The organism is Streptomyces sp. KLMMK (assembly GCF_036961605.1).
GTDB classification, from domain to species: domain Bacteria; phylum Actinomycetota; class Actinomycetes; order Streptomycetales; family Streptomycetaceae; genus Streptomyces; species Streptomyces telluris.
Genome location: NZ_JBAMDC010000003.1, coordinates 1 through 93,851 on the forward strand (window position 1 = coordinate 1; position 93,851 = coordinate 93,851).

General features: G+C 71.5%; 82 protein-coding genes and 2 pseudogenes. 34 read left to right on the top strand and 50 right to left on the bottom strand.

The window, feature by feature from the left end; all coding sequences use genetic code 11:
- Positions 1–1,281: MFS transporter (locus V7793_RS01010; RefSeq protein WP_335580927.1), on the bottom strand; the 1,281-nt coding region annotated here is incomplete at its 3' end.
- A 79-nt stretch (positions 1,282–1,360) separates the two neighbouring features.
- Here V7793_RS01010 and V7793_RS01015 point away from each other — a divergent pair.
- Positions 1,361–2,248, top strand: coding sequence for a LysR family transcriptional regulator (locus V7793_RS01015; protein WP_335580928.1), 888 nt, complete (start codon positions 1,361–1,363; stop codon positions 2,246–2,248).
- Between the two features lie 47 nt (positions 2,249–2,295).
- Here V7793_RS01015 and V7793_RS01020 read toward each other — a convergent pair whose 3' ends face one another.
- Positions 2,296–3,255 (bottom strand): helix-turn-helix transcriptional regulator, encoded by a 960-nt coding sequence (locus tag V7793_RS01020; protein WP_335580929.1) that lies wholly within the window; start codon positions 3,253–3,255, stop codon positions 2,296–2,298.
- A 90-nt stretch (positions 3,256–3,345) separates the two neighbouring features.
- On the opposite strand from V7793_RS01020, the gene V7793_RS01025 reads away from it, so the two are divergent.
- Complete coding sequence (locus tag V7793_RS01025) at positions 3,346–4,056, top strand: NADPH-dependent F420 reductase (protein ID WP_335580930.1); 711 nt, start codon at positions 3,346–3,348, stop codon at positions 4,054–4,056.
- A 22-nt stretch (positions 4,057–4,078) separates the two neighbouring features.
- Positions 4,079–4,486: a VOC family protein gene (locus V7793_RS01030; RefSeq protein ID WP_335580931.1), complete on the top strand. Its 408-nt coding sequence runs from the start codon at positions 4,079–4,081 to the stop codon at positions 4,484–4,486.
- A 63-nt stretch (positions 4,487–4,549) separates the two neighbouring features.
- Here the strand turns inward: V7793_RS01030 and V7793_RS01035 are convergent, their stop codons facing one another.
- On the bottom strand, positions 4,550–5,287 hold the full coding sequence (locus V7793_RS01035; protein WP_335580932.1) for an SDR family oxidoreductase: 738 nt from the start codon (positions 5,285–5,287) through the stop codon (positions 4,550–4,552).
- 207 nt (positions 5,288–5,494) lie between these two features.
- Here V7793_RS01035 and V7793_RS01040 point away from each other — a divergent pair, with 207 nt between their 5' ends.
- The gene (locus V7793_RS01040) at positions 5,495–6,289 is read left to right on the top strand and encodes a helix-turn-helix transcriptional regulator (RefSeq protein ID WP_335580933.1); all 795 of its coding nucleotides are present in this window, start codon (positions 5,495–5,497) and stop codon (positions 6,287–6,289) included.
- A 17-nt stretch (positions 6,290–6,306) separates the two neighbouring features.
- Here V7793_RS01040 and V7793_RS01045 read toward each other — a convergent pair whose 3' ends face one another.
- Positions 6,307–7,170: a LysR family transcriptional regulator gene (locus V7793_RS01045; protein WP_335580934.1), complete on the bottom strand. Its 864-nt coding sequence runs from the start codon at positions 7,168–7,170 to the stop codon at positions 6,307–6,309.
- Positions 7,171–7,254: 84 nt separating this feature from the next.
- Between V7793_RS01045 and V7793_RS01050 the strand changes: the two genes are divergently transcribed.
- Together V7793_RS01050 and V7793_RS01055 are read left to right on the top strand one after the other, a co-directional pair.
- Positions 7,255–8,157, top strand: a complete 903-nt coding sequence (locus V7793_RS01050; protein ID WP_335580935.1) for an EamA family transporter — start codon at positions 7,255–7,257, stop codon at positions 8,155–8,157.
- Positions 8,158–8,294: 137 nt separating this feature from the next.
- Positions 8,295–8,846: a GNAT family N-acetyltransferase gene (locus tag V7793_RS01055; RefSeq protein WP_335580936.1), complete on the top strand. Its 552-nt coding sequence runs from the start codon at positions 8,295–8,297 to the stop codon at positions 8,844–8,846.
- Positions 8,847–8,943: 97 nt separating this feature from the next.
- On the opposite strand, the gene V7793_RS01060 is transcribed toward V7793_RS01055, so the two are convergent.
- From V7793_RS01060 to V7793_RS01075, 4 genes are all read right to left on the bottom strand, one after another.
- Positions 8,944–9,660, bottom strand: coding sequence for a hypothetical protein (locus tag V7793_RS01060; protein ID WP_335580937.1), 717 nt, complete (start codon positions 9,658–9,660; stop codon positions 8,944–8,946).
- Entirely contained in the window at positions 9,657–10,247 is a 591-nt protein-coding gene (locus V7793_RS01065) for an RNA polymerase sigma factor (protein ID WP_335580938.1), read from the bottom strand. Before V7793_RS01065 ends, V7793_RS01060 begins: the two co-directional genes overlap by 4 nt.
- A 341-nt stretch (positions 10,248–10,588) precedes the next feature.
- Positions 10,589–11,302 (bottom strand): DUF6000 family protein, encoded by a 714-nt coding sequence (locus tag V7793_RS01070; protein ID WP_335580939.1) that lies wholly within the window; start codon positions 11,300–11,302, stop codon positions 10,589–10,591.
- A 132-nt stretch (positions 11,303–11,434) separates the two neighbouring features.
- The gene (locus V7793_RS01075) at positions 11,435–11,821 is read right to left on the bottom strand and encodes a hypothetical protein (RefSeq protein ID WP_335580940.1); all 387 of its coding nucleotides are present in this window, start codon (positions 11,819–11,821) and stop codon (positions 11,435–11,437) included.
- A gap of 472 nt (positions 11,822–12,293) precedes the next feature.
- Between V7793_RS01075 and V7793_RS01080 the strand changes: the two genes are divergently transcribed.
- From V7793_RS01080 to V7793_RS01100, 5 genes are all read left to right on the top strand, one after another.
- Complete coding sequence (locus tag V7793_RS01080) at positions 12,294–14,003, top strand: amidohydrolase (RefSeq protein WP_335580941.1); 1,710 nt, start codon at positions 12,294–12,296, stop codon at positions 14,001–14,003.
- A gap of 31 nt (positions 14,004–14,034) precedes the next feature.
- Positions 14,035–15,087: a helix-turn-helix transcriptional regulator gene (locus V7793_RS01085; protein WP_335580942.1), complete on the top strand. Its 1,053-nt coding sequence runs from the start codon at positions 14,035–14,037 to the stop codon at positions 15,085–15,087.
- A gap of 201 nt (positions 15,088–15,288) precedes the next feature.
- Positions 15,289–16,335, top strand: coding sequence for an alpha/beta hydrolase (locus tag V7793_RS01090; protein WP_335580943.1), 1,047 nt, complete (start codon positions 15,289–15,291; stop codon positions 16,333–16,335).
- Between the two features lie 570 nt (positions 16,336–16,905).
- Positions 16,906–17,142 (top strand): chaplin family protein, encoded by a 237-nt coding sequence (locus tag V7793_RS01095; RefSeq protein WP_168096978.1) that lies wholly within the window; start codon positions 16,906–16,908, stop codon positions 17,140–17,142.
- 303 nt (positions 17,143–17,445) lie between these two features.
- Positions 17,446–18,672: a serine hydrolase domain-containing protein gene (locus tag V7793_RS01100; protein ID WP_335580944.1), complete on the top strand. Its 1,227-nt coding sequence runs from the start codon at positions 17,446–17,448 to the stop codon at positions 18,670–18,672.
- Between the two features lie 4 nt (positions 18,673–18,676).
- Here V7793_RS01100 and V7793_RS01105 read toward each other — a convergent pair whose 3' ends face one another.
- A complete protein-coding gene (locus tag V7793_RS01105; protein ID WP_335580945.1) occupies positions 18,677–19,063 on the bottom strand; it encodes a hypothetical protein in 387 nt (128 codons plus the stop codon).
- A 459-nt stretch (positions 19,064–19,522) separates the two neighbouring features.
- Here V7793_RS01105 and V7793_RS01110 point away from each other — a divergent pair, with 459 nt between their 5' ends.
- The gene (locus V7793_RS01110; protein WP_335580946.1) at positions 19,523–19,915 is read left to right on the top strand and encodes a hypothetical protein; all 393 of its coding nucleotides are present in this window, start codon (positions 19,523–19,525) and stop codon (positions 19,913–19,915) included.
- Between the two features lie 136 nt (positions 19,916–20,051).
- Here V7793_RS01110 and V7793_RS01115 read toward each other — a convergent pair whose 3' ends face one another.
- Complete coding sequence (locus V7793_RS01115; RefSeq protein ID WP_335580947.1) at positions 20,052–21,275, bottom strand: glycosyltransferase; 1,224 nt, start codon at positions 21,273–21,275, stop codon at positions 20,052–20,054.
- 322 nt (positions 21,276–21,597) lie between these two features.
- Between V7793_RS01115 and V7793_RS38065 the strand changes: the two genes are divergently transcribed.
- Positions 21,598–21,708, top strand: a complete 111-nt coding sequence (locus tag V7793_RS38065) for a hypothetical protein (protein ID WP_443057821.1) — start codon at positions 21,598–21,600, stop codon at positions 21,706–21,708.
- 40 nt (positions 21,709–21,748) lie between these two features.
- Here the strand turns inward: V7793_RS38065 and V7793_RS01120 are convergent, their stop codons facing one another.
- The 3 genes from V7793_RS01120 to V7793_RS01130 form a co-directional block, all read right to left on the bottom strand.
- Entirely contained in the window at positions 21,749–22,672 is a 924-nt protein-coding gene (locus V7793_RS01120) for a phosphotransferase family protein (RefSeq protein WP_335580948.1), read from the bottom strand.
- A 57-nt stretch (positions 22,673–22,729) separates the two neighbouring features.
- Positions 22,730–24,553 carry a TnsA endonuclease N-terminal domain-containing protein gene (locus V7793_RS01125; RefSeq protein ID WP_335580949.1) on the bottom strand — a complete coding sequence of 608 codons (1,824 nt, stop codon included), beginning with the start codon at positions 24,551–24,553 and terminating at the stop codon, positions 22,730–22,732.
- 108 nt (positions 24,554–24,661) lie between these two features.
- Positions 24,662–25,636 carry an isopenicillin N synthase family dioxygenase gene (locus V7793_RS01130; protein WP_335580950.1) on the bottom strand — a complete coding sequence of 325 codons (975 nt, stop codon included), beginning with the start codon at positions 25,634–25,636 and terminating at the stop codon, positions 24,662–24,664.
- 243 nt (positions 25,637–25,879) lie between these two features.
- Between V7793_RS01130 and V7793_RS01135 the strand changes: the two genes are divergently transcribed.
- A complete protein-coding gene (locus V7793_RS01135) occupies positions 25,880–26,863 on the top strand; it encodes an Lrp/AsnC family transcriptional regulator (protein ID WP_335580951.1) in 984 nt (327 codons plus the stop codon).
- A 126-nt stretch (positions 26,864–26,989) separates the two neighbouring features.
- Here V7793_RS01135 and V7793_RS01140 read toward each other — a convergent pair whose 3' ends face one another.
- The gene (locus V7793_RS01140; RefSeq protein WP_335580952.1) at positions 26,990–27,862 is read right to left on the bottom strand and encodes a LysR family transcriptional regulator; all 873 of its coding nucleotides are present in this window, start codon (positions 27,860–27,862) and stop codon (positions 26,990–26,992) included.
- 110 nt (positions 27,863–27,972) lie between these two features.
- Between V7793_RS01140 and V7793_RS01145 the strand changes: the two genes are divergently transcribed.
- Positions 27,973–28,419 carry a nuclear transport factor 2 family protein gene (locus V7793_RS01145; RefSeq protein ID WP_335580953.1) on the top strand — a complete coding sequence of 149 codons (447 nt, stop codon included), beginning with the start codon at positions 27,973–27,975 and terminating at the stop codon, positions 28,417–28,419.
- Positions 28,420–28,530: 111 nt separating this feature from the next.
- On the opposite strand, the gene V7793_RS01150 is transcribed toward V7793_RS01145, so the two are convergent.
- The 6 genes from V7793_RS01150 to V7793_RS01175 all read right to left on the bottom strand — a co-directional run bounded on the left by V7793_RS01150 (position 28,531) and on the right by V7793_RS01175 (position 36,689).
- On the bottom strand, positions 28,531–29,478 hold the full coding sequence (locus V7793_RS01150) for an MOSC domain-containing protein (protein WP_335580954.1): 948 nt from the start codon (positions 29,476–29,478) through the stop codon (positions 28,531–28,533).
- Between the two features lie 19 nt (positions 29,479–29,497).
- Positions 29,498–30,166: an O-methyltransferase gene (locus tag V7793_RS01155; protein ID WP_335580955.1), complete on the bottom strand. Its 669-nt coding sequence runs from the start codon at positions 30,164–30,166 to the stop codon at positions 29,498–29,500.
- Between the two features lie 175 nt (positions 30,167–30,341).
- Positions 30,342–31,568, bottom strand: coding sequence for a cytochrome P450 (locus V7793_RS01160; protein ID WP_335580956.1), 1,227 nt, complete (start codon positions 31,566–31,568; stop codon positions 30,342–30,344).
- Positions 31,569–31,660: 92 nt separating this feature from the next.
- Positions 31,661–32,959: a cytochrome P450 family protein gene (locus V7793_RS01165; protein WP_335580957.1), complete on the bottom strand. Its 1,299-nt coding sequence runs from the start codon at positions 32,957–32,959 to the stop codon at positions 31,661–31,663.
- Entirely contained in the window at positions 32,956–36,096 is a 3,141-nt protein-coding gene (locus V7793_RS01170; protein WP_335580958.1) for an amino acid adenylation domain-containing protein, read from the bottom strand. Before V7793_RS01170 ends, V7793_RS01165 begins: the two co-directional genes overlap by 4 nt.
- An 80-nt stretch (positions 36,097–36,176) precedes the next feature.
- The gene (locus V7793_RS01175) at positions 36,177–36,689 is read right to left on the bottom strand and encodes a pyridoxamine 5'-phosphate oxidase family protein (protein WP_335580959.1); all 513 of its coding nucleotides are present in this window, start codon (positions 36,687–36,689) and stop codon (positions 36,177–36,179) included.
- A 935-nt stretch (positions 36,690–37,624) separates the two neighbouring features.
- Between V7793_RS01175 and V7793_RS01180 the strand changes: the two genes are divergently transcribed.
- Complete coding sequence (locus tag V7793_RS01180; RefSeq protein ID WP_335580960.1) at positions 37,625–38,113, top strand: transposase; 489 nt, start codon at positions 37,625–37,627, stop codon at positions 38,111–38,113.
- 123 nt (positions 38,114–38,236) lie between these two features.
- Positions 38,237–38,743 (top strand): DUF6624 domain-containing protein, encoded by a 507-nt coding sequence (locus tag V7793_RS01185; RefSeq protein ID WP_335580961.1) that lies wholly within the window; start codon positions 38,237–38,239, stop codon positions 38,741–38,743.
- 21 nt (positions 38,744–38,764) lie between these two features.
- Here the strand turns inward: V7793_RS01185 and V7793_RS01190 are convergent, their stop codons facing one another.
- The 6 genes from V7793_RS01190 to V7793_RS01215 all read right to left on the bottom strand — a co-directional run bounded on the left by V7793_RS01190 (position 38,765) and on the right by V7793_RS01215 (position 45,513).
- Positions 38,765–40,015: an alpha/beta hydrolase family protein gene (locus tag V7793_RS01190; RefSeq protein ID WP_335580962.1), complete on the bottom strand. Its 1,251-nt coding sequence runs from the start codon at positions 40,013–40,015 to the stop codon at positions 38,765–38,767.
- Positions 40,016–40,207: 192 nt separating this feature from the next.
- Positions 40,208–41,623 (bottom strand): DEAD/DEAH box helicase, encoded by a 1,416-nt coding sequence (locus V7793_RS01195; protein ID WP_335580963.1) that lies wholly within the window; start codon positions 41,621–41,623, stop codon positions 40,208–40,210.
- 235 nt (positions 41,624–41,858) lie between these two features.
- Positions 41,859–42,965 (bottom strand): hypothetical protein, encoded by a 1,107-nt coding sequence (locus V7793_RS01200; protein WP_335580964.1) that lies wholly within the window; start codon positions 42,963–42,965, stop codon positions 41,859–41,861.
- A gap of 17 nt (positions 42,966–42,982) precedes the next feature.
- Positions 42,983–43,651 (bottom strand): hypothetical protein, encoded by a 669-nt coding sequence (locus tag V7793_RS01205; RefSeq protein WP_335580965.1) that lies wholly within the window; start codon positions 43,649–43,651, stop codon positions 42,983–42,985.
- Between the two features lie 293 nt (positions 43,652–43,944).
- The gene (locus V7793_RS01210) at positions 43,945–44,283 is read right to left on the bottom strand and encodes a nuclear transport factor 2 family protein (protein WP_335580966.1); all 339 of its coding nucleotides are present in this window, start codon (positions 44,281–44,283) and stop codon (positions 43,945–43,947) included.
- Between the two features lie 396 nt (positions 44,284–44,679).
- Entirely contained in the window at positions 44,680–45,513 is an 834-nt protein-coding gene (locus tag V7793_RS01215) for an inositol monophosphatase family protein (protein WP_335580967.1), read from the bottom strand.
- 62 nt (positions 45,514–45,575) lie between these two features.
- On the opposite strand from V7793_RS01215, the gene V7793_RS01220 reads away from it, so the two are divergent.
- The 3 genes from V7793_RS01220 to V7793_RS01230 all read left to right on the top strand — a co-directional run bounded on the left by V7793_RS01220 (position 45,576) and on the right by V7793_RS01230 (position 47,977).
- Positions 45,576–46,325, top strand: coding sequence for a TetR-like C-terminal domain-containing protein (locus tag V7793_RS01220; RefSeq protein WP_335580968.1), 750 nt, complete (start codon positions 45,576–45,578; stop codon positions 46,323–46,325).
- 123 nt (positions 46,326–46,448) lie between these two features.
- Positions 46,449–47,705 carry an MFS transporter gene (locus V7793_RS01225; protein WP_335580969.1) on the top strand — a complete coding sequence of 419 codons (1,257 nt, stop codon included), beginning with the start codon at positions 46,449–46,451 and terminating at the stop codon, positions 47,703–47,705.
- 53 nt (positions 47,706–47,758) lie between these two features.
- Positions 47,759–47,977, top strand: a complete 219-nt coding sequence (locus V7793_RS01230; protein WP_335580970.1) for a hypothetical protein — start codon at positions 47,759–47,761, stop codon at positions 47,975–47,977.
- 220 nt (positions 47,978–48,197) lie between these two features.
- Here V7793_RS01230 and V7793_RS01235 read toward each other — a convergent pair whose 3' ends face one another.
- Both V7793_RS01235 and V7793_RS01240 read right to left on the bottom strand, forming a co-directional pair.
- Positions 48,198–49,502, bottom strand: a complete 1,305-nt coding sequence (locus tag V7793_RS01235) for a phosphatase PAP2 family protein (RefSeq protein ID WP_335580971.1) — start codon at positions 49,500–49,502, stop codon at positions 48,198–48,200.
- 552 nt (positions 49,503–50,054) lie between these two features.
- Positions 50,055–50,417: a hypothetical protein gene (locus V7793_RS01240; RefSeq protein WP_335580972.1), complete on the bottom strand. Its 363-nt coding sequence runs from the start codon at positions 50,415–50,417 to the stop codon at positions 50,055–50,057.
- A 368-nt stretch (positions 50,418–50,785) separates the two neighbouring features.
- Here V7793_RS01240 and V7793_RS01245 point away from each other — a divergent pair, with 368 nt between their 5' ends.
- On the top strand, positions 50,786–51,904 hold the full coding sequence (locus tag V7793_RS01245; RefSeq protein WP_335580973.1) for a glycosyl hydrolase family 18 protein: 1,119 nt from the start codon (positions 50,786–50,788) through the stop codon (positions 51,902–51,904).
- 18 nt (positions 51,905–51,922) lie between these two features.
- Here the strand turns inward: V7793_RS01245 and V7793_RS01250 are convergent, their stop codons facing one another.
- Positions 51,923–52,246: a hypothetical protein gene (locus tag V7793_RS01250; protein ID WP_335580974.1), complete on the bottom strand. Its 324-nt coding sequence runs from the start codon at positions 52,244–52,246 to the stop codon at positions 51,923–51,925.
- A gap of 183 nt (positions 52,247–52,429) precedes the next feature.
- On the opposite strand from V7793_RS01250, the gene V7793_RS01255 reads away from it, so the two are divergent.
- Entirely contained in the window at positions 52,430–53,005 is a 576-nt protein-coding gene (locus V7793_RS01255) for an HAD family acid phosphatase (protein WP_335580975.1), read from the top strand.
- A gap of 91 nt (positions 53,006–53,096) precedes the next feature.
- Here the strand turns inward: V7793_RS01255 and V7793_RS01260 are convergent.
- Positions 53,097–54,064: pseudogene (locus V7793_RS01260) on the bottom strand (cytochrome P450); the annotation flags it as partial.
- 342 nt (positions 54,065–54,406) lie between these two features.
- On the opposite strand from V7793_RS01260, the gene V7793_RS01265 reads away from it, so the two are divergent.
- On the top strand, positions 54,407–56,890 hold the full coding sequence (locus V7793_RS01265) for a discoidin domain-containing protein (RefSeq protein ID WP_335580976.1): 2,484 nt from the start codon (positions 54,407–54,409) through the stop codon (positions 56,888–56,890).
- On the opposite strand, the gene V7793_RS38070 is transcribed toward V7793_RS01265, so the two are convergent.
- Complete coding sequence (locus tag V7793_RS38070) at positions 56,877–57,290, bottom strand: DUF6817 domain-containing protein (protein ID WP_443057822.1); 414 nt, start codon at positions 57,288–57,290, stop codon at positions 56,877–56,879. The genes V7793_RS01265 and V7793_RS38070 overlap by 14 nt on opposite strands.
- Before the next feature lie 12 nt (positions 57,291–57,302).
- Positions 57,303–58,094: an SDR family oxidoreductase gene (locus V7793_RS01270; protein ID WP_335580977.1), complete on the bottom strand. Its 792-nt coding sequence runs from the start codon at positions 58,092–58,094 to the stop codon at positions 57,303–57,305.
- Between the two features lie 156 nt (positions 58,095–58,250).
- On the opposite strand from V7793_RS01270, the gene V7793_RS01275 reads away from it, so the two are divergent.
- Positions 58,251–59,090, top strand: a complete 840-nt coding sequence (locus tag V7793_RS01275) for a helix-turn-helix transcriptional regulator (RefSeq protein ID WP_335580978.1) — start codon at positions 58,251–58,253, stop codon at positions 59,088–59,090.
- Here V7793_RS01275 and V7793_RS01280 read toward each other — a convergent pair.
- Positions 59,087–60,151, bottom strand: a complete 1,065-nt coding sequence (locus V7793_RS01280) for a hypothetical protein (protein WP_335580979.1) — start codon at positions 60,149–60,151, stop codon at positions 59,087–59,089. The genes V7793_RS01275 and V7793_RS01280 overlap by 4 nt on opposite strands.
- Before the next feature lie 223 nt (positions 60,152–60,374).
- Between V7793_RS01280 and V7793_RS01285 the strand changes: the two genes are divergently transcribed.
- Together V7793_RS01285 and abc-f are read left to right on the top strand one after the other, a co-directional pair.
- Complete coding sequence (locus V7793_RS01285) at positions 60,375–60,608, top strand: hypothetical protein (RefSeq protein ID WP_335580980.1); 234 nt, start codon at positions 60,375–60,377, stop codon at positions 60,606–60,608.
- A 226-nt stretch (positions 60,609–60,834) separates the two neighbouring features.
- A complete protein-coding gene (gene abc-f / locus V7793_RS01290; protein WP_335580981.1) occupies positions 60,835–62,481 on the top strand; it encodes a ribosomal protection-like ABC-F family protein in 1,647 nt (548 codons plus the stop codon).
- Positions 62,482–62,580: 99 nt separating this feature from the next.
- On the opposite strand, the gene V7793_RS01295 is transcribed toward abc-f, so the two are convergent.
- Positions 62,581–63,225: a TetR/AcrR family transcriptional regulator gene (locus tag V7793_RS01295; RefSeq protein ID WP_335580982.1), complete on the bottom strand. Its 645-nt coding sequence runs from the start codon at positions 63,223–63,225 to the stop codon at positions 62,581–62,583.
- A gap of 84 nt (positions 63,226–63,309) precedes the next feature.
- Here V7793_RS01295 and V7793_RS01300 point away from each other — a divergent pair, with 84 nt between their 5' ends.
- From V7793_RS01300 to V7793_RS01315, 4 genes are all read left to right on the top strand, one after another.
- Positions 63,310–64,074 carry an SDR family oxidoreductase gene (locus V7793_RS01300; RefSeq protein ID WP_335580983.1) on the top strand — a complete coding sequence of 255 codons (765 nt, stop codon included), beginning with the start codon at positions 63,310–63,312 and terminating at the stop codon, positions 64,072–64,074.
- Positions 64,075–64,529: 455 nt separating this feature from the next.
- Positions 64,530–70,610, top strand: coding sequence for an FG-GAP-like repeat-containing protein (locus tag V7793_RS01305; protein WP_335580984.1), 6,081 nt, complete (start codon positions 64,530–64,532; stop codon positions 70,608–70,610).
- Positions 70,607–71,029, top strand: coding sequence for a hypothetical protein (locus V7793_RS01310; protein ID WP_335580985.1), 423 nt, complete (start codon positions 70,607–70,609; stop codon positions 71,027–71,029). Before V7793_RS01305 ends, V7793_RS01310 begins: the two co-directional genes overlap by 4 nt.
- A 161-nt stretch (positions 71,030–71,190) precedes the next feature.
- Complete coding sequence (locus tag V7793_RS01315; RefSeq protein ID WP_335580986.1) at positions 71,191–72,012, top strand: lipase family protein; 822 nt, start codon at positions 71,191–71,193, stop codon at positions 72,010–72,012.
- A 45-nt stretch (positions 72,013–72,057) separates the two neighbouring features.
- Here the strand turns inward: V7793_RS01315 and V7793_RS01320 are convergent, their stop codons facing one another.
- The 3 genes and pseudogenes from V7793_RS01320 to V7793_RS01330 form a co-directional block, all read right to left on the bottom strand.
- On the bottom strand, positions 72,058–72,819 hold the full coding sequence (locus V7793_RS01320; protein WP_335580987.1) for a maleylpyruvate isomerase family mycothiol-dependent enzyme: 762 nt from the start codon (positions 72,817–72,819) through the stop codon (positions 72,058–72,060).
- Positions 72,820–72,891: 72 nt separating this feature from the next.
- A complete protein-coding gene (locus V7793_RS01325) occupies positions 72,892–74,232 on the bottom strand; it encodes an aldehyde dehydrogenase family protein (RefSeq protein WP_443057823.1) in 1,341 nt (446 codons plus the stop codon).
- A 21-nt stretch (positions 74,233–74,253) separates the two neighbouring features.
- Positions 74,254–74,937, bottom strand: a pseudogene (locus V7793_RS01330) (type 1 glutamine amidotransferase domain-containing protein); the annotation flags it as partial.
- 191 nt (positions 74,938–75,128) lie between these two features.
- On the opposite strand from V7793_RS01330, the gene V7793_RS01335 reads away from it, so the two are divergent.
- Complete coding sequence (locus tag V7793_RS01335; protein WP_335580988.1) at positions 75,129–76,094, top strand: hypothetical protein; 966 nt, start codon at positions 75,129–75,131, stop codon at positions 76,092–76,094.
- Positions 76,095–76,126: 32 nt separating this feature from the next.
- Here V7793_RS01335 and V7793_RS01340 read toward each other — a convergent pair whose 3' ends face one another.
- From V7793_RS01340 to V7793_RS01350, 3 genes are all read right to left on the bottom strand, one after another.
- On the bottom strand, positions 76,127–77,293 hold the full coding sequence (locus V7793_RS01340) for a hypothetical protein (RefSeq protein WP_335580989.1): 1,167 nt from the start codon (positions 77,291–77,293) through the stop codon (positions 76,127–76,129).
- A gap of 135 nt (positions 77,294–77,428) precedes the next feature.
- A complete protein-coding gene (locus V7793_RS01345; RefSeq protein ID WP_335580990.1) occupies positions 77,429–77,908 on the bottom strand; it encodes a VOC family protein in 480 nt (159 codons plus the stop codon).
- Between the two features lie 124 nt (positions 77,909–78,032).
- Positions 78,033–78,611 (bottom strand): helix-turn-helix domain-containing protein, encoded by a 579-nt coding sequence (locus tag V7793_RS01350; RefSeq protein ID WP_335580991.1) that lies wholly within the window; start codon positions 78,609–78,611, stop codon positions 78,033–78,035.
- Positions 78,612–78,722: 111 nt separating this feature from the next.
- Here V7793_RS01350 and def point away from each other — a divergent pair, with 111 nt between their 5' ends.
- Entirely contained in the window at positions 78,723–79,394 is a 672-nt protein-coding gene (gene def, locus V7793_RS01355; protein ID WP_335580992.1) for a peptide deformylase, read from the top strand.
- 25 nt (positions 79,395–79,419) lie between these two features.
- Here the strand turns inward: def and V7793_RS01360 are convergent, their stop codons facing one another.
- From V7793_RS01360 to V7793_RS38080, 5 genes are all read right to left on the bottom strand, one after another.
- The gene (locus tag V7793_RS01360) at positions 79,420–80,202 is read right to left on the bottom strand and encodes a dienelactone hydrolase family protein (RefSeq protein ID WP_335580993.1); all 783 of its coding nucleotides are present in this window, start codon (positions 80,200–80,202) and stop codon (positions 79,420–79,422) included.
- Positions 80,203–80,291: 89 nt separating this feature from the next.
- Positions 80,292–81,002 (bottom strand): hypothetical protein, encoded by a 711-nt coding sequence (locus V7793_RS01365; protein WP_335580994.1) that lies wholly within the window; start codon positions 81,000–81,002, stop codon positions 80,292–80,294.
- A gap of 113 nt (positions 81,003–81,115) precedes the next feature.
- Positions 81,116–82,780 (bottom strand): AAA family ATPase, encoded by a 1,665-nt coding sequence (locus V7793_RS01370; protein ID WP_335580995.1) that lies wholly within the window; start codon positions 82,778–82,780, stop codon positions 81,116–81,118.
- A gap of 63 nt (positions 82,781–82,843) precedes the next feature.
- The gene (locus tag V7793_RS38075) at positions 82,844–83,251 is read right to left on the bottom strand and encodes an LLM class flavin-dependent oxidoreductase (RefSeq protein WP_443057819.1); all 408 of its coding nucleotides are present in this window, start codon (positions 83,249–83,251) and stop codon (positions 82,844–82,846) included.
- 72 nt (positions 83,252–83,323) lie between these two features.
- Complete coding sequence (locus V7793_RS38080; RefSeq protein ID WP_443057820.1) at positions 83,324–83,536, bottom strand: hypothetical protein; 213 nt, start codon at positions 83,534–83,536, stop codon at positions 83,324–83,326.
- Positions 83,537–83,662: 126 nt separating this feature from the next.
- Here V7793_RS38080 and V7793_RS01380 point away from each other — a divergent pair, with 126 nt between their 5' ends.
- Both V7793_RS01380 and V7793_RS01385 read left to right on the top strand, forming a co-directional pair.
- Positions 83,663–84,211, top strand: coding sequence for a GNAT family N-acetyltransferase (locus V7793_RS01380; protein ID WP_335580996.1), 549 nt, complete (start codon positions 83,663–83,665; stop codon positions 84,209–84,211).
- 272 nt (positions 84,212–84,483) lie between these two features.
- Positions 84,484–85,473: a phospholipase gene (locus V7793_RS01385; protein WP_335580997.1), complete on the top strand. Its 990-nt coding sequence runs from the start codon at positions 84,484–84,486 to the stop codon at positions 85,471–85,473.
- Between the two features lie 162 nt (positions 85,474–85,635).
- Here V7793_RS01385 and V7793_RS01390 read toward each other — a convergent pair whose 3' ends face one another.
- The 5 genes from V7793_RS01390 to V7793_RS01410 form a co-directional block, all read right to left on the bottom strand.
- The gene (locus V7793_RS01390) at positions 85,636–86,706 is read right to left on the bottom strand and encodes a class I SAM-dependent methyltransferase (protein WP_335580998.1); all 1,071 of its coding nucleotides are present in this window, start codon (positions 86,704–86,706) and stop codon (positions 85,636–85,638) included.
- A gap of 51 nt (positions 86,707–86,757) precedes the next feature.
- Positions 86,758–88,044: a glycosyltransferase gene (locus V7793_RS01395; RefSeq protein WP_335580999.1), complete on the bottom strand. Its 1,287-nt coding sequence runs from the start codon at positions 88,042–88,044 to the stop codon at positions 86,758–86,760.
- A 13-nt stretch (positions 88,045–88,057) separates the two neighbouring features.
- A complete protein-coding gene (locus V7793_RS01400) occupies positions 88,058–88,405 on the bottom strand; it encodes an acyl carrier protein (RefSeq protein ID WP_335581000.1) in 348 nt (115 codons plus the stop codon).
- The gene (locus V7793_RS01405; protein ID WP_335581001.1) at positions 88,402–93,144 is read right to left on the bottom strand and encodes a beta-ketoacyl synthase N-terminal-like domain-containing protein; all 4,743 of its coding nucleotides are present in this window, start codon (positions 93,142–93,144) and stop codon (positions 88,402–88,404) included. Before V7793_RS01405 ends, V7793_RS01400 begins: the two co-directional genes overlap by 4 nt.
- A 2-nt stretch (positions 93,145–93,146) precedes the next feature.
- A partial coding sequence (locus tag V7793_RS01410) for an SDR family oxidoreductase (protein WP_335581002.1) occupies positions 93,147–93,851 on the bottom strand: 705 nt, incomplete at its 5' end.

Consider the following 93,851-nt stretch of genomic DNA (forward strand, 5'->3'; position numbering starts at 1 on the left):
CGCCGCGGTCGGCTCGGGCCGGGCTGCCGGGTCGCCGGACCGGGCCACGGCGCGGGTGGGGCGCGCCTGCTGCCCCGCCGTGCGGGGTTCCGTCAGCCAGACCAGGACCAGGGCCGCCGAGATCGCTGCGCCCAGGACGCACACGCCGGGCCAGCGGGAAGCGCTCCACACGGCCGAGGTGAGCGCCGAGCCCATGGCGCCGCCGACGAAGTAGGAGGTCATGTAGGCGGAGTTGAGCCGGTTACGGGCCTCGGGGCGCAGGGAGTAGACCAGGTTCTGGTTGCTGATGTGCACGCCCTGGACGGCGGCGTCCAGCACGATCACCCCGGCGAGCAGGGCGGTCAGGGACCAGACGCCCCCGGAGCCGCCGAGTGCGAGCAGTCCCCAGGAGGCGAGCAGGAGGACGGCCCCGGTGCCGGTGACGCGGTGGACCAGGCCGCGGTCGGCCAGCCGCCCGGTCACCGAGGCGGAGAGGGAGCCGGCGGCGCCGACGAGGCCGAGCAGCCCGATCGCGGATGCGGACCAGCCGTAGGAAGGGCCGGAGAGCAGGAAGGTCATGGCGGTCCACAGCACGCTGAAGGCGGCGAACGACAGCCCGCCCATCAGGGCGCGGCGCCGCAGCACCGGCTCGTGCGCGAACAGCGCGAAGGTGGATCCGAGCAGCCTGGGGTACGACAGTCCGGCGGGGGTGCGCAGCCGGGGGAGCGCGCGGTGCAGCAGGACGGCCATGACGGCCATGAGCACGGCGTTGGCCCAGTAGACCGTGCGCCAGCCGCCCAGCTCGGACAGGAGGCCCGCTGCGGTGCGGGCGAGGAGGATGCCCAGCAGCAGGCCGGTCATCACGGTGCCGACGGTGCTTCCGCGCCGCTCGGGGGAGGCCAGCGTCGCCGCGTAGGGGACGACCACCTGGGCGGCGACCGAGGTCAGACCGGTCAGGGCGATGCCGGTGAGCAGGACGGCGGGGCCGGGTGCCGTGGCCGTCACGACGAGGAAGACGGCGGTCGCGGCGCACAGGCCCGTGGCCAGGCCGCGGCGTTCGGCGAGGTCGCCGAGCGGGACGAGGAGGATCAGCCCGAGCGCGTAGCCGACCTGCCCGACCGTGACCACCAGCGCGAGGATCCCTGCGCTCATGTGCAGATCGCGGCCGATGACCTCCAGCAGGGGCTGGGCGAAGTAGTTGCCCGCGACGGACAGGCCGCAGGCCACGGCCATCAGCAGCAGCGTCCCGCGGCTCAGGCCGTCCCGGCCGGTCGGCGTCTCATTTATTCGTGCAGGTGGCATGTAAAGAGTGTCCGCCGCCGACGATCAATGAGTCCAACACATTGTTTTCATTCAAACCATCTCGATTTACGATGGATGGATGGAGCTCCAGCAGATGCGCTACGTCATCGCGGTTGCCGAGACGGGCGGCTTCACCCGTGCCGCGGAGCGCTGTCACGTGGTGCAGTCGGCGCTCAGCCACCAGATCGCCCGCTTGGAGAAGGATCTCGGGACCCGCCTGTTCGACCGCACCAGCCGCAGCGTGCGCCTCACCACGGCCGGTGCGGCCTTCCTCCCCGCGGCCCGGCAGGCGGTGGAGGCGGCCGACCGCGCTCGCGCCGAGGTCGAGGCGGCGACGGGCGTCGTCCGCGGCCGCCTGGCGGTCGGCGCCATCTCGACGGTCGCCGCCGTCGACCTCGCCGACGTCCTGGGACGGTTCCGGGCCGGCTATCCCGAAGTGCGCATCAGCCTGCGGATGGGCATGAGCGAGGAACTGATCGACGGCGTCCGGGAAGGGGCGCTCGACGTGGCCTTCATCGGCCTGGTCCCGGGCACGCGGCCCAAGGGCGTCCGCGTCAGGAAGATGGCCCACGGCGAACTGGTCGCCGTCGTGGCACCGGAACACCCGCTCGCCGGCCAGGAGCGTACGGACCTGCAGCGGCTGTCCGAGGAATCGTTCGTCGACTTCCCCGCGGGCTCGGCGGCCCGGCGCCAGCGCGACGCCGCCTTCGAGGCCGCGGGCCTCACCGCCGAGTCCCCCTTCGAGATCACCTCCGTCGAATCCCTCGCCAAACTCGTCCGGGCCAACCTCGGCGTCGGCATGGTCCCGGAGGCCGTCGCCGGTGAATTGCGCGGTCTGCACGTCCTCCGCGTCCGCAACGCCCCCACCCGCGAGGAACTCCTGGTCTGGAACACCCTCGGCCCGTCCCCGGCGGCAGCGGCCTTCCTCTCCGGCCTCGGCATCGACCCCGGCGAACGCTCTTCGTAACCAGGGAGGAACCAGGGAGGAAGCAGGCGGAGCCAGGGCGGACGGGATCAGTCCGTGGCGCGCAGGATGCGGCGTGCGGTTTCGCGAAGGTGGTCGAGGACGGCCGGATCGGCGTCGAGGGTGTAGTCGGCGCCGAGGCCGGCGAGGGTCTGGGCGATGCGGGTGAGGCTGTCGTCGGAGGCGTCGACCCGGCAGGACGTCCCGTCGACGGGCCGGATACGGGTGGCCAGGTACCGGGTGCGGGCCCGGACGCGGTCGGCGGGGGCGTGGACGGTGGCGACGGCGCGGTAGCGGGTCGGGGCAGCCGACAGCCGGCCGGCGACGAAGGCGGCGGGGTCGCCGCCGGGGATCTCGCGCGGTGGAACCCGTCGGCCGGTGGGCGTGGGGTCGGTGATGCGGTCGAGGCGGAAGATGCGCCAGTCCTCCCTGCCGGTGTCGTGGGCGAGGAGGTACCACAGGCCTCCGGAGTCGACCAGGTGACAGGGCTCGGCCCGGCGCGAGGTCGTCGTGCCGTGGCGGTCGGCGTAGCCGAAGGTGATGATCTCGTGGTCGCGGCAGGCGACGGCCAGGGCGGCCAGGAGCGCCGGGTCGGCCCGCGGCCCGCGGGGCTCCCACGTGATGCCGGCCAGGGAGGTCTGCAGGGCGGCGACCTGGCCGCGCAGGCGGCGGGGCAGCACCTGCTCCAGCTTGGCCAGGGCCCGCAGCGCGCTCTCCTCGATGCCGGCCAGACCACCTGCGGCGGTGCGCAGGGCCACCGTGACGGCGACGGCTTCGGCGTCATCGAGGAGGAGGGGCGGCAGGCCGGTGCCGGAGGACAGGCGGTAGCCGCCGGTGTGGCCGCGGGAGCTGTCGACCGGGTAGCCCAGGTCGCGCAGGCGGTCGATGTCGCGGCGGAGCGTGCGCACGGTGACGCCCAGGCGGTCGGCGAGGTCGGCGCCGGACCATTCGCGCCGGGTCTGCAGCAGGGACAGCAGCCGCAGGGTGCGGGCGGTCATGTCGCTCGTCATGAACCCCACCCTGCCCGAGTCAAAGGACACAGGCTGTCCTGAAGTCCTCCTACTGTGGATACATCCGAACGAACAAAACGGGAGGTTTCCATGAAAATCGCTGTTCTCGGTACCGGTGGCGGCGCCCGCGCCCACATCGCCAAGCTCGCCGAGCTCGGACACGAGGTCCACGTCGGCACCCGCGATCCGAAGGCCACCCTCGCGCGCAGCGAGCCCGACATGATGGGCACGCCGCCGTTCGGGGCCTGGCTCGCCGGGCACCCGGGCATCCAGCTGCACACCTTCGCCGATGCCGCCGACCGGGCGGAGCTGGTCATCAACGGCATCGACGGTCACAACGCGGTGGCCGCCCTGTCGGCCGCCGCCGGGCAGCTGGCGGGCAAGACGCTCGTCGACTACGCGGTGCCGTTCGTCTACAACCCCGAGGTCGAGCACCCCTGGCCCACCCCCTGGGGCGTGATGCCCACCCTCGACCCGTGCGACAGCGACAGCCTCGGCGAGCAGATCCAGCGTGCACTGCCGGACACGAAGGTCGTCAAGGCCTTCGTCACCCAGGAGCAGGCCACCGTCGTCGACCCGAAGGCCGTCGGGGGCGGTGAGCACACCATGTTCATCGCCGGCGAGGACGCCGGCGCCAAGCAGACCGTCACCGACCTGCTCACCGCCTACGGCTGGAGCGACATCCTCGACCTCGGCCCCCTCGTCGCCGCCCGCGGCATGGAGATGTACGCCCACATGCACTCCGCCATCGGTTTCGCCCTGGGCTTCGGCACCCACTTCGGCATCAAAGTCGTCCGCTGACGCTGCGAAAGGAAACACTCACATGACCGGCAACAACACCCACGCCCCCACCACGCCCCTGTCCGGCACGATCATGTGCCAGGCGATGTGGGCCCGCGACGGCAGGAAGCTCGCCGAGTTCTACGCCACCGCCCTGGGCACGAAGGTGACGCAGGCCTTCCCCAACGAGGAGGGCGAAGAGGTCGCCTTCGCCTTCCGTGTGAACGGGACGATGTACCTCTTCTACACCTCCCCCTCGTACACCGCGCCCGAATGGCCGGAGCAGGAGCTGCCCTTCCATATGGACCTCGTGTTCGACGACGTCCGGGCAGCCGAGGAGCAGCTGCTGGAGATGGGCGCCACCAAGCCCGGCCACCAGCCCGGAGGCAAGCACTGGACCGTCCTCCTGGACCCCTCCGGCCAGCCCTTCTGCATCCACGGCGCCCGCTGACGCCACAGCCCTTCCGGATGCCGGCGACGCGGCCGCCGGCACCGCATCCGGTGCGACCCGGAGTCAGTTCTGGGCGGTGGGCCGGACGACGATCTCGTTCACGTCGACGGCCGGCGGCTGCTCGATCGCGAACGCGACGGCCCGGGCGATCGCCTCGGGCGGGATCGCGATCCGGTCCCGCATCTCCGTGATCCGCGCCCTGACTTGCTGATTCGTCGACGCTTCGGCGAAGTCGGTCGCGACTGCACCGGGTGAGACGGTGGTCACCCGCAGGGAGTCACCGGCTTCCTGGCGCAGTCCTTCGCAGATGGCGCGGACCGCGAACTTCGTACCGGCGTAGACCGCCATGGCCGGCATGATACGGAACGCGGCCGTCGAGGCGGTGGTGATGAAGTGACCGGTGCCCTGTGCCCGGAAGACGGGCAGCGCGGCCCCGATCCCGTGAAGGACGCCTTTGACGTTGACGTCGACCATCCGGTCCCACTCGTCGACGCGTAGATCGTCGAGGGGCGAGATCGTACCGGCCCCGGCGTTGCTGACCAGCACGTCGAGCCGGCCGAACCTCCGGCCCGCGAGCGCGACCAGAGCGTGCAGGTCGTCCCGCCGGGTCACGTCCGTGCGGATCTGCACGGCCGTGCCGCCCGCCTTCTCTATCCGCGCCACCAGATCCACGAGGCGCTCGGACCGGCGCGCGCCCAGGACGAGTCGCGCGCCTCGTTCGGCGAGCAGGAGTGCGGTCGCCTCGCCGATGCCGCTGCCGGCTCCTGTGATGGCCACGACCTTGCCGTCGATTCCGGACATGATGGTTTCCCCTCCCTTTCCTTTCGGGATCGCGCTCCGGGCGATCGCCCGGAACCCCTCTGCGCGCCAGGGCCGTTCGGCGCCCGGATGGCCGTTCACAAGTCATCGGCAAGGGTTGCGCCCCCCCCCGCGCTCGGTACTTAGTCTGCGGCGGATTCAAACTGGTATACAGAGCGTGTTTATTCTGGAACCAGGGATGCCACCACCATGCAGAGACCGCTGGACCAACGCCGTGAGCTGGGTGCCTTCCTGCGCAGCCGCAGAGAGCGGATCACCCCTGACGAGGTCGGGCTGCCCCACACCGGGCGACGCCGGACCCCGGGGCTCCGCCGGGAAGAACTCGCGGTGCTCGCCGGGATCAGCGCCACCTGGTACACGTACCTCGAACAGGGCCGGGACATCCGGGCCTCGGACCAGGTGCTCGACGCCCTCGCCTCGGCGCTGCAGCTCAACCGGCACGAGCGTGCTCATCTCCTCCAACTCGCCGGTCACGCGCCGGTGACCGAAACCGAAGAGCCCGAGCCGCTCCCTGCGGAGGCGGCGGCCGTTCCGCTCCTGCTCCAGCCGCACCCGGCGTACATCATCAGCGGCAACTACGACGTGCTCAGCTACAACCAGGCGGCCGACGAGCTGTTCCGGAACCTCACCGCGGTGACGGACCGGCCGGTGAACATCGCCCGCTGGGTGTTCTTCGAACCTGCGGCCCGGGACGTTCTGGTCGACTGGGAGCCCGAGGCACGCGGCCTGCTCGCCCGGCTGCGGACGCTCGCCGGACGCCACCCGCGCGACCCCCGGTACACCCGGCTGATCGACGAGCTGAACGCGGGCAGCGCGGAAGTACGCGCCTGGTGGCCGCAGTACGACGTACAGGCCCGTCGCGGCGGACGCAAACGGCTACGGAGCCCGGGAGGCCGGGAGGTGGAATTCGCATATTCCGCATTCCACTTGGCCGAACAGCCGGAACAGACGCTGGTGGTCTATTCCGACGGGCGCCGGCGGTGACGGACCCGGCCGTCGTCCTATCCGTTCGCGAGGACCTCGTGTGCGAGTGCCAGCAGGTCCGGGACTGCCGGGTGTCCCGGGCCCTCGCGCCAGGCGAGGACGACGGGGACGGCCGGAGCGTCCGCGAGGGGGCGGTAGACCAGCGACGGATGCATGTGATTGCTCGGGGTGGCCGAGGTGGAGACTCCCACGGCGCGGCCCGCGGCGATCGCGATGAGCCACTCGTCCGTATTGGTCACCTCAATGGCCGCGACGGGGCGGGCTGACGGCGGCCACAGGTCCATCGTCGTGGTGCCGGAGACGGTGTTGAGGGCGATCGGACAGCCGGCGAGGTCCGCCAGGGTGACCCGGGGGAGAGCCGCCAACGGGCTGTCCGACGGCATGACCACCACCCGCTCCTCCGACAGCAGCAGCTCCGTACGGAGCCCAGCGGAAGCGGCGGCACCACTGCCGCGCAGCAGGGCCGCGTCGACCTTGCCCTGCGTGAGCCCCGCCGTGCGGTCGTCGACGCGGAGCAGTTCCAGGGGGACGCCGGGGTGCGTCTCGTCCCAGCGGCGCAGCAAAGGGACCGTGTGGTCGCCGAGCGCCGCCCAGGTGTGGCCGAGGCGCAGGGGCCAGCTGCGCGGCCGGCCGGGGTCGAGGGCGATGTCGACGGCGGCGAGGGCGGCGGCCGCCTTGTCGCGGAAGGTACGGCCTTCGGCGGTCAGTTCGAGGTGGTGCGTGGAGCGGTCGACGAGGCGGACCCCCAGGTGGTCCTCGAGCTGGCGCAGGGTGCGGGAGAGCGCGGGCTGGCTGAGGTGGAGGCGCGCGGCGGCGCGGGTGACGTTGCCCGCCTCGGCAATGGCGCGGAAGGCACGCAAGTGCCGCAGCTCGATGGTCATGCATCAGGAGCATAACCGCAGGCGATTAGGCATTTCACACCGCGTGGCCGACTCCCTAGCGTGGACGGCATGACATCGGACGGCATGACATCAACGGTGCAGAACCCATCCGCGACGGCGGTCGCGCCCCTCGTCGCTCGTCACGCCGCGGGGCGCGGCAGCCTCGGCGGCGTCGGCCTGGTGCTGGCCGGGGCGGTGACCGGCCAGTTCGGGTCGGCCTTCGCCGCCCTGCTGTTCCCCCGGGCCGGTGCGCTCGGCGCCGTAGCGCTGCGGGTGACGTTCGCCGCGTTGCTGCTGCTGGTCGTCACCAGGCCCCGGCTGCGTGGCCACTCGCGCGCCGACTGGTCGGTGGCCGTCGGGTTCGGCCTGGCCCTCGGAGGCATGAACATCCTCTTCTACCAGGCGATCGACCGCATCCCGCTGGGGGCGGCGGTCACCCTCGAAGTGCTCGGGCCCCTGCTCCTGTCGGTCGTCGCCTCGCGCCGCCCCGCAGGCCTGGTGTGGGCCGGTCTCGCCCTGGCCGGGGTTTTCCTGCTGGGCCGCGGCGACTTCGGCCGACTCGGCGCTGCGGGCGTGGCCTTCGCGCTGGGCGCCGGGGCGATGTGGGCGGCGTACATCGTGCTCAACGCCCGCGCGGGCACGCGGTTCCCGCGCCTGGACGGCCTGGCGATCGCGATGACCGTCGCCGCCCTGGTCAGCCTGCCGCTGGGCGTCGGGGCCGCGGGCGGGACACTGCTGGAACCGGAGGTGCTGGGGCTGGGCCTGGCCATCGCGGTGATGAGCTCGGGCGTGCCCTACGCCCTGGAAACGCTCGCCCTGCGACGGCTGCCCGCAGCGACGTTCGCGGTGCTGACGAGCCTGGCACCGGCCCTGGCCGCGATGGCGGGCTACCTGGTCCTGGACCAGGGGCTCTCGCTGCTGCAGTGCGGCGCTGTCGTGATGGTGGTGGCGGCGAGCGCGGGCGCGATCCGCACGGGCAACCGCTGAGCGGAACGCGGTCCGGAGCCGCACGGCCGGTGACCTGAGCCGGGGAGAAATATGCATGTAACAGTCCCCTTGTAACGTTCCGGCGCCGGGCACCTGCCCGGGACGGGCCGGAACCGGCAGGAGCGAAGGGAGCACCCATGCACGACAGCGTGGCGGGGACCACCACGGGCGTCACGACGGACGTCACGACGGGCATATGCGTCCGGCCGGGAACGGTCGGCGATCTCACCGAGCTCACCGCGATCTACAACCACTACGTGGTCCACACCCCGATCACCTTCGACATCGAGCCGGTCACCGTCGAGGGGCGCCGCGCCTGGCTGGACTCCCACCCCGCCACCGGCCGCCACCGCCTGCTCATGGCGGAGGAGGCGGGCCGGGTGCTGGGCTACGCCACCAGCAGCCCCTTCCGGGACAAGCGCGCGTACGAGACCTCGGTCGAGACCAGCATCTACCTCGGTCCCGGCCACACGGGACGCGGCCTCGGAGGCCTGCTGTACCGCACGCTCTTCGAAGTGCTGGCGGGCGAGGACGTCCACCGCGCGTACGCCGGCATCACGCAGCCGAACGCAGCCTCGATGCGGCTTCATGAACGCTTCGGCTTCCGCCCGGCGGGCGTGCTCGAACAGGTGGGCCGCAAGTTCGGCACCTTCTGGGACGTGGCTTGGCTGGAGAGGCGGATGGTCTGACGGTGCCGGCCCCTGTGAGCGCGGCCGGCTGCCTCTGCCTGCCGCGCCGCTGCCGGGCCCGGAGACCCGGCAGCGGGGAAGCGCTCAAGCGGATTCGTCAAACGCCGGCAGTGAGCTCTTCGATCCGTTCGGCGAAATCGGGGCCGGGCAGAGGGAGCTCGACGTCGGCGTCGTCGGCGTCGTCGAGGGCCTCGGGGATGTAGGCGATGACGGCGGTGACGGCCGGTGAGGGCGCGTGGGTGACGTATCCGCGCTGGACCATCGTGTAGCGCAGGACCGCGCGCAGGTCGCGGAGGCTGTCCTGCCCGGGAGCGCAGGGAAGGCCGTTGCCCAGGTCGGCCTGCTCGTGCCACAGATCGGCCTCGTCGGTCTCGCCCAGGGCCATGTGGTGGAGGTAGAGGCACAGCGCGGCGGAGAGCTCGCCCGCGCCCGCCGCGAACTGCCACCAGAACCGGGCACCGTACTCCCGGCCGGCGAGGTGCAGGACGCAGCCCAGGACCAGTGCGCCGTCCGGCTCGGGGACCCGGCTGACGAGGAAGTCGCGCAGCCGGTGCAGATCGTGGGTGGCGGTGGTCTCGCACAAGGCCCGCAGGTGTTCCCGGAAGATCCGCCGGGGCAGGGAGCGGCGCACGGCCGCGCGTTCGGCCGCGGGGCGGACGGAGGCGGGCTGCAGGGCGTCGTCGACGCGCAGGGCCCCCTGCCACGTGCGGGCGGCGATCCGTGCGGTCAGGCGCTCTTCGGCCTCCCGGGTGCGGGAGTAGGGCGGGCGGTGGATGCGGGCGTGCTCCAGCAGGCGGTCGATGGGCTCGGTCATCCTCGGCCTCCCTCGGCCCGGTCGTCTCTTCCGCCGTAGCTGCGGTCCGCCCCCAGGGCCTTGTTGAGGCGGTGACGGGCGTAGCGGGCGGTGGAGCGGACACCGCCCTCGGTGATGCCCAGGACGTCGGCGGTCTCGCGGGCGGTGTACCCCAGCACGTGGTGCAGGATGAACACGTCGTGCTGCCGCTCGGGCAGGTCCTGGACCGCCTGGTAGATCTCCAGGCTGATCTCCAGCTCGCCGATCGGATCGCAGGCCTGCTCCAGCCTGGTGGTCTCGAAGGCGGCGGTGTCGACGGCCACGGCCCGGCGACCGCGGGCCCGGGCCAGGTCGATGGTCCGGTGCCGTACGACCCGCCATGCGTAGGCTCGCGGATTGGCCTTGGATAACACCTTCGACCAGTTGAAGTACAGCTGCTCGAAAGCGATGTCGACAGCCTCCTCCGCATCGGCCCAGCTGGAGAGGTACAGCTGCGCCCAGTACACGTAGCGGCTGCGGTAGAGCTCGTGGAAGGCCCTGAAATCCGCCGGAAGGCGTGGCTGCAGCACGGCGACCGGGCGTCGGTGAGGACGGTGCGTACGAGTCACCCCTGCCCTCCCCGCCGGAGCAGAGCGTGGCCGGGCGCCGGCGAGGCGTCCCGGCCGAAGTCCCGTACGAGCAGCACGACCCGCAGGCCGTCCGCGAGATGATCTGGCATCACGATCGGCAAACCCCTTCAAACGTTCCAAGGGGCTCCCCCCACGCCCCGGAGGAGCGTCAGTGGCTCCTCTGCTACGTAAGGCGTCTGCCGACCGCCGGATGTGCAACGGCGATCGGGAAGAACTTGGTGCTCCGCAGCCGGCCCTTCGTCGATGCATGCCACGCACAGGCGCCCGCAGGGAGGGACAGGCGTGGGACGGCAGGAGCCGCACCGGTCACGGAGCCGCGGTCAGCGTCCTGTGAGCCGCTCGGCGGCAGTCCTACCGCTCACACCGTTCGCACTGCTTGCACGACCCGCACGACCCGCACGATTCGCAGCACTTGCGCCCTGCGCCGGCCACAGGTGGCCGGCGGCCGACTGGAACCGCGCATGGAAGCCCTGCACGCGCTGGTCGCACAGATCCGGGTCGTCCACGCCGGCCCACCGGTCCCACAGCCCCTGTGGCGCGAGGAACTGCTGGGCATGGGAGGCACCGTTGCACGCATCGACGTGCTGCAGCGCCCCGAGGGCCCACTCCTGGTCGTAGCGGCTGTCGGGGCGCCGGAGCCAGCGGTCGAGGTAGGTCATCAGGAGCGCGGCGTCCGCGGGCGTGGCGAAGCGGGCCAGGGCGAAGCAGTAGCCCTGGCCTGCGAAGGGCATGCGACTTTCGAGCAGCAGTTCGCCCAGGAGCTGCCGGTGCTGAGTCCGTCCGCCGATGCCGATCAGCCATCCGGCCACCAGACGTCCGCGCCACCCGGTGCCCATCAGCGCCCGTAGATCGTCGTCGGCGATCGCCCGGGCGTCCTCGGCGAGGGAGGCGAAGAAGGCCTGCTGTTCCGGCTGCGGCATGCGGATGAAGTTGCCGTGCAACAGGTCGAGGTACCTGAGGGGTGCTTCCTCCGGCGTGGTCACGTACTGCTGGATGAGACCGGCCTGGTGATCGGTGTAGAACGGGTGTGCCATTGGTCCATTTTGACCGACGGGCGAGGCGACGTCGCCCGCCGGTGGCCTGCGCGGGCTCAGCGGCCCACCCGGGCCAGGTGGTCTACCCGGGCCCGGTGGCCGAACCGGCCCCGGTGGGTGCGACGGCTGCGGTCAGTGGCCGCCGGAGGGGACGTCGCAGCCGGAGTGGTCGGGATAGCCCCCGAAGGCATCCGCTTCGACGGAGGCGCGGTCCATCGTGCCCTCCACGCACAGAGGAGAGCCGCCGGTGTCGATGAGGAAGCCGACCCCGGTGGGTCCGTTCCGGTGCGCCTGCACCTTCCCGGCGGAGTAGCCGAGGCGGGTGAGCGCGTTGCGGGTGTCCTCGGGAGCGAAGTCTCCGCGTTTGCGCAGCGGTTCGAGCGCGTCCTTGATGCGCCGGACGGCCGCGAGCCCGTCGCAGCGGCTCTGCCCCCGCAGCGGGAGGGGAACCCTGAAGCCGTGGTTCTCGGCGTAGTGGTCGGTGGGCGGCGCGGCCGGGCCCGAGGGCGGCGCGGTCATCGGCGGTGCCGACGCGGGGCTCTCACCGGGGCACGGGAGATCCACCGGCGAATTCGGCGTTGACGCCCCCGTCGCAGCGCGCGTCGGCGTCGGCGGCGAACGCCGGTCCGCGTCGGCGGTGTCCCCTGACCGCTGTGTTCCGCACCCCGCCGCCAGCACGGCCAGCATCACCGCCGGCAGCACCCCGAGCCGGACCGCCGGCGTTCTCCTTCTCGATATCGTCATTCGCCGATCGTCTCCCGCATCTCGGCGGGCGTCATGAGTTCTTCTACTCATGACGCACGGACCTGCAAGCCGTCCGGCCGGGGAGCACGGGTCCTCGGCGGCCGCCCGAGCGTCCCGGGCATCGGTTGGACGACCGATGTGCGCGCACGCCGCCCGGATGCACAGTGCTGTCAGCTCCCCGCCGATTCCGCTTCCCCGGCGGTTCCGCGGGAGCCCCTTCACCAGCCCCGGCAGATAGGACATCGTTGTGCCCGGCAGCACCCCGGCAGATCTCGTCTTCGTCAACGGTTCGGTCCTCACCGTCGACTCCCGCTTCACCGTCGCCTCCGCCCTGGCGGTCACCGATGGCCTCGTCAGCGCGGTCGGCGACCGGGACGAGGTCATGGCGCACGCCGGCCCCGCCACCCGGGTCGTCGACCTCGGCGGCGGAACGCTCCTCCCCGGCATCAACGACGCGCACCTGCACGGCTGCTCCCTCGGGCTGACCATGCCGCCGCTGTCCCTCGACGTCTCCCACCCCGCCGTGCAGTCGCTGGCCGATGTGGCCGAGGCCGTGCGGAGGGCGGCCGCGACGACCCCCGCGGGGCAGTGGATCAGCGGATACGGGTGGGACGCGGGCTACCTCGCCGAGTGTGCCGCCGACCCCTCCCGGCTGCCCGCCCGGCACGATCTGGACGCCGTCAGCCCGGACCACCCCGTCCTGCTGTACTCCACCACGGGCCACGCCACCTGGGTCAACTCCGCGGCGCTCGCACGGGCCGGGGTGGACCGGAACACCCCCGTCCCGCCCGGAGGGGTCATCGTCACCGACGCGGCGGGCGAGCCCACCGGTCTCCTCCAGGAAGGCGCCCAGGACCTCGTCCACCGGGCGCTGCCCGCCCTGTCCCCGGAGGTGCGCGCCGACGCGATCCGCGCCACCTTGCGCACCCTGGCCCGGCTCGGCATCACCAGCTACACCGAGCCCGGCCTCGGCCCGGGCGGCGACGCCCTGATGCGCGGCGCCATGGCTCACAGCACCCTCGACGTCTACCGCCGCCTCCTCGCCGACGGCGAACTGACCGCGCGGGTCGGCGTCCTGCTGCTGCCGGCCGGGATGGCCGGCACGGCCGAGGAGTTCGTACGGACCCTGGCGGCCATGGACGAGCCCCCGTCCACCGACCCCCGCCGCCTCGCCGTCCTCGGCGTCAAGCTGTTCGCCGACGGCATCCCGGTCAACAAGACGGCCTGGATGCACGAGCCGTACGTCGGCGGCGGCTGCGGCTCGTTGTGCGTCGGCGGGGAGACCGACGAGGAGCGCATCGCCCAGATCACCGAGATGATCCGGTACACCCACGCCGCCGGGTACCGGGCCGGTGTCCACGTCACCGGTGACCGGGCCATCGACACCGTCGTCGACGCCTTCGCCGCGGCCGCCGCCGCCCATCCCCGGGCCGACACCAGGCATTACGTCATCCACGGCGACTTCCTCACCGCCCGCAGCATGCGGACGCTGGCGCAGCACGGCTTCGGCGTCAACATGAACCCCACCGTCAAATGGACCGTCGCCGACCTCGAAGAGGAGTTCGTCGGCCCGCAGCGGGCGGCGTACGAATGGCCCTACCGGGACGCGATCGACGCCGGCGTGACCGTCACCAGCGGCTCCGACGCCCCTGTCACCCTGCCCGACTGGCGGCAGGGCGTCTCCACGATGATGCTGCGCGAGTCCAGGGCCAGCGGCCGCGTCAGCGGACCCGGCCAGCGCATCCGGCTCGCCGAGGCCCTTCGCACCTACACCTCCGACGCGGCCTGGCAGGACTTCGCCGAGGACTGGAAGGGCACGCTGGAGGTCGGCAAGGTCGCCGACCTGTGCGTACTCGCGGGTGACCTGCTGACCGCCGACCCACGCGACATCCCCGCCATGCCGGTCGTGTTCACCGCTGTCGGCGGCGTCGCCGTGCACGACGAGCTCACCGTTTGACGCCCGCACACCGGATGATCATTCTGAGCGGATGGAAGCCGAGCCGACGCCCATGACAGCAGCAGCGCAGCCGAGCACCACGGACGTCCTGAGCGCCGCCCTGGACGTGCGCGAGGCCGCGCGCCACGCCGTGCGGGGGAAGGGCGACGCCGACGCCGTCCTGACGGCGCTGTCCGCGGTGATCGACCACGACCACGCGTCGCTGTCCCGGTGGGACCCGATGCTGCGCCGCCACGTCACGCTGGCCGGCAGCTACCCGGCGGGCACCACCCGCTACATCGAGACCCGGCTGCACGACGATCCGGCCTTCGCGCTCATCCGGCACGCGCCGGGCACCACGAGCTGGTGGCACGACGTGCCCGCTCCGGTTCGGGGGGCCTCCACCGGGTTCCAGGAGGTCCTCGAACCCCTCGGCGTCCAGGACGGCGTGGCCCAGTGCCTGTTCTCCGCCGACGGCCGGTACGTGGGCATCCTCAACCTCAGCACGACGCGGGCACGGTGCGACCAGCCGGCCGTCCGCGCCGTGATGACCCTCCTGGGCGAGTGCCTCGCGGCGGTCGCCGACCCGCTCGCCGGGCACCGCTCCACGGGGCCCGGCGGCGCCGGTCACGCTTGCGCCGTACTCCTGCCGGATGCCGAGGACGGCGAGGACGCCAAGGACGCCAAGGGCGGCGAGGGCGCAGCGCCGGTGACCGTGAGCGGGGAGCCGCTCCCCGGCCTCACCGAGGCCGGCTCCCCGCTCGTGGCCCTGCTGCGGCGCACGGCCGCACGGCGGACGCTGCCGGCCACGGTGCTGGTGCCGTACCGGCAGCGGATGCTCGAACTCCACCTGACCCGCCGGGGAGACGGCACGGTCGTCGTGTGCCGTACGGTCACCCGCCCCGCGGCGCTCTCCCCGCGCGAGCTCGAAGTGCTGGCCGAACTCACCCAGGGACGGACCAACCGGGAGATCGCCGACCGCCTGTACGTCAGCCCGCGCACCGTTGCCACCCACATCGAGCACATCCTCGCCAAACTCGACGTCCCCAACCGCGTGGCCGCCGCGGGCCGGGCCGTCGCCTGGGGCCTCGAACCGGCGCCCTGACCGGCGGTGGCCGCCCGGGCAACAGGGCTGCCCAGCGTGTGATCGGTCCGGCGATGTGATCGGTCCGGCGGTGTGATTGGCTACGCCGCATGGGTCTCAGGCGAGTGTTTCCCGGGCGCACGCGTGTGCAGCCGAGGAGTTCCAGCGCGGATGCCGGCGGCGCACCGCACGGCATCTCGTCGTCCGGCCGGAGGATGGGGCATGAGTGACGACCGAGTGCCGTCGGCTTCCGACCGCGTCCCGATACCGGAGGCGGCACCCCCTTTCGATCCCGAACTCAACGTCGTACTGCAGGCCTTGACCAAGGAGCCGAGGGAGCCGATCACCCCGGACAACCTTGAGGCCCGTCGGGAGCGGGACGCCGCGTCCCGGCCCAGGCCGACGGCCGAGGATCTGCGCGCCGACGGCCGGTTCGAGGTGACGGAGCTCCGTGTGCCGGGGCCGCCGGACGGACCGGACGTCACGCTCGTGAGCGCACGACCGGCCGGGGCCGCCGGACCGCTTCCCTTGCTGTACTACATGCACGGGGGCGCAATGATCATGGGTAACGCATGGTCCGTGCTTCCGCGGATCCTCCGCGAGTGGGCCCTCCCGCTGGAACTGGCCGTCATCTCGGTCGAGTACCGGCTGGCGCCGCGGACGCAGTACCCGGGACCGCTGGAGGACTGCTACGCCGGACTCGTCTGGGCGGCCGGGCACGCAGCCGAACTCGGCATCGACGCGGACCGCATCATCATCGGGGGGAAGAGCGCCGGCGGCGGTCTCGCCGCGGCCCTCGCCCTGCTGAACCGTGACCGCGGCGGCCCGGAGCCACTGGGGCAACTGCTGCTGTGCCCGATGCTCGACGACCGCGACAGCACCTTCTCCACCCACCAGATGTCGGGCCTCGGTATGTGGGACCGGGTCTCCCACGCGACCGCGTGGAAGGCGCTGCTGGGCGACCGCTACGGTGCCGCGGACCTGCCGCCCTACGCGGCCCCCTCGCGCGCCACGGACCTCTCGGGACTTCCCCCGGCCTACATCGAGGTGGGGTCGGCCGAGATGTTCCGGGACGAGGACGTGGCCTACGCGAACGCGATCTGGCAGGCCGGCGGCCGAGCCGAACTGCACGTATGGCCCGGCGCGTACCACGGCTTCGACGGTATCGCCCCGCAGGCGGCCCTCAGCCGGGACGCACGTGAGGCCCGTACCCGCTGGCTCCGGCGCCTCCTCGCACAGTCCGGCAGGACGAACCCGCCTGTCGGATGAGGGGATCCCTCGCCGAACGCTCACGCGCCGCCGCAGACGCCCTCCGGACAGTGGACGAGCGCCGAGGACCACCAGTCCCGCAGCGCGGTCGTCGACGCCGACGGCGAGGCGGAACTCTCCTCTTACCTGCCCCGTGTGAGGCCGCGCATGAGGCCTGGATCACTTACGAATTCCGTTAGTAAAAAGTGCGGTGAAAACCGGGGGTAGGACGGCCGTCCCTGCTCCGGTCGATGAATGGGGTTAGTCGATGGACAACGTCAACTCCGCCTACTGATGCCAGGGATCACCGGTCTGCGGAGGACCGGAAAACCGTCGCAGGGGCGGTGGCACCCACACCACGGGGTGCCACCGCCTCTGATGCGTGTGTCCATCGCACGCATCCCTCAACCACGTGTGTTCGTCAGGTGGTTGGCGGGCCGCACCCGTAGGGGGTCAATGCCGGGGACGCGGTCACGGAGGAGGATGAACATATAGGCCATTGGTAGGGCCAGCGGTTTTTCCTACGCAAGACTCTTCCTTGCCAGAGCTTTTACCTGGCCTACTTCCCCCTTCCACCTTTTTGGAGAAGCTATGAGCATCCGCAACGCCGCCGCCGTGACCGCTCTCGCCGCCGCTGCTCTCGGCGCCGGCGCCGCCACCGCGAGCGCCCACGGCCAGGCCGTCGGCAGCACGGAGAACTCCCCGGGCGTGGCCGCCGGAAACGTGGTGCAGGTCGCCCCGCGTGTCTCCCCGAACGTCGGCGGCAACGTGGTCTCCGTGGTCGGTGTCGGCAACCTCAGCCACGGCAACACCCTGATCAACAAGTAAGCCCCGGTTCCAGCCGCCGAGGGCCACAGGGACAACCGCACCTGTGGCAGGCCGCGCGTCCTTCGACTTCCCGTCGGGCGCGCGGCCTTCTCTGTTCCCGTCAGCAGATACGACGACCTCTGGTGCCTGGAAGGCGCTACTTCCGTCTGCCGGATGACGCGTGCTGAATACTTTGGATGACCTTCAATACCCGTTCGGTCTGATGACCTCGCGCCTCAACCTGCGGGACGATCAGGGGCGTTGCGGCGTCTCTGGCCGAAGTGGCGCAGAGACCGCGCAGGAGCGAGGGGCGGAGGACCGGACATGAGGTGCAGCAGGTACGGAAAGCAGCGCGTGGCGGTGAGAGCGATCGCGGGGGTGGGTGCGGTCGCCGCACTACTGGTCGGCGGGCCGGTGCCGAACGCTCTCGCGCAGCCGGAGCCCGCCGCGCTCGCGGCGCGGCCGGGGCGGGCCGGGGCGGATACGCGCGCGGGGGTGCAGAGGGCACTGGACGCCATGGTGAGGGCCGGTGCTCCCGGTGTCCTGGCACGGGTCGACGACAGCACGGGCTCCTGGACCGCCACCAGCGGTGTCGCCGACCTGCGGACGGGACGTGAGGTCCCGCACGACGCGCAGTTCCGGATTGCGAGCCTCACCAAGGGGGTCGTGGCGACCACGGTGATGCGTCTGGCCGAGGCGGGCCGGCTGGAGCTCGACCGCCCCGTCGGGGACCGGCTGCCCGGGGTGGTCAGCGGGGCCGACCGCATCACCGTCCGCCAGTTGCTGAACCACACCGGTGGGCTGGCCGACTACATCGAGCACGAGGAGTTCAACGACCCGGCGGTCTACGGCAAGCGTACGTACCGGCCGGAACAACTCGTGGCCCTGGCGGACGGCCTGGGCGCGAAGCACGAGCCCGGACCGCCGTTCACGTACTCCAACACGGGCTACTTCGTGCTCGGCATGCTGATCGAGAAGGTCACCGGGCACCGGCTCGCGGACGAGCTGCGACGCCAAGTGCTGGAGCCCGCCGGCATGACCCGGACGTTCCTGCCGCTGACCGAACCGGAGCTGGACGGGCCGCACGCCACCGGCTACTACCTGCCCAAGGGCACCGATCCGGAAGCACCGGGAGCGTTGCGGCCGATCACCGAGCTCAACCCCTCCTTCGCCTGGGCCGCCTACGGGCTGGTGTCGGACGCCCGGGACGTCAACCGCTTCTACCAGGCCCTCTTCGGCGGCCGTCTGGTCCGGCCGGCGTCGCTGGAGCAGATGCGCACGGGTGTGGCCACGCAGCAGGCCCCGGTCTTCCCGCACTACGGTCTCGGGCTGGAGTCGGCCGGACTGACCTGCGGCGAGATGTGGGGCGGGACCGGTTCGATTCCCGGCTACGAGACCTTCGCCTTCGCCGACCGCGACGGGGAGCGCCGGATGACCCTCTCGGTCAATGTCCAGCGCAACGACCCAGGGGTGGAGGACATCGTCTACGCCGGGCTGGACGCGCTCAACCAGTACTTCTGCGGCGAGCCCTACCGGCCGATGCCCCGGTAGGGAATCAATTGGTGATGGTGGTGCAGGGGAGTCCTACGCTGGCGCCGCCGCGGAACCCTTCTGCACAGAGCCGCGTGCCCGGCGGGAAGTGACGCTGGGGGTACACCTGGTCCCGGTACGTCCTGAACTTCGCGACGTCTTCGGTCTTGGTGCCGGCGCTCCAGCCGTTGGTGGTCCACACGCGGGCACGGATGCGGTTCGGCTGGTTGGTGTTGGTGACGGACACCTCGACCCGGCCCAGGTAGTTACCCGTGTCGTAGGTCTGGATGCAGACCGAGTGGTTGCACCACTTGCCCGCAGCCGCTGCAGGCGGTCCTGCGGCGATGACGCACCCGAGCGCCGCAGCCATGGCGCCGATTCCAGAGAGGATCTTCTTGGTGATGCCGTGCATGGGGCGTGGCCCTCCAGTGTTCGTCGATCGTGCAGTCGCTCCCTGGTGCCAGTGTGATAGCCGATAGTCAGTCCAGACGGCCTCTGCCGCTCCGTTCACCCGAACCGGGCAGCCGACGCGCCCTGCGCGTCCGCTGCACTCCATCGGGTGGAGTCCCGCACTCGCACGGGCTATTGCAGGCCCGCCCTGACCACGGATCCGGGTGTCCCTTCCGACGATGGGCCCATGTCACTCCCTCCTCTGCACCCCCTGCGCTCTCTGGCCCGCCGCATCGTTCCTGTCGCGCTGGCCGCACACGCCGTGCTGGTCGTTGTTCAGCCGGCCTCGGCCCAGCCCGCGTCCGCGCTGCACACGGCCGCCGCTTGTGCATCATCCGGCTGTGGATCGGTCGTCGTCGCTCCTGTGTCCCAGGCGCCCCCGGACCACGGTCCTTGCACCAGCCCGGAACCGGTCGTGTGCATGATCCGGAAGGAGACGCCGCAGGAGCGCAAGGTCGCTCGCGAGCAGCGGGTGCGCTATCACCAGTTGCTGAAGAACATGGAGCGCAAGGCATGCGCCATGCGCGCCCGGGGAAGCTCGGAGGAGAACATCGCCCGCACCTTGGTGAAGATGCGCAACGACGCCAAGGACATCGTCCGCGCAGGCATGACGCCGGAGCAGGTCGCGGAGCTGGAAGCGCGCAACCAGAAGAAGTACGGCAACCCTCTCGGTCCGACAGCGGAACAGCTGCACGTCAAGTACGGCTCCTGGGAGAAGGTGAGCGAAGCCGCCACACGCTCGAGCGAAGCCGTGGACCACGAACTCGGCCTGGAATTCCACCACTGTTCCTGTGATGTCCTCCGGGCAGGGTGACCCGCGTCAGCCCCGAAGACGTTCCGCCAAGGCGAGGAGCAGGTAGAGGTTGGGGACCTGAGAAACGCTGACGCCGGTCAGGAGGCTGCGCCCGTGGATGCCGCGCCCGACCGTCAGCGCGGTGCCGTCATCGTGCTCAGGCTAGACCAGACACTGCGCACGCGAGCAGCAGCTGCGCGGCCACCGCCGCCCCGTCGGTGCGGATCGTGCCGGCCACGGAGGCCGCTCGTGCGCGGGTCCCCGGGCTCAGGGCCGTCGTGAGCGCGGCCGACAGGGACTCGAAGGCCGGAGCCGGACCGCGGTGTGCCGCGCCGATGCCCAGGTCGGCCACCCGGCCGGCCCAATAGGGCTGGTCCGCCGCCTGGGGCACCACCACCTGAGGCGCGCCGGCCCGGGTGGCCGCTGCCGTGGTCCCCGCACCGCCGTGGTGCACGACCGCGGCGACCCGGCCGAACAGCGCCTGATGGTTGACCTCGCCGACGGCGAAGCAGTCGTCCCGGTCGTCGATCAGGGCCAGACCGGCCCAGCCGTGCCTGACGAGTGCGCGGCGGCCCTGCGCCCGGACCGCATCGATGACTACCCCGGCGACGTCCGCCGCCGCGCGCATGGGCATGCTGCCGAAGCCCACGTACACCGGTGGAGGCCCGGCCTCCAGGAAGGCCGCCAACCCGGACGGGAGCGGGCGGAGATCGGGTGTGATCCACGCGCCGGTCTGGACGACGTCGAGCTCCGGCGTCGGCTGCCACGGGTCCAGGACCGGGTCCGTCGCCAGCCACGGCCGGCCGCCGACGACGTAGGCGCGGACGTCGTCCACCGGGGGCAGGCCGATCGTCGCCCGGTTCGAGTTGAGCGCTTCGCCGAACAGGGCGTTGATGTTCTCGGCGTCCAGCTCCCACAGCTCCCGGTTGTCGGTCACGTCCGGTGGGAACGGCCGTCCCGGATACGCCATCGGCGGGTGGTGCGGTGACGGCAGGTCGAGCTGCTGGAAGGTCACGGACACGGAGCGGATGCCCAGTTTTTCGGCTACCGACAGCGCGCCGGCCGCGGCCGGCAACATACCGGTCGCCACCAGCACATCGCATCCCTCGGCCGCCGCCGGGATCACGTCGAACTGGGTGGCGATCAGCTCGGCCGCGTACCGGGGCAGGGACGACGGCGGCGGCGCGGCCGCCGTCAGCTCGCGCGCCGTCGGGCCGACGGGCACCACCGGTACGCCGGCACCGGCCAGCCGCTCCGTGAACTCCTCGTCCGGCGGCGCGCACACCCGTACCTCGGCGCCGAGCGCCCGCAATTGCACCGAGAGTCCCACCAGAGGCTCGACGTCCCCGCGCGACCCGTATGTCGACAACAGCACACGCATTTCACGACTCCCCTTCCGCGAATTCCGGTTCGGCCGGTGATTCTGCGGCACGGCCGGGGTCTTGCCGCAAGGCCCCCGGTGCGCTACACGTTGAGAGTGGAAAGGAGCGCGTGAGTACCCTCCTTTCCTTTTTGCTGTCCGCTGTGGACGGACAACCTCCCACGGGCAACTTCCTCGCGAACGTCGTCGAGAGCGCTTCCCCGAATGGCTCGACCGCGACGAGGAATGCCGCACGGAACCTTGCGCATACGACCGAGTCCGAACCGCAGATGCAGAGCATCTCCTCGCGCCGGCTGCTGAGGATCCTGCCCTGGGGCAACGCATCTCCACGCGTACCGGTCCGCCCACCCCCGACGACATGGACGAGCTTTTTCTGACCGCCTACCGGGAAGGCAGCTTCCGCTACCGCCTCATCGCCGCCGACCGCGCCTGATGAGGGGGCGAGCCGGGCCGCTGCGCCGGTGACGCCTGTGTCAGGTGGTGGCGAACCACGCTTCAGCAAGCGAAGGAAGCGTGGCCTCGGCGGGTACGCCCAGTTCCCGCATGTACCAAGGGAGGTTGCTGTACACGTGCAGCAGCGTGTAGGCGAGCAGCACGTCCGGCTCGAAGGTGCGACCGTACGACTCGGCGAGTCGGGCCAGCAGCTTCGGATCGCCACGGGTCACGAACAGGCCGACGGCGACGAAGTCGTACGCGCGGTCACCGATCATGGCCGGTTCGAAGTCGAAGAGTCCGGTCAGGCGCCACCCGTCGGGATCGACGAGGAGGTGTTGCCGCATGACCTCCGTGTGGAGGAGCGAGCGCCCTGGGGGCCGGGGGAGGGGGACCGATGCGAGGAAATCCGGTATCTGCTCCAGCCAGTGCTCCGGCAGCCCGCGTGTGCGCTGCCGTTCCACGGCGCCGGCGCGCTGCCCGTCCAGGAAGGCTCCCCAGTCCCCGGGGCCCAGGACGTCCTCAAGAGGGCCGGGATCGAGTGAGTGGAGGGCGGCCAGGGCCTCGCCGGTCTCGGTCACGAGCCGCTCGCGGTCCGCCTGCGGGATGCCGTCCCAGTCCTGGGCCAGGTTCCGGCCGGGCAGCCGGGACATCAGCACGTACCGCCAGCCGTTCTCGTACGGGCCGAAGTCGCGCACCTGCGGCGTCGCCACCGGCAGCCGCCCCTGGAGGTACGACAGGACGCGGCCTTCGGTGATTCCGTCCTCCGCCGCGGCTCCGGGAAACAGCTTGAGGACGTGCTCGTCGCCCACCGCGTACACCGGCTGGGATCCGTCGGGAAAGCGGACGAGGGGTTCCCCGGCCAGGCCGAGGCGAGCGCACAGGTCCTCGGCTCCCGGCCGCATCACCGTTTCGTCGGGGACGACCGCGTCCCATTCTTCGTCTGTGTCCACCGGCGGAAGCATGAGCGAACCGTAGGCAGCCCGCTTTCCGGCCTGCAACCGGGTTTTGCCGCTACGCGCTCAGCCGGGCGGAGGGACTACTTCCAACCGGGCAGCCCCCGGCTCGGGGACGGGCCCCTCGGTCGCCGCCCCGGGCTCGGAAATGGACCGCTGCGGCCCACGGTCGGCCCGCAGCCGGTAGGGGCCCAGCTCCCAGTGCCAGCTGTTGCGCAGGATCAGCGCCGCGAGGTCGAGGGAGGTGAAGGGGATGCCGCGCGCGAGGTCCCGTACGTCCGGCCAGGTCAGCTCCCTGGAGGCCAGAGCCGCAGCGATACGGCGCTCCAGCTCCGGGTCGGCCTGGTGCCCTGCGAGATCCGTACGCGTGCGGGCGCCGTCGGTGACCAGGAGGCCCCACCCCTTGCGACGGCACAGCCCGGCCGCGGCGCGGTGCTTGGCCTGGTTGATCGCGAGCGGGATGTCGCCCTGCGGCTTGGCCTCGATCAGGACGGTGCGGCCGTCGGTGGTGACGGCCAGGAAGTCGGGGTAGTACGAGCGTCGCCGCCCGGCGTGGGCGTAGTCGAGGGCGAGGGGCTGCTCCTGGAAGTAGGCGACCTGGTCGGCGTGGTCCAGGAGCTGGACGACCCGCAGCTCGGTCACCGACTCGTACTGCACTTCGCGCCCCAGCTTGGCGCTGAACCAGGCGCCGGAGTGCTCGCGCTGCTGCACGCTGCGCCGGGCCGCCAGCTCCTCCCGGGCGGGGGCCGGACCGGGAGCGCCGAACCAGTCGGCCGCCGCGGCCTGCGTCGCCCACCGGCGTGACGCGCGCTCCCGGCGTTCGGCCGTCCTCTGCTGCTTCCGTTCCTCCTTGTGCCGCTCGGCAAGCGCCGCGACGGCCTCCTTGAGGAGGCTGCGGGCCCGTTCGTCGCCGTACCCGGCGAGACGGGCCAGGACCAGACCGCCGGGGTTCAGCGGCACGCCGGGCAGCGCCACCTCGACGACGGTCGGCAACCGCGCCGCGACAGGCACGTCGTGCGCGCGTTCCGGGCCGAGGAGGTCGCCCAGGGCCTGGCGCAGGGCGACGGTGGCCGGCTCACGGTTGCCGAGCATGTGGGTGATGCCGCGGGCCTGCAGCTGGCTGATACGCTGCGGCGTCAGGGACAACTCCTGCCCGATGGTCTGCTGGGTGGACGGCTCTCGGCCCTCCAGCCCCAGCCGGCGGCACAGCACGGCATGGGCCCGTGCGTTACGCAGCTCGTCGACGGCCGCGGCCACCAGGTCCCGCAGCACGGTCGCCGTGCCGGCACTGTCACCGGCCACTGCCTCCCAGGACAGGTCGGTGGTCGCATATCCCGGGCAGACGGTGTCCAGCAGCCAGCCCTCCAGGAGGAGCCGGCCGTCCGCCTGCCACAACCGCTCGGCGACCGGGCGCAGAGCCCCGACCGGGAAGGCGCTCAGGGCCTTGAGCGGCCTCCTGGCCAGGAACTCGGCGCGGCGCCCGGGCGACAGGCGATGTCCGGTCACCTCCTGCCAGACGTCGGCGATCGCACCCGGCTCGCTGACCAGCGGCCGCTCGCGCTTCCCCCGCCGGCCCGCCGCCTCCCGCTCCCTCCTGGCGGCCGCACGCACCCGGCGGTTCTCCGCGAGCCGCGCCTGCCAGTCGTACGCCCCCGAAGCAAGCCGTTCGGTCAGCCACGCGACGGCCGCCTCACCATCGGCCGCCTCATCCGGCGGAACCAGCTGCCTGGCCGCCGAGCGGACTGCGGTGATACTGCGCTGATGCCGGTCCGCCAACTCCTCGACGCTCAGCCCTCCGGCGATACCGTCCACGAGCCGTCCGTACTCCTCCGGACTCCAGCTGCTGCCCCTGCGCTCCGGCACGGGTATGCCGTCCACATCGTCCTTCACCTGCAAGCCCCCCACTTCGCACGCGAGTTGCCGGCCACGAGGTAATGGCCTGCGTACGGGAGTATGTCCGATGCGTGTTCGCGGAAGCGGGGAGGCAGCGGCGGCGTCTCACATCAGGGCGATCTCGGCGACCTTGGAGCGGACGTAGGCGCGGGCCGTGACCGGAGGGTGGGCTACCCGGCCGATCGGGGCGGGGAGCGACTCGACGACGGTGTGCGGGTCGCAGTCGTAGAAGTAGACCAGGGACATCAGCTCCTCGGACGGGGCGTCGGCGGGCGGGGCCAGTACGCGGTGACGGGCGGAGCGCCAGCGGTCTCCGGTCCAGCGGGCCATCAGGTCGCCGATGTTGACGGTGAGCGCCTCGGGGTCGTACGGGGCGTCCTGCCAGCCGTCGTTCTCGGTGTGGATCTGCAGGCCGCCCTTGCCGGGCTGCCGGTCGAGGACGGTGACCGTGCCGAAGTCGGTGTGCGGGCCGACACGGAACTGGCCCGGCCGCGGCGTTCCCGCCGTGGTGATGGCGGGATACCAGTTGAGGGTCAGGGTCCAGTCGGGGCGGCTGGTGTGGCGGGTGAAGAAGTCGAGCGGCCGGCGCAGGGCCGCCGCCAGGAGTTCGAGCAGTTCGTCGGCGAGTGCTTGCATGGAGCGTACGTACCGGGCGAGGAGGGGCTGCAGCGCCGGGTGCTGGGACGGCCAGGCCGTCGGCAGGAGCGGTTCGGGCCCGGGCCCTGGGCGGTCGGCCGCGGCGTCGTACGGGCCAGGGGCCATCGACCAGGTTTCCACCAGGTCGGGCGGCGTGATCAGACCTTCCGCCCGGCCGGTGGCCACCGCTCCCGGGCCGCTCCAGCCGTACCGGCCGGTCCTCGCCAGGAACGGCAGCTTGACGTCCGCCGGTTGGTGGAAGAAGGCGCGGGCTGTGGCGCGGATCGCGGCAGGCAGGCCGGGGTCGACGCCGTGACCGGTCACGAGCAGGAAGCCCGCTCGCTCAAGTGCTCGGTCGACAGCGGTGGCGAGCCGGTCGCGGCTCCGGCGGTCGCCGGTCCGCCACAGCGAGAGGTCGATCGTGGGAATCGCGGAAGCACTCATGCCGCTCTCCTCCTCATGCTCATTGTCCTGCCGCGTCCGGGGTGGTGAAGCGGCCCGGTCATGGTCGTCCGAGAGGAGAGCGCCACCCAGCCGTTCGCCGGGAAGCGGGAGGAACAGGCGACTCCGGCCGGTGGGGCGGGAGAATGCGGCAGGCTGCGGGCCCGGTTGGGACCCGGGCCGTCTATCGTCGGGTCCTGTCGCGGAGATCACGAGGTGGCGTGAGGCACGGGAGGGGAGGCCACGGTGACGGGATCGGGCACCTTCGACACCCTGGAACTAGGGCTGTTACAGGCACTCCAACTCGACGGACGGGCCGCCCTGAGCCGCATCGCGCGCCGCCTGGGCGCCTCGGAACGCACGCTGGCCCGCCGCTACAGCCGACTGTGCACGCTGGGCCTCCGCGTCGTCGGCCAGCCCGTACCGGCACGGCTGGGCATGACCCGTTGGCTGCTGCGCCTCCACTGCGCTCCCGGCTCCGCGGGCTCGGTCGCCCAGGCCCTGGCCCGCCGGCCCGACACCAGCTGGATCTCGCTGGCCTCCGGGGGCACCGAGCTGTACTGCGCTCTCACCACCTCCACGCGGCACGAGCGGGACAAGCTCCTTTTGGAGAAGCTGCCCCGCACCCCTGGTCTGACGAGCGTCGACGCGCACTGCCTGCTACGCGTCTTCACCGGCATCACCAGTACGTGGTACGCCAGCGGCATCCCGTTCGGCCCGGCCCGTAGGGTTCAGGTGGAGGGCATCCCAGCGCCGGCCCCGGAGTTCCGCGAGCCTCCCGCGCCGTTGTCCCTGGACGCCACCGACCTCGCCCTCCTCGCCGAGCTGGCCAAGGACGGCCGGGCAGCCCTGCCCGAGCTCGCGGCCGCCACCGGCCGCTCGCCCTCCAGCGTCCAGCGCCGCCTCGAACACCTCAAAGCCCAGGGCGCACTGGGCTTCTCCGTGGACTTCGCACCCCGGCACCTGGGCTACGACCTGATGACCCACCTCTGGCTGCGAGTGGCTCCCGGAGAAGCCTCGGCCGCCGGCCGCGCCCTGGCCGCCCACCCCGAAATCGCTTTCGCGGCCGCCACCACGGGTCCGCACAACCTCGTGGCCAGCGGAGTCTTCCGCGGCGACCACGACCTCCACCACTACCTCGACCACCGCATCGGCTCGCTCCCGGGCATCCAGTCCATCGAGACCGCCCCCATCCTCCGCGAGGTCAAACGACTCACCTTCCGCGCCTGACGGCGCTCGGCACGGTGGAAGGAGCCGCCGTCCGGCCCCGCGTCGTGCATGGTGGGCCAGTCCACCCCAGGCAGTGCCGGGGGCCTCTGCTTCAACGGGCGACCGGCCGCCTCACCACGCCGCGGCTCACCGGTGGATCAGTTCGCGGAAGCGGGCCACCAGCGGGTTGCTCGTGTCGCGGCGCCAGACCAGGGAGTTGGACGTGGTGGCGCCGGCGAGCGGGCGCGGGGTGACGCCGGTGCGGTGCAGCACCCGGTAGGAGTCGGCGAGCACGGCGGCGCCGAAGCCGGCCGCGGCCAGCGCCAGGAGTGTCTGCACCGTACGGGCCTCAGCGGCGATCCGCGGGACGACCCCGGCCTGCCGGCACAGGGAGGCGATCTCGTCGTACGACAGCGGTGAGACTTCCCGTGGCCACAGCACCAGGGGCACGTCGCCGAGTGCGGTGAGCGGCAGTCCGCCGTCGCCCGCGGCCAACGGGTGTGCGGCGGGCAGGAAGAGCGTGAAGGGCTCGCGCCACCACTCGCGCACGGCGAGCCGTTCGTCCTGCGCGGGCAGCCGCTGCACGGCGAGGTCGCAGCGGCCTTCCAGTACCTCGGCGGACATCTGAGCGTCGTTGAAGCTCTCCACCAAGCGGAGCTCGACGTCGGGGAGCGTCTCGCGGACGGTGCGCAGGGCGGCGCCGAGCGGGCCGTTGATCCCGGACCCGGCGAAGGTGATGGTCAGCCGCCCGCGCAGGCCCTGTGCCGCCAGTCGCACGTCCTCCTGTGCGGCCTCGGCCTCGGCGAGGATCACCCGGGCACGGGCGAGCAGGGCCTCGCCCGCCGGAGTGGGGGTCATGCGACGGCCCTCGCGGTGGAACAGGGGGGTGCCCAGGCGGCGTTCGAGGTCGCGCAGCTGGCGGCTGAGCGTCGGCTGGGTGAGGTGCAGGCGCTCGGCGGCGGCGACGAGGGTGCCGGTTTCGGCTACGGCGACGACGTAGCCGAGGACTCTGATCTCCATGTATGCCTCCAGGGCAGACATTGTCTGCTCAAGACTGCCTTGCAGGCAAACAAGTCCCCGGGCAGGGTTGATCACGTCAAGCAGCACGGCGACAACGAAACGAGGACCCCATGACCACGCCCGACTCCGCCTCCGCAGGCACCTCCACCTCCCTCCGGACCACCGCACTCCACACCGTCGAGGCGTACTTCGAGGCATTCGGTCACGGCGACATGGACGCGGTGTTCGCTCTGCTCGACCCGGAGGTCGAGTGGTTCGTCCCCGGTGACGCCGCGCTGGTTCCCTGGGCGGGGCGGCGCACCGGGCACGCGGCCATGCGCGAATGGTTCCCCCTGCTCGCCGGCGCCGGGGAGCGGAAGGACTTCGAGCTGTACGGGATGACGGCGCTCGGCCCGGACCAGGTCCTGGTGAACGGCCGGTTCGTCTTTCGCATGCACGCCACCGGGGCGGTCTACGACGACGAGTTCGTCATACGCTTCACCGTCCGCGACGGGCGCATCACCGCCTACCGCATCTACGAGGACTCCCTCGCCCTCGCCCGCGCCTACCGGGGCTGAGCGAGCCCGGCGGTCCCGGCAGCCCGGCAACGCGGCGAAGGACATCGCGGACACCATCCGGCGCCCGGTCGCCGACCCGACGGCATATGCGCAGGCAGCCCGGAGGTGGAACTACCGCGCTTCGCCCAGCGCCGCTTCACCGTCGGCTACTGACAGGCGTGCCTCGGCGGTCATGGTGCTCGCCGGGCCTCCGGGACCGCTCGGCGGTTCGACCGGGCGGCCGTGGGAGGCGTACAGCTCGGACTCGCCCCACGACGTGACGGTCACGTCGTCGCCGACGGACACCTTGCCGGGCCGGAGGACGGCGAGCTTCGTACCGAAGGCGACTCCGCCCTCGACGGCCCGCCGGTAGCCTGCGAGGGTGCGCAGTGGTTCCGGGCCCGCCTTCTCCGCCGACTCCTGTTCGACGAGGGTGACGGCACAACGGATGGCGAGCTTGGCGTAGCCCAGTTCGGTCGTGCCGATGCTGAAGGCGTGGGCCCGGTCCTCGGTATGGGGCTCGTCCCAGCCGTCGACCACGATGTTCGGGCGGAAGCGGTTCATGGGCAGCGGCGCCGTGCCGCGTTCGGCCAGCTTGTGGTTGAGCAGTTCGAGGGTGGAGCGTGAGATGACGTGCAGGGCGCAGCTGTCGGCGTAGCCGGAGGTGCCCGGTGTTCTGCCGTCGGTCACCCGGCGGTGCTCCGGCGGCACACGCACCAGGCGGCTGGGGGAGCGGAGCACGTCGGAGAGCCATGCGGCGGCCGTGTCGCCCTGGTCGATGCCCTGGTAGGCGGTCCCGAACAGGTCGACCGGCCGGCGGGGACCCGAGGTGTCCACGGGCAGGTCCACTGCCTCGGTGTCCGGCGCGCGGAGGGTGAGCCGTTCGCCGTCGTCACCGATGGCGGGCCGGATCAGGGCCAGCCGGGGGTCCCGGCGCTGCGAGCGGAAGACGCCCTCTTCGCTGATGACCATGAAGCTCCGGTCGTGCGCGAGCCCGGCGGGCGTCAGGACGGCCTCCCGGGTGGCCACGCCGGCACAGCCCTTGATGGGGTAGTACGACATCTCGACGACGCGGGCCATGCCATGCCCCTCCGGCTCTCTAGCGGGTGACGACTGCGAGGGCGAAGCCGTCGTGGCCCTTGGCGCCGACGGTCTGGATCGCGGTGGCGGTGAGGCGGGGGTGCTCCGCGATCAGCTCGGTGAAGCGGCGGACGCCCTGGATGTGGGGGTCGGCACTGGCCGGGTCGGTGACCGCGCCGTCACGGACCACGTTGTCACCGATGATGACGCTACCGGGCCGGGTGAGCTTCAACGCCCACTCCAGGTAGGCCGGGTTGGACGGCTTGTCGGCGTCGATGAAGACCAGGTCGAACGAGTCCTGGCCCTCGTCCGCCAGCCGGGCCAGTGAATCCACGGCCTTGCCGACGCGAAGGTCGACGATGTGATCCAGCCCGGCGCGGGAGATGTTTGCGGCGGCTACGGCGGCACACTTCTCGTCGGCTTCGAGAGTGACCAGGCGTCCCTCCGCAGGCAGGGCCCGGGCGAGCCAGATGGTGCTGTAGCCACCGAGCGTGCCGATCTCCAGGACCGTGCGGGCGCCCTGGAGCATCGCCAGCAGGTTCAGCAACTTGCCCTGATTGGGGGCGACCTGGTGCGCGGGCAGCCCCGCCGCTGCACTGTCCGCGACGGCCGCGAGAAGGGCGTCGTCCTCCTCGACCAGCAGGCCGTTGAAGTAGTCGTCGACGGCCGTCCAGGTCTGCTGGGACACGTGGATTCCCTTTCGCTACGCCATGCGTTCCGAAGGCGAACCTACTACGGACGTCCGGCAGTCGGCCAAGAGTTTGATACGTCGGATGCGCCGGCCGTCCGGCGCTCCTGGCTGCCGCGGCCCGCAGGGGGCCGCGACGTGTGCTCAGAACCCACCGACCCGCTCTACCGTGACCTCACCAGGTGACCGGGATCCCGGCAGCCATGATCGCCATCCGGTTGGGGTGCCAGGGCACCTCATCCGCCGGTACCGCGAGGCGGATGGCCGGCAGCCGGTCGAGGAGGACGCGGAAGGCCGTCTCGGACTGGCGGCGGACGAGGTGCGCGCCGGGGCAGTGGTGGCGGCCGTAGCCGAACCGCAGGTGGGGGTTGGGGGAGCGGTCCGGGTCGAAGGCCTCGGGGTCGGTGAACGCGGCCGGGTCGAAGTTGACCGCGTCCAGGGACAGCAGCACCAGGTCGCCCTCGCTGACGGAGGCGGAGCCGAGCTCGGTGTCCTCGGTGACGTAGCGCGGGATGGCGTTGCCCAGGACGACGCTGTACCGCAGCAGCTCTTCCACGCACTGCGGCATGGTCTCGGGGCGGGCCCGTACCGCGCTCATCACCTCCGGCCTCTGCAGGAGGTTGACGGCCGCCACGCCCAGGAAGCTCGCGAAGTCCTCGTAGCCGCTGACGAACAGCACCGAGACGATGTTGGACAGCTGCTGGTCGGTCAGTCCCTCGTGCTCGGCGTTGAGGTCGGCGAGGCGGTCCGCCAGGCCGCGCGGCTCGCCGGGGCGGCGGCCGGCCATGTGCTCCTGCATGTAGACACGGATCTCCTCCCAGTTGCGGGCGAGCTCCTCCGGCGTGTACGTGACCATCGTGAGGTCCATGTCGGCACGCCGGGCCAGCCACTCGCGGTCCGCGAAGGGCAGGCCGAGCAGCCTGCACATGCACTGGGCGGCGACCCATTCCGCGAAGTGCCGCTGCAGATCGCCCGGTGAGCCCTCCCGGACCATCGCCTCCAGGCCCTCACGGGTGACGTCGGCGACCCAGTCGGCGGGCAGCTCCGGCTGGTTGCGGCCGAGCGCCCGGAGCACCTCGTCGCGCAGCCCGGCCTTCTGCAGGTGGTTCATGGCGTCCAGCAGCTCGGGCGCCAGGATCTGGGCGTCCTGCGTGGGGCTGTCGGCCTCGCCCAGCACGGAGCGGGCGAAGGACCGGTCCCGCAGCACGTGCTGGGTCAGCTGGTAGCCGGTGACCAGCCACGCCTCCCCGCCGGAGTTCGTGCTGACCCGGGCCACGGGGCAGCGGCCGCGCAGTTCGGCGAGCTCGGGGGCGAGACGGTCGCCGTCGGTGCTGAACGGATAGTGCGGGAGCGGCTCCTCGTGCGGAGCGTCGTCGGTCATGGGCGGCTGCGGTGCGGTCACGTCGTACGAGCCTTTCTTCCGGGGCGAGCGAGCGCGGTGCGGTGTTCCAGCGGAACCGATGGGGAAGGAGGGAGCGGGTGGAGCAGGAAGAGTCACCAGCGCACCGGCAGCCGTGCCGGTGCGCGCAGCGGCGTCGTCTCGTCCCAGGGGACCGACTCCGCCGGCACCGCCAGCTCGATGCCGGGCAGCCGCTCCAGCAGCACCTGGACCGCGGTGGCGAGCTGCAGCCGGGTCAGGTGCCCGCCGGTGCACGTGTGCGGGCCGTGACCGAACGCCACGTGGGCGTTGGGCGACCGGGTGAGGTCGAGCCGGTCGGGGTCGGCGAACGCCTCCGGGTCGCGGTTGGCCGACGCCGGCACGGGGACGACCGCGTCGCCGGCACGGATGTGCTGCCCGTGCAGGGTGAAGTCCTCCTTGGCGACGAGGATGTTGATGGCGTTCATCAGCGGGATGTAGCGCAGCAGCTCTTCCACGGCGGTACCGATGCCGGCTGGCTCCTCCTGCAGCCGCCGCAGCTGATCAGGGTGGGTGAGCAGGGTGAACAGGGCGTTCCCGGTGTGCTGCATGTTGGTCTTGTAGCCGGCCATGAGCATGGTGACGACGAAGCTGACGACGTCGTCCCGGGTCAGCTCGCTGCCGGGGCGGCGGCTCTCGGTCAGCAGCAGGTGGACGTAGTCCTCGCCCCCGCCCTCCTGCTCCTTGCGGGAGATGAGCTCCGACGCGTAGTCCTGCAGCGCGTACAGCGCCGCCAGCACCTCCTCCATCGACAGCCCGGAGGCGCTGAGCAGGGTGAGGGTGTGCGGGAGGTAGAGGTCGCGGTCCTCGTGCGGCAGCCCGACGGTCTCGCACAGCACGCGCAACGGCAGCGGCTCGACATATGCGGAGATGAGGTCCGCCGTGTGGTCCGGGGCCCCGGCCACCATCTCGTCGAGCAGTTCCTCGGCCATGGCCCGGATCCGCGGGCCCATGAACTCCAGCCGCCGGCGGCCGAAGAGCGGCAGGACGGTGCGGCGCACCCGCTCGTGGTGTTCCCCGGTCATCTCCAGGAACGTCGGCAGGCACGGCGGCGGCGCGTCGTCCCCTTCGCGGGGCGGCCAGGCCGACAGCAGCGGGCGCTCCAGCCGGGGATCGGCGAAGGCGGCCCGCACGTCCGCGTACCGGCTGATCAGCCAGCCCGTCTCACCGTTGGGCAGCTGTGCCTTGACCACGGGCTGTTCGGCGCGGAGCCGGGCATAGGCGCACGGCGGTCCGGCGGTGCCGGGCTCCACGGCCGGGACCTCGATGAGGGCTTCGGGGGCGCTCATGACGGTTCCGAGGCCGTCCGCAGGGGCTTCGGGGTCGTTCGTTGCGGCTTCTTCGAGGTCGTTCGCTGCGGTTTCCAGGTCGCTCATGCGTTGGCCTCCGCGGAGTCGCCGGCGGGACGGGCGATGTAGCCCGAAGTGAAGAAGTAGTCCAGGTAGCGGTCGAGCAGGGCCGAGTCGACCGGCGGGCAGTCCAGCCCGCTGCCGGCCAGCGCGGCTTCGGCGTTGCGCCGCCCCAGCACCGGGAACGTGTCCTTGAGGTACATCTCCTTGACGGACATGTCCGCCGTACGGCTTCGGTCGACGCACAGGGACACGAAGGGGGCCGTGGCGCTCGTCGGGTGCTCGGCGACGTGCCGCACCAGCTCGTCCACCCACTGCGCGTACGGCAGCATCCGCAGCGGGAAACCTGCCGCGCGCATCCGGTCCAGGACGTCCGACAGCATCGCCGGGCGCGGGTTGGTGAGGTGGTAGACGCGCCCGTCGGCCGGCCCGCTGACGGCGATGTGGACGATCGACTCGGCGAGGTAGTCCACCGGCACGAAGTCCATGGGCAACTCGATGTCGGGGGCCAGCCCCGTCTCGGCGATCGTCTTGAACAGCGAGCAGATGGCCGTCTCGGTGTTGCACACGCCGTGCGTCCGGTCGCCCGTCACTTCGTACGGCCGGTACACCGCCACCGGCAGGCCCTGCTCCGCCGCCTGCTGCAGCACCCCTTCGGCGACCCACTTGCTCTCGGCGTAGCCCATGGTGAGCCCGTCGGAGTGGGCCAGCGGCAGGTCCTCGTCCACCTCGCGCGCGCCTGCCGGTCCGAACCCGGCGAGGACGGCGACGGTCGAGACGAAGTGCACCGGCACGCGGCGTGGTGCCGCGATCCGGACGACCTCCCGGGTGCCGTCCACGTTCGCCGGGCGCAGCTCCTCGTACGGGTAGAGGAAGTTGACGCGGGCGCCGTTGTGCACCACCAGGTCCAGTGTGCGGGCCAGCTCGGCCCGGTGCTCGTCCGCCAGGCCCAGCCCGGGTTCGGTCAGGTCGCCGGGGAAGCACTCCACGCGCTGCCAGGCGGCCTCGTCAGGGTGCAGGCCGTAGCGGGCGAGCGCGGTGCGCACCCGTCGTTCGGCGTGCGTCCGGCTCGACGCCCGTACCGGGCAGTGGACCCGCGCCGCGGTCGAACGCAGCAGCCGGTCGAGGAGGAAGGCGCCGACGAACCCCGAGGCGCCGGTGAGCAGGACGTTCCGCGGGTCCCGGGGACGTGGGGCCGGTCCTTCGGCGGGCGGGAGGTTGAAGCCGAGACCGGCCTCCTTCTCGAAGTCGACGGCCGGACCGGCCGTCGTCACGGACCCGCCGCGGGCCGCACGTACGGCCGCCGCGAAGCTTTCCAGTGCGGGCGCGGCCAGCAGCGCCCTGATCAGGCCGGAGCCCAGGGAGGCGTCCAGGTCCAGGACGGCCAGGGTGCGGGTGACGGCCTCGGAGGCGAGCAGGGAGTCGCCGCCGAGGAGGAAGAAGTCGTCCTGGGGTGCGGGCCGAACGCGCAGCACCTGCTGCCAGACCTCGGCGAGGACGCCGAGCATGCCGTCGGCCGTCGCGCCGTCGGCCGTCGCCCCGTCTGCGGGGGTGGGGGAGGTTCCGGGGCCCGGGGCGGCTGTGAAGGCCGGGGCGGCGGCCTTGAGCCGGGCGCGGTCCACCTTGCCGCCGCTGGTCACCGGGAAGTGGCCCATGGGTATGAGCACCGGGACGGCCTGCGGCGGCAGCCACTGCGCACAATACGCGCGTAGATCCTGCAGAGGGAGAGGCCGGCCGGGCTCGGCAGCGGTGACGTACGCGGTCAGCGCCCCCTCCTCGGCCTCGACGGCGGCCTCGCCGACCGCGGGGTGCGCCCGCAGCCGTGCCTCGACCTCGTCCGGTTCGATGCGTATGCCGCGCAGCTTCACCTGACGGTCCAGCCGGCCCCGGTACTCCAGCAGGCCGTCGGCCGTCCGCATCACCCGGTCGCCGGTCCGGTACAGCGGCCCGTCCGGCTCCACCGCCGGCATCGATACGAAGCGCGCGGCGGTCAACTGCGGGTCGCCGAGGTAGCCCAGGGCCAGCCCGTCACCGCCGACGTACAGCTCGCCTTCCTCGCCGGGTGCCGCGGGCGTGCCGTCCGTCCGCAGGACATGGCAGACGGAGGCTCCGAAGGGGCGCCCCAGGGGGACGTGCGTGGCGTCCTCGGGCAGCCGGCGCAGCACGTGGGCGGTGGAGACCACCGAGTTCTCGGTCGGACCGTAGAAGTTGACCACCGTGGTGCCGGGGCAGGCCGCGAGGACGGCGTTCGCCAGCCGCGGATCCATCGCCTCGCCGCCGGCCGAGACGAACCGCAGCCCGGACAGCGCTTCGGGGCTGGTGCGGGCCACGAGGTGGAAGACGCTCGTCGTCAGGTAGGCGACCGTCACGTCCTGCGTGCGGAGCAGCTGCTCCAGGGCGGGGGGCGAGAGGAGTTCCTCCCGGTCGGCGATCACCAGGCACGCGCCGGTGATCAGCGCGCCCCAGATCTCTATCGTCGAGGCGTCGGAGGACAGCCCGTAGGCGTGCAGGACCCGGTCGTCCGGCCCCGGCGGCGGCAGCTCGGGCTCGGACAGGACGAGGCGGACCACGCCCCGGTGCGGTATCGCCACCGGCTTGGGCCGGCCGGTCGTTCCGGAGGTGAAGACCACGTAGGCGCGGTCGGACGCGGACGGGGTGCGGGCGGGGCCGGTGAAGGGCCCCGGGGCGCCGTCCCCCTGCCCGTCCGCGTCGTCGAGCCCGATGTTCACGCGCAGCCCGCGCACCGGGCGTGCGCTGCCCGGCAAGGTCACGGCGGCGCGCAGCCCGGCGTCCTCCGCCATCGCCCGCAGCCGGGCCGGCGGCAGGTCCTCGTCGAGCGGTACGTACGCGCAGCCGGCCTTGAGGATGCCCAGGAACGCCACCAGCGCCTCCAGCGAGCGGCTGCCGCGCACGCCGACCAGGTCGTCCGGCCCGACACCCTGTGCGAGTAATCGTTTCGCCAAGGCATCTGAACGGGCGTCGAGTTGCCCGTACGTCAGGGTGCGTTCCCCGTGCCGGGCCGCCGGTGCGTCGGGCCGGGCGGCCGCCTGAGCGGCGAATAGTTCGGTCAGGCTGCGGTCCCGCGGGTAGCCGGCCGGGGGCCTGCCGTCCGCCAGGGATGCGGAGCGGGGGAGCAGGGATGGCGAAACGGTGGTGTCGGTCATCGGGTTCTTGGATCCTTCTCGTCCGGACTGTCTACGGGGGTGTGCGGGACGACGTACGGGGTCGCGCGGGACGGCGGCGGTCAGCCGGCGTCGGTTCCGGCCTCGGATCCGGTGCCGGTGCCGCTGCCGGCTCCGGCATCGGCGAAGTCGGCGGCGAAGGCGGCGAAGTCGGCGGTGCGCCAGCGCTGGGGACGCATGCGGAAGGCGATGTCGTGCTTGAGCTGGTCCGAGGTCGCCGCCAGGTAGTCGCGCGCCTCGTCGGGGTCCAGGTAACGCTGGGCCAGGGCCTCGCGCACGGCCGGGTCGATCGGGTCCTCGACGGAGGTGACCGGGCCCTCGACGCTGACGTAGCGGTAGGGCCGTCGCTCGTCCTGCACGCAGAGGCTGAACCGGCCCGCGGCGCGCAGCAGCCGGGCCTTGACCGTCTCCCGGCCCGTCTCGACGACGATCTCACCGCCCGGTTCGTAGCCGTACCAGACCGGCACCACCAGGGGCGCGCGGTCGCCGCCCCGGGGATCGGTGACGCCCAGGACGCCGATGCGGGGGGCGGCGAGGAATTGTTCGCGTGCGTCGTGCGGCATTGCGGGCAGCATGAAGTGAGCTCCTGTTCGGGTGATGGGGATGGTGATGGTGATGGGGGCGGTGACAGCGAGGGGTGAGGATGGCGGCGGCGGTCCCTGTCGCTGTCCGGCTGAATGCCTGTGAATGCGAGGCGGGGGCGGGTTTTCGAAGGCGCCTCCGGGCCGGCCCGGGCCGGGGTGCCGTCTGGCGTCCGGTACTCCCGCCCTATGGGAAGCCGGGCTCGTACGAGCTACCGAGCCCGCTCAGCCCGTTCCCGCCGCCCTATGGGGCGCCGACGGATCAGCCGTCGGCCCTGTAGGGCCTGGGGCTCAAGGGCCGGCATCTCCGTACGCCGACGGGCCGGAAGGCGGGGTGATGGTGCTCGGCATCCAGGGCCTGCGGACCGGGGTCCCGCTCGTCCTGCCCTGCCCCTCGTACTGCCTGCTCAAGGGGTCTCCAGCTGCCACCTACACGTACTCTCACAGAAGCCTAGCCTTCGAACTACAACAGACAAGGAAGAATAGGGAGGATGCTCGACGTACCTGAAGGAACCTCTCATACCTGACGCGGCCCTGATCCACTCTGCCCGGCGTGCATCGCGTCGCACAACCACGCCTGACGGGTATGGCTGACGGACTACGGGTCGCGTTCCGGCGGCCTTGCGTAAACGACGGTGATCGGTTCCGTGGGTCGAAGCACCCTGCCGGTGACCGTGCGTGTTCGCCGGGAGTGCCGGGGCGAGGGCCGTGCGTCGGAAAGGATCGGCCCGGGTTGCTACAGGCCGTTCCACTCCTTCTTACGGGCCGTCACCATCCCTTCGGGGTGCCGTCCGTCGACCGGTCCTGGTTCCGGTTCTGTGGAGCGATCATGGTGAGTCAGTTTTCGGAGCGAGTCGACGCTGCGCCGGCGACCCGGTGCCCCACTAAGGCGTGTCCGACGGATCGCGTGACCGAGCCGCGCTGGTGTCATGCCGAAGGCCACGGGACGGGGCGGGCGGTGGACGTGCCACCGCAAGGTGATCAACGGGATCCTGTTCCGGCAGCGCACCGGCATTCCGTGGCGCGACCTGCCGACGCGGTTCGGGAAGTGGAAGACCTGCCACGACCGGCATCTCAGGTGGCCAGCTGACGGCACATGGGACAGGATCCTGCGGGCCGTCCAGACTGATGCTGATGCGGAGGGAGAGACCGACTGGTCCATGGTCAGCGTCGATTCCACATCGTGCCGCGCCCATCAGCATGCCGCCGGGGCCCGCCACCGCCCGGCGCGGATACCAGGCCGACGCGGGCGGCCTACCGGCTTCGACAAGACGATCTGCAAGCGCAGGAACGAAGTGGAGCGGACGATCAACGCCCTCAAGAACTTCCGGGCCGTGGCCACGAGATTCGACAAGCGTGCCTACGTCTTCCAGGGCACCGTGACCGTCGCAGCGATCCGGCTCCGGCTCCGGGCGTAGATCCATTATCCGGGTTCGGAGAGGCGCCTGTCACCGTTCTCCGGAATGATCTTTACGCCTGATTTGCGCCTTTAGGGTTGCGGTCGACGAGCACAACGCACCGACGCAACCAAGGAGTCGAGAGTGGAGCACGACGTGGCCGCACTGACGGTGGAACTCGCCGGCATGGCCGTGGCAGATCACCAGTCCGCAGTCAGCGCGAACAGCGATGACCCGGCCGAGCAGCTGGCGTGGCGGCGGCTGACCGCACGGCACGGCGACCGACTCGGCGAGATCATGGACGAGTACGGCTGGCCGACGGCAGAAATGGTCGGCGAGGAGGCCGCACGCGCGGCGTGGCTGATCGCCCAGCACGCCGACCGGCAGCTCGACGTCCAGCGGCGCGCCCTCCACCTGATGGAGCAGGCGGTGTCGGCAGGCTCGGCCAGCCCGCGCGAGCTGGCCTTTCTGCGCGACCGTACGCTGGTCAATGAGGGCCGCAAGCAGGTCTACGGCACTCAGATCGCCGGCGTGAAGGACGGGTCACCCATTCCGTGGCCTTGTGAAGAGCCCGAGCGCATGGACGCACTCCGTGCGGAAGTCGGCATCGAGCCCTTCGACGAGTACGTCGCCAAGTTCGCGATGACCTGACAACCAATCGCCGGACAGGCTCTAGTCGATGAAGGACACCTCAGGGTGGGCGGTCGACGGGCCGTCGAAGAGGCCATGGTCCGGGCGGTGCCCGAGGTGCATGTCGAAGAACGCCGTCAAGTAGGCGCGTTGTGCGCGCAGGGAGCGGGTGGGGTCGACGGTGCCGATGAGCCCGGCCGCCTTGTCCGCGGGCATTTTGCCCGCGGCGGCGAGGGGCGGCAGCTGGGCCTGGAGGTCGGTGTAGGCGTAGTGGCTCGCAGAGAGCATCTGCAGGTTGCGGTGCCAGCCGCGCAGGTGTTGCCAGAGCGTCGACAGCGCGGTGTCGTGGTGGTTGCCGAGCACGCTGTTCATGAGGAGGAACGGCCGGTCGAGGCCCTCGTCGACGACGGAACCCAGTGCGTCCGGACCGGAGCCGACGGCGCCGTCCAGATCGGCGGCCGCGCGGATGCGGGGGTCGTCGTGCATGGCCTGGGCCGCTGTGGCGCCGCCGATCGAGTGGCCGAACATGCCCACCGCGGACAGGTTCAGGGAGCCGGCCAGGCCGGGCGGCAGCGGCCGGTGACCGATCTCCGCGGCGGCTCCTCGGCCGAGCGCCTCCAGCACGTCGAGAACGAACCGGACGTCTGCGACCCGCACGTCGACCAGCGCACGCAACGTGGCCTTCTCCGTCGCGTCCTTGACGGTGACGACCCGGCCGTCCGGGAATTCGACGGCGATCGTCTCGTAGGTGTGGTCCAAGGACACCACCAGATAGCCGCGGCTTGCCAGCTCCTCGGCCAGGACCGTACCGAACCCTCGAGGGACGTTTCTGCCCGGCGAGTACAGGACCACCGGCAATCCACCACGCCGGGGCCGTACCGGGGCCAGGGTCACGGCGTGCGTCCGGGTGGCCGCCCAGTCGGCTCCACCGGGGGTGACCGAGAAATCCGGCTCGCTCTCCACGAGCCGCTGCCATTCGGCCGCTACTCCGGCGGGCAACTGCAGTGCGGGGCGCCGACCGGGAGTCGGCCGGGCGGGGTACCAAAGGGTCGCCATCAGCTCACGCGCCGCCGCCCGGCCGCCGAGCCACGGATCGGTTCTCATCCGGTCCGTCAGGTGCAGCGACGCCGTGCCGACCGCGTAGGGTCCGGTGGGCTTCGGCAGGGGCATGACCACCGGCCGCTCGGAACTACGGGGCGTCGCACGGGCGAGGCCGGCGCTCGCCACCGGGGCGAGCAGCGCGAGTCCGAGTGTTCCCGCAAAACGCCGACGGCTGGGCTTCGTTGATGTCATGGCCTTGACGCTAAGGATCCGGCACCGTTCGACACCTCCTCCCGAAGGCGTGACCGCCTCCCCCGCAGGGCGGAAGCCGGGCAAGTCCTGACGCCCTGCACGTGTGCTCCGGCCTGCACGGGTACTCCGACCTGCACGGGTACTCCGGCCGGTGCACACGTGGAACCGGCCGGACGAGATCCGTGGTGCTTCTCAGCCGCCGCGGCGGACTCGGGCCGCCCTGCGGGCCTCGGCGAGCTTACGGGCCTCGGTGGCCTTGCGGGACTTGCCGCCGGTGCCGCGGGAGGTGTCCTTGCTGCTGCCCAGGCCGCGGAAGGGGGTGTTGGTGTTCTTGGCCCGGGGCGCGGCCGGCCCGCCGTCGAGCGGGATGCCGGAAGGGGCCTTGGCCCCGGTGATCCTGCTCAGCTCCGCCTCGCCCGAGCGCACCTTGGTGGTCTTCGCCTCGATGCCGGCGCCGGTCATCAGCTCGGTCACCTCGCGGCGCTGGCCCGGCAGCACCAGTGTGACGACGCGGCCGGACTCGCCGGCGCGGGCGGTGCGCCCGGCGCGGTGCAGGTAGTCCTTGGGGTCGGTGGGCGGGTCGACGTTGACCACGAGGTCGAGGTCGTCGACGTGCAGGCCACGGGCGGCGACGTTGGTGGCCACCAGGACGGTGACCTGGCCGTTCTTGAACTGCGCGAGGGTCCGTGTGCGCTGCGGCTGGGACTTGCCGCTGTGCAGGCCCGCGGCGTGCACTCCGCTGGCCCGCAGGTGCCGGGTGAGCTGGTCGACCGCGTGCTTGGTGTCCAGGAACAGCAGTACGCGGCCGTCGCGGGCGGCGATCTCCGTGGTGACCGCGTACCGGTCGGGGCCGTGGACGACCAGCACGTGGTGGTCCATCGTCGTGACCGCGCCCGCGGAGGGGTCGACCGAGTGGACGACGGGGTCGTGGAGGTAGCGGCGGACCAGGTGGTCGACGTCGCCGTCCAGGGTGGCCGAGAAGAGCATCCGCTGGCCGTCGTGGTGCACCTGGTCGAGCGCTTCCGTGACCTGCGGCAGGAATCCCATGTCGCACATCTGGTCGGCCTCGTCGAGGACGGTGATCCGTACCCGCCCCAGGCGGCAGGCCTTGCGCTCGATGAGGTCGTGCAGGCGGCCGGGGGTGGCGACGACGACCTCTGCCCCGTCGCGCAGCGCAGCGGTCTGCCGGCCGATCGACATGCCGCCGACGACCGTGGCCATCCGCAGCCGGAGGGCGTCGGCATACGGCGCGAGCGCCTCGCTGACCTGCTGGGCCAGCTCCCGGGTGGGCACCAGCACCAGGGCGAGGGGCTGCTTCGGCTCCGCGCGCCGCCCTGCCGTCCGTACGAGCAGCGGCAGGCCGAAGGCGAGCGTCTTGCCCGATCCGGTGCGCCCGCGCCCCAGGACGTCACGTCCGGCGAGGGCGCTCGGCAGCGTGGCCGCCTGGATCGGGAAGGGCTCGCGCAGGCCGCGCTCGGAGAGCGTGCGCAGCACCGCGGCGGGCAGCTCCAGCTCGGCGAAGGAGGCGACCGGGGCCACCGGCGGGGCGGGGGTCACGGTCCCGTCGAGGTCGTCGTGCGAGGTGTCGAGGCGGTCCGGGTGGTTCATATGAAGAGCCTTCCGTATGGGGAACGTACCGAGGAAGGCCCGGCAGGAACGAGCAACCGACGATCAACAGCCGACGATCAGGAACATGCAAACGTTTGATGGTAACACAAAGTGACAGCCTGCCCCGGTGCTGTGGCGCTGATCTCTTCGAGGTGCTCCCTGGCCATCGGCGCCAGGGGGCTCTCGGGGAACTGCTGGACGATCTTCTGCCCTTTGTCCCGGGCCCTAGTCGAGGTCACGGGACCGCCAGTGCAGTCCGTGATGCGGGAAGGGCACCGCGGCGCGCGCCTCCCATGCCGGGCGAATCGAAAGCGTAGATACCCGGACCGGTCACAAGCCGGACGTCCTGCTGGTGGAGAAGCTCGGCGAGATGCCTCGCCGTGTCCCGAAGGCCGCGTGGGACGGAACGGCCCCGGTCGATGATGCGTGTGGCACGCATGAGTGAGTTGAGGGATCGTACCGAGCCCATTTGCGGCACGATCTCGACGAGGGGCGACAGCCATGCGTCCGCATCTCGCCAGGCACCGGCCCGGGCCAGAGTGGCCGCTAGTTCGGTGGAGAAGAGGGAGCGGTAGGCAGGGGCCTCGCTTGTTGCCGTCGCATCGTGAAGATGGGAGGCAGCCGCTTCGAGGTCGCCCAAGTCGGCCAGGGTCAGCCCTCGGTGGCCGGTGAACTCTGTGCGGTCGAACCACCAGGCCCAGGACGGATCACGGTCGGAGGGACCGTTGCCCAGGAGTTCCTCGGCTGCGCTGAGCGACCGAAGCGCCTCCTTCCTCTGCCGCAGCTGGGCATAGGCACGTGCCTCGCGCACGTAGAAGATCGCTGCTACCCGCTCCGGGAGATCCTGTCCGGCAAGGACGGCCGACGAGATGTGCAGAGAGTTGTTCGGACGACCCAGATGCGCCTGCTGGAGACACAGCACCGAGCGAACCAGCAATTCGATGGAGCGCCGTTCTCCGGGAAGCCGGCGGGACACCTTCAGCGCTTGGTGGTTGAGGACATGGGACAGGCGGTGCTGCTCGGCGTCGAAGAGGATCCATGCAGCCACCTGGAGGAGCTCAGCCAGCGCCTCGTAGTGCAGTGCGTGCGAAGGCTCGACTTGACGCCTGGCAGCGTTGACCGCCCGCAGTGCCTCGGGGGCCGCTCGGCGGGCCCCGGATATCCGGTCGGTCCGGAGGAGCCGTGCTGTCAATGCGGCGACGTCAAGCGAACCGGCGTCATCGGCTTGATACGACCCGCCGGAGCTGCCCCCCTCGGCCTTGACGTGGAACAGGCCCTCATCAGCATCCGACGTGTCGCTCGCGCTTGCGCATGCGCCCGCACGGCCGTCCGGAGCGCACACGACGCGCAACGGTCCGCTCAGGCCTCAGCTGCGGCCGCGGTCGCCTCCGCGGCTGCTTCGGCCTCAGGCTCGGTCGCCGGGCCCGCTGTATCCGGCGCCGCATCTCCCTCGGTCGCGGGCGCGGTGTAGAACACGGAGCCCTGCTTACGCTCGCGCTCCAGGCGGCCCTTGGCGACGAGGGCTTCCACCGTGCTGCGCACCACCGGGCCGCTCACGACACGCTCCGGGTGAGCCTGATCCAGCTCCTTGACGATCTCGCTGACCATACGAGGCTGACCGTGCCGGCCGAGAACGCCGAGAATCAGCTCACCCAGAGTGGGTCCGTCGCCCTTCCTGGCGCGTGCTGCCGGGGCTGCCGGTGCTGCCGGTGCCACCTGCTCCGTTCCCGCGCTCCCGGCCTGCGCCGGCTTCTTCCGGCGGCCCGGGGAAGCAGCCGGCTTCTTCGCCCGACGCGCCCGTGGTACGGCTCCTGCGCTCGCCGGGCTTCCGGCCTTCTCCGGTGCCGCGGCCGCCTCTCCCGAGCCACCCTGCTGACCAGCGACCGTGCTCCGCATGCCGGACAGCCACACGTGCTCGGTCTCCAGCGTCTGAAGGCGAGCGCGGAGAATTTCCTGTTCCTTCTCGTTCTTCTCCAGGTCAGCTGCGAACTGCGCCGCATACTGAGCCCGGATGTTGGCGCCGTCCATCTCGTCGGTCATGACCGCTCCCTCACCTGGACTGGTGTATTGCTGCGGGATGTTACCCACCCAGGCGCGGTATCAGCACCACCTGCCGCACAAGTGGACCTGCCGCCACGTCTCACCACGTCCCCAATTGGGATACAACGAGGGCATGTCGGAGCCGCACTGGAGAGGATGAGCGGGGTTCAAGTGCTCACCGCACAGAGTCCGTACGGTGTGTGTGATGTTGACGGCCCGCCCATGATGATTCTCGGCAGTGGGCAGCCGGGTGAGGCAGGGTATGCCGCTCGGGGCCGGGGTCAGGTTGCGAACCAGACCCGTTCGATGCTGTCCTGCCCCACCTCGTACATGGCCATCGCCGTACGGGTCTCGTTGCCCATGAAGCCGGTTACGCGCTCCTGATCGATGACGATGCGGCCGTGCGTCACCCGCGAGACCAGTTCGGCGTGCAGGCCGGGGCTGGCGGCGAAGAGCTTCGCGTAACGCTTGCGGAAGGCCGCCCCCGACACGTCGGCGAGGACTTCGCCGGACGGGAAAGCACACACGGGTACGTCCTCGGCGTAGTACCCGAGAAACGCGTCGAGGTCGCGGGCGTTGTACGCTGCGAGCTGGCCGTCGACGATCTCTTCCGGAGACATGGGACATCCCCTTTCGGCCCGTCGGCTTACGGGTGCGGCGGGCGTACGTACGGTTGGTGACAGGTGCGGTCGGCGGCTGCTGCGATGCCGGTGAGAATCACCGGCATCGCACGCGAGACCGGAATTAATGATCATAGGCCAGGGGTTGATCCTGCGGGATCGCGACGCACGCCGGCGGTGCGGCTGTCTGTACGTCCTCGACAACGACATGTGGTGCGAAGCCATGGTGGCGAGCATCCGGCTCAGCGCACTCTTCGCCTCCCACGACGATCGCAGCAGCCGCCGCCAGGAGGGCGGAGGCAGGACGACGACGTCTTATGAGAACTCCCCGGAGGGAATGAACAGTTGGCCTCTGATTCTCACAAAGAAGCGCCGTCCGCTCCGGCGTGAACGTGCTCAGCCCCGACTGCAGATCATCGACATCAGCAGGCTGTGAGTCTCGGCGTCCGCGGCTGCCACGAGGCCACGCCCTGCCTGCCCGCTCCGGTCTGCCTCCCCGCCCTGCCCGACCGGAGCGCCGTCGACTCCGGTGACGACGCAGCCGGCTGCCCGGCACAGAGCGATACCGGCGGCGAAGTGCAAGTTCCCGGCCAGATCGCCGCCATCGGTGACGTATGCGGCACGCTTGCCGGCCGCGACCCAGGCCAGCGCCAGTGTCGTGGACACGACGCGCGGCCGGAACCGTTCGACGAAGCCGGGGTGAGCGAGCAGGTCCACAGTCCTGAACCCGGGCGCGCTCGGAAAGGGCGGATCCAGGTTCACGTCCACCAGCCGGGTGGCCGCCGTCGGCGCCAGTCGCGTATCACCCTCATCGCTCCGCACCCAAGCGGCCTCACCGTCGGTGAAGAAGACCTCGCCACTGAACGGATCGGCCACCGCGGCCGGACCGTTGCGCAGCGCCACGTTGACGGCGACGAGCATGTTGCCGACGGCGTAGTTGAGCGTGCCGCACAAGGGGTCCACCAGCCACTGGCGCACCGCGTCAGCCGCACCTTGCTGCCCGCCTTCCTCGCCGAGCACCGCGTCCTGGGGCCGTGCAGCACGGATGACGTCGAGGATCGCGGCCTCGGCCGCCACATCGGCGTCAGTGGCAAAGTCACCGGCACCCTTGTCCATGCGGGTGAGGCGCTGCCCGTACCTGGCGCGCACGGCCTCTGCACCGGCACGCGCGGCAGCTATCGCAACGTCAGCATCGCCGGTGTCGTCAAGTCTCGCAGTTGAGTTGATCACGGAGTGCAGAGTAGCGGGGCCACGCACCCGGAGCTGTTGCAACCGACAGGTACGGTTCGGCCATGGAAATATCCCGATCAAGCACCACCGATGAGAACTATGAGAATGATGAGAACACCGGGCTGTCGGCGGCGGCCCTCAAGAGCACTGCACGACAGCTGCTGCTGAAGGTGGGGGCAGGAGGACTGTCCCTGGAGGCCGTTGCCGAGGGCAGTGGACTTGACGTCACCGACGTGGAAGCCGTCTTCCCGCACCGCAACGACCTGCTGACCGCGCTGGTCATCGATGCCTATAACGAGTCCGGCGCCGCGATGGAGCAGGCCGACCGGACGGCTGGGGAGGCCGGGGCGTCGGCGGGTGCGCGGCTCCTCGCGGTCACTCGCGCACTGCGGAAGTGGTCGTTCGACAACCCCGCAGAGTTCACGCTGATCTACGGCTCGCCCGTGCCGGATTACCACGCCCCGCAGGACACGGTCCCGCCCGCTTCGCGCACCCCTGTGGTACTGGCCGGGATCGTACGGTCGGCGCTGGAAGCCGGTGAACTCACCCCGCCCCGGCGGACGGTGGCAGGCCCGCCGCTGCTGCTGCCGGAAGCCGTGGAACTCTTCGGCGGCGTGCCCGACGCACCGTTCTCGGACGTCATCGAACGCGGCATCGTGCTGTGGAGCAGCCTGATCGGGCTCCTGGTGTTCCAGGTCTTCAGCCGGACCCACGACAGCGTCCGGGACGAGTCCGCGTTCTTCGACTTCGCCGTCGCCGTGGCGGCCGAAGGCATCGGACTCGTGGTTCCTGCGGGCGGGAACACCGACTAGATCCGGATCGTTCGCCGTGTACGCGGCCCCGTCCGGGGCCGCCGATCCCCCCCAGTAAGCCGTTTGTTAAAATGAATGCGTTCGCCTCCGGCGCCCCTTCGGGTTCGCCAGGAGGCTTTTTTCATGCCTTCTGACATATCCAAACCTTCCGAACCTTCCGACCCCACCGCACCCTCCGAACCCGCCCCTCTCTCCGCCACCGGTTACCGTGGCCTGCTCCGCAACCGCGAGTTCGCAGGCTTGTACGCGAGCTTCACCCTGACGGCCGCCGCGAGCACCTTGTCGGGCTTCGCCCTCGGGACGCTGGTCGACCACCGGACGCATTCCCCCTTCCTGACGGCAGTGAGCATGTACGGCGCCACGTTCGCGACGGTGTTCGGTGCACTGACGCTGATGTCGGTCGCCGACGGCAGCCGGCCCCGCCGTACGCTCCTGGCGCTCCAGTGCGTCTCGCTGGCGGGCGTTGCCGCACAGGCGATTCCGGGGCTGCCGCTGCCCGCCAGATTCGGACTGCTCCTGATACTGGGCTTCTTCCAGTCCTTGGGAACGGGCACACGGATGGGACTGCTCGCCGAAGTCGTGCCGGCCTCCACGTATGCCTTGGCGCGATCGCTGATGAACATCACGTCCGGCGGCATGTCGATCCTCGGCTACGCCATGGGCGCCGTGCTCCTGCGGTACCTGAGCCCGCACGGAGTCTTCGCCATCGCCGCGGTGCTGACCGGACTCGGACTGGTGGTGGTCGCCGCGACCGCCCGGGAACACTCGATCCGCCTGACGCGGCGGCCCGGTCTGCGGCAGACCTGGGCGACGAATGTCGAGCTCTTCTCCCACCCCGGCCAGCGGGCGCTGCTGCTGAACCTATGGGTTCCGAACGGCCTGATCGTCGGCTGCGAGGCTCTGCTGATCTCCTACTCCCCGGACCACGCCGGAGTCCTCCTGGCCGCCGGGTCGGCGGGCATGCTCCTCGGGGACCTGGCCGTCGGGCGACTGCTCACCGCCGGCCGGCGACGCCGCTGCGCGTTCGCCCTGCGGCTGCTGCTCGCCGTCCCCTACCTGCTGTTCGGCCTCCACCCGCCCGCACCGGTGGCGACGGCCGCGGTGTTCGTCGCCGGTGCCGGGTTCGCCGCCACCCTGCCCCTGCAGGAGCAGCTCATGAAGCTGACCCCCGACCCGGTCCGCGGCCAGGTCCAGGGCGTCGAGACCGCCGGCCGGATGACCTGGCAGGGCATCGGCGCCGCGATCGCCGGCGGCGTCGCCCAGTACCTCACACCCGGCGTCGCGGTCACCGCTCTGGCCGCGGTATCCGTGGCGGTCACCGTCCTCTCGCGGCCGTTCGTGGTCCGAAACTCGCCCACGCATTTTCGTCGGACCCATTGATCGGCCCCATTGATCGGACCCATTGAACGGGGGGCGGACGAACCACCACGGGCATGTGCCATGTGTTTCGGGGGAAGGACAGGTCGCCGGGCGGAACGCAGGGATCCGGTATCGGGTTCGACGGCACGACGGTCGGGCCGGTGCTGGAGCGGGACGAGGTGCGCCGGGAGTACGTGCTGCGCGACCGCCCCGCTCAGGGAGGGGAGCGACAAGAACCAGCCGCGATGGCCGCGGCGATCGTGGCGGCGCTGATGGCTCGCGCCGGAGGCTGACGTGGCGGGCGCGACTGACGCGGCTGGCCACGGCTGCTGAGCCCGGGCTCGGCGCCGGGTGTCCGTGGACGGCCCGCATACGGGTGCTCCCTCCGCCCATGGGCCCTTCACGCGGTACGAAAACCACGTGATGCCGATGAGGGAGGGAGCAGGTCCCGCAGTTGACCGGCCCGGTCGTCCGTGGTCGCCGTCCTCGGAGGACCGGGTGCTGCCGGTGGCGTCAAACCAGTTCGGGCTGCGGTTCCCGCTGCGGCGCCGGTGCGGTCTTCGGTTCCCACGCTTTGGTGGTCCGCACGTAGCCGTATATCACTGAGATCATCGCCAGAATGAGAATCGGTCCGAATATCCACGGATATTCGGCCATTTCCATCGGCAGATAGCGATAGGACACCAAGAACGCAGTAAAGACCGCCGCACCGTAGGCGACCAGCTGGATTCCCGCCCGGTCCCAGCCGCGTTCCTGCGAGCGCAGCGCCGCCTCGATCGTGAGGGTGAACACCACACCGGCGATGATGTCCGTCCCGTAGTGGTAACCGAATCCCAGCGTCGCGCCGAGCGTGGCGATCAGCCAGAACGTGCCTCCGAATCGGAGCAGGCGCGGGCCCTTACGGGAATGAATGAAGATCGCGGTGGCCCACGCCGTGTGGAGGCTGGGCATGCAGTTGCGCGGAGTGATCTCGTCGAACGGCATCGCGTGCGGGGTGCTGAGGGGCGTCGGTGTGTTCGGCCACAGGTCGGCCACCGCCCAGTGCCCGCCGTCGGCGCCGTAGGCGAAGATCGGTCCCACAACCGGGAAGATCATGTAAATGCCCGGCCCGAGGAGCCCGATCACCAGGAATGTGCGCACCAGGTGATGGCTCGGGAAGCGGCGCTCGGCCGCCACGTTGCGCAGCTGGTACAGCGTGACGAGGACCGCGGCCACCGCAAGCTGAATGTAGACGTAGTCGAGAACGTGCTCGCCGACCGTGCCGGTGGCCTCGACGATCCGGCCTGCCAGCCACGAGGGGTTGCCCAGCGCGTGATCGGCGACCGCCACGTACTGGTCGAGCACCGTCGGGCGGGTCTTGGAGGTGATGAGCAGCCAGGTGTCGCCGGTCTTACGGCCGGCCACCAGGAGCAGGCCCAGCCCGACGGCCTTCAGCAGCAGGATGCGTTCCCGGCCGGTGCGGCGCGTGACGGCGATGACGGCATAGCCCAATATCACCCACAGCGCACCGTTGCCGAACATCATCTTGGCGTCGACGGCCCACCGCACCAGAAAGAAGATGATGTCGATGCCGACCGCGATGCCGGCCGCTATGAATCGCTCCCGCCAGGTGAGCACCACCATCATCAACGCCATGCTGGCGTACAACAGCGGTCCCGATTTGGGGGCGAGTATCACCTCTTTCGCCTGGTTGGTCATCGGCCCCGGCAGGCCGTAATGACGTGCGGCGATCTCCAGCGTGATGAAGAATCCGAGGGCCACCACGACCACCGTGGCCCACAGTATCGTCCGTGGTCGACGCCAGGCGGCGAACGTCATTCTGCTGTTTATTCGCGAAAACACCCGCGATGCTATAGATATCAATTATTTGGCCGATTTGTTAGTTGTCAGTTAAATATGTCACTCTTCGTGCCGGATGACCTGTTTTCCGGTGAAGGACGGGCGATGGGCTGCTCGTCATGAGTCGGATCATGCTATCGGAGTGGTGCGGGTGGTTTTCGGGGGTTACGGGCGGTGGCCGGTTGACTGCGCTCGACAGGCCGGTGTCCTCCGTATGGCCATGAGGCGATCGTGGTCTTGACGGTCACGCCGGCGTAGGCATCTTAAATAACCGGCATATCGGATATGGCGGATATTCCGGAACCCGATAGAGACGGTGCGGCCGTGGTGGTTCCCCGGGCGCGGGCCGGCCGGGCGGCCCGCGCCCGGGGAACCTGTCCTGAGCGTCGGCCGGATAGGCGGGCAGGCACGTCAGGGAGGCGGAACCGTTGAAGCGGATGTAGTCGTACAACCGCCGAAAGAGCTTGGGCAGGATCACCGCGTGATCCGTCAGCGGGCTCAGGTCGACGACCGTCACCCCGTCGTTCCTCGTCACGTCGCCGGGCCAGAGCCCCAGCGCGTCCGCCCTGGCCTTCTGCGCACGTCGGCCATTTCCTGGCGCAAGGGTTTGGGCAGTGCCGAGTAGAACGTGGGATAGGCGAGGCCGAGTTTCAGCAGGTGGTGGTTGACGCTCGACCGCAGCAGATCCACCGGGACTTCGATGCGGTCACCGGATCTGTACCGCTTCTTGCCGCCGCCGCCGGGAACCACCGGCACGGGCCCCTTGCAGACCAGGGCGATGCATCGGGCACCGGGCCGGTCGACGCCTCCGGCGAGGATGAAGCCGGGCACGGACGGGGGAGTGGCGTAGGTGACCGTCTCGCCCTCGTCGCCCTCGCCGCCCCGGCGCCGCACTCCGGTGAACCGAGCCAGGCGAGCATCTCGTCTCGATGATGACCATGCTCATGGGGAGCCTCCTCCCGCGGAGGCCGGATTCTGGGGCCGGTCCCGGTTGGTTCGTGAGGCGGTCACATCCACAAGTGCCTTCACGTGGCCGCCCGCCGGGCTCCCCGGGGCGCTCTTCTTCCAGTCGCGCCGTGGGACAGGGCGTGTCAAACGGGCCGCGGCCGACAGCCGGCCGGTCAGCAGTCCGGTTATCGGCTCGGTCGCCGCCGGCTCGGTCGTCGGCCCGGTTGCCGGCCCGGCGAGGAACCCGCCCTCCGGAAGCCCCGAGTGGGCCATCGCGGCTCGCCCGCCGGACACCCGCGTACCACGCTGGGTGAATGGCCCGCAGACACGCCGCCGTCCTGACCGGATTCATCGCCCTCCTGAGCGCGCTGCTTCCTGCTGCCTCTACCGCCACCGCCACGGCCACCGTGACCACTGTGACCACCACGGCCACCGGGCCGCCCGCCTCCCGGACCTCGGAGCAGCGCACAGTCTCCGCCTGGCTCCCGTTCTGGGAAGCAGGCGCCTACCAGGACGCACTCGCCCACGCCGATCAGCTCCACACCGTCAGCCCCTTCTGGTACGAGGCCACCGCCGCGGACCGCATCGAGGAACACGCCGGCGCCGGCGACCGAGCCGTGATCGACGGGCTGCACCGGGCCGGGATCAAGGTGGTGCCGACCGTCACCGAGAGCCTGGACGCCGCTGCCATGGCACGCCTGACGGGCGACCCGAAGAGCCGCGCCGCGCACGTCGAAACCCTGGTGCGCCTGGCCACCGCCCGCCCGTACGACGGCCTCGACCTCGACTACGAGAAGATGAACGAAACGCGCCTCGCCCCGGCCGTCGTCGAGCAGGTGCGTACGGGCTTCAACTCCCTGGTCACCGAGGTGTGCGGCCGCCTGCACGCCCTGCACAAGGAATGCACGGCTGCCGTCTTCCCCCGCACGGCGACGCGCGACGAAGGCCCGGTCTACGACTACGCGCACCTCGGCCGCACCCTCGACCGCCTGCGGATCATGGGCTACAACCTGCACAACGCCCTGGACCCGCCCGGCCCGCTGTCCAGCCCCGCGTGGTACGAGGACATCCTGCGCTACGCGACGGCGCGCGTACCCGCGCGGAAGATCGAGATGGGCATCCCCGCCTACGGCTGGGACCACCGCGTGGGCGACTCCGCCCGCGCCACCCACCGCACGTCCCGCGAGGCCGAGGCCCTGCGACAGCGCGTCGGCGCGCCCTACGCCCTCGACCCCGGCTCGAGGACCCCGCACTTCACCTACACCGAGGACGGCCGGCAGCGCGAGGTCTGGTACCAGGACGCGCGGGGGATCGCCGCCCACCTGCCCGTCCTGCGCAAGTACGGGGTCGGGCACACCGCACTGTGGGCCCTGGGCTTCGAGGACCCGCAACTGTGGCCCACGCTCGCCGGGTTCCCGTTCCCGTTCGCGTAACGCAAAGGCGGACGGGGCTCAGTCTCCGGAGGGGTTCATGCCGTGAAGACAGTCGGGGAAGCCCTTCAGCTCCGGAGCTGCTGCTGCAGGAAGGGAGGAGAGCTCCGAGGGAACACGGACGAACAGCGTCGGCCCGAAGGCATTGCAGGTCACGCCGACGGCCTGCCCGACGGCGGACGGGTGCGACGGTGCCGGTGGGGCGGGGGAGGCGAGGGCGGCGACAGCGGAGGCAGCCGATGCGGCCACCATGAGCAGACCGATGCCGATGCCGATGCTGATACCGATGCCGGCGCGGACGCGGACGCGGCCGCGGGTCGGCGGAGGCCGGTGGGACGAGATCATGGAGTCGAGCATGCAGCCGGGAACCGGTACGAAGCCGTAGGCGCACAGCGACGCCCCTCGAGTGGGTGACGGCCCCGCCCTCTTCACGCTCCCGCCACTTTTCGGTCGCCCAGGCGCCCTCTTACGGTGGTGATCTTGCCGACGGACATGTTGCACACCGGAAGACCGGAAGGAACAAGGCTGATGTTCGTCGGGAAGCTCCGCACTGCCGCCTTCGCCGCCCTGGCGGCCCTCGCGCTGCCGGCCGCGTTGCCGGGCACCGCCTCCGCCGCCGAAGCCGCCTCGCCGCGGGCCGTGCCCGGCTACGAGACCTGGCAGGCCGACGTCCGGAAGGCCGTCGGCCCGGCCATCCCGTGGCTGCAGGACCGCGCCGGCCGGGGCGGCGGAAGGCTCGCCGTCGTGCTGGACATCGACAACACCGCGCTGGAAACCCACTACCACCCGGGACAGCCCAACCAGCCGGTGCTCAAGGTGGCCCAATGGGCGAAGGCGCACCGGGTGTCGGTGCTGTTCGTCACCGCCCGCACCTCCTCGTCCTCGGCTCGGAAGGAGCTGAAGAACGCCGGCTACCCCGTGGACGCGATATGCACGCGCGAGCACGGGGAGAGCAAGGACGAGGGCAAGGAGCGCTGCCGCGGGGAACTCACCCACGACGGCTATACGATCACCGCCAACATCGGCAACCGGTCCACCGACTTCGCGGGCGGCTTCTACGAGAAGGCCTTCAAGCTGCCTGACTACGACGGCCGGCTGTCCTGAACCGTCCGCCTCTCCGCCTCGCCCGCTCGCCCGCTCGTCTGCCTCGTCCGCTCGCCCGTCCTGCCCGGCTGAAGCGACGCCTGCGGCTACGGGAATGAAGCCTCACCGGAAGTACTTCCGTGCTGTTGCCCACGAAGCTCGGGTGCCGGGGCAGGTCGTGGTCGGGGGCGGCGAGTGCGAGGCCGGGGTAGCGGTCGAACAGGGCCTCCAGAGCGGTCGTCGCCTCCAACCGGGCCAGCTGTGCGCCCAGGCAGTAGTGCGGGCCGTGGCCGAAGGAGAGGTGGCGGACCGCGGGCCGGCGGGTGACGTCGAAGCGGGCCGCGTCCGGGCCGTACGCACGCTCGTCACGGCCCGCGGCGGTGTACGAGGCGAGCACCGGGATGCCCCGGGGGATGACCGTGTCACCGACCTCCAGGTCGCGGGTGGGGTAGCGGAAGGGGAAGAAGCTCACCGGGCTGTCGTAACGAAGGGTCTCCTCGACCACGTCGCCCCAGCCGGCCTTTCCCGCGCGTACCAGCGCCAGCTGCTCCGGGTGCGTGCACAGGGCCCGTACCGCGTTGGTGATCAGGTTGAGCGTGGTCTCGTGCCCGGCGATGACCATCAGCAGCAGGGTGCCGACCAGTTCGCGTCCGGTGAGCCGGTCGCCGTCCTCGGCCTGTGCGGCCAGCAGGGCGCTGGTGAGGTCGTCGCCCGGGGCCGCGCGGCGCCGGGCGACGACGAGGCCGAGGACGTCGGCCATCTCGCGGTTGGCGGCCAGGGCAGCCGCCGGTCGTCCCCGTCCGCAGTGGTCATACCCTCGACGGTGGCGAAGGTGGCCAGCGGCCAGCCCGCCGGTATGCCGCCCTCGCGCAGCGCCGTGAAGTGGCGTGCGTTCTTGGCGACGTCGGGATGGGCGAGGAACGCCTTGAGCTCCTCGTGCCGGGTGACCGCGACAGCGGCGACCTCGCCGGGCAGCACCACGGGAACCGCGGGGCCCCGTGCGCGCAACCGCTCGTTGGCCGCGTGCTGGCCGGCTCCCGTCGGGTCGAGGCGGTGCGGTGCGTCGGACCGGTCCGGCATCTGAGGCTCCTCGGGGTGCGGAGTGCGGAGGCGAAGGGCGGAGCGCGCTGAGGGCTGCAGCAAGGGCATCGGCCGGATTGATGTCTTTACACCCCTCTTCCCGGCAAGAAGAGTGACCTCTTCCGTCCCGGTTGCGGGATACCGCCCCTACTGACCCGGTGCCTGGTCTTCCGGGCCGGGCCAGGCCCTCCAGGAGCTGATGTGTTACCCGAGCCCTTCCGCAGATCAAGCCCCCGCAGGTCAAGCCTTCGCAGATCAAGCCCCTGCAGATCCAGACTTCACAGATCCAGCCTTCTCCGCCGTTCCCGCCTCAGATCCCAAGGGCTCGTCCTGATCGCCCTGGTGGCGGTCATCGTCGCGCTCCTGCCCGTACTGGGCGCGCGCGGCGGCGGGGCCGTCGCCGAGGACCACGGCACCCACGGCACCCACGGCACCCACGGCGCCCGTCCGCCGCGCCCGCACCACGCCGCCGCCCCCGCCTCGGCCATGGAGCCGGCGGCGCCCGTCCTCTCCAGGGCGGGCTGGACCGCCACGGCGAGCGACGAGGAGACCGCGCGGGCCGACAACCGCGCCGCCAACGTGCTGGACGGCAAGGCCGACACCCTCTGGCACAGCCGGTGGTCGGGGAGCGCGGCGCCGTTGCCGCACTCCCTCGTCATCGACATGCACCGCACCGAGGTGGTGTCCGCGCTCCTCTACCAGCCGCGCACCGACAGTCCCAACGGCCGCGTCGGCGAGTACGCCATCCACCTCAGTACCGACGGGCAGGACTGGGGCGCGGCCGTCGCCGGCGGCACCCTGGCCGACGACACGACCACCAAGACACTGAGCTTCGCCGCCCGCGGCGCCCGGTACGTCCGGCTGACCGCCACGTCCGAAGCGGGCAACCGCGGGCCCTGGAGCTCCGCCGCCGAGATCCGGCTGCTGGGCGACCCGGGGCTGCCCGCCTCGGTCGTCGACCTGCCGACCACCGGCTGGACCGCCGCCGCGAGCGACGAGGAGACGGCGCAGGCCGACAACCGTGCCGCCAACATCCTGGACGGGGACGCCGACACCCTCTGGCACAGCCGCTGGTCGGGGAGCGCCGCCCCGCTGCCCCACTCCGTCACCATCGACATGCACCGCACGCAGACCGTGTCCGCGCTCACCTACCAACCCCGGAAGTCCGGGTCCGGGGCCAACGGCCGCATCGGCGCGTACTCCGTCGCCACCAGCCTTGACGGGGTCTCTTTCGGAAGCCCCGTGGCCAGTGGCGTGTGGAAGGACGACGACACCGTCAAGAGCACCACGTTCGCCCGGCCGGTCCCGGCCCGGTTCGTCCGGCTGACCGCCACCACCGAGGCCGGCAATCGCGGCCCGTGGAGCTCCGCCGCCGAGGTCCGGCTGAGCGGCCCCGCCGACCCCTCCGTCTCCGGCTCCTGGGACCGGGTCACCGGCTTCCCGCTGGTCCCCGTGGCCACCGCCGTCCTGCCGAACAACAAGCTGCTGGCCTGGTCTGCGTACGCCATCGACCGGTTCGGGGGCAGCAACGGATACACCCAGACCGCCATCATGGACCTCGGCACCGGGCAGGTCACCCAGCGCCGCGTCGACAACACCGGCCACGACATGTTCTGCCCCGGAGTGGCCGTGCTCTCCGACGGCCGGGTGCTGGTCACCGGTGGCAGCAACGCGTCCCGCGCCAGCATCTACGACCCGCGCACCGATACCTGGTCCGCCACCGGCGAGATGAACGTCCCGCGCGGCTACCAGGCCATGACCCTGCTCTCGAACGGCGACGCGTTCGTGCTCGGCGGATCCTGGAGCGGCGCCCGCGGGGACAAGGACGGCGAGGTGTGGTCCCCGGCGACCGGGAAGTGGCGGAGGCTTCCCGGCGTACCCGCCAAGGGCACCATGACCGCCGACCCCGCCGGCCCCTACCGGGCCGACAACCACCAGTGGCTGCACGCCACTTCCCGCGGCCGGGTCCTGCAGCTCGGGCCGAGCAAGCAGCTGAACTGGATCGACACCACCGGCAACGGCACCGTCACACCGGCGGGGACGCGTGCCGACAGCCCGGACGCCATGAACGGCAACGCCGTCTCCTACGACATCGGCCAGCTGCTCACCCTCGGCGGCGCCACCGCGTACGAGAACGCGAACGCCACCCGCCGCGCCTACACCGTCGATCTCGGCGACGGCACCCGGCCGGTCAGCAAGCGCACGGGCGACATGGCCTACGCCCGCTCGTTCGGCAACAGCGTCGTCATGCCGGACGGCAAGGTGGCGGTGTTCGGCGGGCAGTCCTACCCCGTCCCCTTCAGCGACGCCACCTCGGTGATGACCCCGGAGATCTGGGACCCGGCGACGGGCGCCTTCACCAAGGCGGCCAGCATGGCCGTCCCGCGGAACTACCACAGCGTGGCGAACCTGCTGCCCGACGGACGGATCTTCTCGGGCGGGGGAGGGCTGTGCGGCGACTGCGCGACGAACCACGCCGACGGGGCCGTCTTCACCCCGCCGTACCTCCTCAACCCGGACGGCAGCCGGAAGCCCCGTCCGGCCTTCACCGGCACTCCGCCCGCCAGGGTCGCCAACGGCGCCGACCTGCCGGTGACGACCGACAAGCCGGTCACCGCCTTCTCCCTGGTACGAGCCGGAGCGGCGACCCACTCGGTCGACAACGACCAGCGGAGGGTCCCGCTGACCTTCCGGCAGACGGGCAGCACTTCGTACGAGCTGAGCGTCCCGGGTGATCCCGGCGTGGCCCTGCCCGGCACCTACATGCTCTTCGCCCTCGACGCGGCGGGGGTTCCGAGCGTCGCCAAAATGATCACGATCGGCTGACCTTCGCGGGCGCAGGCGGCGCACCCCGAGCGGGTGCGCCGCTTCCCCACGGGACGCCGGCTGTCGCGGTGCGACGCCGACTTCCTTGTGAGCAGGCCGGATCCGGACGTCGGCCGATCAGCGGTCGGCTCGGCCCAGCACGCTTCGGCAGTGCGCCCAGGCCCGCTCGGACAGCAGCGGCCGCCATCGGGTGAACAACGCGAGCAGGCCCGCGCCGTGAAGGGTGCGCATCTGCGGGCTGACCGCGGCGATGTCCAGCTCGTTCGCGGCGGTGAGCTCGGCGAAGTCCCGACAGGCTTCGGGGGCCGGCCGACACCAGCGCCGGGCGGGCGCCCCACGAAGAGAGAAGGGCGCTGACCCGCCGGAGGTGTGCCAGTAGGGTGCCGCCGGGGTGCTCGATCCCTTCGGCCGGTCACTGGGCGCTCGCTGCGGGACGGACGACGATCTCGTTCACGTCGACCTGCGGAGGCTGGGAGAGGGCGTAAGCGATGGCCTCCGCGATGGCCGGGGCGGGCAGTGCTACGGCGCGGTAGGCCTTCATCGCCTCCCTGGCCTCCGGGTCGGAGATGCTGTCGGCGAGTTCGGACTCGGTCACGCCCGGAGAGACGAGAGTGACCCGGATGTCCCCGGCGGACTCCTGGCGCAGTCCTTCGGAGATCGCGCGGACGGCGAACTTGGTGGCGCAGTAGACGGCAGCGGTGGGCGAGACCTCGTACGCGCCGACGGAGGCGATGTTCACGAAGTGCCCGCCGCCCTGTGCGCGCATCGCGGGCAGGGCGGCGGCGATGCCGTGCAGGACTCCCCGTACGTTCACGTCGATCATGCGGTCCCACTCCTCGGTCCTGAGCGCTTCCAGCGGGGAGAGGGGCATCACGCCCGCGTTGTTCACGACGGCGTCGATCCGGCCGTACTCGGAGAGCGCCGCATCGATGAACGCGCGTGTGCCCGCCGCGTCGGTGACGTCCAGCTTCCGGAAGGCCGCGGTCCCGCCCTCCCCGGTGATCTCTCCGACCAGCCGCTCCAGGCGGTCGGTGCGGCGCGCGCCGAGAAGGACCCGGTACCCGTCCGCCGCCAGCCGGCGTGCCGTCGCCTCGCCGATGCCGCTGCTGGCACCGGTGACGGCCACAACCTTGGTCTGCGTCTGCGTCTGCGCCTGTGTCTGCGCCTGTGTCTGCGCCCGCGTCCGTGTCTGCTTCTGCGCCATGGTTGTTCCTCCTTGTAGAGAACGGGGCCTCAGGGGGTACCGCCGTCCAGCTCGTTCTCCGGAGTCTCGGCCTTGCCGGAAGGGCCGGCCAGGGCACGTCTTTCCTGGGTACGGCGCACCCAGGAACACGGCCGGGGAGCGGTCTAGCCTGACGACATGACCAGCAACGCTCTCGGGGACTTCCTCCGCGCACACCGTGCACGCCTGCGGCCCGGCGACGTAGGACTGCCCTCCTACGGCCGCCGCCGGGTGGCCGGGCTGCGGCGGGAGGAGGTCGCCGTGCTGGCCGGCATGAACACCGACTACTACGCCCGCCTGGAACAGGGCCGCGAGCAGAGCCCGTCACCCCAGATCCTCGACGCGATCAGCGGCGCCCTGCACATGGACCGCGAGGCACGCGACCACTTGTACCGGCTGGCGGGCACCCGGCCGGACGGCCACCGGACGCAGCCGCGAGAGACGGTCAGCCCGGTGCTGAGCCAACTGCTGAGCGGGTACACGAACACCCCGGCGGTCGTCCTCAACCCGGCGCTGGACCTCCTGGCCGCGAACGACCTGGCCGAGGCGCTCTTCTCTCCGTTCGGGAGAGCGGACAACCTGGCCCGCATGACCTTCCTCGACCCGGCAGGCCGCAGCTTCTACGCGCAGTGGCACCAGGCCGCCGAGGCGGTCGTCTCCAGCCTGCGCCAGGCCACCGGCCTCGAACCGCACTACCCGCGTCTGCAGGACCTGGTGAGAGCCCTGACCGAGACGAGCGAGGAGTTCGCCGGGCTCTGGCACTCGCACACCGTCTACGGAAAGACGCACGGTGCCAAAGAAGTCGTCCACCCCGAGGTCGGGCGCCTCTCCCTCGCCTATCACTCCTTCGACGTCCGCGGAGCGCCCGGCCAGCAGGTCGTGATCTACCACGCGGAACCGGGAAGCCCCACCTCCCAGGGGCTTTCCCTGCTCGGCAGCCTCAACGCCACGCGCCGGTCGGCGGGGACCGCCGGCTAGTCGCCGCCCCCGCCGCCACCGTCGCCCCCGCCGCTGTCCCCGCCGCCGTCGCCGCCTCCGCTGTCCCCGCTGTCGCCGCCGTCCGCACCCCAGCCGTCGCCGCCGCCGGGCTCGTTGTCGTCGCTGCCCCTCCCGAGGTTGGTGAACCAGGGGCGGTCCCATCCCGCGTCGGTGGCGATCGGCTCGCCTCCATGAACCGGACGCCTCCGCTCCGCCCGGAACCGCGCGAAGCCCGTCGTGTCCCCGAGCCCGAAGGTCACGGCGAAGACCTGCGCCATGACGGCATCCAGCGGGTCGGGGCTCTCGTACTGCACGTGGGCCAGCGGCAGCAGCACCGTCCCCGGCTCGAGCACCGGGCGGCGCGGGGGACGCGTCAGCAGGGCGACACGCTGTTCGTTGCGCAGCAGCCACGAGCTCGTCGCGTTCTCCCGCCGCAGCATCCAGTGCTGCCCGTGCAGTCGCACCTCCACGGAGCTCTTGGACTTGCGCAGCTTCTTCTTGAGGCTGAGCTCCGCCGAAGCGTCGCCGACCGTCAGGTGCAGGCCGTTGGACGGTCCGGGGGACTCGCGGTAGAAGCCGTGCGGCGCCCGGATCCGTACGGCGGGGGCGCCGGGCCCCCACACGTCCACGCGCACCAGGCGCCGGTCCACGGCGACGGCGACCGGCCCGGCGGGCCCCGGCGCGTACCGCCGCGCGATCCACAGCGGTACGCCCTCGGCCCGGGCCCGGGCCGCCAGCGCGGCCACCTGCTCGGGCCCGCCGCAATGCCGTACGGCCAGCTCTCCCAGCGTGCGGGCGAACGTGGCGGCCTCCCGCACCTTCACCGGCGTGGACGTACCGGTCACGCGGATCACAGGGACGACCCCGGGCCCGTCGGCGAGCCGCTCCAGCGGGCGCTCCGCCCCACCGGCCCCGAGCCAGCACGAGCGCAGGAACGCCTCGGCCATGGCGCCGAGGTTCAGCTCACTCAACGGCGTGGTCGCGCCGCCCCTCCGCAACTGCTCCTCGGCCAGCTCCACGGTCCGCGCCAGCGGATTCCACGACCGCTCGCTATAGAGCACCTGACTCACAACATCCCCCATACGTACGCGGCCCTGCTCGGCAGAGCCCACCCTCACACATGCCGGCCCCGTCCCGTCACCGGGGTGGCCCGACCGGGACCGAACCAGTACACGGGCTCCTCGTGCACGGCAGGCTTCCGCCGAACTGGGAAACCTTGGTCAAGTTCGAATCCTGTCCGAACGGGCAGGGGTAGGGATCGGACACCGAACTATGGAGGTTGGCATGGCTGGATTCCTCGACCGGGCCAAGGAGCAGGCCCAGAGCGCCCTCAACCAGGGCAAGCAGAAAGTGGACGAGGTCCACCAGAAGCGAGCCGGGAGCGACTTGCTCCAGAAGCTCGGCGCGGCCTATTACGCGGAGCGGAGCGGCTCGGGCTCGCCGCAAGCGACCCACGATGCGCTCGCCGCTCTGGAAGCCCATATCGCCGTCCACGGGGACGGCTTCCTGCGCGGGTAGCGGGTAGCGGGTAGCGGGTAGCGGTAGCCCCTGCCACCTGGAAATGGGAGGGCGCCCCGAAGAGCGCCCCCCATTCCGTGGACCCCGACATTAAATGAGTAGAGGCGAGACGCATCGTCTTGCTACGGTGGGTTCATGCACTTCTACTACTTTCTCTGAGTCCGGGCACGGCCGACGCCGCCGTTTCTGCTGCCCGTAGACCCTTCGTATCCCCAGGGAAAGTCAGATGCGCGAACGCGCCCGTACCGCTGTGCCCGCTGCCGTGGCGCAGCTGTCCGTCAAGGACGTCACCAAGTCCTACGGCACCCGGACCGTCCTCGACCAGGTGTCCTTCACCGTCCGCCCGGGCGAGAAGGCCGCCGTCATCGGTGAGAACGGCTCCGGCAAGTCCACCCTCCTGCGACTGCTCGCCGCGGCCGAGGCGCCCGACGCCGGAGAGATCACCGTCAGCTTCGCCGGAGGCACCGGCCACCTCGCCCAGACCCTCGACCTCGATCCGGACCGCACCGTGCAGGACGCCGTCGACCTCGCCCTCGCCGAACTGCGCGACATGGAGCGCCGGCTGCGCACGGCGGAGGAGCGCCTCGGCGAAGCGCCGGAGGGCGAACTCGCCGCATACGGCGAGCTGCTCATCGCATACGAGCAACGCGGCGGATACGAGGCGGACGCCCGTGTCGACGCCGCCATGCACGGGCTGGGTCTCGCCGGGATCACCCGCGACCGCGTGCTCGGCTCGCTCTCCGGCGGCGAGCAGTCGCGGCTCGCGCTCGCCTGTGTGCTGGCCGCCGCCCCCGAACTGCTGCTGCTCGACGAGCCGACGAACCACCTCGACGCGGCGGCCGTCCACTGGCTCGAGGAGCGCCTGCGTGCCCACCGCGGCACCGTCGTCGCGGTCACCCACGACCGCGGCTTCCTGGAGCGCATCGCCACCACGATCCTCGAGGTCGACCGGGACGCGCGCACGGTGCACCGGTACGGCGACGGCTGGGCGGGCTACCGCGCCGCGAAGGCCGCCTCCCGACGCCGCGCGGAGCAGGAATACGCCGACTGGCTTCAGGAGGTGGCCCGCACCGAGGAACTGCTCGAAGCCGCCGGGCGGCGGCTGGCCACCACCGGCAAGGACCCGCAGCAGGGCTTCGGCAAGCACCGCCGCTCGCACGAGGCGAAGCTCGGCGGGCAGGTGCGGTCGGTCCGTGAACGCCTGGCCCAACTGCAGCGCAACCCGGTGGCGGCGCCGCCGGAACCACTGCGGTTCGCGGCGGCACCGTCGGCGGCAGGCGCCGAGCCCCCTGTCGGCCGCCCGCTCGCCGAGCTCGACGGCATAGCGGTCGGAGAACGGCTGCATCTCGACGGGCTGTTGGCGATCGTGCCCGGGCAACGGCTGCTCGTCACCGGCGAGAACGGCGCGGGCAAGACGACGCTGCTGCGCGTCCTGGCGGGCGACCTGGAGCCGGACGTGGGCGCGGTACGCCGCCCCACCCGGATCGGTTACCTGGCGCAGGAGCTGCCTGCGCGCTCCACGCGGCTGCCGCTGCTCGCCGCCTTCGCGGCCGGACGGCCCGGGCTGCCGGAGGAATACGCCGAACAGCTGCTGGCGCTGGGCCTGTTCCGTGAGGAGGACCTGCACGTTCCGGTCACGTCGCTGTCCGCAGGGCAGCAGCGGCGGCTGCAGATCGCGAACCTGGTGACCCGGCCCGCGGACCTCCTCGTCCTCGACGAGCCGACCAACCACGTCGCGCTCGACCTGGTCGAGGACCTGGAGACGGCGCTCACGGCGTACCCGGGAGCGGTGGTCGCGGTCTCGCACGACCGTGGCTTCCGCGAGCGGTTCCCGGGGGAGCGACTGGAGCTGCGCGGCGGCCGGAAGCGCTGATCTTGCCGGGTCAGGGCCGGGGCCGGGGTCGAGGTCGGCCCCGGAGCCCTGGCCCGGCAGGAGCCGCCTCGTTCCGGACGCGCACAGGGAAGGCTTCTCTCACGCGTCCGGCCCGGTGCCGACGACGTCTTCGCCGAAGGCGGCGGCAAGGGCCTTCGCGATGAGGCCGGGAAGCTCTGTCCGGCCGTCGTCCTCGGCCCAGCGCATCAGTGCCGTGTGCATGGCGGCCAGGCAGGCGCCGGCTGCCGCCTGGGCACGGAACGCCGTGTCGGGATCGGCGGCATCGCCGGCACCGGCTCCGAGGGCGTCGACGATCGCCTGCTGAAGGGCGTAGTGGTTGTCCAGGTGCCTGGCCCGCAGGGCCGGTGTCGAGATCATGAGCCGGAGCCGGGCGAGCAGGAACTGCCTGCTCGCCGTCCCGGCGTCTCCGCGACCGCTGCCGGTCAACGTCGCGGCCGAGTCGATGAGCGCGTTGCCGATGCGGCGGACCAGGGGCTGCGCGGCGGGCGACGCGGCGATGCGCTCGGCGACCAGCTGCCCGTTGTGGTCGACGAGCACGAGGTCTTCCTTGGTGGGGAAGTGCCGGTAGACGGTCATGGGGGACATGCCCGCGGCTTCGGCGACGTCGGTCACGGTCGTGGCGTCGTATCCACGCTCGGTGAACAGCCTTACCGCATGGGCCTGAAGCGTGCGCTGCGTCTCAGCTCGCCGTTGTGCTCGCAGTGTTGAGTGCTGGTCGGGCATGTGGTAGACCCTACCTGAGTGGTAGTGACTACCAGATTGGTAGTGGCTAACAATATGAGGGTGGGCGTGGGGGGCATGGTGGAGATGAGTGATCTGACTGGCAGGACGGCCCTCGTGACCGGAGCGTCGCGCGGCATCGGGCAGGCGATCGCCGCCCGGCTGGCGGCCCGTGGGGCTGTGGTCATCGTGCATTTCGGCACCGACGAGGACGGTGCCACGGCGACGGTCGACGCGATCGGGCGCGCCGGCGGAACCGCGTTCGCCGTCGGGGCGGAGCTGGGCGGGGACGGTGACGTCGAGACGCTCTTCGCGGGAGTCGAGGCCGGCCTGGCCGGGCGGGCGCTCGACATCCTCGTCAACAACGCGGCGGCCGCGCCCGCCGGCCCGCTCGGAACCACGACGCGGAAAGAGTTCGACCACCTCTTCGCGGTGAACGTGCGAGCGCCGTACTTCATCATCCAGCGGGCGCTGCCCCTGCTCCGCGACGGCGGCCGCATCATCACGATCTCCTCCGTGGCGACCCGGATGGCCAATTCCGCCCAGACGTCCTTCGCCATGACGAAGGGCGCGGTCGAGACGATGAGCATGACGTTGGCCAACGAGCTCGGGGCCCGGGGGATCACGGTGAACGCGGTCGCTCCCGGCGCCACTCGCACGGCTGCCAACGGAGCGTTCTTCGAGGCGCCGGGCCTGGCCGGACTCATCGCCGGATCGACGGCACTCGGGCGGCTGGGCGAGGCCGGCGACGTCGCCGACATCGTCGCGTTCCTCGCCTCCGACGCGGCGCGCTGGATCACCGGGCAGGTCATCGACGCAAGTGGTGGCCTGTTCCTGGGGCCGCGGACCTGATCGTCCGGTCGGCCCGAGTCCCGGCCATCGGAGCCGGATTGCGGCGATATTCAGCCACACGGTCACCAGAACGCATCACCCGCAGTCGCCACCTGCGCTTACCGCACTCCGCTCACCTCCGCGCCGACGAATATCGGACATTCATTCGACACCTCCAGTGGGGATTCGATCGGATGGGGAGTATCTGTGTGTTTCCTATGGGGGGTGTGTGACGAGTGTTGCGATCCACGCGACCTACGCGACCTACGCGATCTACCGGGACCGCACGGCGAAGAGTCGCCCGACTACTGTCCTGTCTACTGGCCTTCGTCCTCCTGTCCCTGGCCGGAGTCACCGAGACGGCCTGGGCCCGGACTGCTTCGCCGCCCGTACCGGGCCGGACCGCACCACCACCCGTAGCGCCGTCCCCCCTCCTCACCCGTACCGCGAAGGACCTGCCCAAGCCTCCCCGGTCGATGACGCTGCCCGAGCGGCGCAAGCAGCTCGACGCCAACCGCGGCGGGACCGGCCCGATGCGTGAGTTCGTCCGGCCCCGCCCGCCGGCCCGGTCGGCGAAGCCCGAGAGCCCGCCCGCCGGCACCCTGCAGAAGGGCCCGGCGGCCTCCGCCAAGGGCACCAGGGGTGCACCGGGCCTCAAAGCGCCCGCAGGCACGGCGCCCAACCCGGACTGGGTGTCCGCCTACGCCTCCGCCTACCCCGGCATGCTGTCCATCGGCGGACAGGCGAAGTTCTCCGGCATCGAAGCCTCCAAGCTCTCCAGCATGTGGCTCTACGTCATGGACGAGGAGAAGAAGCCGGTCCTCCAGCAGGAGATCAAGAAGGCCGACGCCGACCCCCAGGGCAGGTACCTCGAGAGCGGAGCCTGGTGCTACGGCTGGTGGCCCAAGAGTTCCTACCCCGCCGACCAGTGCTTCTGGTGGACCTCCAGCCTGCTGAACGGTCACCTGAAGGACGGCAAGAAGTACTACGCCTGGATCTTCCTCACCGCCACCGACGGCTCCTCCAGCCCCGGCGGCACCACCTCGCCCACCGTCGAGGCCTTCTACACCCCCGACATCCCCGGTGCCCAGGCCGGACTGTGCACGTGCTACGCCCAGGAGCACCGTGCCGACCCCATCAACACCGCCACCGGCATGTACTACGAGAAGATCACCGATGCCACCCTCGCCGGCGCCGGCAAGCCCTTCTCGCTCGACCGCTACTACCGCTCGGACTCGGCCGCCACCGGATTGCTCGGCCGCGGCTGGTCCACCCCCTTCGACAGCAGACTCGCCCTCGCCTCCGACAGGGCCACGCTCCAGACGGACGACGGCGCCCAGGTCGTCTTCAAGCTGTCGAACGGCGCCTACACCACCCCTGCCGGATCGGTGCTCAAGCTCGCCAAGTCCGGCTCCTCGTACGCCCTCACCTCGATCGACCACACCCGGCGCACCTACAACGCCTCCGGCCAGCTCACCACCGTCACCGACGCCAGCGGCCACGGCCTCACCATCGGCTACGCCTCCGGCCGCCCCGCGACCGTGAAGGACACCGCCGGCCGCACCGTCGAGTTCACCGTCGACGGCGCCGGCCTGCTGACCAAGGCGGCACTGCCCGACAACACCACCGTCACCTACGGCTACACCGGCGGCCTGCTCACCTCCGCCACCGACCAGCTCGGCCGGACCACCGCCTACACCTACGACGGCGCCAAGCGCCTGGCCACCTTCACCGACGCCGAGGGCGGCAAGGTGACCAACGCCTACGACGCCGTCGGCCGGGTGAAGTCCCAGACGGACAGCGCCGGCAAGACCACCACCCTCACCTGGGACAACAAGCGCGAGTCCCACGTCACCGACCCCAACGGCGGCGTCTGGACGGACGTCTACTCCGGCAACGTGCTGATGGAGAGCACCGACCCGTACGGCAAGACCGTCTCCTACAGCTACGACCGGCAGCTGCGCCCGGTGTCCATCACCGACCAGCTCGGCAACACCACCGAGATGACCTACGACGGCGCCGGGCGGATGCTCACCCGCAAGGCCCCGGCCTCCACGGGCTACACCGAGAGCTGGACCTACGACGGTGCCGGCAACGTCACCAGCCACACCGACGGCCGCGGCAAGACGTCGAAGTACACCTACACCTCCGGCAACCAGCTCGCGACCAGCACGGACCCGGACGGCGGCACGGTCACCTACACCTACGCGCCGCTCGGGCCGGTCGCGAGCGTGCGCACCCCGCGCGGCAAGACCGTCGCCTACGACCACGACGCGGCCGGCAACCGCACCGCCGTGACGACCCCCCTCGGCGAGAAGACCACCTTCCGCTACGACGCGGCCGGGCGGATCACCGAGAAGACCGACCCGCGCGGCAACGCCCAGGGCGCGAACCCGGCCGACTTCACCACGACCTACACCTACGACGGCCGCGGCCTGCTGCGCACCGCGAAGGACCCGCTGGGACACACCACCGTCTACGGCTACGACGGCGTGGGACGGCTCACCTCCGTCAAGGACGCGACCGGCCGCACCGCCGCCTACGAGTACGACGGCGAGAACCGCCTCACCAAAACCGTCAACCCGGCCGGCAAGGCCGTCACCCGCGGCTACGACGCCAACGGCAACCTCACGGCCGTCACCGACGCCCTCGGCAACAAGACGACCTACGCCTACGACAAGGCCAACCGCCTGATCGCCGAGGTCTCGGCCCGCGGCAACGCCCAAGGCGCCAATGCCGCCGCCTACACCACCAGCTACGGCTACGACGCCGCCGGCAACCGCACTACGGTCACGGATCCCAGCGGAGCCGTCACCACGACCGGCTACGACGCCCTCGGCCGGCCCGTCTCGGTCACCAACCCGCTCAAGCAGGTCACCAGGACCACCTACGACGCGAACGACAACATCGCGACCGTCACCGACGCGCTCGGGAAGGTCACCCGCTACACCTACACCGGCACCGGCCTGACGGACACCGTCACCGACCCGCTCGGCAACAAGACCGACTACGGCTACGACGCCGACGGCCACCGCACCAGCGAGACCACCCCTCTGGGCCGGAAGACCACCTGGGCGTACGACGACGACGGGCGCACCACCGCACAGACCGACCCGCGCGGCAACGCCCAGGGCGCGAACCCGGCCGACTTCACCACGACCTACACCTACGACGACGCCGGCAACGTGACCAAGGTGCGCGACCCCCTCGGGGGCACCACCGTCACCGGCTACGACGCGCTGGGTCACGTCGTCTCCGCCACCGACGCGCTCGGCAAGGTCACCAGAACCGCGTACGACGAGCTCGGACGCGTCGCCAAGGTCACCGGACCCGACGGGGCCGTCACCGCCTACACGTACAACACGGCCGGTGACCTCGCCACCCGCACCGACCCCAAGGGGCACACCACCAGCTTCACCTACGACGACGCGGGCCGTCGCACCGGGATCACCGACCCGCTCGGCCGCAAGAAGTCCTTCGGCTACGACGCCGACGGCAACACCAACCGGATCACCAACGCCCGCGGCACCACCGCCACCGTCACCGTCGACCCCCGCGGCCTGCCCACTGCGACGGCCTTCACCGACGACACCCCCGGCACCACCCTCGCCTACGACGCCCTGGGCCGCCGCAAGTCCGTCACCGACGCCACCGGCACCCGGGCCTACTCCTACGACCCGGCCGGCCGGCTGACGGCCGTCACCCCGGGTGCCGGCAAGGGCGCCTACGGCTACACCTACGACGACGCCGGGCGCCTGACCTCCCGCACCGTCGACTACACGGCCCCCAAGCCCCTCGACTGGAGCGGCGCGGCCCTCACCGCCACCGCCGACCTCGACGGCGACGGGACCACCGACGTCATCGCCACCGACGCCAAGAGCGGCGTGCGCACCTTCCTCGGCCGCGCCGACGGCACCTTCGGCGGGGGCAGCACGCTGACGGGGTCCGGCACCGGCTTCCAGCAGGTCCTGACCGCCGAGTTCACCGGCGACGGCAAGCCCGACCTGCTGGCCGTCGACAAGGCCACCGGCCACCTGTGGCGCTACACCGGCGACGGCAAGGGCGGCTTCGCCGCACCGGCCGACCTCGGCGCGAGCTGGGGACCGATGACCCTGACCGCCGGTGACTTCAACAAGGACGGCAAGCCGGACCTCCTGGCCGTCAGCTCCGGCGCCAACCGGCTCTACTTCTATCCCGGCGACGGCAAGGGAGGCCTCGGCGCCCGCACCGACCTCGGCACCGGCTGGGGCACCTACCGCATCGCGCTCCTGGAGTACACCGGCGACGGCAAGCCCGACATCCTCGCCGTCAATCCCGGCGACGGCCACCTCTACCTCTACCCCGGCGACGGCAAGGGGGGCTTCGGCGCCCGCACCGACCTCGGGGCGGGCTGGGGCGCCATGCACCTGGTGCCGGGCGAGTTCAACGGCGACGGCAAGCAGGACTTCCTCGCCGTCGACACCGCCGCGCACAAGCTGCGCTTCTACCCGGGCAACGGCACCGGCGGCTTCGGCACGTACATCCCGCAACCCGACGACTGGACCCCGTACGGCATCCCGCTCCTCGCCCGCACCGGCCCCTCGGAGCGGACCGGCATCGTCGCCGCGGCGGGCTCCCGGCTGCGCACCTGGAAGAGCGACGGCAAGGGGCGCTTCACCGACGCGGCCGACGCCACGACTGCCGGCAGCGGATCGAAGGCCGGCTACGGCTACGACGCCGACGGCCGCCGGACCTCCCAGACCGGCGCGGCCGGCACCATCACCTACGACTACGACCCCGCAGGGAACCTCGGCACCACCACCCTTCCCGCGGGCAACGGCCACACCGAGAAGCGCACCTACGACAACGCCGGCCGCCTCACCTCCGTCACCAGCGCCAAGGGCGGCACCGTCCTGTCCGGCCGGCAGCTGACCCTCGACCCGTCCGGCCGGCCCACCCGGATCGCGACCACCCGCGCCGGACAGCCCGACAGCTACCGCTACTACGGCTACGACCCCGCCGGCCGCCTCCTCACCGACTGCACCTCCGCCACCAAGGCCGACACCTGCCCCGCCGCCGACGCGGCCACCACCTACACCTACGACCCCGTCGGCAACCGCAAGACCCAGAGCCGCAACGGCACCACCACCTCGTACACCTACGACGACGCCGACCAGCTCACCTCGGCCGCCGCCGGATCCACCACCCGCGGCTTCACCTACGACGCCGACGGCAACCGCACCGGCGCCGGGGACGACACCTTCCGCTACGACGCGACCGGGCGCCTCGCCTCGGTCACGTCCGGCTCCTCCGGCTCCGAGACCTACACCTTCGGGTACGACGCCGACGGCAACCGCGTCACGGCGAGCAAGGCCGGCAAGCGGCTGCGCACCACGACCTGGGACGTCAACGGCCCGCTCGCCACCGCCGGCGCCGAGTACGACGCCGAGGGCGCGCTGAGCACCGAATACCAGTACAACCCCCTCTCCCAGGTCCAGGCACAGACCGGCCCCGGCGGCACCCTCTTCCACCACCACGACCAGCTCGGATCGGTCACCGACACCACCGACGCGGCGGGAGCCGCCCAGAGCACCTACACCTACGGGGCGTTCGGCGAGACCGAGCGGACCGACATCGCCAAGAACCCGCCTGCCAACCCCTTCACCTTCGCCGGCGGCTACGCCGAACCCGCCACCCCGGCGGCCGGCCTCTACCTCAGGGCACGCGACTACGACCCGGCCACCGGCCGCTTCACGGCCAAGGACCCGGCACCCGCAGCCGTCCACGACCCGTACGTCTCGACGTACGCCTACGCCAACAACACCCCCACCCGCTTCACCGACCCCACCGGCCTCAAGGCCGGCGACCCCGACGACGACCACATCGACTCCTTCGGCGAGGGCGTCGAGGTCTTCGGCGACGGCTTCGTCCAGGGCCTGAAAATGCCCTTCGAGTTCGTCGGCGACCTCTACAACGCCTTCACCGGCAAGAACGGCGGCGCAGGCGGCTTCTTCGACAAATACGTCCCCGTACGCCCGGCCTACACCCTCTACCGTGCCTCGTACCACTTCTCGAAGCAGGGCTGCGAAGAGCTCTCCGAGGTCTACCGCAAGGCCGCCGACGAACTCGCCGCACAGGTCGCCCTCGTCGGCCTGGGCGGACTGCGCGGCTGGCAGCGCAAGGTCGCCCAGGAGGAGACCAGCGTGCTCGGCTCCGAGGGCATCTCGCCCAAGCCGGGCAAGGGCAACGGTGGACCGCCGCCGCTGCGCCAGGCGTACATCAACGAGGTCGAGGCCCTCTCCCAGCAGGCGGCGTCCATGCGGGCGGCCGGCGCGAGCCAGGAGACCATCGCGCGCACCCTGCACAAGGCCCGCCGCGACCTGGGCGTGAAGTACAAGGACCTCACTCCCGAACCGCTGCGGAGCGAGATCTACCAGCGCAACCTGCAGAAGTACGGTGACAAGCTGGGGCCGACGATCGACTGGCTCCGGGCCAAGGGCAAGACGTGGGAGCAGATCATCGAGAGCGCGACCCGCACCGGCGGGCAGGACCTCGGACTGGGGAAGAAGCAGGAATGAGCATCATGGTGCGGTCCTTCGACCGCTTCGACGAAGTGGCCGCGTTCGACCCGGCGAGCGGCGAGCTCGGCCCGCGCGCCCGGGCCGGCTCCCCGCCCCCGGAAGGGGCGCCCGCCGGTCACTACGGCGAGCTGGGCGGGGTCCCGGTCGTGCTCTACCGCACGGCCGGCGGCCTCCGCCTGCGGCTGGGGGAGCGGGACGTCGCCCTCGACGGCCGCCTGGAGGTCCGCCACGAACGGTCCGCCGACCGCTGCCTGCTGACGGTCGGCACGACCGCTGTCGCCTACTCCGCTCCGGACACCTTGACCGACCCGGAAGACGACCCCACGGCCTTCGCCGAGGCGGAGGACTTCGACATGGGATTGTTCGTGGCCAACGTGGCCGGTGACCCCGATCGCAGGGAAACGGTCTACCGGTAGGGAGTTCCGGGGAGCCGGACACGGGCCGGCTCCCCGTCCACCGCGGCGCCCTGTTCACTCTTTCGGGGAGAACTGATACGGGAGTTCTTTGACACGCATGTCTTTCGGTAACGGCTGTGATGCAACGTCCTCATGCCACCGGCCCGTCAAAGGGAGCCCCCGTGCCCGTGCCCACCGCGATCGACCACAAGGCCCGCACCTACAGCCTGGCGCAGGCCTACTGGCTGGCCCAGGCGGCCGACCTCTCCTACAAGGACGAGGCCACCATCGAGAAGCAGGCGCGGAACTGGGGCTTCGACCGGGTGCGGCACCACATGACGCGGTTCACGCCGCCCTTCCCGCTGGAGGACACCCAGGCCTTCACGATGGCCAGCGACGACATGATCATCACAGCCTTCCGGGGCACGGAACCCGCTCAGATCCGTGACTGGCTCTCCGACGCGACGACCCCGCCCTGGCCCGGCCCGGCGAAGACGGGCTACATGCATTACGGCTTCGGCCAGGCCCTGGAATCCATCTTCCCGGATGTGAAGAACACCCTCCACGAGTACCGGACGAACGGTCAGACCGTGTGGTTCACCGGCCACAGCCTGGGCGGCGCACTGGCCATGCTCGCCGGCGCACGGCTGTACCTGGAGGAGCCGAAACTGCTGGCCGACGGCGTCTACACCTACGGCCAGCCCCGTACCTGCGACCGGCTGCTGGCGGCCGCGTGCAACAAGGGCTTCAAACAGCGCCTCTTCCGGTTCGTGAACAACAACGACATCGTGCCGCAGCTGCCGCCCGAGCCCGCGTACACCCACGCCGAGGCCGTGCGGTACATCGACTCCGCGGGCAAGGTCCACGAGAGCATGTCGCTCCTCGGCGGCCTCGCCGACCGGGCGAAGGGCCTGACGGCCGACGCCTTCGCGCCCGCGAGCGACGGCGTGCGCGACCACTCGATCCATAAGTACGTCGCCGCGCTGGAGAAGAACCTGGCCTGACCCCCCGTCCGACCGGCTGGACCGGACCGGCGACGTACGAGGTCGTCAGAAGGCCGAGTGAGCGAACCAGTGGGTGATCAGGTCCTGGTCGCCCAGCAGCTGGAAGGCGTCGCTGTTGCGGTCCAGCCGGCCGTAGAGGAGCAGGAGCAGGTCCGCGGCCGTGCCCCGCACCGTGGCGTCCACCGTGCGGGGCCGGGCGTCGCCGGTCACCAGCCCGAAGCCGTCGGGGCGCAGGCGGACCAGCCAGTCGTCGTCGCCGTCCGTGCAGCCGAAGCGAAGGGTCCGGTCGGGGCCGCGCAGTTCGGCTGTCCCGGGTGCGAAGAAGGAGGCGAAGGGCAGGTTGGTGAGGAACTCGTCGACGCCGTCCACCGCCAGTACGCGGTCGATGTGCGGCGGGAGTCCGAGTGCGAGCTCGGCGTCGGCCCGGTGCACCAGCGTCTCGAAGAGCATGCGGCGGACCCAGAACCGGGCGTGCTGGTCGAGCCCCCAGGCCCACATCGGCGCGTCCGGATCCGTGTCGGCGAACACCTGGGCGGCCTCCGCGGCACCCGCGGCCAGCCAGTCCGGATAGCCGTCGGGCTGATCCGGCAGGTGCAGGTCCACCTCGCGACTGGTCGGCGGCTGCTGGATGCGCCGGCTCAGCAGCACGGTGAACCAGCGGTGCACGCTGCCGGTGTGGCGCGTGAGGTCGGTCAGGGTCCAGCCGGGGCAGGACGGCACCGGGGTGGTGGGGTCGGCCCCCTTCACCGTGGCGATGAACCGGGCGGTCTCGGTCGCGACGGCTGCGGCGTGCTGGGCTGGGGTCATGTCTGAGGCCCTTCTGGTCGTGCGGGGTGGCAGGGGAGCAGGGAGAAGGGGGGAGGGGCAGGTGGGAGGGGGTCAGGCCAGCGGCTTGTCGAGTACGGCCTTGGTGTGGCTGAAGGTGTCGATGGAGTATTCGCCGTGGTATCGGCCCATGCCGCTCTCGCCCACGCCGCCGAACGGCAGGTCGGGTAGGGCCAGGTGGGAGACGGGAAGGCCGAAGGCCAGGGCGCCGGAGGAGGTCTCCTCGGCCAGCCGCTGCTTGGTCCGCGCCGAGTCGGTGAAGGCGTACAGGGCGAGCGGCTTGTCCCGCTCGTTGACGAAGGCGATCGCCGCGTCCAGGTCGGGTACGCCGATCACCGGCAGGATGGGCCCGAAGATCTCTTCCTGCATCACGGGTGCCTCCGGGGAGACGTCCGCGAGAACGGTGGGCGCGAGGTAGCGGGTCGCCCGGTCGTGCACCCCTCCGGTGACGATGCGGCCCTCGCCCAGAAGCCCGGTCAGCCGGTCGAAGTGCCGCTCGTTGACGATCCGCCCGTACTCCTCGTCGGCCGACGGGTCCTGGCCGTACTGCGCCAGGACGGCTGCGGCCAGGTGTTCTTCGAGGGCGGTGGCGGTGTCGCCGATGGCGAGTACGTAGTCGGGGGCGACGCACGTCTGACCGGCGTTGAGGAACTTGCCGCGGACGAGCCGCTCGGCCGTGGCCGCCAGGTCGACGCCCGGCTCGACCAGCACGGGGCTCTTGCCGCCCAGCTCCAGCGTCACGGGAGTCAGGTTCCGGGCGGCCGCGGCCATCACGATGCGCCCGACCGTGCCGTTGCCGGTGTAGAAGATGTGGTCGAAACGCTCTTCCAGCAGCGCGGTGGTCTCCGCGACGGCGCCCTCCACGACCGCGACGGCCTGCGGGTCGAGATAGCGCGGCAGCAGCCGGGCGAGGGCCGCCGACGTCGCCGGTGCCAGCTCGCTGGGCTTGACCACGACCGCGTTGCCCGCGGCCAGCGCACCCGCCAGCGGGGTCAGCGCGAGCTGCAGCGGATAGTTCCAGGGCGCGATGACCAGGACCACACCGAGCGGGTCGCGGACCACGCGCGCTTCGGCCGGCCGAAAGGCCTCGGGAACGGGGGCCGGCCGGGGAGCCAGCCACTCCGCGAGGTGCGCGACGGTGTGGTCCAGCTCGTTGAGCGTGAAGCCGATCTCGGTGCGGTAGGCCTCCTTCGGGCCCTTGCCCAGGTCGGCACGGAGGGCGGCCAGGAGGGCGTCGGCCTGTTCCGTGAGCAGCGTGCGCAGTGCCTCCAGCTGACCGAGCCGCCAGGCCAGGGGCTTCGTACGGCCGGTGGCGAACCCGGCCCGCAGCCGGGCCACAGTGCCGGCCGGGCCGGCCGCGGGCGCGGCATCCGGCGCGGCGTCCCGTCCGGCGATGCCTCCGGTGGCCAGTACGGCGACCAAGGCGCGGGCCAGTTCCGCTGAGGAGGCCGGGTTCTGGCCCGTGTAGAGGTTGCGGTCGACGACGACGTGCGGGGTGAACGGCTCCGCGGCGACGAACTCGGCGCCGAGTCCCCTCAGGCGGTCCTCCAGCAGCCAGCAGGCCCGGTCGGCGAAACCGGCTGCGGTCTCTTCGGCGTTGCTGAACGCGGTCATCCGGTACCCGGCGAACGGCCGGCTGCCGTCCTCGCGGCGGGCGGCGAGCAGCGCGGCGGGCGCATGGCAGAGCAGGGCGAGCGGCTTGCCCGAGTCGAGCGTGCGGGTGAGGATCCGGCCGGACGCGGAGTCGAGGGCAAGGTCCTCCATCGGACCGTGGCCGCCGGGGTAGAAGACCAGGTCGTAGTCGTCCGGGTCGACTTCTTCCAGCACCGCCGGGGTGCCGAGCCCGGCCTTCATGGCATCGAGGTAGGCGGCGAGGCGGGCGGCCCGCTCCTGGCCGCCGTTGGCGTCGGCTCTCAGACTGACCGGGTCGACCGGGGCGGCGACGCCGCCGGGCGTCGCGATGGTGATCCGGTAACCCGCTTCACGGAGGATCCGGTGGGGCTCGGCGAGCTCTTCCGCCCAGAATCCGGTCGGGTGCAGGCTGCCGTCGGCCAGCGTCCAGTGGCCGGCGCCGGTGACGACGAAGAGTGCGGAAGGCATGACAAGGGCTCCAGAGGGCGAGCAGTAGAATTTAAGGGCATAGATGATTCATGCACTCAAGTAATGTGGTGAAGGTAGACCTCAATGGTTGACGTTGTCAACTGATCCGTCACCCTGTGCTTGGATACAGCACACGACATGCGGCCTACGGCATACGGCATACGGCCGGGGCCTGGTGATGAGGGGGAACGTTGACGCGCACGACACCGCCGCGCCCGCTGGACGTGGCGGCCGGGCTTCCGGAGCTGGCGGGCCTGGCCAGGACGGCCACCCGCCTGCACCCGCGCCGGGGCACCCCCACCGTCCATGACAGTTCGGCGGGCGGTCCGCTGCTGTGGCCGGCGGGCGAGCCCTGGCCGGAGTTCGAGCCGGAGTACGGGGCCTACGGTCTGATGACCACGCTGGCGGACATCCGCAAGGCGCGGGGGATCGGGGAGGAGGGGCTGACCGGGCGGGAGAGGGATGTCTTCGACCGGAACAGAGTCTGGTACCCGGCGGAAGTGCTGCCGGCCGGGCCGCTGCCCCTGATTCCGCTCGTGCAGCTCTATGCCCGGGACGTACCCGGACTCCCGTGCCCGGAGGGGACGGACATGCTCCAGGTGCTGTGGACCACGTCCGACGAGTTCGAGACGCCGGGCGCCGTGCAACTGCGGTGGCGGCAGTCCTCGGACGTGCGGGAGATTCTGGCCGATCCGCCCGAGCCTGCCTACATCCACATGATCGACCAGGTGCCCACGCCCTGCGTACTGCATCCGGAACAGGTCCGGGAGTTCCCACCGGTGCACCTCCTCACGGACGAGCAGGCGAGACGCGCGGAGGCCTGGGCGGAGGAGCGGTCGGCGGACTACCGGAGAGAGTTGTCCGTCGCGCCCGGTTGGAAGCTGGGCGGCTGGCCCTCGCACTTCACCTGCTGCCACCCCGCGGGGCCCGACGAGCTCCAATGCGGTGAGTGCGGCGGGCCCGTGGAGGCGCTGCTGACCGTCGACAGCAGCGAGTGGCACGGATTCAGCCGCAGTTGGAGCCCGGTCGAGGACGTGGACGAACATCCGTACGCCGTCAGCGCGCCCACGATGGTGTCCGTCGGCCGCGACTGGACCCTCCAGATCTACGCCTGCGTCGGCACACCGTCCCACCCGCCACGGTCGATCATGCAATAGCGGGCAGGGGCAGGGGCAGGGGCGGCCCTGGTTCAGTACGGCGCGAGAGTCAGGCGCAGGAACCGGGGCCGGTAGATGCCGGCGTGGCGGATGACATCGGCCGGGGCGAGACTGTTGACGTTGTAGGAGACCACGATGTCACGGCGGCCGCGTTCGAGTTCCGGGTGCTCGTGGGGGTTGTAGGCGATGACGTCGGGATTGCGGTACGTGCCGTTCGGCCCGGCTTCCGGTGCGGTGTAGACGGTCCGGGGCCGGGTGAAGGGGCCGCCGGGGGAGCGGGACCAGGCGATCTGCGTCTCGGCGCTGAACGCCACATCCGCGCGCTGGGTCACCAGCGCGTACCAGGATCCGTGCCGCACCACGCTGACTTCGTCCGAGGTGAACAGCGGGCCTCCGGGACCGGTCAGCCGGCCGGCATCCGCCTCACGACCGGACCAGGCGCCGCGCGTCGTCCAGTACTGCCAGGGTCGCCGCAGATCGCGGCCGGCGACCCGGGCGAGCCGCAGGTGGCTGCGGCCTTCGGGGGTGCGTTCGGTTCCGTAGATGTACGTGTAACCGCCCTGTCCCGATTCCAGCCAGGCACCCCAGGCGATGCCGGCTGACGACGGCAGGGGGGTGACGGAGACCGGCCGGCTGTAGGCGCCGGCGCGAAACCTGGCCAGCACGTTGCCTCGCCAGGCGATGTCCAGGGGACCGCTTCCGGTTCGCGCGTAGCGGGCGTAGACCACGCTCACGCCGTGACCGTCGGGGATGCCCGCGCGTGCCCAGTACCAGGACTCGCGGTCCGGGCCGGTCACCGGGGAGGCGGGCTGCCCGGCCCGGTCCCGGCCGGTCACCGTGCGCGGCCCGCTCCCGGTCCACAGCACGAAGCTGTTGTTCAGAAAAGGGGTCGTCCCGCCCTCGCCGACCGTGGGGGAGCGTGAGCCGTCGGGCCGTACGGTGCCGAGGAACGTATCGGAGAACACCCAGAGTTCACCGGCCGGGGTCGGTACGGAGTACGTGCTGTCCCCGCCGGTCCAGTGGTGCGGTGAACGGTCATGGTCGGCGTACGTCCCGAAGGCCGAGTTGAGGGTGCCGGCGGGGCGTGCGTCCACGACGCGCGGTGGTCCGGCGGCCGGGGCGGACTCCGGGGGCAACAACGCGCAGAGCACGGAGAGTACGGCGGCCGCGGCGTATTTCCTCAAGGCGAAGGTCCTCATGATGCAGGGTCCAACGAGTCGCGGGCACCGGAGTATCCCTGGCGGCGGTACGCGGGCTGCCACGGCTGCCGGCTACGGGGAGGCCGAGGGCGTGAACCCGGGTCTTTCCGGCCCGGGCCGGCCCTGTCCGGTTCTTCAGCCCCGGTAGGCGTCCTCCAGACCCTGAATGTCGATCTTGCGCATTCCCAGCATGGCCTGCATGACCCGGTTCGCCGCGGCCCGGTCCGGATCGGTCAGCAGCTCGATGAGCCGGCGCGGAGTGATCTGCCAGGACAGGCCGTACTTGTCCTTGACCCAGCCGCAGGGACCTACTTCCCCGCCCTCGCTCAGCCGCTCCGAGAGCCGGTCGACCTCCTCCTGGTCCGCGCAGTCGATGCTGAAGGAGACGGCCTCGGTGAAGGTGAACTCCGGCCCTCCGTTGAGGGCGACGAAGTGCTGGCCCGCGAGCGTGAACTCGACGGTCATGACGGAACCCGGCGCGCCCGGCCCCACCTCGCCGTAGCGCTGCACTTCGACGATGCGCGAGTCGTCGAAGACCGAGACGTAGTGGGCGGCGGCCTCCTCGGCCTGCCCGTCGTACCAGAGGAAGGGCTTGATCTTCTGAGTGATCTGCACGGTGACGAGTAGACCCGACTCCGGGCCCGGAAGCCCGCCTGACGCGCGCGAGGGCGCGAGAGCGCCGGAAGGGAGCCTCCGTCGGCGAGCGCGGCCGCCGCGTCGTGTCCTCCTCCCAGCCTTCTCAGGCCTGGTCCGTCTCGTCCGCCGCGTGGGGGAGCAGGGGGAACAGCCGGGTGATGAGAGCCACCGGCCGGGCGCCGTCGGGACGGGCCAGGGGGCGCTGTTCGCGGTTCTGGTAGGGGGCGAGTGCCCGCCGGATGGTGTCCGCGACCCGGCTCATCTCTTCGGGCGTCAGGTAGGCGATGGCGCTGAACGCTTCGTCGTGACGCCACTCGGCCGGCGCGTGGTCGCGCTGGGCGAGCCACCGCTGCCAGCTCTCGTCCTCCAGCCCGCGGGCCAGGTCGCCGAACTGCTCCTCCGCGGGAGCACCGGGGTCGGTGTCGTGCCGCCTCAGGCGCCAGGGACGGGCGCGCCCCCCGTGGTGAGGGGCTTCCTCGATGTGTCCGTGGCGTGCGAGCTGGCGCAGGTGAAACGAGCAGAGCCCGGAGCTGTAGCCCAGCCGGGCGGCGGCTTCGGTCGCCGTGACGGTGCCGACTTCGGCGAGCAGGCCCAGGAGCGCCGTGCGGACCTCGTGCTCGCGAAGTGCGTCGCCGGTGTACCGGGCCTGGTCGGGCGGGGAGTTGAGGTCGTCTTCGGTCACTTTGCAAAGTCTGCTACTTTGCAAAGATCTTGGCAAGCGGTTCTTGCCCGGAGACATCAGGCCGCGGTGACGACCGCGGCGCATGCGGCATGCGCAAAAGGGGAGACAGAAATGTCTGTTGGTCACGACCGGTCCCGTCCCGCAGACCGGCGAGTCCGTGTACAGGGCCAACCGGTCGACTCGTATCCGGCTCTGTCACCGGAAGCGGAACGGGGATCGGTGCGCAGGATCACGGTGGTGGGCGAGGAGGTCCTGAGCCGTCCGTGCCGGGAGGTGACCGAATTCGGCTCTCCCGAGTTGTCGGCGTTGATCGACGACATGTTCCTGACCATGCATGTGGCCGACGGTGCGGGCCTGGCGGCCAACCAGGTGGGCGTCGACCTGCAGCTGTTCGTCTACGACTGCCCGGACGAACTCGGGGTCAGGCATGTCGGCCACATAATCAACCCGGTCCTGGACCTGCCCGATCCGGCCGGCCGCCGGCTCGTCGACGACTCCGAGGGCTGCCTGTCCGTACCCGGTGCCACCATGACGGTCCCCCGCATCGACCGCGCCGTCGTCCGCGGGTTCGACAAGGACGGCAACCCCCTCGTCATCGAAGGAATCGGCTACTTCGCGCGGTGCCTGCAGCACGAGACCGACCACCTCTTGGGTCACACGTACCTCGACCGGCTGTCCAAGCGGGACCGCAAGGACGCTCTGCGGCAGATGGCAGACCGCCGTGAGGACGTCTTCGCACGACGCGAGACCAAGGCCGCCCGCCTGGGCCGGCGGGACCCGTGATCCGTGCGCCCGTGTGCAGTCGGCTTTACGAAAGGGAGTCGCCGGTGTCCTGGCGCGGCGCATCCGAGCGGATCCCAAGATGCCGGGTGAAGAACTGCAGCGCATGGTCGGTTTCGAACGCGGGTATTCCCCCGTGGTCGCCCGGGTTGGCGTGCAGCGTCTTGTCGGCCGAGCCCAGGGCGTCGAACAGCGCCAAGGCGCGGTCCCTGGGCACCCGCGTATCGTCCCATTGGAGCAGGAACTGCACCGGCACGGTGACCCGGGCGGCGGTCTCGGCCAGCCCGTGCACGCCGAGCAGGCCCAGCACCGCGGCGCCGATCCGGGGCTCGGCGGCGAGCAGGGGCAGACCCAGTCCGCAGCCCATCGACACACCCCAGTAGCCGACCGGGCCCGCGCCCACGTGGTCGAGGCCCTGGACCGCGGTCAGGACCGCCTGCCAGTCGGCGACGGCCTGCCCGGCCAGCAGGTCGTGCATGGCCGAGACCAGCTCGGTCGGATCCTCGCCGGCGGCCATGCAGGCCCGCATGTCGCCCGCGAACTGAAGGAACCGTTCGCCCTTCGGCCGGTCGCCGTGGTGAGGGGCGTCGATCGCAGCGACGGCGAAACCCCCCTCGGCAGCGAACCGGTGCGCGCCGGCCAGGACGCCCGGGGCCTTCTTGTGCTGCCCGCCGCCGTGCCCCATCAGGATCAGCGGGCGGGGGCCGGTGGCTCCTTGCGGCGTGAACAGCACGCCGGAGATCTCACCGAGGGTGAAGGACTGTTCGGTGACGCCGTCGGCCGACGTCTGAGGGGCCAAGCTGAAGCGCATAGCGTTTCAAGCCTTTCGGGGTGCCTTGTGCGGGTGCTCCCCGGACCGGGGAGCCGTGCTGGTCGGTGCTGGTCGGTGATGCCGAGAGGTCAGTTCTGGTTCACGGGCCAGATCGCTGCCGGATCGCAGTGGGCGGGGCATGCCAGCAGGTAGACCTCGTTGCTGAGGAACATCCCGTACGTGTCGGCGCCGATGCTGTAGGGCTGTTCCGGCAGGCCGGGATGGACGGCGAATTCCATGCCCTCCGGCACCTGGCAGAGGTACACGAGGTCCGCGCCGCACGCACACCGGTAGTACTCGGGGCCCTGGGCCCAGGAGGGAGCACCGCCCACCTTGAACGCCCGTGCTCCGGGTCCTCCCGCATCGGGGGTGTCGAGGAAGGGCTGCAGCGTCAGCGGAAGGGCGCGCAGAGACGGCTCGGCCTCGGCGGTCGGCCGCTCCGCATGACGTTGGAGCAGCACGCGCCAGAAGGGACGTGGGTAGGGTGGTTGCGGAGCGTCCCAGTACCGCGGCACGAGCCGACCGTCGGCCAACTGGGGGTCGGACGCGTCGTTGTGTGCACGGCAGTGGAAGACCAGCAGGTGATCCCCGCCGAAGACCTCCAGGTCCGTCGGGATGTCGAACTGGAAGAACAGGGCCATCCGCTCACCGCAGAAGCACTCGGGCCATTCCTGACCGTCATCGAGAAAGGGCCGGCCGCCCACCGAGTTCCGCACCGGCCCGTCCAGTGGCCCGGTCCCGACCCCGATCGCGTAGGCAGGCAGCACCGCTCGCACGTCTCTCACATCGCCTTCGAACATCCGCTCACCTTAAGCGCTCCCTGTGACGGCCTGCCGCGGGTGCCGAGGAGAAGCCCGCCGAGGAGCGAGCCCGCAGGGGACGGGGGCACCGGCCAGGCGACGACGCCGGGCGCTCACCCCGCGGGCGTGCTTCCGTTCCCGCTCGCCACGAGTTCGTCGAAGGCCGCGAAGACGTCTGCCGCCTGCAGGGTGGTGAGCTCTTCCCGGGTCAGGGGCAGGCCGTTGCGGGTGGCGGACGAGAGGCGGAGGTCGCGTTGGGCGGCGGCCTTGTGGCAGAGGTTGCGGATGAAGCGTCCGTTGCCGAGCCCGTCGATTCTGTCCGCCGCGGCGTCCAGGCTCTGTACCAGGGCGCTCTCGCCCTCCGGGGACAGTACGTCGCCGTTGTCGTCCAGCAGCACGGCGGCGATCCGCCGCAGTTCCTCCGGCGCGTACGAAGGGAAGCCGACATGAGTGGTGAAGCGTGAGGCCAGTCCGGGGTTGGCGGCCAGGAGGGTCTCCATTTCCCGCTGGTAGCCGGCCAGGACCACGACCAGGCGCTCGCGGTCGTCCTCGGCACGCTTCAGGAGCACCTGCAGCGCCTCGTTGCCGAACGCGTCCCCGCCGTTGTACCCGTCGTTGACCAGGGCGTAGGCCTCGTCGATGAAGAGGACGCCGTCCAGGGCGGAGTCGATGACCGCCGACGTCTTCAGCGCGGTGGAGCCGAGGTGCTCGCCGACCAGGTCGACGCGCTGCGTCTCGACGACGTGGCCGCGCTCCAGCAGGCCGAGCCCCGCGAAGACCTTGCCCACGATGCGGGCCACCGTGGTCTTTCCGGTGCCGGGCGGGCCCGCGAAGACGAAATGCTGCGGCCGGGTACGGGTCGGTATGCCCTGTTCCGCGCGGAGCTCGGCCATCTCCAGCTGGGCGATCAGGGTGTGGACCTGGCGCTTGACCGACTCGAGACCGATCATCGCGTCGAGCTCGGCCCGCGCCTCGGCGAGCAGGCCCGTGCGCTGCTGCGCCACCACGGCGGCGGAGCCGGCCCCGGCCCGGACCACCTGGGCCCGCTCCTCCACGTCGTAGAGCGTGGGCCAGTACCGGAAGGAGTACTGGTAGTCCTTGAGAGCCTCCTCCTGCGCTCCCAGACCCTCATGGGCCCGGCCGCTCCAGTAGGCGAGCTCGGCGTCGAAGAGGCTGCCCGCCTCGGCCTCCTCCGAGAGCCGGTCCAGGGTGTTGAGGGCCTCGTGCCAGACCTTCTGCGCAATGAGCGCCTGCGCGACGTAGAGCTGCGCCTCGGCGCTCAGCATGGGGTCGTCGATACCGGTCGAGCAGGACAGCACCCAGTCCCAGTCCTCGGAGAGGTAGGCGTGCCGTGTGGCGACGAAGCGCGTCTCGTCGCAGTCCAGCTCGGCCTCCGCCAGCGTCTGCCACGCCTCGTCGAGGGCACCGGCGTCCAGGAGAGCGCTCTGAGTGGCCAGCCACAGGTCCCGGCCCGTCTCCAGAGCGAAGCTGACGAACACGCCGATCGGGAACTGGGACGCCAGGGTTTTGTTGTGCTTGGCCCGCAGGGCACCGAACCTCGCCGCGTGCCGGTCCATGGCGGCCAGGGCCTCGTCCTGGCGCTGCCCCGTAGCGTGCAGGCCGAGCCAGGCGTCGGCCGCGGTCGGATCCTCGCGCACCGCATCCGCGAAGCGCGCCGCCGCCTTGTCCGTGTCGCCTTGCCCGAGCAGCCCGACGGCATCCAGCCAGGCCCGCTCCGCACGTCTCGCCGCCAGCCAGGACGTGGTTCCACGCGACACGGTTCCGCCCTCCTGGCTGCGCCCTGACCTGCACCGGAGCAGAAACAGGACCAGCCGATGTGATCATCTACGGAGGGCTGATGCTACTGCGTACCCCTGGCGTCCCGAGTCAGTGATACCTCGCCGCATACGGCCGACGGATCGCTGACTCGGGCCACTGGAACGTCGGCGGCCCCTGTTCGACGCGGCGCAGCACGGGGGCCGGCCGGCCGACCCCGTCGTCGAAGGTGCGGCGCTCGTCCCACCAACCAGGTGGAGCCCGCCTCGATGAGTCCCAGCGGGCAGCCCGGCGCATCGGGCGACGGTTGGGCCAGGCCCCGGCGATCCAGACCGGCACCGGGGGCGCTGCACGGGCGTGGGCAGCAGGGTGACGTCCTCCACCCGGTGGTGCCGCCCGTGGTGGGTGACCGGCTCGCCCGACCAGTAGCGGGCCAGCAGGTCCAGCCCCTCGTCGAGGAGTCCGGCGAGCACGACGGGGTCGGTGGGCTCGCCGAAGCTGCCGTACTCGTCCTCGACCGGCCCGCCGAGCCCCGGCGCCGAGAATCACGCGGCCCCCGCTGATCCGGTCGAGCGTGGCCACCTGCCGGGCCAGCTGCTGCGGCCGCCGAAGGAGGCCCTCGTCCGCTTGGTGTGGACGACATGGTCCCAGATGAACAAGGCGTCCCAGCCCGCCTCCTCCGCGGCCACAGCCGGCGAGGTCACGGCGCGCGCATCGGCGAAGTCTCCGTAGTTCGGAATGTTCACGGAAAAGCGCATCCGGCCATGGTGCGGGGTGGCGCCCGGCCCGAACAACCGTTTTTCGGCAGCGACTTGGGCGGCCATGGGGTGTGGATCGGTCCGCGAGTCTTGATCGCCCGCGAGCTGGTGGTTAGGTTGGCCGGCATGACTGAGCTCGGACCCGTCGCCTGGCCGCCTGCCCCGATCAGGACCGAGCGGCTCGTGCTCCGTGAGCCCGAGGCCCGGGACCGGGCGGCGTTCATCGAGCTGTTCGCCTCACCGGAGGTGGGCACCTACATCGGCGGCCCTCGATCGCGTGCTGAGCTTGAGCGCGCCGTTCCTGAAGTGCCCAGGCGGCGTCCCGGCCTCTTCGTGATCGATCTCGACGGAGCGATGATCGGCATGATCACGCTCGATCGGCGCGACGCAGAGCGCCCGGGTCACGTCCGTCCGGAGGCCGGAGAAGCCGAGCTCGGTTACATGTTCCTGCCGGAGGCGTGGGGATACGGGTACGCGGCCGAGGCGTCCGCAGCGGCACTCGACTGGTTCGCCGACGTACTTCCCACCGAGCGGGTGGTGCTGTGCACCCAGAGCTCCAACGACCGCTCGATGCGCCTGGCGGCGAAGCTGGGGTTCACCGAGGTGGAGCGGTTCGAGGAGTACGGCGCCGAGCAGTGGCTCGGCGTGTGGTCCCCGGTCACGCCGTCCGGTTGAGCTCGTGCCGGGCAGCGGCTGTCCGCGGGTGCCCGCGCGCGTACCGTCTCGTGGCCCGCAGCGTTCCATTCGGGCCTTCCAGGCCGCCCGCTTCTCCGCTGGCCAGAGCCCACTTCCGCGTTCCAGCGTCCCGGAATCTCCGGCTTTCGTGGCGGCCGGAAGGCATGACCCCGCAAGCTCGGGTGGTCCAGGCGCCACGTCCGGCGATCTGGTGCGTACGGAGAGATTCAGGGTGTGCCGGACAGCGGCACCGACGTGAAGGAGGCCCTTTCTTGACCACTCACCTTCGACATGGCGCCGGCCCGCGCATGGTGCTGGCGCTGATAGCGGCGCTGTGCGGGATCGTCGGTGGCACCGCCCTCGGTACGAGCCCGGCGGCAGCGGCCGATCAGCGTCACGCGATCTACGCCATCGCCCACCGGGTCGACACCCTGGACGGCGTGGACGCCGCGCTCAACCACGGAGCCAACGGCATCGAGATCGACGTGTGCGCCTGGTGGAACCCGAACGAATGGCGCGCCTATCACGACTGTTCCTCGGCCGGTGACAACAGGCGGGGCCCCAGCTTCGACAGCATGGTCGACCGCATCGTCTCCAATGCCAAGGCAGGGCGCCGGCCGGCACTGGTCTGGCTGGACATCAAGGACCCGAACTACTGCGGGGAGCAGCAGAACCGCGGCTGCAGCGTCGCCGGACTGCACGACAAGGCGCAGCGGCTGACGGCCGCCGGGATCCAGGTGCTCTACGGCTTCTACGAGTACCATGGCGGCGCCACTCCGGACGTCGGCGGCAGGGGCTGGAAGAGCCTGGAAGGCACGTTCGGCCCGCTGGAAGGAATCACGACGACCGGGACCCGCGACAAGGTCCGCGACGCCTTCAACCGGTCCGGTTCCGGATTCCCCGCCGGTCACCGGGTGATGGACTACGGCGACGGCAACATCCCCAACGGCTTCGGCAACTGCACGGAAGCCACCTACAACACGTGCGCGGAACTGAAGAAGGGCGCCCGGGACCGTGCCGCCGGACAGCTCGCGGCCACGCTGTCCTGGACGACCACCTACAACGATCCGTGGTACGTCGACAAGCTGCTGGGCGACGCACGTGTGGACGGCATCATCGCGGGCTACGGCAACTTCACCGGCGAGCACGAGTACGACAACGGCTGGCAGTGCGCCAACGCCATCAACCTCATCCGTGACTGGGTGAACCGCCACAGCGCCACCCACCGCATGGCCACCAGCGGCGACCGCCTGTTCAGGTAGCGGACGGCCTCGGGCCGGGGCCGTACCGTCCCGGGCCCCGGGGCCCCCAGGCCCCCGGGCCCCTCAGACGGTCGGCCGGGCTCCCGGCCGACGGTTTTACCGTGCGCGTTTACCGTGCGCGAACAAAGCAGGACGCCGGCAGCCGGGCGGCAGCCGTTGTTCTCACGCCGGGCCCAGAGGGTCCCGGCGTGCCAGGATCCGGTACGCGTCGGTCACGCGTGCGCCGGACGGCAGGAGCCCGGTGAGCCGGTCTGCGACTTTCGCCGCGAGGAGCAGGGGGATCGCACCGAGGAACATCGCCTTGCGGATCGTCGTGCGCAGCGGTGCCGGCGCGGCGGGGAACCAGGGCGCATCGGGGGCAGGGGCCGTGTTGTGCACGCGGAGGTAGGTGGAGTACAGGAGGTTGACGGGCCCGTTGAAATTGCAGCGCTCCTGGGCGACCACGGTGAACCCGAGGTCCTCCAGACGGCGCCGGAGGTTCGCCATGGGCATCAGATGCAGGTGCTGCGGCTGGAACCAGGGCATCCACCAGCGGCCCAGGATGTGGCCGAACCGGCATTCGGGGTCGGGCACTTCGATGAAGAGGTGACCGCCGGGACGGACGACCTGGGCCGCGGCCTGCAGCTCTCGCAGAGGATGGACCGTGTGCTCCAGGTAGTGCTGCATGCTGACCACGTCGTACGCGCCGGCCAGTTCGGCTGCCAGATCCGGGAACAGGCCGCGGTGGGCGCGCTCGATCCAACCCCGCCGGACGGCCCGTTCGACGCACTCGCCCCGGTCGAGGCCGTCGAAGACCGTGTCGGGGAACCGGTCCGCGGCGGCTGCGCAGAAATGACCGTGCCCGGTGCCGACGTCCAGCCACGTCTTCGGCCGGACGTGAGGGGCTGCGAACGCGGCGCGCTGCTCGTACGCCTCCCGCAGGCTCGCCCAGGTCTCCCCGGCGCGGTCCTCCCAGTAGCCGTCGTAGAAGTCGCGGTAGTAGAAGTCCAGGCCGTCCTCGTTCAACTGCGGGTTCTGGAAGACGTGACCGCACTCCAGGCACTGGTCGAGGGTGAAGACGCCCGGCTTGCGCTGCAGGAGGTCCGTGGTGCGCAGGCGTTGCCGGAGGCGTCCGGCGTCGCACCAAGGGCAGGTGGTCCGGGGCGGGTGCAGGAACCGGTCCACGCCCTGGGCGAGGGCGTCACGGTAAGAGGCCCGCTGCTCAGGAGAGGGGGGCGGCGAGGAATGGAGCACGGGGGAACTCCTGGGGGAGGAGGGACGGTTCGGGGATGGTCCGGGTCACGTTCACAGGGCTCGGGCCCGTACCACCGCGGTGCGGGCGGCGAGGTGTTCGAGGTGGGTCGCCGCGGCGGCCGCACCTCCCGCCGCGCGGAAGGATTCCCCCACGCGCCGGGCCGCGGCCCGGTACTGCGGCTCGCCGAGAACGGTGTCGAGGGCCGCGCCGATCCGGTCGGCGTTCGCGTGCCGGAACCGGATGCGCAGCCCGGCCCCCGCCCGGACCACCTGGGAGGCGATCACGGGCTGGTCGTACCGGATGGGGGCGACGACGAGGGGCAGTCCGTGCCACAGGGCCTCGCAGACGGTGTTGTGCCCGCCGTGGCAGAGCACGGCCGAGCACTGCTCCAGCAGGGCGAGCTGGGGCACGTGCGGCAGGACGAGGATCCCGTCACCGGTGTCGCGCACGGCGCCGGACGGGTCGGCGATCACCGCTTGGAGCACGTCGGACCGGTCGCGGACCGCCGCGGCGCAGGCGGGCAGGAAGTGCGCCCCGGCGTCGCCGCTCACCGTGCCGAGCGTGATCAGAACGGTGGGGCGCGCGTCGTCCAGGCGGTGCCACGGGAAGCCGCCGGGGGAGGGGCGCGGGGCGATCGACGGTCCGACCAGCCGTACTTGCGGGCCGAGGTGCCCGGCCGGGCCTGCCAGGGCCTCGGTGGTGAACACCAGGACGAGCCGGTCCGAACGGCGCGGATCGGATCGGCTGCCGGGTGCACCCGAGCGTTCCCGCAGGCTCCGGACCCGCTCGTCGGCCCATCCCCGCAGCTGTGGCGTGCCGGTGAGCGCCGTGAACTCTGCCGACGTGGTCGCCGAGGTGGCCCAGGGGATCCCCAGTCGGTCGGCCACCAGGCCTCCCGCGAGGGCCTGCTGGTCGGCGACGAGCACGTCCGGCCGGAATTCCCGTACAGCTGCCCGGACCCCGGGCGCCATGGCCTCGGCGAGCGGCTCCAGGCAGTCCTCCCACAGAGATCTCAGCGCCGCCGCGCCCCGTTGCTCCCCGGGTGGAAGCGACGCCCCCGGATCCGGCCTTCCTGGATGCAGCCTTCCCGGCGCCGGCGCCCCCGGATCCGGATTCCCTGCATCCGAAGCTCCCGGAACGGCGGCGCCGAAGGGTCCCGGTGCCCCCGGGGCGGCGCAGGGAAAGACGGTCGCTTGCGCCCCCACCAGCGGCTCCACGGCGTACGGCGGACCTGCCCAGGCGACCCGGTGGCCGCGCCGGACCAGTTCCGCCGCGACGCCGACGGTGGGGTTGACGTGTCCTGCGAACGGGGGCACGACGAACAGGAAGCCGCTCATGGCCTGCCGCTCCTCATCCCCGGCGCCCCGCCGCCCCGGCCGCGTTCCCGTGGAGGCACGAGACGACGTAGTCGACGATGTCGCCGACCTTGAGGTACATGATCTGGCTGAGGTCGAGTCCGGCGAAGTAGTCGGCCAGGTTCACCCTCTCCCCGTACGCCGCGGCGAGCCGGCCGCCCAGGTCCGCGAAGTCGATGCTGACCATGTCCAGGTCCTCGTGGAGCATGGTCTCCCTGGTGATCTCCCCGTCGTGGAAGTCGTCCACGGGCCCCCCGAGAATGGCGCCGATCATTTCGAGGACCTCCTTGAGTACCAGGGTCTCGTCCTCGGGACCTGCCGGACTCGTCCGTTCGTCGTTCATGCTGTCCCTCTCTCCTGCGTCTCTTCTCGGATCGCCTCGCCGAGCGCCTCGCCGACCGCTTCCCCGGTCACTTCCCCGGTCACTTCTCCGATGGCCTCTCCGATGGCTTCCTTGGTCGCGCCCTTGGTCGCCTGCCCGGGCACTTCGTCCGTCGTGCCGGTCGTCCACGCGACGACGTAGTCCCTGGGGGGCAGTCCGGGAGGGTTGCCGATACTGCGGCACCGCACGGACCAGGTGTGTCTCCCTGCCGCCGTCACGAGCCCGTCCGGGCCGGCGCCGAGCACCGTGAAGTCCCGGGGGCTGCCCCGCAGGCCGGTGCCCTCCGCTTTGGCCACCGCTTCCTTCGCCGCCCAGAACCGGGTGAACCACAGGGCCTCCGGTTCACCCGTCTCCGTGCAGGCAGAGGCGAGCAACCGTCGCTCGTCCGGCGCCAGGGCGAACTCGTGGAGGTGCACCGGCCGTTCGGTGATCTCTTCGACGTCGATGCCCACGCCGCCCGGTCCGCGGGTGCTGCGGTGCCGTACCAGGGCCACGGCGGTCTCGGCGCAGTGAGCGAGCGACACATCGAGTTCGGGCAGGAGCCGGCCGTGTACTCCGGTGACGTACGGTCTGCCGCGTTCGTCGTTGCCCACCTGGATCTCGGCGGGGAAGACCGGCCCTTCCCCCTCCTCCCACAGCTGCTGCCGCACCGCATCCTTGACCGCGATCCGGCCGAGCAGCCACTGTCCTCGGCCGCGCGGGGGCTGCCGCTCGTAGGCGTGCCGTTCGGCGCGGGCCAGGTGGTTGCGCATGACCAGGTCGCGGGAGGCGCTGTCGTGCCACCACTCGTGGAGCAGGCTCCAGCCCCCGGGTTGCGGGCGGGAGAGGGTGTGCCGTTCGGGGAAGCGTTCCACCTTGCGGGTCTCGGGCAGGTTGTCGAAGCGCCGGTCCTGCCAGCCGGTGAGCTCGGCCCACACCCGGCCGCCCGTGACGAGCTGCGCGTCGGCCTCGAGCACGGTGTCCGTCAGCGAGACGATCCTGACGAGGCATTCCACCGGTGTGCCGGGTGCGGGACGGGGGCCGGCGAAGCGGATGTGCCGGATGCCCACGGGGAGCACGGCGACCCGCTCGGCCCGGCTTGCCATGATCCAGTAGCCGATGAGCTGACCGACGTTGTCCAGCAGCGCGCCCGGAGTGGCAGCGGCGGAGATCACGCCGCGCACATGCTGCTCACCGATGGCCGTGATGTCGGTGACGCCCTGGAACGACGGGCCGTGGAACATCCAGCGCTCGTCGTAGATCCGGGCCGCCGTGTGCTCGGGGGTGCGTTCGGCCGCAAGGTCCGGGTACTGGACGCCCCAGCCCACGCCGGCCTCCGGGTACTGCGGCGCGAGCTCGACGGTCGCCCGTGCACTCCGGCCGAAGGAGACGTCGAACCTGTCGGCGCCGTCCGGCGACGGGGTCCCCGCTATGGGTACGTCGACGGGCTCGGCGGCGGCCACCCACTGATCGAAGCGCACGTGGTGCACGGCGACCGCCCGCATGCCCGGGACGGCCCGTTCCGTCGCGTCCATGAGGTGGTGGACGATGGTGGTGCCCGGGACGACGGGTCTCCTGTCGTCCAGATCGGGCCAGCCGGGCCGCTGGTGGATGAAGCAGTGGTCGAGCAGGTACGGCATCGCCTCCACGGAGACGGGCAGCACCGTCTGCCATCCGCGGCCCGGCGCGACGGCGTCGCCCGGCGAGGCGGCTTCGCGCCGCGTGATGGCGTGGCCCGGCGTACCGGAGTCGCCCCGCATGGCGCCGTGGCCCGGCGTAGTGGCGCCGATCAGCGCGGCGGCGGTGGCGGCCGTCTCCCGGATGAGCGCGGCGAGCTCGGCGGCAGGAGGGAAGCGCCCGGCGGCCTCCTCCAGTGCGGTGACCCACCGGCCGATGGAATCGGAGCCGGGTTCACCGGAACCCGTGGCGGCGGTGCGGGTGAGCGCGAGGTCACGGCGCAGCTCCGCCAGGTCCTGCTCGCTCAGGGAGACGAGTGTGCTGCCCAGGGCGAGCCGGGTCGGTGCCTGGAGGGCGGCACCCTCCGGGCGTTCCCGCCTGTGGGCCGTCGCGGCACCGGGTGCGGGCGGCAGGGCGGGGTCGATGCCGGCGCCGTGGGTCCACAGGGCCAGGGCCACGCGACGGAGCTGGGCGAGTCCGTCCCTGCGGGGCGAGTCGGCGGCCACGGCGACGTGGTCCTTGCCCTCCAGCGTGGCGGAGACGAGTGAGGTGAGCTGTCCGGTGCCGACCTGGACGAACGCGCGGAACCCCGCATCGTGCAGGGCCTCGACGAGCGACCGGAAGCGCACCGGCTCCAGCAGGTGCCGGACGAACAGCTTCCGTACCTCCGCCGGGTCCGTGGGATACGGGGAGGCGGTCGTCGCCGACCAGAGCGGGACGGCGGGGGGCACCAGCTCCAGACGCTCCGCCTCGGCGGTGATCGGCTCCAGCCAGGGGGCGAGCATGGGGGTGTGGAAGCCCGACCGGAACGGCAGGATGCGCCCGAACACCCCTTCGGCGCGCAGCGACCGGACGACCTCTTCGACCTGGGGGAGGGGGCCGCAGATCATGCATTGTCCGGGTGCGTTGTCGTGGGAGAGGACGACGCGGCCGTCCCCCAGTACTGCCAGCGCGGCCTGCGCCCGCCGGGCCGGGGTGCCCAGCACCGCGAAGGCGAGGCCGGGCACGCGCAGCCGGTCGGGGTCGAAGGCGGCCAGGAGTCCGTCGACGGCTTCCCGTGCGTACATGCCGGCCATCGCCATGGCGTTCCACTCGCCGACGCTGTGGCCGGCGACGGCGTCCGGGAGGATGCCCATCCGCCGCAGCGCGCCGTCGAGGAGGCGGCCGAGGGCGAACACCTCGACCGCATGGCGCCCGAGATCGCCGACGGGCGCCCCCGCTCCGGGCGGGCGGCCGGCGGCGGGCGGCAGGGGCAGGCCGAAGTGCTCGGCGATCCCGTCCGCCCGGGGCGCGAACTCGGCCTCCAGACCGGGGAAGACGAACGCGATCCTGCCCGCGGTGCCGGGGCCCAGCAGCGGGGCGGGCGCGTACCAGATGTCGTTGCGGCCGCGCCAAGGGCGTTCCCCGGCCACCACGCGTGCGGCCAGTGCGCGCCGCTCGGGGGTGGGGGCGACGATGCCGAGCCGGACCGGGCCGGAGCCCCGGGGGACCGCCGCCGTGTGGTTCTCCAGGGCCAGCAGGTCCGCGAGTTCCCGCGGGGTGCCGGCGGCCAGGGCCAGGACGCGCTCCGGCTCGCTCACGGTGGTCGTGGGCTTACGGTTCCGCTGGTTCCGCAGGCTCGGCGCACCGGTGGCCGGGGGCGGCTGTTCGAGGACGACGTGGGCGTTGATGCCGCCGAAGCCGAAGGCGTTGACGGCGGCGCGGCGTGCGGCCGGGCCGGGCCCGCCCTCCCACGGCTCCGCCGCGCCCGTGACGCGGAACCGCGTGCCGGCCAGCGCCGGGTGCGGATCGTCGCAGTGCAGCGTGGGCGGCAGCACCCGGTGGTGGATCGCGAGGGCGGCTTTGACCAGCCCGGCCGCTCCTGCGGCCGGCATGGTGTGGCCGATCATCGACTTCACCGATCCGAGCACGGCCCGGCCGCTGCCCGTGGCGGGCCCGAACGCCTCGGCCAGGGTGGCGAGTTCGGCCGCGTCCCCGGCCGGTGTTGCGGTGCCGTGGGCTTCGAGGAGCCCGAGGCAGTGCGGTGCGCGCGGGTCGAGGCCGGCGGCGCGCCACGCCTGCCGCACGGCCCGCACCTGGCCGCCCGGGTCCGGGCTGAGGAGCCCCGAGGCGCGGCCGTCGCCGGACACCCCGGTGCCGCGGACGACCGCATAGACGCGGTCGCCGTCCCGCTGGGCGTCCGCGAGGCGTTTGAGGACCACGACGGCCGACCCCTCGCCGATCAGGAGGCCGTCGGCGTGCCGGTGGAAGGGGCGGATGCGCTGGCTCGGCGAGAGGGCGCGCAATTGGCTGAAGACGCTCCACAGGGTGATGTCGTGGCAGTGGTGGACCCCGCCGGCCAGCATCACGTCGCAGCGGCCGGAGGCGAGCTCGGTGACGGCCTGGTCGACCGCCACCAGGGACGATGCGCAGGCGGCGTCGATCGTGTAGGCCGGGCCGCGCAGGTCCAGCCGGCTCGCCGTCCGTGACGCGACGAGGTTGGGCACGAGGCCGGCCGCCGCATCCGGGCTGTCGGCGCCCAGACGGCGGCTGAACGCGGCCCGGACGCGGTCTAGCTGACCTGGTTCCAGGTCCGGCAGCAGCTCGCCGAGAGTGCGCACCAGCTGGTGGGCGAACCCCACGCGCTGGGTGAGACGGGCGAGCCCGGCCCCCATGTAATTGCCCCGGCCCAGCACCACGCCCACCCGGTTGCGGTCGGGCAGCCGCTGCTCGCCGCCCGCGTCGGCCACGGCGGCCGCCGCCACGTGCAGCGCGAGCAGCTGATCGGGCTCGGTACCGGGCACGGCGGCGGGCATGATGCCGCACCGGGCGGTGTCCACCACGGCGAACTCGTCCACGAATCCGCCTCGCCGGCAGTAGATGCGGTCGGCCCCGCGGGCACCGGCCGGGTCGTAGTAGCCGGCGTCCCACCGCTCCGCCGGGACGTCGGTGATCGCGTCCGTGCCGGCCGTCAGGTTCCGCCAGTACGTCTCCAGATCGGGGGAGCCGGGCAACAGCACGGCCATGCCGATGACGGCGACCGGCGGCGCCGGTGTGTGCGTCATGGTCACCGGCCCGGGGCGGTGTAGACGACGGCACCGGACCGGACCCCGCCCCAGGCGAGTTCGCGCAGCAGCGCCCGTGCGCCTTCATGGGGGTCGATGAGGCCGACTCCGCGCCGGGCGTACGCGCGGCCGAGCTCCGGGGTGACCATCCCCGGGTGGGCTCCGGTGGGGGCCCACGGCCCCCAGTGGACGGTCAGGGCCCGGCCTCCCGTGCGGGCCGCCCACTGGCCGCCCAGTTCCTCCAGTGCGTCGTTGGCCGCCGCGTAGTCGGCCTGGCCGCGGTTGCCGAGCGCCGCGGCGACGCTTCCGAAGAGCACGACGAAGGCGGGAAGGGCCGGCAGTCCTTCGAGGGCGCCGAGCAGCGCGGCGGCGCCGTCCGCCTTGGTGGCGAACACCCGCTGGAAGGACTCGGGGGACTTCTGCGCGATCAGCCCGTCCTCGATCACGCCGGCGCCGTGGACGACGCCGTCGAGACGACCGTACTCGGCATGGATCTCCTTGACCGCCCGGCTCACGGCCTCGGGTTCCCGGACGTCCACCGGCCGGTAGCGCACGCGGGCGGCGACGCCCTTCAGCTCGTCCATCGTGGCGGCGATCTCGCGTCGGGCCAGGATGCGCGCGCTCTCCTCGCGGACCTGTGACGGCGTCAGGCCGCCCCGGGCCGCAACTGCGCCGTACAGCGCCGCCGGGTCGCCCGCCGCGGCGAC

What these genes read in the sequence shown, in the direction of transcription:
- V7793_RS01205 (WP_335580965.1), bottom strand. Translation starts at nt 43,651, where the DNA reads ATGGACGGCGCCAACATCCGGGCTCAGTATGCGGCGCAGTTCGCAGCT.
- V7793_RS01145 (WP_335580953.1), top strand. Translation starts at nt 27,973, where the DNA reads ATGACCACGCCCGACTCCGCCTCCGCAGGCACCTCCACCTCCCTCCGG.
- V7793_RS01165 (WP_335580957.1), bottom strand. Translation starts at nt 32,959, where the DNA reads ATGAGCGACCTGGAAACCGCAGCGAACGACCTCGAAGAAGCCGCAACG.
- V7793_RS01100 (WP_335580944.1), top strand. Translation starts at nt 17,446, where the DNA reads ATGAGGTGCAGCAGGTACGGAAAGCAGCGCGTGGCGGTGAGAGCGATC.
- V7793_RS01030 (WP_335580931.1), top strand. Translation starts at nt 4,079, where the DNA reads ATGACCGGCAACAACACCCACGCCCCCACCACGCCCCTGTCCGGCACG.
- V7793_RS01380 (WP_335580996.1), top strand. Translation starts at nt 83,663, where the DNA reads ATGACTGAGCTCGGACCCGTCGCCTGGCCGCCTGCCCCGATCAGGACC.
- V7793_RS01130 (WP_335580950.1), bottom strand. Translation starts at nt 25,636, where the DNA reads ATGAGTGCTTCCGCGATTCCCACGATCGACCTCTCGCTGTGGCGGACC.
- V7793_RS01175 (WP_335580959.1), bottom strand. Translation starts at nt 36,689, where the DNA reads ATGCTGCCCGCAATGCCGCACGACGCACGCGAACAATTCCTCGCCGCC.
- V7793_RS01170 (WP_335580958.1), bottom strand. Translation starts at nt 36,096, where the DNA reads ATGACCGACACCACCGTTTCGCCATCCCTGCTCCCCCGCTCCGCATCC.
- V7793_RS01220 (WP_335580968.1), top strand. Translation starts at nt 45,576, where the DNA reads ATGGAAATATCCCGATCAAGCACCACCGATGAGAACTATGAGAATGAT.
- V7793_RS01305 (WP_335580984.1), top strand. Translation starts at nt 64,530, where the DNA reads ATGACGCTGCCCGAGCGGCGCAAGCAGCTCGACGCCAACCGCGGCGGG.
- V7793_RS01405 (WP_335581001.1), bottom strand. Translation starts at nt 93,144, where the DNA reads ATGACGCACACACCGGCGCCGCCGGTCGCCGTCATCGGCATGGCCGTG.
- V7793_RS01150 (WP_335580954.1), bottom strand. Translation starts at nt 29,478, where the DNA reads ATGGCCCGCGTCGTCGAGATGTCGTACTACCCCATCAAGGGCTGTGCC.
- V7793_RS01300 (WP_335580983.1), top strand. Translation starts at nt 63,310, where the DNA reads ATGAGTGATCTGACTGGCAGGACGGCCCTCGTGACCGGAGCGTCGCGC.
- V7793_RS01090 (WP_335580943.1), top strand. Translation starts at nt 15,289, where the DNA reads ATGAGTGACGACCGAGTGCCGTCGGCTTCCGACCGCGTCCCGATACCG.
- V7793_RS01020 (WP_335580929.1), bottom strand. Translation starts at nt 3,255, where the DNA reads ATGACGAGCGACATGACCGCCCGCACCCTGCGGCTGCTGTCCCTGCTG.
- V7793_RS01360 (WP_335580993.1), bottom strand. Translation starts at nt 80,202, where the DNA reads ATGCGCTTCAGCTTGGCCCCTCAGACGTCGGCCGACGGCGTCACCGAA.
- V7793_RS01070 (WP_335580939.1), bottom strand. Translation starts at nt 11,302, where the DNA reads ATGGCACACCCGTTCTACACCGATCACCAGGCCGGTCTCATCCAGCAG.
- V7793_RS01050 (WP_335580935.1), top strand. Translation starts at nt 7,255, where the DNA reads ATGACATCAACGGTGCAGAACCCATCCGCGACGGCGGTCGCGCCCCTC.
- V7793_RS01400 (WP_335581000.1), bottom strand. Translation starts at nt 88,405, where the DNA reads ATGAACGACGAACGGACGAGTCCGGCAGGTCCCGAGGACGAGACCCTG.
- V7793_RS01025 (WP_335580930.1), top strand. Translation starts at nt 3,346, where the DNA reads ATGAAAATCGCTGTTCTCGGTACCGGTGGCGGCGCCCGCGCCCACATC.
- V7793_RS01105 (WP_335580945.1), bottom strand. Translation starts at nt 19,063, where the DNA reads ATGCACGGCATCACCAAGAAGATCCTCTCTGGAATCGGCGCCATGGCT.
- V7793_RS01310 (WP_335580985.1), top strand. Translation starts at nt 70,607, where the DNA reads ATGAGCATCATGGTGCGGTCCTTCGACCGCTTCGACGAAGTGGCCGCG.
- V7793_RS01180 (WP_335580960.1), top strand. Translation starts at nt 37,625, where the DNA reads ATGCCGAAGGCCACGGGACGGGGCGGGCGGTGGACGTGCCACCGCAAG.
- V7793_RS01285 (WP_335580980.1), top strand. Translation starts at nt 60,375, where the DNA reads ATGGCTGGATTCCTCGACCGGGCCAAGGAGCAGGCCCAGAGCGCCCTC.
- V7793_RS01225 (WP_335580969.1), top strand. Translation starts at nt 46,449, where the DNA reads ATGCCTTCTGACATATCCAAACCTTCCGAACCTTCCGACCCCACCGCA.
- V7793_RS01295 (WP_335580982.1), bottom strand. Translation starts at nt 63,225, where the DNA reads ATGCCCGACCAGCACTCAACACTGCGAGCACAACGGCGAGCTGAGACG.
- V7793_RS01085 (WP_335580942.1), top strand. Translation starts at nt 14,035, where the DNA reads ATGGAAGCCGAGCCGACGCCCATGACAGCAGCAGCGCAGCCGAGCACC.
- V7793_RS01140 (WP_335580952.1), bottom strand. Translation starts at nt 27,862, where the DNA reads ATGGAGATCAGAGTCCTCGGCTACGTCGTCGCCGTAGCCGAAACCGGC.
- V7793_RS01115 (WP_335580947.1), bottom strand. Translation starts at nt 21,275, where the DNA reads ATGCGTGTGCTGTTGTCGACATACGGGTCGCGCGGGGACGTCGAGCCT.
- V7793_RS01110 (WP_335580946.1), top strand. Translation starts at nt 19,523, where the DNA reads ATGATCCGGAAGGAGACGCCGCAGGAGCGCAAGGTCGCTCGCGAGCAG.
- V7793_RS01015 (WP_335580928.1), top strand. Translation starts at nt 1,361, where the DNA reads ATGGAGCTCCAGCAGATGCGCTACGTCATCGCGGTTGCCGAGACGGGC.
- V7793_RS01340 (WP_335580989.1), bottom strand. Translation starts at nt 77,293, where the DNA reads ATGAGGACCTTCGCCTTGAGGAAATACGCCGCGGCCGCCGTACTCTCC.
- abc-f (WP_335580981.1), top strand. Translation starts at nt 60,835, where the DNA reads ATGCGCGAACGCGCCCGTACCGCTGTGCCCGCTGCCGTGGCGCAGCTG.
- V7793_RS01040 (WP_335580933.1), top strand. Translation starts at nt 5,495, where the DNA reads ATGCAGAGACCGCTGGACCAACGCCGTGAGCTGGGTGCCTTCCTGCGC.
- V7793_RS01365 (WP_335580994.1), bottom strand. Translation starts at nt 81,002, where the DNA reads ATGTTCGAAGGCGATGTGAGAGACGTGCGAGCGGTGCTGCCTGCCTAC.
- V7793_RS01045 (WP_335580934.1), bottom strand. Translation starts at nt 7,170, where the DNA reads ATGACCATCGAGCTGCGGCACTTGCGTGCCTTCCGCGCCATTGCCGAG.
- V7793_RS01095 (WP_168096978.1), top strand. Translation starts at nt 16,906, where the DNA reads ATGAGCATCCGCAACGCCGCCGCCGTGACCGCTCTCGCCGCCGCTGCT.
- V7793_RS01190 (WP_335580962.1), bottom strand. Translation starts at nt 40,015, where the DNA reads ATGACATCAACGAAGCCCAGCCGTCGGCGTTTTGCGGGAACACTCGGA.
- V7793_RS38080 (WP_443057820.1), bottom strand. Translation starts at nt 83,536, where the DNA reads ATGCGCTTTTCCGTGAACATTCCGAACTACGGAGACTTCGCCGATGCG.
- V7793_RS01320 (WP_335580987.1), bottom strand. Translation starts at nt 72,819, where the DNA reads ATGACCCCAGCCCAGCACGCCGCAGCCGTCGCGACCGAGACCGCCCGG.
- V7793_RS01195 (WP_335580963.1), bottom strand. Translation starts at nt 41,623, where the DNA reads ATGAACCACCCGGACCGCCTCGACACCTCGCACGACGACCTCGACGGG.
- V7793_RS01395 (WP_335580999.1), bottom strand. Translation starts at nt 88,044, where the DNA reads ATGAGCGGCTTCCTGTTCGTCGTGCCCCCGTTCGCAGGACACGTCAAC.
- V7793_RS01055 (WP_335580936.1), top strand. Translation starts at nt 8,295, where the DNA reads ATGCACGACAGCGTGGCGGGGACCACCACGGGCGTCACGACGGACGTC.
- V7793_RS01270 (WP_335580977.1), bottom strand. Translation starts at nt 58,094, where the DNA reads ATGGCGCAGAAGCAGACACGGACGCGGGCGCAGACACAGGCGCAGACA.
- V7793_RS01210 (WP_335580966.1), bottom strand. Translation starts at nt 44,283, where the DNA reads ATGTCTCCGGAAGAGATCGTCGACGGCCAGCTCGCAGCGTACAACGCC.
- V7793_RS01120 (WP_335580948.1), bottom strand. Translation starts at nt 22,672, where the DNA reads ATGCTTCCGCCGGTGGACACAGACGAAGAATGGGACGCGGTCGTCCCC.
- V7793_RS01250 (WP_335580974.1), bottom strand. Translation starts at nt 52,246, where the DNA reads ATGATCTCGTCCCACCGGCCTCCGCCGACCCGCGGCCGCGTCCGCGTC.
- V7793_RS01230 (WP_335580970.1), top strand. Translation starts at nt 47,759, where the DNA reads ATGTGCCATGTGTTTCGGGGGAAGGACAGGTCGCCGGGCGGAACGCAG.
- V7793_RS01035 (WP_335580932.1), bottom strand. Translation starts at nt 5,287, where the DNA reads ATGTCCGGAATCGACGGCAAGGTCGTGGCCATCACAGGAGCCGGCAGC.
- def (WP_335580992.1), top strand. Translation starts at nt 78,723, where the DNA reads ATGTCTGTTGGTCACGACCGGTCCCGTCCCGCAGACCGGCGAGTCCGT.
- V7793_RS01060 (WP_335580937.1), bottom strand. Translation starts at nt 9,660, where the DNA reads ATGACCGAGCCCATCGACCGCCTGCTGGAGCACGCCCGCATCCACCGC.
- V7793_RS01245 (WP_335580973.1), top strand. Translation starts at nt 50,786, where the DNA reads ATGGCCCGCAGACACGCCGCCGTCCTGACCGGATTCATCGCCCTCCTG.
- V7793_RS01275 (WP_335580978.1), top strand. Translation starts at nt 58,251, where the DNA reads ATGACCAGCAACGCTCTCGGGGACTTCCTCCGCGCACACCGTGCACGC.
- V7793_RS01255 (WP_335580975.1), top strand. Translation starts at nt 52,430, where the DNA reads ATGTTCGTCGGGAAGCTCCGCACTGCCGCCTTCGCCGCCCTGGCGGCC.
- V7793_RS01075 (WP_335580940.1), bottom strand. Translation starts at nt 11,821, where the DNA reads ATGACCGCGCCGCCCTCGGGCCCGGCCGCGCCGCCCACCGACCACTAC.
- V7793_RS01235 (WP_335580971.1), bottom strand. Translation starts at nt 49,502, where the DNA reads ATGACGTTCGCCGCCTGGCGTCGACCACGGACGATACTGTGGGCCACG.